This window comes from Acidimicrobiales bacterium (genome assembly GCA_035547835.1).
In the GTDB taxonomy this organism is placed as follows: Bacteria; Actinomycetota; Acidimicrobiia; order Acidimicrobiales; family Iamiaceae; genus DASZTW01.
Genome location: DASZTW010000017.1, coordinates 283,865 through 364,991 on the forward strand (window position 1 = coordinate 283,865; position 81,127 = coordinate 364,991).

At 69.9% G+C, this 81,127-nt stretch carries 92 protein-coding genes and 2 tRNA genes; 62 read left to right on the forward strand and 32 right to left on the reverse strand.

Annotation, left to right across the window (positions count from 1 at the left end):
• Positions 1 to 12: 12 nt before the first annotated feature.
• Entirely contained in the window at positions 13 to 480 is a 468-nt protein-coding gene (locus tag VHA73_13975; protein ID HVX19134.1) for a DUF6508 domain-containing protein, read from the reverse strand.
• Between the two features lie 128 nt (positions 481 to 608).
• Complete coding sequence (locus VHA73_13980) at positions 609 to 1,436, reverse strand: hypothetical protein (GenBank protein ID HVX19135.1); 828 nt, start codon at positions 1,434 to 1,436, stop codon at positions 609 to 611.
• A gap of 220 nt (positions 1,437 to 1,656) precedes the next feature.
• Here VHA73_13980 and VHA73_13985 point away from each other — a divergent pair, with 220 nt between their 5' ends.
• From VHA73_13985 to VHA73_14000, 4 genes are all read left to right on the forward strand, one after another.
• Positions 1,657 to 2,139: a hypothetical protein gene (locus VHA73_13985; GenBank protein ID HVX19136.1), complete on the forward strand. Its 483-nt coding sequence runs from the start codon at positions 1,657 to 1,659 to the stop codon at positions 2,137 to 2,139.
• A 170-nt stretch (positions 2,140 to 2,309) separates the two neighbouring features.
• On the forward strand, positions 2,310 to 2,714 hold the full coding sequence (locus VHA73_13990) for a hypothetical protein (GenBank protein HVX19137.1): 405 nt from the start codon (positions 2,310 to 2,312) through the stop codon (positions 2,712 to 2,714).
• 120 nt (positions 2,715 to 2,834) lie between these two features.
• Entirely contained in the window at positions 2,835 to 3,080 is a 246-nt protein-coding gene (locus tag VHA73_13995; protein ID HVX19138.1) for a hypothetical protein, read from the forward strand.
• Positions 3,077 to 3,511 carry a type II toxin-antitoxin system VapC family toxin gene (locus VHA73_14000; GenBank protein HVX19139.1) on the forward strand — a complete coding sequence of 145 codons (435 nt, stop codon included), beginning with the start codon at positions 3,077 to 3,079 and terminating at the stop codon, positions 3,509 to 3,511. Before VHA73_13995 ends, VHA73_14000 begins: the two co-directional genes overlap by 4 nt.
• 183 nt (positions 3,512 to 3,694) lie before the next feature.
• Here the strand turns inward: VHA73_14000 and VHA73_14005 are convergent, their stop codons facing one another.
• A complete protein-coding gene (locus VHA73_14005; GenBank protein ID HVX19140.1) occupies positions 3,695 to 4,525 on the reverse strand; it encodes a hypothetical protein in 831 nt (276 codons plus the stop codon).
• Positions 4,526 to 4,814: 289 nt separating this feature from the next.
• Between VHA73_14005 and VHA73_14010 the strand changes: the two genes are divergently transcribed.
• The 3 genes from VHA73_14010 (at position 4,815) to VHA73_14020 (ending at position 6,089) form a co-directional block, all read left to right on the forward strand.
• The gene (locus tag VHA73_14010; GenBank protein ID HVX19141.1) at positions 4,815 to 5,195 is read left to right on the forward strand and encodes a hypothetical protein; all 381 of its coding nucleotides are present in this window, start codon (positions 4,815 to 4,817) and stop codon (positions 5,193 to 5,195) included.
• A 160-nt stretch (positions 5,196 to 5,355) separates the two neighbouring features.
• On the forward strand, positions 5,356 to 5,652 hold the full coding sequence (locus VHA73_14015; GenBank protein HVX19142.1) for an Arc family DNA-binding protein: 297 nt from the start codon (positions 5,356 to 5,358) through the stop codon (positions 5,650 to 5,652).
• Complete coding sequence (locus VHA73_14020) at positions 5,649 to 6,089, forward strand: type II toxin-antitoxin system VapC family toxin (GenBank protein HVX19143.1); 441 nt, start codon at positions 5,649 to 5,651, stop codon at positions 6,087 to 6,089. The genes VHA73_14015 and VHA73_14020 overlap by 4 nt, the downstream gene beginning before the upstream one ends.
• Here VHA73_14020 and VHA73_14025 read toward each other — a convergent pair.
• Together VHA73_14025 and VHA73_14030 are read right to left on the reverse strand one after the other, a co-directional pair.
• Positions 6,082 to 6,273: a hypothetical protein gene (locus tag VHA73_14025; GenBank protein ID HVX19144.1), complete on the reverse strand. Its 192-nt coding sequence runs from the start codon at positions 6,271 to 6,273 to the stop codon at positions 6,082 to 6,084. The genes VHA73_14020 and VHA73_14025 overlap by 8 nt on opposite strands.
• Positions 6,270 to 7,268 (reverse strand): 2-dehydropantoate 2-reductase N-terminal domain-containing protein, encoded by a 999-nt coding sequence (locus tag VHA73_14030; GenBank protein ID HVX19145.1) that lies wholly within the window; start codon positions 7,266 to 7,268, stop codon positions 6,270 to 6,272. The genes VHA73_14025 and VHA73_14030 overlap by 4 nt, the downstream gene beginning before the upstream one ends.
• A 273-nt stretch (positions 7,269 to 7,541) precedes the next feature.
• Between VHA73_14030 and VHA73_14035 the strand changes: the two genes are divergently transcribed.
• The gene (locus tag VHA73_14035) at positions 7,542 to 7,850 is read left to right on the forward strand and encodes a hypothetical protein (protein HVX19146.1); all 309 of its coding nucleotides are present in this window, start codon (positions 7,542 to 7,544) and stop codon (positions 7,848 to 7,850) included.
• Between the two features lie 87 nt (positions 7,851 to 7,937).
• Here the strand turns inward: VHA73_14035 and VHA73_14040 are convergent, their stop codons facing one another.
• Complete coding sequence (locus VHA73_14040) at positions 7,938 to 8,465, reverse strand: ATP-binding protein (protein HVX19147.1); 528 nt, start codon at positions 8,463 to 8,465, stop codon at positions 7,938 to 7,940.
• 383 nt (positions 8,466 to 8,848) lie between these two features.
• Between VHA73_14040 and VHA73_14045 the strand changes: the two genes are divergently transcribed.
• Positions 8,849 to 9,178, forward strand: coding sequence for a hypothetical protein (locus VHA73_14045; GenBank protein HVX19148.1), 330 nt, complete (start codon positions 8,849 to 8,851; stop codon positions 9,176 to 9,178).
• A gap of 256 nt (positions 9,179 to 9,434) precedes the next feature.
• Here the strand turns inward: VHA73_14045 and VHA73_14050 are convergent, their stop codons facing one another.
• On the reverse strand, positions 9,435 to 9,992 hold the full coding sequence (locus VHA73_14050; GenBank protein ID HVX19149.1) for a hypothetical protein: 558 nt from the start codon (positions 9,990 to 9,992) through the stop codon (positions 9,435 to 9,437).
• 246 nt (positions 9,993 to 10,238) lie between these two features.
• Here VHA73_14050 and VHA73_14055 point away from each other — a divergent pair, with 246 nt between their 5' ends.
• The 4 genes from VHA73_14055 (at position 10,239) to VHA73_14070 (ending at position 12,407) form a co-directional block, all read left to right on the forward strand.
• Positions 10,239 to 10,907, forward strand: a complete 669-nt coding sequence (locus tag VHA73_14055) for an HD domain-containing protein (GenBank protein ID HVX19150.1) — start codon at positions 10,239 to 10,241, stop codon at positions 10,905 to 10,907.
• Between the two features lie 176 nt (positions 10,908 to 11,083).
• Positions 11,084 to 11,536, forward strand: coding sequence for an SRPBCC domain-containing protein (locus VHA73_14060; GenBank protein HVX19151.1), 453 nt, complete (start codon positions 11,084 to 11,086; stop codon positions 11,534 to 11,536).
• On the forward strand, positions 11,533 to 12,054 hold the full coding sequence (locus tag VHA73_14065) for an SRPBCC domain-containing protein (GenBank protein ID HVX19152.1): 522 nt from the start codon (positions 11,533 to 11,535) through the stop codon (positions 12,052 to 12,054). Before VHA73_14060 ends, VHA73_14065 begins: the two co-directional genes overlap by 4 nt.
• Entirely contained in the window at positions 12,051 to 12,407 is a 357-nt protein-coding gene (locus tag VHA73_14070; GenBank protein HVX19153.1) for a metalloregulator ArsR/SmtB family transcription factor, read from the forward strand. Before VHA73_14065 ends, VHA73_14070 begins: the two co-directional genes overlap by 4 nt.
• An 84-nt stretch (positions 12,408 to 12,491) precedes the next feature.
• Here the strand turns inward: VHA73_14070 and VHA73_14075 are convergent, their stop codons facing one another.
• Positions 12,492 to 12,860, reverse strand: coding sequence for a type II toxin-antitoxin system VapC family toxin (locus tag VHA73_14075; GenBank protein HVX19154.1), 369 nt, complete (start codon positions 12,858 to 12,860; stop codon positions 12,492 to 12,494).
• Positions 12,861 to 12,912: 52 nt separating this feature from the next.
• Here VHA73_14075 and VHA73_14080 point away from each other — a divergent pair, with 52 nt between their 5' ends.
• The 4 genes from VHA73_14080 (at position 12,913) to VHA73_14095 (ending at position 15,723) form a co-directional block, all read left to right on the forward strand.
• Complete coding sequence (locus VHA73_14080) at positions 12,913 to 13,746, forward strand: enoyl-CoA hydratase/isomerase family protein (protein ID HVX19155.1); 834 nt, start codon at positions 12,913 to 12,915, stop codon at positions 13,744 to 13,746.
• 133 nt (positions 13,747 to 13,879) lie between these two features.
• Positions 13,880 to 14,221, forward strand: coding sequence for a hypothetical protein (locus tag VHA73_14085; GenBank protein HVX19156.1), 342 nt, complete (start codon positions 13,880 to 13,882; stop codon positions 14,219 to 14,221).
• Between the two features lie 58 nt (positions 14,222 to 14,279).
• Positions 14,280 to 14,786: a hypothetical protein gene (locus tag VHA73_14090; protein ID HVX19157.1), complete on the forward strand. Its 507-nt coding sequence runs from the start codon at positions 14,280 to 14,282 to the stop codon at positions 14,784 to 14,786.
• A 157-nt stretch (positions 14,787 to 14,943) separates the two neighbouring features.
• Positions 14,944 to 15,723 (forward strand): alpha/beta fold hydrolase, encoded by a 780-nt coding sequence (locus tag VHA73_14095; GenBank protein HVX19158.1) that lies wholly within the window; start codon positions 14,944 to 14,946, stop codon positions 15,721 to 15,723.
• A gap of 198 nt (positions 15,724 to 15,921) precedes the next feature.
• Here the strand turns inward: VHA73_14095 and VHA73_14100 are convergent, their stop codons facing one another.
• The 3 genes from VHA73_14100 to VHA73_14110 form a co-directional block, all read right to left on the reverse strand.
• Complete coding sequence (locus VHA73_14100; GenBank protein ID HVX19159.1) at positions 15,922 to 16,398, reverse strand: GNAT family N-acetyltransferase; 477 nt, start codon at positions 16,396 to 16,398, stop codon at positions 15,922 to 15,924.
• Positions 16,399 to 16,640: 242 nt separating this feature from the next.
• Positions 16,641 to 18,017 (reverse strand): CCA tRNA nucleotidyltransferase, encoded by a 1,377-nt coding sequence (locus tag VHA73_14105; protein ID HVX19160.1) that lies wholly within the window; start codon positions 18,015 to 18,017, stop codon positions 16,641 to 16,643.
• A 36-nt stretch (positions 18,018 to 18,053) separates the two neighbouring features.
• Positions 18,054 to 19,091: a histone deacetylase gene (locus tag VHA73_14110; protein ID HVX19161.1), complete on the reverse strand. Its 1,038-nt coding sequence runs from the start codon at positions 19,089 to 19,091 to the stop codon at positions 18,054 to 18,056.
• Positions 19,092 to 19,258: 167 nt separating this feature from the next.
• Between VHA73_14110 and VHA73_14115 the strand changes: the two genes are divergently transcribed.
• The 6 genes from VHA73_14115 to VHA73_14140 all read left to right on the forward strand — a co-directional run bounded on the left by VHA73_14115 (position 19,259) and on the right by VHA73_14140 (position 26,669).
• Positions 19,259 to 19,969 (forward strand): GNAT family N-acetyltransferase, encoded by a 711-nt coding sequence (locus VHA73_14115; GenBank protein HVX19162.1) that lies wholly within the window; start codon positions 19,259 to 19,261, stop codon positions 19,967 to 19,969.
• 5 nt (positions 19,970 to 19,974) lie between these two features.
• Positions 19,975 to 22,191, forward strand: coding sequence for a DUF6049 family protein (locus VHA73_14120; GenBank protein ID HVX19163.1), 2,217 nt, complete (start codon positions 19,975 to 19,977; stop codon positions 22,189 to 22,191).
• A gap of 94 nt (positions 22,192 to 22,285) precedes the next feature.
• Positions 22,286 to 23,128 carry a DegV family protein gene (locus VHA73_14125; protein HVX19164.1) on the forward strand — a complete coding sequence of 281 codons (843 nt, stop codon included), beginning with the start codon at positions 22,286 to 22,288 and terminating at the stop codon, positions 23,126 to 23,128.
• Between the two features lie 129 nt (positions 23,129 to 23,257).
• Positions 23,258 to 24,931 (forward strand): protein kinase, encoded by a 1,674-nt coding sequence (locus tag VHA73_14130; GenBank protein ID HVX19165.1) that lies wholly within the window; start codon positions 23,258 to 23,260, stop codon positions 24,929 to 24,931.
• On the forward strand, positions 24,928 to 25,656 hold the full coding sequence (locus VHA73_14135; protein ID HVX19166.1) for an RNA polymerase sigma factor: 729 nt from the start codon (positions 24,928 to 24,930) through the stop codon (positions 25,654 to 25,656). Before VHA73_14130 ends, VHA73_14135 begins: the two co-directional genes overlap by 4 nt.
• Positions 25,653 to 26,669 (forward strand): hypothetical protein, encoded by a 1,017-nt coding sequence (locus VHA73_14140; protein ID HVX19167.1) that lies wholly within the window; start codon positions 25,653 to 25,655, stop codon positions 26,667 to 26,669. Before VHA73_14135 ends, VHA73_14140 begins: the two co-directional genes overlap by 4 nt.
• Positions 26,670 to 26,899: 230 nt before the next feature.
• Here the strand turns inward: VHA73_14140 and VHA73_14145 are convergent, their stop codons facing one another.
• The gene (locus VHA73_14145) at positions 26,900 to 27,343 is read right to left on the reverse strand and encodes a hypothetical protein (protein HVX19168.1); all 444 of its coding nucleotides are present in this window, start codon (positions 27,341 to 27,343) and stop codon (positions 26,900 to 26,902) included.
• Positions 27,344 to 27,405: 62 nt separating this feature from the next.
• On the opposite strand from VHA73_14145, the gene VHA73_14150 reads away from it, so the two are divergent.
• The 5 genes from VHA73_14150 (at position 27,406) to VHA73_14170 (ending at position 30,990) form a co-directional block, all read left to right on the forward strand.
• Entirely contained in the window at positions 27,406 to 27,735 is a 330-nt protein-coding gene (locus VHA73_14150; GenBank protein HVX19169.1) for a hypothetical protein, read from the forward strand.
• A 123-nt stretch (positions 27,736 to 27,858) separates the two neighbouring features.
• A complete protein-coding gene (gene trxB, locus VHA73_14155; GenBank protein HVX19170.1) occupies positions 27,859 to 28,851 on the forward strand; it encodes a thioredoxin-disulfide reductase in 993 nt (330 codons plus the stop codon).
• Positions 28,852 to 28,867: 16 nt separating this feature from the next.
• Complete coding sequence (gene trxA, locus VHA73_14160; protein ID HVX19171.1) at positions 28,868 to 29,194, forward strand: thioredoxin; 327 nt, start codon at positions 28,868 to 28,870, stop codon at positions 29,192 to 29,194.
• On the forward strand, positions 29,191 to 30,201 hold the full coding sequence (locus tag VHA73_14165; protein ID HVX19172.1) for a peptidoglycan-binding protein: 1,011 nt from the start codon (positions 29,191 to 29,193) through the stop codon (positions 30,199 to 30,201). The genes trxA and VHA73_14165 overlap by 4 nt, the downstream gene beginning before the upstream one ends.
• Before the next feature lie 84 nt (positions 30,202 to 30,285).
• Positions 30,286 to 30,990 carry a class I SAM-dependent methyltransferase gene (locus VHA73_14170; protein ID HVX19173.1) on the forward strand — a complete coding sequence of 235 codons (705 nt, stop codon included), beginning with the start codon at positions 30,286 to 30,288 and terminating at the stop codon, positions 30,988 to 30,990.
• Positions 30,991 to 31,191: 201 nt separating this feature from the next.
• Here VHA73_14170 and VHA73_14175 read toward each other — a convergent pair whose 3' ends face one another.
• From VHA73_14175 to rpmH, 8 genes are all read right to left on the reverse strand, one after another.
• Entirely contained in the window at positions 31,192 to 32,079 is an 888-nt protein-coding gene (locus VHA73_14175) for a ParB/RepB/Spo0J family partition protein (GenBank protein ID HVX19174.1), read from the reverse strand.
• A complete protein-coding gene (locus tag VHA73_14180; GenBank protein HVX19175.1) occupies positions 32,072 to 32,869 on the reverse strand; it encodes an AAA family ATPase in 798 nt (265 codons plus the stop codon). Before VHA73_14180 ends, VHA73_14175 begins: the two co-directional genes overlap by 8 nt.
• Before the next feature lie 597 nt (positions 32,870 to 33,466).
• On the reverse strand, positions 33,467 to 34,135 hold the full coding sequence (locus VHA73_14185) for an RsmG family class I SAM-dependent methyltransferase (protein ID HVX19176.1): 669 nt from the start codon (positions 34,133 to 34,135) through the stop codon (positions 33,467 to 33,469).
• 117 nt (positions 34,136 to 34,252) lie between these two features.
• Positions 34,253 to 35,167, reverse strand: a complete 915-nt coding sequence (gene jag / locus VHA73_14190) for an RNA-binding cell elongation regulator Jag/EloR (GenBank protein HVX19177.1) — start codon at positions 35,165 to 35,167, stop codon at positions 34,253 to 34,255.
• Complete coding sequence (gene yidC / locus VHA73_14195) at positions 35,164 to 36,447, reverse strand: membrane protein insertase YidC (GenBank protein HVX19178.1); 1,284 nt, start codon at positions 36,445 to 36,447, stop codon at positions 35,164 to 35,166. Before yidC ends, jag begins: the two co-directional genes overlap by 4 nt.
• The gene (gene yidD / locus VHA73_14200; GenBank protein HVX19179.1) at positions 36,448 to 36,675 is read right to left on the reverse strand and encodes a membrane protein insertion efficiency factor YidD; all 228 of its coding nucleotides are present in this window, start codon (positions 36,673 to 36,675) and stop codon (positions 36,448 to 36,450) included.
• The gene (locus VHA73_14205) at positions 36,672 to 37,037 is read right to left on the reverse strand and encodes a ribonuclease P protein component (GenBank protein HVX19180.1); all 366 of its coding nucleotides are present in this window, start codon (positions 37,035 to 37,037) and stop codon (positions 36,672 to 36,674) included. Before VHA73_14205 ends, yidD begins: the two co-directional genes overlap by 4 nt.
• Positions 37,034 to 37,168 carry a 50S ribosomal protein L34 gene (gene rpmH / locus VHA73_14210; protein HVX19181.1) on the reverse strand — a complete coding sequence of 45 codons (135 nt, stop codon included), beginning with the start codon at positions 37,166 to 37,168 and terminating at the stop codon, positions 37,034 to 37,036. Before rpmH ends, VHA73_14205 begins: the two co-directional genes overlap by 4 nt.
• Before the next feature lie 360 nt (positions 37,169 to 37,528).
• On the opposite strand from rpmH, the gene dnaA reads away from it, so the two are divergent.
• The 12 genes from dnaA to VHA73_14270 all read left to right on the forward strand — a co-directional run bounded on the left by dnaA (position 37,529) and on the right by VHA73_14270 (position 50,768).
• On the forward strand, positions 37,529 to 39,067 hold the full coding sequence (gene dnaA / locus VHA73_14215) for a chromosomal replication initiator protein DnaA (GenBank protein HVX19182.1): 1,539 nt from the start codon (positions 37,529 to 37,531) through the stop codon (positions 39,065 to 39,067).
• 300 nt (positions 39,068 to 39,367) lie between these two features.
• Positions 39,368 to 40,474 carry a DNA polymerase III subunit beta gene (gene dnaN, locus VHA73_14220; protein ID HVX19183.1) on the forward strand — a complete coding sequence of 369 codons (1,107 nt, stop codon included), beginning with the start codon at positions 39,368 to 39,370 and terminating at the stop codon, positions 40,472 to 40,474.
• Between the two features lie 58 nt (positions 40,475 to 40,532).
• Positions 40,533 to 41,621, forward strand: a complete 1,089-nt coding sequence (locus VHA73_14225; GenBank protein ID HVX19184.1) for a DNA replication/repair protein RecF — start codon at positions 40,533 to 40,535, stop codon at positions 41,619 to 41,621.
• 38 nt (positions 41,622 to 41,659) lie between these two features.
• Entirely contained in the window at positions 41,660 to 41,992 is a 333-nt protein-coding gene (locus tag VHA73_14230; protein ID HVX19185.1) for a DUF721 domain-containing protein, read from the forward strand.
• A gap of 213 nt (positions 41,993 to 42,205) precedes the next feature.
• Positions 42,206 to 44,158: a DNA topoisomerase subunit B gene (locus VHA73_14235; GenBank protein HVX19186.1), complete on the forward strand. Its 1,953-nt coding sequence runs from the start codon at positions 42,206 to 42,208 to the stop codon at positions 44,156 to 44,158.
• A gap of 23 nt (positions 44,159 to 44,181) precedes the next feature.
• On the forward strand, positions 44,182 to 46,635 hold the full coding sequence (gene gyrA / locus VHA73_14240; GenBank protein HVX19187.1) for a DNA gyrase subunit A: 2,454 nt from the start codon (positions 44,182 to 44,184) through the stop codon (positions 46,633 to 46,635).
• Positions 46,636 to 46,704: 69 nt separating this feature from the next.
• On the forward strand, positions 46,705 to 47,496 hold the full coding sequence (locus tag VHA73_14245) for a M23 family metallopeptidase (protein HVX19188.1): 792 nt from the start codon (positions 46,705 to 46,707) through the stop codon (positions 47,494 to 47,496).
• Between the two features lie 71 nt (positions 47,497 to 47,567).
• Complete coding sequence (locus tag VHA73_14250; protein ID HVX19189.1) at positions 47,568 to 48,323, forward strand: DUF3566 domain-containing protein; 756 nt, start codon at positions 47,568 to 47,570, stop codon at positions 48,321 to 48,323.
• A gap of 21 nt (positions 48,324 to 48,344) precedes the next feature.
• Positions 48,345 to 48,418: transfer RNA gene (locus VHA73_14255), tRNA-Ile, on the forward strand.
• Positions 48,419 to 48,480: 62 nt separating this feature from the next.
• Positions 48,481 to 48,618, forward strand: a complete 138-nt coding sequence (locus VHA73_14260) for a hypothetical protein (GenBank protein HVX19190.1) — start codon at positions 48,481 to 48,483, stop codon at positions 48,616 to 48,618.
• Positions 48,618 to 49,610 (forward strand): Gfo/Idh/MocA family oxidoreductase, encoded by a 993-nt coding sequence (locus tag VHA73_14265; GenBank protein ID HVX19191.1) that lies wholly within the window; start codon positions 48,618 to 48,620, stop codon positions 49,608 to 49,610. Before VHA73_14260 ends, VHA73_14265 begins: the two co-directional genes overlap by 1 nt.
• Before the next feature lie 321 nt (positions 49,611 to 49,931).
• A complete protein-coding gene (locus VHA73_14270; GenBank protein ID HVX19192.1) occupies positions 49,932 to 50,768 on the forward strand; it encodes a FliA/WhiG family RNA polymerase sigma factor in 837 nt (278 codons plus the stop codon).
• On the opposite strand, the gene VHA73_14275 is transcribed toward VHA73_14270, so the two are convergent.
• From VHA73_14275 to VHA73_14295, 5 genes are all read right to left on the reverse strand, one after another.
• A complete protein-coding gene (locus VHA73_14275; protein ID HVX19193.1) occupies positions 50,750 to 53,224 on the reverse strand; it encodes an HAD-IC family P-type ATPase in 2,475 nt (824 codons plus the stop codon). The genes VHA73_14270 and VHA73_14275 overlap by 19 nt on opposite strands.
• Before the next feature lie 45 nt (positions 53,225 to 53,269).
• A complete protein-coding gene (locus tag VHA73_14280; protein ID HVX19194.1) occupies positions 53,270 to 54,451 on the reverse strand; it encodes a hypothetical protein in 1,182 nt (393 codons plus the stop codon).
• A 40-nt stretch (positions 54,452 to 54,491) separates the two neighbouring features.
• Positions 54,492 to 55,274: a DUF1775 domain-containing protein gene (locus tag VHA73_14285; protein ID HVX19195.1), complete on the reverse strand. Its 783-nt coding sequence runs from the start codon at positions 55,272 to 55,274 to the stop codon at positions 54,492 to 54,494.
• Positions 55,271 to 56,998: a copper resistance protein CopC gene (locus tag VHA73_14290; GenBank protein HVX19196.1), complete on the reverse strand. Its 1,728-nt coding sequence runs from the start codon at positions 56,996 to 56,998 to the stop codon at positions 55,271 to 55,273. The genes VHA73_14285 and VHA73_14290 overlap by 4 nt, the downstream gene beginning before the upstream one ends.
• A 77-nt stretch (positions 56,999 to 57,075) precedes the next feature.
• Positions 57,076 to 57,597, reverse strand: a complete 522-nt coding sequence (locus VHA73_14295; protein ID HVX19197.1) for a hypothetical protein — start codon at positions 57,595 to 57,597, stop codon at positions 57,076 to 57,078.
• 317 nt (positions 57,598 to 57,914) lie between these two features.
• On the opposite strand from VHA73_14295, the gene VHA73_14300 reads away from it, so the two are divergent.
• Positions 57,915 to 58,490, forward strand: coding sequence for a sigma-70 family RNA polymerase sigma factor (locus VHA73_14300; protein ID HVX19198.1), 576 nt, complete (start codon positions 57,915 to 57,917; stop codon positions 58,488 to 58,490).
• Between the two features lie 107 nt (positions 58,491 to 58,597).
• Here VHA73_14300 and VHA73_14305 read toward each other — a convergent pair whose 3' ends face one another.
• Both VHA73_14305 and VHA73_14310 read right to left on the reverse strand, forming a co-directional pair.
• Entirely contained in the window at positions 58,598 to 59,392 is a 795-nt protein-coding gene (locus tag VHA73_14305) for an inositol monophosphatase family protein (protein HVX19199.1), read from the reverse strand.
• 122 nt (positions 59,393 to 59,514) lie between these two features.
• Positions 59,515 to 60,096, reverse strand: a complete 582-nt coding sequence (locus tag VHA73_14310; GenBank protein HVX19200.1) for a superoxide dismutase — start codon at positions 60,094 to 60,096, stop codon at positions 59,515 to 59,517.
• 243 nt (positions 60,097 to 60,339) lie between these two features.
• On the opposite strand from VHA73_14310, the gene VHA73_14315 reads away from it, so the two are divergent.
• The 4 genes from VHA73_14315 (at position 60,340) to VHA73_14330 (ending at position 65,185) form a co-directional block, all read left to right on the forward strand.
• Positions 60,340 to 60,960, forward strand: coding sequence for a disulfide bond formation protein B (locus VHA73_14315; protein HVX19201.1), 621 nt, complete (start codon positions 60,340 to 60,342; stop codon positions 60,958 to 60,960).
• Entirely contained in the window at positions 60,944 to 61,705 is a 762-nt protein-coding gene (locus tag VHA73_14320) for a TlpA disulfide reductase family protein (GenBank protein ID HVX19202.1), read from the forward strand. Before VHA73_14315 ends, VHA73_14320 begins: the two co-directional genes overlap by 17 nt.
• Positions 61,702 to 63,324, forward strand: coding sequence for a peptide chain release factor 3 (locus tag VHA73_14325; GenBank protein HVX19203.1), 1,623 nt, complete (start codon positions 61,702 to 61,704; stop codon positions 63,322 to 63,324). Before VHA73_14320 ends, VHA73_14325 begins: the two co-directional genes overlap by 4 nt.
• A 151-nt stretch (positions 63,325 to 63,475) precedes the next feature.
• A complete protein-coding gene (locus tag VHA73_14330; GenBank protein HVX19204.1) occupies positions 63,476 to 65,185 on the forward strand; it encodes a DUF2510 domain-containing protein in 1,710 nt (569 codons plus the stop codon).
• A gap of 80 nt (positions 65,186 to 65,265) precedes the next feature.
• On the opposite strand, the gene VHA73_14335 is transcribed toward VHA73_14330, so the two are convergent.
• A complete protein-coding gene (locus tag VHA73_14335) occupies positions 65,266 to 66,780 on the reverse strand; it encodes an alpha/beta hydrolase (GenBank protein ID HVX19205.1) in 1,515 nt (504 codons plus the stop codon).
• A 162-nt stretch (positions 66,781 to 66,942) separates the two neighbouring features.
• On the reverse strand, positions 66,943 to 68,568 hold the full coding sequence (locus tag VHA73_14340; protein ID HVX19206.1) for an acyl-CoA dehydrogenase family protein: 1,626 nt from the start codon (positions 68,566 to 68,568) through the stop codon (positions 66,943 to 66,945).
• Between the two features lie 362 nt (positions 68,569 to 68,930).
• Between VHA73_14340 and VHA73_14345 the strand changes: the two genes are divergently transcribed.
• The 9 genes from VHA73_14345 to VHA73_14385 all read left to right on the forward strand — a co-directional run bounded on the left by VHA73_14345 (position 68,931) and on the right by VHA73_14385 (position 75,923).
• On the forward strand, positions 68,931 to 69,437 hold the full coding sequence (locus VHA73_14345) for a hypothetical protein (GenBank protein HVX19207.1): 507 nt from the start codon (positions 68,931 to 68,933) through the stop codon (positions 69,435 to 69,437).
• 742 nt (positions 69,438 to 70,179) lie between these two features.
• Entirely contained in the window at positions 70,180 to 70,392 is a 213-nt protein-coding gene (locus tag VHA73_14350) for a hypothetical protein (GenBank protein HVX19208.1), read from the forward strand.
• 251 nt (positions 70,393 to 70,643) lie between these two features.
• On the forward strand, positions 70,644 to 72,584 hold the full coding sequence (locus tag VHA73_14355; protein ID HVX19209.1) for a hypothetical protein: 1,941 nt from the start codon (positions 70,644 to 70,646) through the stop codon (positions 72,582 to 72,584).
• A gap of 253 nt (positions 72,585 to 72,837) precedes the next feature.
• Entirely contained in the window at positions 72,838 to 73,293 is a 456-nt protein-coding gene (locus VHA73_14360; GenBank protein ID HVX19210.1) for a hypothetical protein, read from the forward strand.
• Positions 73,294 to 73,343: 50 nt separating this feature from the next.
• Positions 73,344 to 74,021, forward strand: coding sequence for a recombinase family protein (locus VHA73_14365; GenBank protein ID HVX19211.1), 678 nt, complete (start codon positions 73,344 to 73,346; stop codon positions 74,019 to 74,021).
• On the forward strand, positions 74,018 to 74,167 hold the full coding sequence (locus VHA73_14370) for a hypothetical protein (GenBank protein HVX19212.1): 150 nt from the start codon (positions 74,018 to 74,020) through the stop codon (positions 74,165 to 74,167). Before VHA73_14365 ends, VHA73_14370 begins: the two co-directional genes overlap by 4 nt.
• A 23-nt stretch (positions 74,168 to 74,190) precedes the next feature.
• Entirely contained in the window at positions 74,191 to 75,351 is a 1,161-nt protein-coding gene (locus tag VHA73_14375) for a tyrosine-type recombinase/integrase (GenBank protein ID HVX19213.1), read from the forward strand.
• A gap of 47 nt (positions 75,352 to 75,398) precedes the next feature.
• Positions 75,399 to 75,471 (forward strand) — tRNA-Ala (locus VHA73_14380).
• A gap of 173 nt (positions 75,472 to 75,644) precedes the next feature.
• A complete protein-coding gene (locus tag VHA73_14385; GenBank protein HVX19214.1) occupies positions 75,645 to 75,923 on the forward strand; it encodes a hypothetical protein in 279 nt (92 codons plus the stop codon).
• 61 nt (positions 75,924 to 75,984) lie between these two features.
• On the opposite strand, the gene VHA73_14390 is transcribed toward VHA73_14385, so the two are convergent.
• On the reverse strand, positions 75,985 to 76,392 hold the full coding sequence (locus VHA73_14390; protein HVX19215.1) for a hypothetical protein: 408 nt from the start codon (positions 76,390 to 76,392) through the stop codon (positions 75,985 to 75,987).
• A gap of 159 nt (positions 76,393 to 76,551) precedes the next feature.
• Here VHA73_14390 and VHA73_14395 point away from each other — a divergent pair, with 159 nt between their 5' ends.
• The 8 genes from VHA73_14395 to VHA73_14430 all read left to right on the forward strand — a co-directional run bounded on the left by VHA73_14395 (position 76,552) and on the right by VHA73_14430 (position 79,429).
• Positions 76,552 to 76,818, forward strand: coding sequence for a ribbon-helix-helix protein, CopG family (locus tag VHA73_14395; protein ID HVX19216.1), 267 nt, complete (start codon positions 76,552 to 76,554; stop codon positions 76,816 to 76,818).
• Positions 76,818 to 77,003, forward strand: coding sequence for a hypothetical protein (locus VHA73_14400; GenBank protein HVX19217.1), 186 nt, complete (start codon positions 76,818 to 76,820; stop codon positions 77,001 to 77,003). Before VHA73_14395 ends, VHA73_14400 begins: the two co-directional genes overlap by 1 nt.
• Entirely contained in the window at positions 77,003 to 77,410 is a 408-nt protein-coding gene (locus VHA73_14405; protein ID HVX19218.1) for a hypothetical protein, read from the forward strand. The genes VHA73_14400 and VHA73_14405 overlap by 1 nt, the downstream gene beginning before the upstream one ends.
• Before the next feature lie 8 nt (positions 77,411 to 77,418).
• On the forward strand, positions 77,419 to 77,574 hold the full coding sequence (locus tag VHA73_14410; GenBank protein ID HVX19219.1) for a hypothetical protein: 156 nt from the start codon (positions 77,419 to 77,421) through the stop codon (positions 77,572 to 77,574).
• Complete coding sequence (locus VHA73_14415) at positions 77,571 to 77,924, forward strand: hypothetical protein (protein HVX19220.1); 354 nt, start codon at positions 77,571 to 77,573, stop codon at positions 77,922 to 77,924. Before VHA73_14410 ends, VHA73_14415 begins: the two co-directional genes overlap by 4 nt.
• A complete protein-coding gene (locus tag VHA73_14420) occupies positions 77,921 to 78,610 on the forward strand; it encodes a hypothetical protein (GenBank protein HVX19221.1) in 690 nt (229 codons plus the stop codon). Before VHA73_14415 ends, VHA73_14420 begins: the two co-directional genes overlap by 4 nt.
• Entirely contained in the window at positions 78,610 to 78,843 is a 234-nt protein-coding gene (locus VHA73_14425) for a WhiB family transcriptional regulator (protein HVX19222.1), read from the forward strand. Before VHA73_14420 ends, VHA73_14425 begins: the two co-directional genes overlap by 1 nt.
• A 121-nt stretch (positions 78,844 to 78,964) precedes the next feature.
• On the forward strand, positions 78,965 to 79,429 hold the full coding sequence (locus tag VHA73_14430) for a hypothetical protein (GenBank protein ID HVX19223.1): 465 nt from the start codon (positions 78,965 to 78,967) through the stop codon (positions 79,427 to 79,429).
• On the opposite strand, the gene VHA73_14435 is transcribed toward VHA73_14430, so the two are convergent.
• Both VHA73_14435 and VHA73_14440 read right to left on the reverse strand, forming a co-directional pair.
• Positions 79,413 to 80,330, reverse strand: coding sequence for a XamI family restriction endonuclease (locus VHA73_14435; GenBank protein ID HVX19224.1), 918 nt, complete (start codon positions 80,328 to 80,330; stop codon positions 79,413 to 79,415). The two genes, VHA73_14430 and VHA73_14435, sit on opposite strands and share 17 nt — an antisense overlap.
• A 5-nt stretch (positions 80,331 to 80,335) precedes the next feature.
• The coding region (locus VHA73_14440) for a hypothetical protein (GenBank protein ID HVX19225.1) at positions 80,336 to 81,127 on the reverse strand (792 nt) is incomplete at its 5' end.

The window sequence follows — 81,127 nt, forward strand, 5'->3', positions numbered from 1 at the left end:
GAGCCAGTCGTACTACGCCTCCGTCGCCCGCCACTGGCGGAGACGCTCGATCACGGCGGCCAGCGTGCCATCGGCCAGCGCATTGGCGATCGTCCCGTCACAGAAGCGCTCGCCGCGAACGAGCGTGGTCAGCGTGCGCGCCGCGTCAGCCACCGACCCGGGTGCCACGGCACCGGTGTCGCGGCGGCCGTGTCGATCCGCCCACGCCATCCAGTCGAACGGGTAGTCGCAGACCAGGTCGCCGAGGAGGCGGATCACCGCGTCGACGCGCGGGCTGTACGCCGGCCACGGAAACGAGAGCACCTGCGTCTCGTTCCCGTCCGCGTCCGCACGGTTCGACGGCCCGCCGCCTTCCCAAGCCACGTCCGGGTCGGCTGGCTCGAGCTCGTCGAATGCCGCGAACAACTCTTCCCACCACGTGGCGGGCCGCGCCGAGAGCGCAGCCTCGATCTCCCGGTCGGTCAGCTCGCTGTCAGCCACGACGTGCCCTCATCTCTCCTCGACCAACGGCCTGCCCACCGCCTCACGCACGTCCTCGGCTCGGCAAGCCTCGACGCACGTCAACGCATCGACGGCCGCTTCGAGCTGGTCGCGGAATGGCGCCGGCACTAGCCAGCCATGCGTTGCGCTGCCTTGGTGGCGAAGTCCTGAGCCTGGTCGGCATCGGGCGTGTAGTCCACGCTGAACACCGTGGCCGTGAGCCCGTCTCGCTGCGTAACCACGACGTAGCCGCCGGCGGTGAGCTGTTCTCCATCCTGCTCGATGTCGATGGTCGCGGAGAAGGCCGCGGACTCGTCGCCGATGGTGGGAAACGATGCCGGCTTGATCGTCCACTTGGCCGAGGCGCCATCGGCCTTCGTCGTGAATGACGTGCACTTGGCCATGAGGGCCTTGATGTCGGCCATGGCTCCCGAGGGATTGGTGTAACGAGAGACATCCTCGCTCATCGTCGGGAAACCGCTGGGGTCACCGAACGATACGTATGCCTTGGCTTCGCGCCCCGCGATGCCCTTCAGCCCATCGTTCACACAGGAGCTCGCTGTCGGGGCGGTGTCCTCCACCCAGCCGGTCGGCATGTCGCTGAGGCGAAGAAGGCGATCGGAGAGGCTCGAGCCCGAGCTATCGCTCGAGGCCGCCGTGCTCGAAGACGCCGTCGTGTTTCCGGCCTTGCCGCCACTCGAACTGCATCCGGCCACAGCCACCGCAAGACAGAGGATCACGAGTGCCCGCTTCATCGCCGTGGAACCTACCGCGGGCACCACGGCGCGGCCCCTGAGGTGATCCACCACTTCAGCGGGTGGGATCTGCCGAACAACCTCAGCCGCCTTGTCGCCGTCTGACCAGTCGCTGGTGGCGTCGGCGTCGCCGAGCAGCGCCTGGATCCGTCGCTTCAGCGCAAACGCCCCACTCAACCGCTTCCCGGCGTTCCACTTCACGAACCCCGCTCCACGAAACGACCGTCCTGCCATCACCCACCTCCGTCACGTCTCCCGGGAGAAGTACGCGTCGGCCGTGACCACGACGGTCACATCCAGCCGACGCAGCTCGTACGTCTGCGCGTAAGTTCCCGGCATGGACGGCACGGAGGCAACCTCGCCGGCGTCGCGGCTGCCAGCGACACCAACGACAGCCCACCAAGGCCGGCGAGCGAGTCGGATGACCACAGCGCTGGTCACGGTCGCGGTCGCGGGAACGCTCGTCGCTGCCTGCAGCTCATCGGGCTCAACGGCCGCGTCGTCGCCCGATCCGGCGTTCGCCCAGAAGGGCAACGCCATCTGCAGCCGCTACAACGACACGCTCGGCCCCCTCGGTGCGAAGGCAGCACTGTCGTTCCAAAGCGGCGACACCGCCGCCGCAATCAGCGCTGTCGACCAAGAAGCCGAGCTCCTCGGGCGTGAAGTCGACGAGCTCGACGCACTGCACGGCACCGACTCGCAAGAGACGAACTTGGGCAAGGCGCTCGATCTGACGCGGCACCAGGTCGAGCTCGCGAAACAGATCGCCGACGCGCTCCGCAAGAACGACCTCGACGCGGCCGGCAAGGCCGTCGATCAGTCAAACGGGCTCAACGCGCCGGCCGACGCGGCCTTCCGCGCCGCCGGCCTCGACGGCTGCACCCTCGAGTCGCACACCGGCTGACACACAACCGGCCCGGGCCGAACCGCCTCAGCTCTCGACCTGGTTCCCGTAGGGCCAGACCTGACCACCCGAACCGAATCGGCCCCAACGACGGTCAGCGCGGCTCGCTACCCTGGGATCGCTCGAAGGCCCGCGGCCGCCCTCTGGTACGAACCACGCAAGGAAGCCGCATGACCGACGAACGTTCCCGTCACCAGCTGTACGTCACCTTGGAGGAACACCTCGGTGAACACCAAGCCGACACCCTGATGGAGCTCCTCCCACCCGTCGGCTGGGCCGACGTCGCCACCAAACACGACCTCCACGCCCTCGAAGAACGCATCGACCACCGCTTCGACGCCGTCGACCACCGCTTCGACGCGATGGAGAAGCGCTTCGACCTCCGCTTCGCCGCGATGGACGAACGATTCGACCTCCGCTTCGCCGCGATGGACGAACGATTCGACCTCCGCCTCGAAACTGTGGCCACCAAAGACGACCTGGCAGCACTGCAACGCTCGATGATCACCACGATGATCGCCCTGTTCGGCACGTTCGCGGCCGTCATCCTCACCGTCGTCACCCTGATCCACTGACCGCCCAGCACCGGCGCCACCGCGGCGAGCTCGTGGGACGGATCGCCGGTGTAGCCGCCGAGGGGCAACGCGCCACCGAGGTCGGCGTCGGCGAAGAACATCACCTACTACTATATGAGCATGCTCGATCGTCGACTCCAGGTCCTCGTCGACGACGACCGCTGGGCACGACTCGAACAAGAAGCAGCGCGGCGTGGCGTGGCCATCGCGGTGCTCGTCCGCGAAGCGATCGACGAGCGATTTCCGGGAAACGCCGACGAACGTCGAGCGGCCATCGACACGGTGCTCGACGCCGAGCCCATGGACGTCCCCGACCCGAGCGATCTCCGCCGCGAACTAGACAGCATCCGCAGTCGCTCCGCGTGATCCTCCTCGACACCACGATGTTGGTGTACGCGGTGGGTGTCGACCACCCGCTCCGTGATCCCGCACGCGCACTCTTTGCGCGGATCCGCGATGGCGACGTGCGCGCGACCACCACCCTCGAAGCCCTCCAGGAGTTCGCACACGTCCGGGCTCGCCGCCGCTCACGAAGCGACGCGGCCGCCCTCGCAAAGGCGTTCGGCGTCAGCCTGTCCCCACTCCTCCGTCTCGAGGAGGTCGACCTCCTCGAGGGTCTCGAGCTCTTCAGCTCGACGTCGGCGCTCGGCCCATTCGACGCGGTCCTGGCATCGGCCGCCCGCCGAAGAGACTGGGCCGTGGCGTCGGCCGACCGCGCGTTCGGCGACGTCGCCGGCCTGCGCGCGCTCGACCCGTCAGACCCATCGTTCATCGATCAGGTCCGCGCCACCCGATAGCGCCGGGTCGTAATCCGGTTCGATCGTCCGCCGGTGTCGGCGCCGCGAGGCTCTTGTGGCGCAGGAGCTCGATGCGGGGATGGTCCCACGGGTCGCACGGCGGAGCTGCGCGGCCATCGAGGCGGCGGCCACCTCGGCGGGGCCTCGACGGCTCGCCGCGATCGGGCCGCCCGACGCAGCGGGTCAGCCCACCGGGACGATGGCCGTGAGCTTGGTCTTCGCGTCGCCGGCGTACGCGTGGAAGTGAAGCTTGCCGCCGAGATGGGCGTTCCGGAAGGTGATGGTCTGCGTGGCTGTGGCACCCGGCGCGATGTCGCCCGTGAACGCGGTGTCGGGCACCGACAGGTCGAACAGGTGCCCATCGGCGCCGACGTACGTGGAGGCGAGCGTGCCGTTCCCCAACGCTTGTGAGCCATGGTTGGTCACGTCGACCACGAGCACGAGCCCGCTGTGGGCCGACTGGTACGCGGCCTGCAAGGTGACCGTCATCGACCCGGTGGTCACGGGTTGGCCGGCGCCGCGGATGCGCTGGTCGAGCGCCACGCCGGCCACGTCGAAGCCGGTCACCCGGTCGTGGTCGTCGACCTCGATGTGGTCGTAGTCGGTGCAGTCGCCCTTCGACGCGTGCGGGCAGAACCGAACGCGGTCGCCGTCATAGCTGACCGACCCGTCACCGGTGGCGGCGCTCGCCTCCAAATACTGCAGATAGAGCCGGGCCGGCGACCCGGGGGCTGCCGTCGCCTCCGACCGGTGCAACACAGCCGGCTTGCCGGCCGCCACGGCGTCGAAGTACGTCTTCCACGGCTTCGCCCCGGATCGGCCACCGCCGCCGCTCGAGCACCCCACCGCCAGCGCCGCGAGCACCGCCAGCACCGCGACCAGCACCAGCCCGGCCCTCGCCCCCGTCGCCCGCACGCGTCGGCGCGCGTGGGGGCCCGCCGGTGGGCCATCGAGGCGTGCGTGCAGGCCACGGCGCAGCAGCGAACGGTCTGGCCTAAAGCGGGGAGGGGTCATCACCACGGTCTTTCCCTGTGGGGCATCGACTGGCCCCTTACCCACTCCCGCCCGACCTGAACGCCGGCGCCCGCTCACACTCGACCCGTCCGGCCCATCGTGCATCGACCGCGACACTGCAACGCGCTCGATGGGGCCGCAGGTCGGCGCAGGAGGAGCTGTTTTCCGGGAGCGCGCAGCGCGGACCGACCAAACCCGCGGTTGGCGGACCCGGCCGGTGCGTGCCCGGATCGGCGGCCCAGCGAGCTCGGACAGAGCACTGTCACAGGCCGTGCCTACGGTCGATGCCATGACCAACACACCTGACAACTCATGGTTCGGCGGTTGGGAGTCCGCTCCGACGGTGGGGCCGATGTCGGTCAACGCTGACGGCGTCTTGACCGAGGTTCGATTGATCGGCGGCCAAGAGGTGATCGTCCACTACGACGATGTTGTGCCCGAGTCCGACTTCACCACCGTTGACGGCATCCCGGTCACGACCCCGGTGCGAACGCTGATCGACCTGGCCCCCGACGTCGACCAATCGCACCTCGACGCCATGGTCGACGACGTGCTTGCCCGTGGGCTGGCGACCGAAGCCGAGGCTCGTGCCCGCATCGCCCAGCCCGACATACGCAACCGAGTCGGCGCCAAGCTGCTCCGCAGCGCACTCGACCGTCGCCACACCTGAGCCGTGTCCGGTGCCACGGGTCCGGTGTCTCGCGGCTACCGGACGCCGGACACACGTGGCAGCCGCCGACGCGGCGTGGCTGGGTACCGAGCTCGCCCGCTGACCTCGACCGTCCGATCCATCATGCTATCAGTCGTCTCGCCTGATAGCATGATGGATCATGAAGCAGTTGCTACTCCGAGTTCCTGAGGAACTTCACCAACGGCTCACCGAACGAGCTCGGCGCAGCGGCCGCAGCGTGAACGCCGTCGCGAACGAGATCCTCGACGCGGCTGCCGACGTCGACCAAGGCGGACGCCGCGAGCGTCTCCGTGCCCGCGCCACGGCCGTTGGCGTAGCCCGACCCGAACCCGGGCCGTCGGTGCGCACAGCCCGACGACGACGCGCCATCTCCTCGACACGCGGGATCGGACCGGTGGTCGACCGGCTCCTGGCCGAAGACCGCGAGCGAGGGTGATCGCTTACGTCGACTCCTCGGTGCTCGCGCGCGCCTACTTCGCCGACGAAGCGGGACACGACGCAGCGAGCGCCCTCCTCGACGACACGGAGGTCGCGCTCGTCACCGGCACGTGGAGCCGCATCGAGGTCTCCGGTGCCATCGTGCGCGCGTGCCGAACCGGCCGGGGCGACGCGGCCGCGCTGCTCGACCTGCTCGACGCCGACCTGTCAGTCGACGGCCCGGTCACCGTCGTCGCCGCCGACCAGCACGACATCGAGAGCCGGGCGCTCGACCTGGTGCGCAACCACGGCATCCGGGCGATGGATGCCTGGCACCTCGCCGTGGCCGCGATCACCCTGCCCACGCTCGCCGAGCCCGCCGAGCAACAGGCATTCGCCACCCGGGATCAAGCCCGGGGCGAGGTTGCCGCCACCTTGGGTCTCACCGTCATCTGACCGCGATCGACGCACCCCAGCCAGCGCCGGGATCGCGTCCCGCCAACGTGCCCGCGTCGACACCCACCTTGTCGGGCGAGTGCACCCAACAGCCCACCAGCTCGAGGTCGGGGTGGGCGGCCACGCCGCCGATCGCGGCACGACCAACCCCGCCCGTCGCCCACTGGATCACCCGATACGTCACGACCGCTCCCCGCCTTGCGTCGCGTCGGTGCCGTGGTTCAGCTGGTCGAGGATCTCGTCCTCGCTCAGCTCGCCCGGGCGCTCGTGACCCCTCGCCAAGTCGCGGGCCAGGCGCTGCACCAACTCGTTGGCCGGCGTGGGCACCCCGTGCAGGCGGCCGAGCAGCACGATCTCGCCGTTGAGGTAGTCGGTCTCGATGTCGCCGGTGCCGCGGGCCAAGCTCTGCCACGACGACCCGCCCGCGTGCCGACGACCGTCGATCTCGCCCATCTGCAACTGCTTGCCGCGCCGCTCACGATCCTCCTCCACGGTCGCCACGTCGATCCCCGCCGCCGTCAGCACCGCGTCGCCTTCCGCCACCAGCATCTTCGCCAACGGCCCGAACCGGGCCTTCGGGCCACACGCCGCCTCGGCCGCGTTGGCCAAGTTCGTCAACAGCTTGCGGTACTTCCACCGCGCGATGTCGGGCGTGGGCGACGACGTGAACGTGGCCGATCGGAACGCCGCCGCCACCGCCTCCGTCGTCTCGTTCGTGCCCGACGGGTAACGGCCCACGTGCAACAACCCGGTGATCGGCGTGGACCACGCTTGCACCACGCCCGGGTCCACGAACGTGGCCGGCATGTTCACGTTCACCGCCTGCACATCGGCGAACAGCCGCAACATCGCCCGCTCGTTCGCCACTCCGTTTTGCAGGCACACCACCGGCACCTGCGGCGCCACTGCCACCAGGTCGGCCAGCGCCGCCTCGGTGTGCTGGCTCTTCACCGCCACGTGCACCACGTCGTCGGTCCGCCAGTCGACTTCGCCCACGTGCCCCACCGCCGGGATGGCAAGCGTGGCAACCCCGGCCGGCGACTCCACGCGCAGCCCGTCGCGCCGGATCGCCTCGAGGTGCGCACCCCGCGCGATCAGCACCACCTCGTGGCCGTCCTCGAACAACCGGCCGCCCACCACCCCACCGATCGCCCCCGCCCCGAGCACCACATGTCGCATCGACGATCAGCCTGCCACCCGGCCTGCCGTCGGGCCGGGCGGCGGCGCGGTGCGGGCGCGCCCGCGGGCGCGGCCATCCGGGTGGGCAAGCGAGCATCTCGGGAGGGCACGGGAGACTTGCGATCTGGCGCGAGAACCAGGGCTTCCGGCCTATCACCTTGATCTCGCTTTCCGCTGAGCCGCCCCAGGCCAACCGTCGGACCCGATGACTACCCTGGTAGGTGCTCGAAGGCCGCGGCCTTCCTCTGAATCGGAACCACAGAAGGAAGCCGCGTGACCGACGAACGATCTCGGCACCAGCTCTACGTCACCTTGGAGGAACACCTCGGTGCACACGAAGCCGACACCCTGATGGAGCTCCTCCCACCCGTCGGCTGGGCCGACGTCGCCACCAAACACGACCTCCACGCCCTCGAGCAACGCATCGACCTCCGCTTCGACGCCATGGAAGCGACGTTCGCAACCAAAGAGGACCTGGCTGCGCTGCAACGCTCCATGGTCACCACGATGATCACCACGATGGTCGCCCTGCTCGGCACCTTCTCAGCCGTCATCCTCACCGCCATCGCCCTCATCCGCTGACCGCACCGCCCCGCTGCGGTCACGGCTGGGGCGTACACGATCGAGCCCGGAGAGTCGGGAACCTGCGGGTCTGGCACCGCTGCACTGCTAGGGCGGTGGAGGGTCGAACAAGGCCAACTCCCCCGAGTCCGGGGCCTCGAAGACAGTGATCCACTCGTCGAGGTGAGCACGGCGGATCGGCTGCTCGACCCAAGGCGGTGAGGCATTCCGCGTTGCGATACGTCGCCAGAGCTCATCGGCGGGCACATCGAGGTAGTGCAGTTCGACACCAACGTCCAAGCGGCGAGCGACCGCCCGCATCTCGTCGCGTTCCGCCCGGGCCCAAAGCCCGAAGTCGAGCACGACGCTCAACCCCAAGCCGAGAATCTGCTGTGCCAAGCGCCAGAGCTCCTGCTCCATCTTGACGCTCGTGGGCGTGTCCCAGGGGCTCGAGCCAACGGCCCAGAGCCACTCATCCTTCGTCAGGCGCACGGCGCTCCGTCGGACGGCAAGCTCCTGTGCCAGCGTCGTCTTGCCCGCCCCAGGCAGGCCGCAGGTCAGCAGCAATCGGGCACCGGTCATGTCGCGCGAGTCCAGCAGCTGGGGCGTGGTTGCGAGGCGCAGCTTCCCGGTCACGGCTGTGGCGTACGGGTGACCGTGCCGCCAGCCGGCGGCGCTCGCCGGTCACCGGCGCACCGATCCCCCTCGACACGTGACTGAAAGCGGGCCCGAGCATGAGCGACACACCTTCCCCACCCGCGGGCTGGTACCGCGACCCGACCGACCCTGGCCGCTCGCGCTGGTGGGACGGCCACCAATGGAGCAACCAACAGGCGCCGCCTCCCCCGCAGAACGGCCCGCAACCACCGGCACCCGGAGTGAGCTTCGATCCGAGTGCGACCGCCGACCGACTGCCTGCGGAGAAGCGCCGACGCGGCTGGGTCGTCGCCGGGGTCGCCGTCGCGATTGCCGTCGCGCTGGGGCTCGGCGTTTGGCTCATCGCCGGACGATCGGGGTCGATGACAGCGACGATCCACGGCACGTTCGTGCTCCACGGCGACTACGACTCGCTCAGCACCGACGCACTCGGCTGCATCGGCGACGGCGGGTACGGCGACATCAACTCGTCGACTTCGGTGGTGCTGACCAACAAAGAAGGCAAGGAGGTCGACCGCGCTCCACTCGGCCCCGGATCGCTCGACGGCGACGACTGCACGTTCCACTTCACGCTGAAGGCCACCAAGGGCTCTGACTACTACCTCATCACCATCAGCCACCGCGGCCAGCAGCAATACACCTGGAAGGAGCTCACCGAGCCCGATGCCGTGTCCATCGAGCTCGGCGACTGACACCGCCGTCCCGCCCGACCTCCTCACGGCACTCGCGGCCTGAGCGCCACTTCCGCTCCGACGCGGCCGACGGGCCGCGCGCCGCGTCGAGCGGTTTGGCGGTCTCGGCAGAACAGCCGGCTGCGCCGACACCGACACCTTCGACAAGCGTGCTGCACGAGCCCGCACCATGCGACTGCTCCGTACCCCGATGCGGCGCACCACGCCCTCGTGGTGGCCCGCCAACAAGGAACACGCCGCCACACCTGCTGATCGGTCACCGCTCACCGCCGCGCCGCATCCGCGCGAACACGGCACGCAACAGCACGGCGAACGCCAGGACACCGGCTGCGGTCGGTGCCTGCGAATCGAATCCGGTGGCCGCGAGCGAGGCCGACGGCGCACGCTTGGCGCCCGCGTCGTGCTTCGCCGCCGACACCTGCCCGGCCGCGCCCTCCATCTCGATCTCCCGCTCCACCTTGTCGATGTAGCCCTCGTCGATGTGACCCCGGGTCGGCATCAGGCCATCGAACGTCACGCCGAGCCGCACCGTGTCGAACCCGAGGTCGGCGATTCCCTTGGCCACCTCGGCGTCGAGGCCGCCAGGCACGTCCGGCATGATGTACGGCGGCACCTTGCGCACGAGGTTCACGCCACGCAACAACAACGCCCGGCCGTACTGGTCGCGCACCCACGGGCCGTCGACCACGAACGGCGGCCCAGTGCCCGTACCCACTGAGCCGACGGGCTGCGCGGCCGGAGCCGCACCCGCCGCGCCCAGCGACCCGACGACCAGGCCCACCAGTCCGACGACCAACGCGAGCCCGATCAGCACCGACTTGTTTGGCCCGTTCCTTTCGGATTCCGAAAGAAGCGAGCCAAACATCGCGGGTGACCCGTCCCGGCGATGGTCGCACACCTGCCGTCACCACGATCCAGACCATCCAAGGGTTCGCCACGTGCGCGCCCGCCGCGAACGTCGACCGCCGGCAACGAGCACGACTCGCCCACAAGCAGCACACTGCGGGGTGGCACGGACCATCCGTGACCGAGCTACAGCCAGCGGGCGAGAGGTGGAGCGATGGCGGAAACCGTGATGGGCAGGAACCCACGCGACATGGCGCTGCTGCAGCAGGCCATCGACTACGTGGGGCGAGAGCACGCGGACGACCTCCGCAAAGGCACGAACATCCCCTATGTCGCGCACTTGTGGTCGGTGGGCGCCCTCGTGCTCGAGCACGGCGGCGACGACCATCAGGCCGCGGCCGGCCTCCTGCACGACGTGGTCGAGGACCACGGCGGGCAACGCCAACTCGACCGGGTCCGCGCAACGTTCGGCGACGACATCGCCGACATCGTGGCCGCGCTGTCCGACAGCCTCGCCGACACCGAAAAGGGTGACCAGAAGCCGCCGTGGGACGTGCGCAAACAGACGTACCTCGCCCACCTCGGCCGCGTCGACGAGCGCATCGCGCTGGTGTCGGCATGCGACAAGCTCCACAACTTGCGGGCGATCGTGTCGGACTACCGCGAGATCGGCCCGCAGCTGTGGGACCGCTTCAAAGTGCACGACCCCGCCAAGCACCTCTGGTACTACACGAGCCTCGTCGACACCCTGGCGCCGAAGGTCGCCGGGCAGGCACCCGGTCTGGCCGTCGAGCTCATCCGCTCGCTCGACGACCTGCGCACGCTCCTCGCCACGAAGGAGCCGGGGTCGCTGGCGGCGCCCTGGTCGCCCGACCTCGCCTGAGCGCCGCGCCACCGCTGCCGGCGCGGGCGGGGCCGAGGTGTGCGTTGCCGGCTGCATCCACCTGAGCGACACCAACACACCGAGCAGCGCACCTCAGCCGCCATGTGCAACTTGTGGTTGCATATCTCCGCCAGATGTGCAACTATCAGTTGCACATCCCACAGGAGGTACCAGCCATGGAAAGCATCCGGCACCAGATGGAGATCACGGCGCCGATCGACACCGTGTTCAAGGCCGTCGCCACCCCCGAGGGTGTGGCGAGCTGGTGGAGTCGCGACGTCCGCGGTACCGGCGGGCAAGGCGGCAAGCTCGAGATCTGGTTCGGCGGCGACGCGCCGTCGGCCACGATGGAGCTCGTCGACATCACTCGCCCCGAGCGGGTGCAGTGGAACGTGATCCAAGGCCCCGACGAGTGGGTCGGCCACCCGATCAGGTTCGAGCTCCGCGAGGTCGACGGCAAGGTGATCGTGAACTTCGCCCACGAGTGGGACGAGCCGTGCGACTTCATGCACCATTGCTCGACGTCGTGGGGCTTCTACCTGTTCAGCCTCAAGGCCCAGCTCGAGTCCGGCAAGGGCGTGCCCTGGCCCGACAGCAACACCAAGCCCCTGGAGGTCACCCGACTGTGAGCACCACCGACCTCACCATCGACCACGAGATCATGGTCGACGCGCCCATCGACATCGTCTGGGCCACCATCACCACGCCCGACCAGATCGCGCAGTGGTTCGCCGAGATCCCCGACCTCGACCTGCGGCCCGGCGGCGAAGGCACGTTCATCATCAAGGACGGCCCACCGGAACCCGTGCACGCGCCGATGAAGGTCGAGACCGTCGACCCGCCCACCACCTTCTCGTTCCGCTGGGCGCACCCCGACGGCGAAGACCCGGTGCCCGGCCGCAGCGTGCTCGTCACGTTCACCCTCGAGTCCCGCGGCGACGCCCGCACCCACCTGCGCGTCACCGAGGCCGGCGTCGAGTCGATCCATTGGAACGACGATGACAAGGCTGAGTTCGCCAAGGGCCACAACGAGGGCTGGCCCAACTTCTTGAACCGGTTGGCCGCGTTGGCCGGCGGGGGGTCGACGGACGGCATGCCCGCTGGCACCCCCGGCACTGGCGATGCCGAGGACGGCGCGCCCACGTGACCGACGAGGTCGACGAGGTCGACGACGGGCTGTGGTCGGCCATCGCCGACCCGTCTCGCCGCCGCGTGATCGACCTGCTCGTGCGCGGCGGCGAGGCGACCGCCAGCTCGCTCGCCGACCAGGTCCCCTTCACCCGCCAAGCCGTCGCCAAACACCTCGGGGTCTTGGAGGCGGCCGGCCTCGTCACCCGCCACCGCGAGGGAAGGGAGGTCCGGTTCCGCGTCGACCCCACCCGTCTCGGCGACGCCTCCGACACCCTCGCCGAAGTGGCCAACGACTGGGACCGCCGCCTCGCCGCCATCAAACGGCTCGCCGAAGCCGCCCACCAAGGCGCCCGACGCGCCGGCGACTGAAGGGCCGGGCGTCGACCAAGCAGCCAGCGTTGCGCGGCTCAGTCGCTACGGAGCGGCGAGTTGCACCGTCGGGAAGTGGGCGCGCTAGCGCCCCGCATCGCGTGTGAGCAACACCAACCCGGCGACCGCCGCGTGCGCCCAGATGAAGAAGTCCCGCAACGGCGACATCTTGGGCCCCCTTCGACGCCGACGCCCGACGGATGCCTTCGCGGCGAGACTCGCCGCCTCCCACGGGACCGCCGCCCGTCGAAGGTCGGTTGCCGGCAAAGCCGCCTCGACGTCCTCGATCCGACTGAATCGCACCGACATCTCCGCGTAGACGACCGGGTTGATGCACAACGGCCCAGTGTCCGCCACACGAGCCAAGGCATCTGACGACCACCGCCCCCACTCGGCGTCGTCGGTCAGCACGTCGAGCAACACGTTGCTGTCGACGGGCCTTGCCGTAGCCACGGACGGTCGTACACTCCGAACCCGCCCGTTGGAACTGCGAGGAGGCGGCGCCATGCCCGACACTGGCTTCGACACGATCCAGACCGAGCGACGCGGTGAGGTGCTGGTCATCACGCTCGACCGGCCCGACCGGCTCAACGCGTGGACCCCCCACATGTCCGAGGAGCTGTGCACGGCGATCGGCGACGCCAACGCCGCGGCCGACATCGGCGCCATCGTCATGACCGGTGGCGGCCGTGCGTTCTGCGCCGGTGCCGACATGCGCGACACGTTCTCGGCTCGCCTCGAAGGCAACGACCCGGGCGCCGACACCGCCAACGGCCAAGGCGGCATGCCCGCCGGACTCGACTGGGTGGCGTTCTGCCGCGGCTCCAAGCCGCTGCTCGCCGCGGTGAACGGCGCGGCGGTCGGCGTCGGCATGACCATGGTGTTGCCGTTCGACGTGATCCTCGCGTCGCCGAACGCCAAGTTCTCCATGGCGTTCATCAAGGTGGGTCTGGTGCCCGAGCTGGCGTCGACCCACTTCCTCGTGCAGCGCATGGGGTTCGGTCGGGCGAGCGCCATGACCCTGTCGGGCCAGATGCTCTCGGGCGAGACCGCCTTCGCGTCGGGCCTGGTCGACGTGCTGGTCGAGCCCGACGCGCTGGTGGACCAGGCCGTCGAGCTCGCCACGTCGATCGCTGCCAACCCCGCGCCGCAGCTCCAGATGATCAAGGAGCTGTTCACCGCCAACGCCTGCGAGACCGACCTCGACCGCGTGCAATCGCTCGAGTCGAAGTACCTCCGTCAGTGCTGGGAATCGCCCGAGCACGCCGAGGCCGTCTCGGCCTTCCTGGCCAAACGTCCCCCGCAGTTCCCGCCCCGCCAAGCCGTCGGCACCCGCTGACGCGCCCGGCGCCGGCGGCCACCCGCCACCGGCCACCCGATCGCCGGCCACCCGATCGCCCAAGCAGAGCCCCCGCCCCCGCCATCGCCTCGAACCAGTTGTCGGTCACGGCCGCGGGCGGCATCGTGGGGCGATGCCCAAGACCCTCGAAGGAACCGTCGCGCTCGTCACCGGGGCGAGCAGCGGCATCGGCGAAGCGACCGCGGAGGCCCTCGTCGGCGCGTTCGGCGAGTCGCTGCGCCAGGAAGTCACCGAGCGCCATGTGCGGGTCAGCATCGTCGAGCCGGGCGCCGTCGACACCGAGTTGCCCACCCACCTGAGCGAGGCGGCCCTCGCCAACATGGCTCAACGGTTCGGCAACGTCGAGCGGCTCGCGGCCACCGACATCGCCGACGCCATCACGTTCGTCGTCACCCGCCCACGTCACATGGCCGTCAACGAGGTCCTCATCCGCCCGACCGAGCAACAAGGCTGACCGACCGCGAGCGCCGCGCCTCGGGAACCGTACGGCCACGGTCAGCGTCGAAGCCGGTATGCAACGTGGCATCTCTACTCTCGTGGTGCTCACCTTCGGGGCGGCGCTGGCGCTGCTCGCCGGGTGCACGCCGGGCGGCGACGGGCTCACAGTCCGCACGTCGACGACGCGATCCTCGCCCACCCTGCTCGGCGGTGCGACGGTCGAGTACCACGAGGTCGCGGTCGTGTCCGAGACCGGTGGCGGGTCCTCACCCACGGCGGGGCCCACTGGGCGCGCCGCGAAGCTCGACACACCTGGCCGGATCGACGCGTTCACCGGGCAGTTCAGCCGCCCGCTGGCCGACAAGGTGCGCACCGCGCTGGCCGAGGCCGAGGTGGCCCCCGGTGAGGTGGTCGTCGGGCAAGTGATCGGCTACGGATGCCACGGCGCCGAGATCGTCGGCGTGCACCTCGTCGCTGACGGCCTGCTGATCAGCGGCTCGTCCACCCACGGCGCCAACGAGGAGTGCTACGCGCCGATCACCACCGTCGCCCTGATCAGCGTCGACGCCGACACTGCGTGACCAGACCGCACGCCACCCGCGCCGGGCCCCGGTCCCCGCGAGCGGCCACGCGGTGGTGGTCGACGGCGATGTGCGCGGGTTCGCGCGGCGACCTGGCAGGGTGTCGAGGGCTCCCCTTGCCGTACGCCGACCGACCCGCCCGTGGAGGTAGCGCAACATGACGACCGATCTCGACGTGTCGGTGACCGGCGAAGGGCGCACCGTCATCTGGACGCACGGCCTCACCAGCAGCCGGGCCGGCGAGGACGAGGCCCGCATGTTCCCCTGGCCCGACCTCGGCGTGGCGCGTTGGGTGCGCTACGACGCCCGCGGCCACGGGCGCTCATCCGCGCCGACCAGCGACGACGACTGTCGGTGGGACCGGCTCGCCACCGACCTGTTCGCCGTGGCCGACGCCGTCGGCGCCGACCGGTTCATCGCCGGCGGCGCGTCGATGGGCTGCGCCACCAGCCTCCACGCCGTGTACCAGCATCCCGAGCGCATCGACGGTCTGCTCCTGGTGATCCCGCCCACCGCGTGGGGCACCCGCCGCGCGCAAGTCGACCAGTACCTCCACGGCGCCGCGCTGCTCGACGCAGGCGACATCGACGGCTACCTCGCCAGCCTCGACGAAGCACTGCTGCCGCCGATGTTCGCCGAATGGGCCGACCAGGTCCGCCAGGCTCGACGTGAGCAGCTCGCCGACGCCGACCTGCCGTCGCTGGCCCGGGTGCTGCGCGCCGCCGGCGCGTCGGACCTGCCGCCCCTCGAGGCATTCCAACGCGTTGCCGTGCCCACCTTGATCCTGGCCTGGGCCGGCGACCCCGGGCACCCTGTTTCGACCGCGGAAGCCCTGGCCGGCACGATCCCCCATGCCGAGCTGTTCGTAGCCGACACGGTGACCGACGTGTTCGCCTGGCGCGACCGCGTCGCCGCCTGGCTCGCCACCGTCGACTGATGGGGGTCGACCGGTCCGGGAGGACCTGGTTCCGAGCCGCTGGCCGGTGAGCACTTGCGTCGACAGGGACCTTTGGACCTCCGAGCGCCCGGCCGCCACGGCCGACTTGGCGCCCGCGCCCGCCTCCCACCCAGCCAGGCACCAACCCGCGCCCCGGCCCGGGCGGCGGCCCGGCGGCCCGGCGGCCCGGCGGCCGGCTCAGCGCTCGGTCACGACCCGCACCGCATCGCGGTGCCAGATGCGGGCGCTCACGTACCGGCGGTCGCCGATCTCGTAGCCGAGCGCGCCGTAGAAGTCGAGCGCGGCCTCCTGCACCGATAGCTCCAAGCGCACCGACCGAGGCTCGCCGCCGCCGTGGTCGACCAAGGCCCGCTCCTCGGCCGCGTCCATCAGCAGTCGCCCGACCCCGCGGCGGCGCGCGTCGCGGCGGACCGCCACCCGGGTCACGTGCACCACACCGGGTTGGGCGGGGTCGCTGAGCAGCCGGACGGTACCGAGGTCGTCGCCGGTATCGGTGTCGACCGCGAGCAGGTGCACCGTGCCGGGCGTGTGGTCGAGGTCGTCGAGCTCCTCGTCGGGACGCACGTCCTGCTCGTCGACGAACACCTCGAAGCGGATCACACGAGCCCGCGCCACCCCGGCGTCGTCGCCGACCTCGATCACCTCGACCGCCACGCTCCGCAGTCTGCCGCGCTCCGCAGTCTGCCGCGCCCGCCGCGCCCCCGGCCCCTGGCCGCGGCCCCTGACTCCCGCCCCCTCTGACCGCCGTCGCCCACCCCAACCCCACCCTGCTGTGAGCACCTGACCACCGTAGAGGTGGTTATCTGCTCACAGCACGAGACGCCATTCCCTGCTGTGAGCACCTGACCACCGTGGAGGTGGCTATCTGCTCACAGCAGCGAGGGGGGGTTGACGGGTCAGGGGCGGGCGGACCACCAGGCGTCGAGGCGGCGGGTGGCTTCTTCGGTACCCAAGGGACCCTCGTCGAGGCGGAGCTCGAGCAAGTACCGCAAGGCTTCGCCGACCTCCGGGCCCGGCGCGATCCCGAGGTGAGCCATCACCGCATCGCCGTCGAGATCGGGGCGGATGCTCGCCAGCTCCTCACGCTCGCGCAACTCCTCGATCCGAGCCTCGAGCTCGTCCATCCGGCGCTCCAACGCCCTCACTTTGCGTTGGTTGCGCGTCGTGCAGTCGCATCGGGTCAGCTCGAGCAGATCGGTGAGAAGCGGACCGGCATCGGTGACGAACCGGCGGACCGCCGAATCGGTCCAACCCATCGAGTACGTGTGGAACCGCAGGTGGAGGTAGACGAGGCGGCTGATCGCATCGACATCGTCGTTGGCGTACCGCAACGCCCGCAGCCGGTCGCGGGCCATGCGGGCGCCGACCACCTCGTGGTGGTGGAAGCTGACGCCCTTGGGGCCGAACTCGCGGGTGTTCGGCTTTCCCACGTCGTGCAACAGCGCGGCCAGACGCAACCGTTTGCGGGCGCTGGTCTTGGCGACAACGGCGATGGTGTGCGCGAGCACGTCCTTGTGGTGGTGGATCGGGTCCTGCTCGAGGCGCATCGCCGGCAGCTCCGGCAAGATGTGGTCGGCTAGGCCGGTGCCAACCAGGAACCACAGCCCGGCCGACGGGTCGGGCACCACCAACAACTTGTCGAGCTCGTCGCGCACCCGCTCGGCCGACACGATCTCGATGCGGCCGGCCAACCGCTTCACGGCGTCGAGCAGCCCTTCGTCGGGTTCCAAGCCGTATCCCGCGATGAACCGCGCGGCTCGCAACATGCGCAACGGGTCGTCGGTGAAGGACTCGTCGGGGCTCAACGGGGTGCGAAGGCGACCGGCTGCGAGATCGGCCGCGCCGTCGAACGGATCCACCAACTGCGGCTCGGGCACCGACAGCGCCATGGCGTTCACCGTGAAGTCGCGACGCGACAAGTCGGTCTCGACGCGGGTTGAGAACTGCACGTCGGGCTTGCGCGAATCGGGGCGATAGGCCTCCGCCCGGTGCGTGGTGATCTCGACGACCCGACCGCCGACATTGGCGCCGATCGTGCCGAACCGCTCGCCTTGGGTCCACACCGCCGACGCCAACGGGCCCACGATCTCGCGGGTGCGGGCGGGCAACGCGTCAGTGGTCAGGTCGATGTCGGCGGCTTCGGACAGTTCGAGCCCGAGGAGCTGGTCGCGGACGATGCCGCCCACCAGGTACAGACGTGCTCCGGCCGCCTCGAACGCCTCGGCGAGGGGACGAACCTCGTCGAGTACCGGCTGCAAGCGGGCGGGGATCACGTCGAACCACGCTACTTGGCGGCTCCCGCAACCCCGTCAGCCGTGGGCGCCGCCGCTGCCTCCCTCGTCGGCCAGGCGCCGCCGGGCGTCGACCACCCGGTCGACCACGTCGGTCTCGGGACCGTGGGCCGACGGCGGCTCGGGCCGGTAGCGCTCACCGAGCAACGCGGCCAGGCTCGCCCCGACCGACTGGGCCAAGGCGTCGAGGTCGTAGCCGCCTTCGAGGAACAACAACCGTTGGCCCGACGGAGCAAGGGCGAGCAGGTCGGCGGTGATGTCGCCGAAGTCGCCAGCCGTCAGACCGAGTTGCGTGAGCGGATCGGCCCGGTGGCCGTCGTAGCCCGCCGACAGCAACAGCCAGGTGGGTTCGAACGACGCCGCGAACGGCACCACCACCCGCTCGATGCCGTCGCGCACGACGTCGCCGGTGGCGCCGGGCGGCAGCGGGAAGTTGATGGTGGTGCCGAGACCCTCGTCGGCGCCCATCTCGTCGATCGCGCCGGTGCCGGGGTACAGCGGCCACTCGTGGAATGACACGTACGCCACCTGCGGGCTGCGCCAGAACATCGCCTGGGTGCCGTTGCCGTGATGGGCGTCGTAGTCGACGACCAGCACCCGTTCGCCCCGCCCGGCCAGGTGCGCGGCCGCCACCGCGACGTTGTTGAACAAGCAAAAGCCCATGGCCCGCGTGGGCAAGGCATGGTGGCCGGGCGGCCGAACTGCGCAGAACGCCGCGTCGCCTTCGCCGGCGTCGAGCGCCTCGATCGCCGTGAGGCCCGCGCCGGCCGCCAGCAACGCTGCTTCGCCTGACCCGACGCTGGCGGTGGTGTCGGCATCGAGGTGGCCGCCGCCGGCCGCGCAGAAGCGTTCGATCGACTCGACGTACGCGCGTGGGTGGACGACGGACAGGTCCTCCTCGGTCGCGGCCCGCGGCACCAAGGGCTGGATCGCCTCATCGAGCCCCGCCCGGTGGATGCCCGCGCGAACCGCGTCGAGTCGGGCCGGACGCTCGGGATGCCCGGCGCCGGTCTCGTGCTCCCAGAACCGAGGGTGCGAAGCGAGCAGCAGCGTCATCCGCTCGGGACCCTACCCGCCGGTCGTGGCGGCGGCCGACGAGGGGCGCCCTGGGTCGTTCGCATCACGCGGCACCCGGGGCGCCTCTATCCTCGACGGGTCGTGAGATCGTCGTTCTCCACCCATCCGGGCGTTCGCCTCGGTCGCGCTGCCGAGGAGCGCGAACCGTGACCAACACCGCCTCGCGGGGTCGGGTCCGCCTCCGCATCGGCCCGTGGCACGGTGACGACCACGTGGTGCTCGTCGCGCCGATGCCCGACTCGCTGCCGCCGACGGTCGACGTGGTCAGCGACTGTTGCCGCCAGCTCGCCCGTCGCGGGGTGGAACGGGTGGTGACCGGCGCGCTCGGACCCGACGAGCAGCGGCCGTTCCTCGAGGCCGGCTTCACCGAACACGAACGTCTCCATCTCCTCGCCCACGACCTCGTCCACCTGCCGCACATCGAGACGGTGGCCCACCTCCGCCGCGCGCGACGCCACGATCGGCCCACAGTCCTCGACATCGACTCCCTGGCCTTCGACGAGTTCTGGCGGCTCGACGATGCCGGGCTCACCGACGCCATCTCGGCCACACCGGTCGCGCGGTTCCGGGTGGCGGTCGTCGGCAACGAGATCGTCGGCTATGCGGTCTGCGGCCGGGCGGCCACCCGCGGCTACGTCCAACGACTCGCGGTCCATCCGGCTTGGCGCGCCAAAGGGGTCGGCGCGGCGCTCGTCGTCGACGGCCTGGCCTGGATGCGCCGACACCGCTGCACCCAGGCGATGGTCAACACGCAGCTCGCCAACGACCGGGCGCTGGCGCTGTACCAGTCACTGGGCTTCGAGCCACAAGTCGGGGGCCTGGTCGTCTTGACCCGCACCCTCGACAGGTCGACCTGAACCCGATGAGGAACCGGCGGGCGACCCCGGCGATCACCTCACGCACCACGCACCACGCGCTGCTGGTGGCACTCGCGGTCGGGTTGCTGGCCGTGATGCTGGTCCCCTCGCTGCCCGCGCCGCCCTCGGCCGCCGCGCCCTCCGGTGCCCGCCAGTCAGCCACGACGCCAACCCTCGAATTGAAGTCCCAGCCGGTGTGGGTGAACCCGGCGGCGCCCACCACCGTCACCGTCTCGATCGCCGGCGCACCGGCCGGAAGCAAGGTCCGGGCGCAGCTCCACGACCGCATCACGAGCCGCTTTGCCTTGCACAGCAACCGACCTGCGGAACAGACGCCGGTCACCTGCGCGCACTCCACGACCGTCGCCGGCCTCGACGGCGCGACGACGGGCGACGCGACCATCACGATCCGCATCACCGACAAGGACAAGCCGCAGCTCACCGATGGCTGCCCGCGCGGCGACGGCGTGTACCCCCTGCGGGTGTGGGTCGACGACGGCAGCGGCCACATGCTCGGCAGCCCGTTGGTCACGTACTTGTTGCTGGCGGCCACCGCGCCGGCAAGCTCGACGGCGACGGGCACCAGCGGCACCACCACCTCGCCGGCAGGAACCGGAACCGCATCCACGTCCAACCCGTCGTCCAACGCGCTGGGCGTCGCTCTGCTCCTGCCGCTCGGCGACAGCCCGACAATCGACAGCCAGGGGCGCCGCCGCCTCGACACCCGAACCCGCGCCACGATCACCAACGTCGTCGACGTCCTGCAAGGTCCGGCTGGCACGTACGGAACCGGTGCGTATCCCGTCACGCTCGCGCCTTCGCCCGACACGTTCGACTCGCTCGCCGCCGTTCCCCAGCTCCGACGCGACCTCCAAGACGTTGCCACCGCACGCGGTCGCCAAGTCGTGCCCGGCCCGTACATCCGCGTCGACCAACCGGCCCTGGTGCGCGACGCCCGGCTTTCGAGCCTGCTCGACGAAGAGCTCACCACCGGGCAAGCCGCACTGGCGTCGCTCGGCACGACGGATTCGCTCACCGACTCGACGTGGATCGCCGGATCCGACCTCGACCCGGTAGCCCTCACGTGGCTGCGCGCCCGCGGGATCCGTCGCGTCCTGATCCCCGAGACGGCGACCGGCGTCGCCAACGACGCGCCCACCGCCACCCACGCGTTCAAGCTGCGCGACGACCGGAGCGGCGCCATGCGAGGGGTCGTGATGGACTCGGCGTTGAGCGACGAGCTGGGCGACCGCGACCCACGGCTGGGAATCCAACAGGTGCTCGCCGACCTCACGCTCATCGCCAACCAGTCGAGGAGCACCCGCGACCCGAGCGAGGGCGTGGTGCTTGCCGCGCCCCGCCACTGGTCGCCGTCGGCCACGACGTTGCGCACGTTGCTCGACGCGCTGGCCGCCGCGCCGGCGGTGCTCCGGCCGGTCACCGTCAACACGTTGTTCAGCCAGTCGGACGACACGTCCGCGCTCGGCTCCGCACGCACCTTGTCGGGACGGCCTCCCTCGACCACCGCTCTGCGGCGGGCGGTCGACAGCGCCGATCGTTCCATCGAGAGCTACCAGAGCGTGGTTGCCCCCAGCCGCTCGCCCGGCACCGCCACCGCCACTGCCATCCGCCAACTCGATGCGCTCGAGCTCCGACGGCGGATCGGCGTGTACGAGGGCTTCGACACCGCGACGCAACGGCGCTACCTCGGCGCGATCGCCAAGCAGGTCGCACAGAACCTCGACCAGATCACCATCCCGGGCGGCCAGAAGGTCACCCTCACCGCCCGCACCGCGAAAGTGCCGTTCACGATCCGCAACGGCACCGGGGTCCCGGTCGACGTGGTCGTCATCGCCGAGGGCAGCGAGCGCGTGAAGTTCGAGTCCGGCCAGGAGCAGAACGTCCACATCGAGGGTGAGAGCGCGCGGGTCGACCTCAAGGTCCACGTGCGCACGTCGGGCGACATCCCGGTCCGGATCCGCCTCCTCACACCCGGCGGCGCCGAGGAGATCACCAGCGCCCGCATCACTGTTCGCTCCACGGTCGTGTCGGGTGTGGGGTTGATCCTCACGATCGGCGCGCTGGCGTTCCTCCTCATCTGGTGGGTGAGCCACTGGCGCTCGAATCGCAAGCCACCCAAGGGTCGCCACGCCCGGCCGCGCAAAGGCGCCGCGCCTCGCGACCTGTCGAACGAGCCCGAGCCTTCGCAACCGGCGGGCTGATCGGGCCGAGGTAACGACCCGGCGGATCCGCGGGTCGGACGGGAACCATCACTGCGCACTCGACCGCTCCGTCCCAGCCCCGAGGAAGTTCCCCATGCCAGGCGTCCACCTCGTCACTGACAGCTCCTGCGACCTGCCCGACGATCTCGTCGAGGAGTTCGGCATCACGATCGTCCCGTTGACGATCCGGTTCGGCCAGGAGGAGTTCGTCGACCGTGAAGAGCTCAGCGCCTCGGACTTCTACAAGAAGATGGCCTCGACACCGGAGTTGCCAGAGACTGCCGCACCCGCCCCCGGCAAGTTCGAAGCGGCGTTCCGAGCCGCCAAAGAGGCCGGCGCCGACGGCGTCATCTGCATCAACCTGTCGTCGAAGTTCTCGGCCACCATGGCGTCGGCCCAGAACGCGGCTCGCGCGGTGGAGGGCGACCTCGACGTGCGGGTCGTCGACTCCCGGTCGGTGACCATGGGCCTCGGCAACCAGCTCGTGGCGGTCGGCGAAGCCGCACGCGATGGCGCGTCGCTCGACGACCTCGAGCAGCTGGCGGTGTCGCTCAGCGAACGGACCCGCGTCTTCGGCGGCCTCGACACGCTCGAGAACCTGAAGAAGGGCGGCCGCATCGGTAGCGCAAAGGCGCTGCTCGGCACCATGCTCGCCTTCAAGCCGGTCGTCGATGTCTCCACAGGCGAGGTGGTCGAAGCCGCCAAGCCGCGCACCCGCACCAAGCAGCTCCAGTGGTTGCGCGACAAGTTGTTCGAGCAGGAGCACATCGAGCGGGTCTCGGTCGTGCACGGCGACGCGCCCGACCTCGACGCCTTTCTCGAGCTCCTCGCCCCCCGCTACCCGCGCGATCAGGTGAGCATCGGCAGCATCGGGCCGGTCATCGGCACCCACGGCGGGCCGCGCGTGATCGGCGTCTGCTGGCAGATCCCCGCCTGAGCGCACACGCGACCGGCCGCCCCGGCGGCGAGCCGAGCCAGCACGGGACCTGGACGGGCACACCCGCGCCGGTCCGGCGGCACCGCCGTCGCGACCAGGCCTCGGCGGAGCACTAGCGTTTGCGCTGTCGTGAGCGAAGAAGTCTCCTCCGTCACCGGCGCCGCCCCCGCTGAGCTGACCGGCCATCTCCTCGCCGGCCGCTATCGCTTGACCAGTCGGATCGCCACCGGCGGCATGGCCCAGGTCTGGGAAGCCGACGACGAAGTCCTGGCACGACCGGTCGCGGTCAAGCTCCTCCACTCGCATCTCGCCGCCGACCAGGCGTTCGTCGATCGCTTCCGTCACGAAGCCATCTCGGCGGCCCGTCTCAGCCACCCGTCGATCGTGTCGATCTACGACACCGTCAGCGACGACGGGGTCGAAGCCATCGTGATGGAGCTCGTGCGCGGCACCACGTTGCGCAGCCGCCTCGACCGGGTCGGCACGCTCGAGGTCCCCGAAGCGGTGGCCGCCGGCGCGCAGGTGTCCGACGCACTCGAGGTCGCCCACCGAGCGCTCGTGGTGCACCGCGACATCAAGCCGGCCAACATCTTGTTGAACCGCGACGGCCGCGTCATGGTGGCCGATTTCGGCATCGCCAAGGCACTCCAGGCCGGCGACCACACCGCCGAGGGCACGATGCTCGGCACGGCCAAGTACCTGGCGCCCGAACAAGTCGAAGGCACCCCGGTCGACGGCAGGACCGACATCTACTCGCTGGGTGTCGTCCTGTACGAGGCCCTGTGCGGCCGGCCGCCGTTCCGCGAGGAGAACGACGCGGCCACGGCGCTCGCGCGCCTGTATCGAGCCCCGCTCCGGCCGCGGCAGCTGCGCGCCGGCATCCCCAAGGCCGTCGACGAGGTCATCATGCGGTCGCTCGCCGTGAAACCCGAGGAGCGCTTCGCGTCGGCGGCCGACTTCCGTGCGTCGCTGCTCGCGTCGCTCGACGGGCGCGCGCCGGAAGTGCTGCCACCACCGGCCCCGTCTCTCGCGCCGCCGCCGGGCGCGCCACGCCGGCCGATCGCGCCGCCGCGGGTCAATGGCCAGCATGCCGACGCCCGCCCCACGCTCGCCAACATCCCCGCACCGATGGTGGTGCCGGGATCGGCCACTCCACCGCCCCACCCACCGAGCGCCGAACCGGCCGCCCCGACCGCCACGCCGTCGTTCGGGCGCACCGAGCGGTCGTGGATCCTGCCTGCGGTGCTCATCGTCTTGATCGCGGTGGCGCTCGGCGTTGCGGGTGTGCTGCTGAGCCGGTCGGGGTCCACCAAGAGCCCTCTCACCAACGGCGCGGCTTCCGGTCCGGTGAAGCTCGCGGCCGCCGCCACGTACGACCCGCCGCCGGGCGACGGCACCGAGGGTGTGGACCACGGCGCCGATGCCGCCAAGCTGATCGACGGCAACGCCGGTACGACCTGGTCCACCGACCGCTACCACCCGCCCCGGAACACGTTCGGCAACATCAAGTCCGGGGTCGGGGTCTACGTCAGCGCCGACCAGGTCACCTCGCTGCAACAGCTCGCCGTGCAGTCCTCGGACTCCGGCTGGTCGGCGTCGGTGTACGTCGCCGACAACCCGCCGCCGGCGGAGAACACGCCGCTCACGTACTGGGGCAACCCGGTCGCCGAGAAGTCCGGACTGTCGTCCGGTCGCACGTCCTTCGACCTGCACGGCACCAGGGGCAAGGTCGTGCTGCTCTGGATCACCCGGCTGCCGGACAGCGGACAGCTCACGTTGGGCGAGTTGCAGGCCACTTCATGACCGCGCCAAGCGGCGCGGCGGATGACCCCACCGACCGATCCCTTCCGTCACTGGAACCCGCCGGCGACGCGCACTCGGGCAACCGAGCTCGGCGGACGGTCCGCGCCGCGGGCGCCGCTGCCGTCACCAGCGCCGACGAGCCTGCCCTCGTCGTGGCCGCCCGCCACGGTGACCGCGACGCACTCGAGCAGCTGCTGCGCCTCCACCAGCCGCGCCTCCACACCCTGTGCCGGCGGCTGTGCCAGAACCCCACCGACGCACTCGACGCCTTGCAGGACGCGCTGATCGCGATCGTGCGCGGCCTGCCCAACTTCGACGGCCGCGCGTCGTTCCGGACCTGGACCTACCGGGTCACCACGAACGCCTGCCTCGACGAGCTGCGGCGACGCCACCGTCGCCCCCTCACGCTCGGCGAGCTCGCAGAGGTCCCGGTGGCCCACGAGCACGACCGGCCCGAAGCGATGGTCGATCGGGTCGACATCGACCGAGCGCTCGGCGAGCTCGCGCCCGACTTCCGGATCGCCGTCGTGCTGCGCGACTTGTGCCGCCTCGATTACGCCGAGATCGCCGATGTGCTCGACCTGCCACCCGGGACGGTCCGCTCCCGGATCTCGCGCGGCCGCGCGGCGCTGGCCGAGTTGCTGACTCCCACCGAAGACGCACCGGCGCCCGGCGCGCCCGGGAACCAGACCGGCCCCGACGAACGTCCTATGAGCACGCCATGACCGACGAACACGAGTTTCCACCAGCTTCGGGCCGGCCTCCGAGCGACGACGACCTGCTGTCCGACGTCCTCGACGACGCGGCCACCCCCGCCGAGGTCGACCAGGTCATGGGCGACCCGGCGCTTGCCGCGCGACTCGAGCACTACCGCGCCATCCGCGATGCCATCGCCGAGCCCGTCGAGCCGCTCACCGAGGCCACGGCCAACCACGTCATCGACCAAGCGCTCGAGGAGTTCGACCTGCAGACCGCCGCGGTCGACGACGATGCCGACGACAGCGAGGGCATGGCCACCTGGACCGGCGAGCTGCCGGTCTGGTCCGACCACCAGGGCCCGGGTCGACCCGTGTCGCGCAAGCAGCGCCGGGCGACCCGTCCACCCGCGGCGGCCCGACGCCACCGCCGTCGCATCCCACCGATGGCCATCGCTGCCGCGCTGGTCCTGCTGGCGGGCGCCGGCTTGTTCCTCGCGCTCACCGGACGCAACTCCGGCAAGCCGAGCGCGCAACGCAACACCAGCGCCAACTCGTCGACGACGAGCAGCGCACCGTCCGGTGCCACCTCCAACGCCATGGGCAAGGGCGCCGCGTCGAGCAGTGCGCAGCTCACGTCGAAGTACGACAACGCCGGCGCCGCGCCGAGCGCCGGCAGCGCGAGCGCCTCGCCGGCCGCCGGCTTCCTCGGCACCTTCGCCGGCGACGACGACCTCAACCAGGCGCTCACCCACCTCGACCCGAAGACGCTGCTCCCCGCTGGCACCGACCGGTCCCTGCAGCAGCGCGCGGCGGGGTTCGTGCCGTCCCAAGCCGAGATCAACCGCTGCGACCCGGTCGTGCGCGGCCACATCGCGCGGGCGCTGACCAGCCGCCTCGCCGTGGGCGGTGCGACCTCGGCCGGGCGCAACCTGCTGGTGATGTCCTACGACGCGCCCGCCACCACCTCGAAGCCCGCAGCCGTGCTCGTGATCGTGGCGTCCAACACCAGCTGCTACCCCGTCCTGACCCAAGTCCACTGACCAGGTCCACTGACCAGGTCCACTGACCAAGTCCACTCCGCCCCGCGCCCTCGAGGTCCCGTGCTGTGAGCACTCGGGACCTGCGCGGATGGGTCGCCCGAGTCGCGGGTCACCGTTCGATTCGCCAGGCCGCACCTGGCGAACAGGCCCGTGTTGATGGGTCGGCTCGCCTATCGGCCCGCCTCCTCAGCCACGCACACGGTGCTCAAGTGCTCACAGCGGGTCGGGGGTCACGCGCTGCGACGACGGCGACCGGGCCAGGGTCCGGCTCGCAGCCAGCCGACCACCACCGCGATGGCCGCGGCCAACCAGGCCATGGCGGGGAAAGGATCGAGGCCGCGACTCGAGGAGAACCACCCGGCCAGCAGCAGCCCACCCGCGCTGGCCACGACCGTGACTGCTCCGCTGATCACGCTGCGACCCTTGGCCGCTGCCACGCAGACCTCACCCAGCAACAGCGGCGTCAACACACCCGCCAGCGGCGGGAACCACCCGTGGAACTCGTACTCGCCGAGCACGGGACCGGCCAACGCACCCAGCGCCAGCGTGGCAAGCCAACCGAGCAACGCTCGGGGTGCCACCGGCAAGTCGGCCGACGCGTCACTCGGACCCTTCGGGCGCCGGACGGGGCCGGACGGGTCGCGCGGGGTCGGCGAACCAGTACCGGGCGACATGACCGTCGAGCGTACCGGCGGGTCCCCCCGCCCTGGGAGCGTCGGCCCGTTAGTCTGGCCGGATGCCCGATTCGGTCACGTCCTCACCCGCCAAATCGGCCGCCGGAAGCGAGCAGTGGCCGAGCGAGGCCGCCGACTTCGTGGTGCGCACCGTCGGCACGGTGCGCGACAAGACGACCGGACCCGCCATCAAGGGCGCTCGGGCGGCGGTGTTCGGCATGTTCGCGGCGCTGGTCGGCCTGGCGTTGCTGGTGCTGTTCGCGATCGCGTTGGTCCGCGTCATCACCGTCTACATGCCCCACGAGAAGGTCTGGCCGGCCGATCTGATCGTCGGCGGCGTCTTTTCGGTCGCGGGGATCGCGCTGTGGACCCGCACCCGGGCGCGGCCCTGAGCCCGACCCGCCCGGCCACCGCGGCGTGGCGGGACCAGTGCCACAGCGCCACCCCCTCGCTGGCGGAATATGGGCACCGGTGCGCACGGTTGCAGGGGTCCGGACCGCGCCTCTGGGAGCGACATGGAAGCCACTGACGTCCACAACGTGATCATCATCGGGTCGGGTCCGTCCGGGCTGACCGCCGCGATCTACACCGGCCGCGCCAACCTCGATCCCCTGCTGCTCGAGGGTGAGCTCGTCTCCAACACCGACCAGCCAGGTGGCCAGCTCATGCTCACCACCGAGGTCGAGAACTTCCCAGGATTCCGCGACGGGATCATGGGGCCCGCATTGATGACCGAGATGCGCGCCCAGGCCTGCCGGTTCGGCACCGATGTGCGCACCGAGCGCGTGAGCCGCGTCGATCTGTCCACCGCGCCGTACGGCGTGTGGGTCGGCGATCCCGACGCTCCCGAGCCCACGTACCGCGCCCGGTCGATCATCGTGTCGACCGGCGCCCGAGCGCTGATGCTCGGCCTCCCGAACGAGGAGCGACTCGTCGGCCACGGCGTGTCGACGTGCGCCACCTGCGACGGCTTCTTCTTTCGCGACAAGGCCATCGCCGTCGTCGGCGGCGGCGACTCCGCGCTCGAGGAGGCGATCTTCCTCACCAAGTTCGCCTCGTCGGTCACCATCGTCCACCGGCGCGACGAGCTGCGGGCCTCCAAGATCATGCAGCAGCGGGCGTTCGACAACCCGAAGCTCACCGTGCGGTGGAACGCAGTGGTCGACGATGCCGTCGGCGACAGCAAACTCGAAGCCCTGGTGCTGCGCGATGTGACCACCGGAGAGACCGAAACCGTCCCCTTCGACGGGCTTTTCGTCGCCATTGGCCACGTCCCGAGCACCGATCTGTTCAAAGGTCAGCTCGAGATGGACGACCTCGGCTACCTGCTCACGCACGACGGCACGCGCACCAATGTGACCGGCGTGTTCGCGGCAGGCGACGTCGCCGATCACGTCTACCGTCAGGCGATCACCGCAGCCGGCACCGGCTGCATGGCCGCCATCGACGCGGAGCGGTGGCTCGCCGCCACCGACCACGGCACCAACCCCGACGCAACCCCCTGGTAGCCCCAAAGGAGAACCCATGGCTGCTGGCATCGCCAACCTCACCGACGCCACGTTCGACGAAGTGGTCGGCGGCTCCGACGAGCCGTTGATCGTCGACTTCTGGGCCGAGTGGTGCGGCCCGTGCAAGATGCTGTCCCCGATCATCGAGGATCTCGCCTCCGAGCAGGCGGGAAAGCTCTCGTTCGCCAAGCTCAACGTCGACGACAACCCGGACGTCGCCCGGCGTTTCGACGTGATGAGCATCCCGACGCTGATCGTCTTCAAGGACGGCCAGCCCGCCAAGCGGATGGTCGGGGCCAAGGGCAAGGGTCAGCTCCTCGAGGAGCTCGCCGAGTATCTGTGACCCCGCCTGAACAAGGCGGCGCCCGACGCACCACTCCCCTCCCGCTCTCGAGCGGAGCGGAAGGGGAGGCGGTTCGCGACATCCAGGACCGACTCGTTCGGAGTGGGTTCGGCCCCATCACCGATCCCGCCGGCGAGTTCGGACCGGCCACCGAGGCGGCGGTTCGCCGCTTCCAGGCCGAGCGCCAGATGCGGGTCGACGGGATCTGCGGGTCCCAGACCTGGGATGCGCTGACCGAGGCGACCTGGCAGCTCGGTGATCGGCTGTTGTACCTGTGTCGACCGATGCTGCGCGGCGACGACGTCACCCACCTCCAAGTTCGGCTCTCCGCGCTCGGGTTCGATGCTGGTCGGGTCGACGGCATCTTCGGGCCCGACACCGAACGAGCGCTGCTGGACTTCCAACGCAACGCCGGTCTCACGAGCGACCGCATCTGTGGCCCGGAAGTCGTCGCGACCCTCGACCGCATGGCGTCACGCGGCGGATCCACCACCAAAGCAGGCGTGCGTGAGCGCGAAGCGCTGCTGAGCGCGCCCCGGGAGCTGGCCGGTCGGCGGATCCTCATCGCTGAGGAAGGTGGGCTCGGCGCGCTCGCCGACAGCCTCGGGCGCACGTTGCGCGACCTCGGCGCCGAGATCCTGGTGTCCCACCAGCCCGACGGTTCAGCGCAGGCCCGCGAGGCCAACGGTTTCGACGCCCAGGTATGCCTCGCCCTCCACCTGCGCGACACACCCGGGGTCCATGCCTCGTACTGGTCGACGACGGGCTACGAATCCGTTGGCGGCCGCCGTCTCGCCCAGCTCCTCGTCGAACGGTGTCAGGCTGACCTGGACCTCCACCCCGCCGAAGCTGCGGGCATGCGCCTCACGTTGCTGCGAGAGACCCGGATGCCGGCGGTCGTGTGCGAGATCGGACCGCCCGACCTGGCCGTGGTGGGCGCGGCCCGTCTCGCCGAGGCCCTCAGCGACGCATTGAGCCGCTGGGTCGCCGATCCCGTCGAGCACTGAGCCGGTGGCGGCACGCGGCGCCCGAGTCGCCACATTGACCCGCGGGTCAAGCCGCTTGCACGCCCACCGGTAGGCTCCACCGCCATGGTTCCGCCCGCTCCAGGCCAGCTCCCACCCGATGCGTCCACGTGGGCGGCGACGGCGACGGCCATGGCACCCGACGTGCGCGCCGCGGCGATCGCGGCACGGGGCTTCATGCCCACCGATGAGGGCGACGCCCTGTGGGCAGCGGCCGTTGTCGCCACTGAGCTGGCACCGGACCTACCGCTGCTGGAGATCGGCACGTACTGCGGCAAGTCGTCGCTGTGGTTGGGCGATGCGGCGCGTGCGGCCGGCACCGTGTTGTTCACGGTGGATCACCACCGGGGCTCGGAGGAGAACCAGGCCGGTTCGGAGTGGCACGAGCCGGATCTGGTCGACCCGGCGATCGGTCAGATGGACACCCTGCCCGTGTTCCGCCACACCACATGGTCGGCGGGGCTGGAGGCGTCGATCGTCGCCGTCGTGGGCGACTCCCCCACCGTCGCCCGCTTCTGGCGGACGCCGCTGGCGCTGCTGTTCATCGACGGCGGCCACGGCCGCGAGCCGGCCCACCGCGATTTCGAGCAGTGGACGCCACACGTCACGCCGGGCGGCCTGCTGTGCATCCACGACGTGTTTCCCGACCCCGCCGACGGCGGCCGACCACCGTATGAGATCTACCTGCGCGCGCTCAATGAGGGCGGGTTCGACGAAGTGCGGTCGGTAGGATCTCTACGCGTGCTCCGAAAAGGGAAAAACAGGCCCTGACCAGGGATGAAGCCGGGTCGGTCGTACCTCTCGACCCGAGTTAGTCACAACCTTGAGCACAGGTTGTGGACATCTTTGCTCGAGCATTCGGCCACTCCACCTCAGGTGGAACTCTCGGCACTCGACCCATACTGCCAGCTTTCCGTCCTTTTCGAACCACTCGACACGCCACGATCTGAGGTTCGACCACCGCGGAGTGCGTCAGCTACGGTCGGTCGAGGGTTCGGTCATCAAGCGGTAGATCCGCTCGAGGTCTTCGAGGCTCGCGAAGTCGATCACTACACGACCCTTCTTGGCCCCCATGGTGACCTTGACGCGGGTGTCGAGCCGCCCCGACAAGAGCTCCTCGAGCTCGAGCAAGCCTGGTGGCCGCAGCCGCGGCCCGCTCGGCGAGGGCCCTCCCGACGATCCCCCACCTTGGCGGTCCCGGACCGCCTGCTCCACTTGGCGCACCGACCACTCCTCGGCCACCGCCTTGCGCGCCAGGGCCTCCTGGAACGCCCGGTCGGGGGTACCGAGCAGGGCGCGGGCGTGGCCGCCCGACAACGCGCCCTCCTGCACCAGCCGTTGAATGGAGGGTGGCAGCTGGAAGAGTCGCAGCGAGTTCGATACGGCGGATCGGCTCTTGCCGACCCGCCGAGCAACATCGTCGTGCGTGAGCTCGAAGTCCTCGATGAGCTGCTGGTAGGCCGCGGCCTCTTCGAGCACGTTGAGGTCCTCGCGGTGGAGGTTCTCGACGAGCGCGTGCTCGAGCGACACGGCGTCGTCGGTCTCACGCACCACCGCGGGCACCGTCGGGAGCCCCGCTCGCTTCGCCGCCCGCCAACGCCGCTCCCCCGCGATCAGCTCGTACCGCTCCTCATCGCTGTCGGGCACGGGCCGCACGAGCACCGGCTGCAGCACGCCGACCTCCTGGATCGACGCGGTCAGCGCCAGCAGCGCTTCCTCGTCGAAGTGCCCGCGGGGTTGGTAGCTGTTCGGCGTGATGCGAGCGATCGGGATCTCCCGCATCGCCGCACCGTCGATGCCGATGGTGCCTTCGGTCTGACGCTGCTCGGCGGGGATCAGCGCCCCAAGCCCCTTACCCAACCCGCTCCGACGCACGGCTCACCTCCTTGGCGAGTTCTCGATACGCGATGGCACCCCTGGAGCTGGCATCGAAGGCCACGATCGGCTGCCCGAACGAAGGGGCCTCCGACAACCGCACCGTCCTCGGGATCACCGTCCGGCAAACCTTCTCTCCGAAGTGCGAACGGACCTCTCGCACGACCTGATCGGCCAGCTTCGTCCTGGCGTCGTACATCACCAGCACGATCGTGCTGACATCCAATGACGCGTTGAGGTTCTTTTGGACCAGCTGGACGTTGCGCAGGAGCTGCCCGAGGCCTTCCAACGCGTAGTACTCACACTGGATCGGCACCAACACCTCGTCGGCCGCCGCGAACCCGTTCACGGTCAACAGGCCGAGCGAGGGTGGGCAGTCGATCAGGACGAAGTCGTAGTCGTCTCGCACCGCATCGATCGCGTGCTTCAGGCGAAGCTCACGGCTGAACGCCGGCACCAGCTCGATCTCGGCCCCTGCCAGGTCCAACGAGGCGGGCGCCACGAACAAGTTCCGGACCGATGCCGCCTCGATGCAGTCCTCGAGGGGCACGTCGTGCAAGATGACGTCGTACATCGACGACTCGAGCGCCCGGATGTTGATCCCGAGGCCGGTGCTCGCGTTGCCCTGCGGGTCGAGATCGATCACCAGCGTGCGGTGCCCGAGCTCCGCCAGGCAGGCGCCAAGGTTGATCGACGTGGTGGTCTTGCCCACGCCGCCCTTCTGGTTCGCCACCGCCACCACCCGAGGCAAGGGGCGCTTCGGTGGTTCGGGCACGTCATCGAGCGTCCCGTCGTCCGGAGGCGCTCCGGCGGCCCCTGCGGCCGCGTCGTCTGCCGTCGCGTCCGAACCGCTCGGTCGCGCATCCACGTCGGTCGACGTGGTCCCCGTCGTGGTCCCCGGCGTGGTCCCCGCCGTCGGCGACGGAGGAGGGCCTGGGGGTGGCACCCCGTCATCATCGAGCGTTTCGACAGCAGTCGCCGCGGGGGCAGCGGGTTCGTCGGTCACAGCGTCCTCCGTCGGCGGCGACTCCATCGGTACGTCCTCGCCGCCCGGTCGATCAACCGTCCCCCCGTCGCCGTCGTCAGAGGGATCCTCGTCCGCCGCGGCCCGGAGCCGTTCGAAGATCGCGCGCCCGCGCGCGGCGAGGTCATCGGAGGGCACGTTCGCCATCCTGCCGGGACCGCGGGGTCCGGTCAAGCACCATCAACCTTCAAGTACCGAAAGGTGCCACACAGTCGGTCCGTTTCACGTGAAACACGCCCGCCGCGTGCGGCCGCGACGTTCCACGTGGAACATGGCCACAAGGTGGTGCGCGGGCACACTCGGTCGGCAACGAACGAAGGCTTCCGGCCCGTCACCGGTCTGCAGCGATCAGAACCGTGGCGTGCGGGCCGGCTCGCCCACCCGCCGGGGGAGCGCCGGTGGGCTGAGCTCGACCAGCTCCAGCACCGCCAGGGCAGGCGGGCCTGTGTGCCGCATGGCGGGACCCAGACCCATGGCACGCAACGGACGCGCCGGCCATCGTTCGGCTCGCCCCGCGTCCTCCGTTGCGGCGGCGGGCGGCTCGCTGACGACGAGATGTCCGCCCACGCGCAGCAGGGGAGCGGCGCACTCGGCGACGACGGCGGGCTTGGCGAAACTACGAGCCGTCACCAGATCAGCCTGCGCCCGCCAAGTCGGATCGTGCCCGACTTCTTCGGCACGGCGTTCGAGCACTTCGACCCGTGCACCGAGATCCAGCTCGCCGACCGCCTCCCGCAAGAACGCGGCCCGGGTCCGCCGAGACTCGATGAACGACCAGGTGGCCGATGGCCAGCAGAGCGCGGCGAGCACGAGCCCCGGCACGCCCCCTCCGGTGCCCAGGTCCACCGCTCGCGAGGGCGGCACCGCCACCACCGCCGCGAACGCCAGGGAGTGCGCCAGGTGCTGCTCGATCGCGGCGGGGCCGAGATCGCCCCGTGCCTGACGGCCCCGCAACAGCTCGACCAGCCGATCGCGGCGAACGTGCAGATCGGCGGGAAGGGAACCGGTCTCGGACATGGGGAGCTCAGCGTACCCGTCTCGCAGGCCCGATCTTGGTGAGCGGCGGTGCGCGACACGGCCCAGGGCGAAGCCCTGGGCCGCAACCAGGAGCGGCGGACCGGTGTCCGCCGGTGCTCAGGTATCGGGGCTGATCACGACGTAGCGACGGGGCTCCTCGCCCTGCGACGACGTCGTCACACCCTCGATTTCGTTGACGGTGTCATGCACGACCTTGCGATCCGGCGGGTTCATCGGCTCCAGCGCGGTCGCCTTGCCGCTGTCCACCACATCCGCGGCAACTTTGGTCGCGAAGCGGGCGAGCGCCTCGTGCCGCTTGGCCCGGTAGCCGGCGACGTCGACCCGCACCCGGCCCCGGAAGCCGCCACCCGCGCTCCGTTGCAGGATCGTGCGCGACAGCTCCTGCACCGCACCGAGCGTGCGGCCGCGGGGACCGACCAGGATTCCCAGCTCGTCGCCCTGCACGTCGACCTGCACGGTTTCGTCGTCGATCGGCGACGTGACCACCTCGGCGTCGAGGTCGAATGCGTCAACCAGACCTTCGAGGAAATCGGACACCAACTTGCCTTCCTCGGCGACCGTCAGCACCGGCCGGTCGTCGTCGGGACGACCTTGCCGGCCACCGCGCGGTCCCGAGCCGTTGGTGGGCGCGCGGCGCTCGCCGTGGTCACCCGACGCCGTCTCCACGGCGGGGCTGGCATCTCCTGCGTCGTCGTCTGACTGCATCTCGTCATCCTCGCGGGTCGCGGTCGCTGCGCTGGCGCGGGCGGCATCTCGCCCGCCACCGTTGCCCCCGCCACCGGCCCGGCTACGGCGCCGGGGTCGACGGTCCTGCTTGGGGGGTGGTGCCTTGGGAGCCACACGGGCCCGCACCCGGGCCTCGCTGCGCATCCGGCCGAACAAGCCCGCGCGGGGTTCCTCGACGATCTCGAACTCGGCATCGTCACGATGGATGCCGAGTTGGTCAAGGGCCGCTTCCTCGGCTTCCTCGATGGTCTTGCCAGTGGTCTCGACCCACTCCACGTTCGTCACTTCCTCTTCTTCTTGGATCCGGTTCTGCGGGGCGGCGGCGGGCTCTTGCGGGTGGGGGAGGCGGCTCGACCACCGCTGGCACCATTGCCGGACGCGCCGTTCGTCCCGCCCGCGCCGTCGCCGCCACCTGCACCCTTGGCCCCCACCGCAGGCTTCGCCGCCGGGCGGACCTTGCTACCTGGTCGGTTCCCCTGCGGCTTCGGCGTCTGCGCCCCCACACCCTTGCCCCCGTTGGCGTTCTGGCTGCTGGCCTTTGCGCCCTTGCCACCCTTGTTGGCGGCCGCACCCTTGCCGCGCTGGCTCCCACCTTGGCCACCTCGGTTCGGCGGTCGCTTCGACCCTCCACCCTTGGCGGAACCGGAGCGACCGCCCTTCGCCGACGTGGGGGACTTGGCGGGCTTGGTGTTGCGGACCTGGGGCAGCGACTCGGTGGACGGAAGCAACGACCGCCATCCCCGTGCCGTGGCCGGGGCATTGCCCGCGGCCACCTCCGCACCGGCGGTGGCCGGGTACATCGTGCGGGTGATGAAGTACTGCTGGCCGATCCGGAACACGTTCGACGCCAAGAAGTACACGACCACACCGGCCGGGATCGCGAAGTAGATCACCGCGAACACCAGCGGCATGATCTTCATCATCGTCTGCTGTTGGGGGTTGACCGCGTCCTTCGGCGTGCGGCTCTGCATCTGCCACTGCTGGATGTACGTGGTGGCGATGACCAGCACCATCAACACGAGGAAGGGCGCCGCGTGGCCCATGCCCTTCTTCATGGCGGTGAGCACGCTCTCGGACAGATCGACCCCGAGCGACATCATCTTCCCGGTGCTGTGCAGCGCCTCGTAGAGCTTGCTGGTGCTCGAGATGTACGACGGCTGGAAGTGGCCCGCGGTGGTGATCGCGTGGGTGCTGCCCGTGAGCGCGGCACCGACGTCGGCGCCCATCGGCGCCCGGTGGGTGAGGCCCTCGAGCACTCGGTAGAGCACCCAGAACACCGGGATCTGCAAGAGCATCGGCAGGCAGCCGCCGATCGGGTTGACCCCGTGCTCCTTGTAGAGGGCCATCACCTCCTCGTTGAGGCGCTGGCGATCGTCCTTGTAACGGTTCTGCAGCTTCTTCAGCTCGGGCTGAATGCGCTGCATCTCGAGCATCGACCGTGTGCCTTTGAGCGTGAGCGGCAGCAGCACGATCATGATCGCGACGGTGAGCAGGACGATGGCGCCTCCGTAGGAGGGCCAGATCTGGTAGCAGAACGCCAGAGCCTTCGCGAGCCAGCCGAACATCTACGGAGCCTTCCGGTTCGGGACGGGGTCGAAGCCGTGGCCGCCGAGGGGATGGCAGCGGAGGATCCGACCGACAGAGAGTCGAGTACCACGTAGCGCGCCATGTGTTTCGAGCGCTTCCATGGCATATGAGGAGCAGGTTGGGAGGTACTGGCAGGCGCTCGGGCGACCTTCTCGCGCCCGTTGGTACGAGCGAACACCTCGTTGCAGGACCCCAGCGACGCTCACGGGGTCGCTCCTCCGAGGTGAGCCGACGCGGCCGGGCCGCCGGCTGCGTGTGCCGCGTGGACCGCCGCGTAGAGCTCGGCGCGCAGCCCGGCGAAGTCGAGGTCGGCGGCGGCAGGTCCGAGGCGCACCAGGTAGGCACCGGATCGGAGACCCGCCTCGGGCGTGTCGAGCAGCGCACGGAGGCGCCGGCGGGCACGATTGCGCGCCACCGCCGTGCCCACGCCCTTGGGCACGGCGAAGCCCACCCGGGGCACGCCGGCGGTGGCGGGCAAGTGCGTCACGGTCACCGACCCGCGCCGCCCGCGAGCGCCTCGCGCGCGGAGCGCGGCGAAGGTCGCACGGTCACGGATGCGCCAGATCAGGCCGACAGCCGGGCTCGGCCCCGGCGGCGACGGCGGGCCAGGACACTCTGACCTGCCCGGGTCTGCATGCGCTTGCGGAACCCGTGCTTCTTGGCCCGCTTGCGGACGTTGGGCTGAAAGGTGCGCTTCACTGTCTCATTGCTCCTCGGCGGTGGCGGCTCGGGGATTCGAGGCGCCCCGGCCGCTCGTGTGTCACGACCCCCACGGGCGTCGCGCGCGATGCACGTCGCGCCCTCCACCGCCGTCGGCCGCACGGGCACGAGAAGGCCAGCGCGAGGACGCGCAGTCGCACCAGCGTAGGTGTCCGGCGTTCCCGTGAGCAATCCGGCACCCCGTCGATCGACGACCTGTCGGGCGCAGGCGCGTGTCGTGGCAGGTCAGAGAGTGTTTCTGGCGCCCGGCGACGTTCAGCGCGCAGGCCTCCTGCCGGGGTGCTACGGTCGCCGTCCACCCGTCGAGACCGGTCCTCTGGGGTGGACACCCCGGCGGGGATGTCCACGCAGAGTCCGGCGCTTCGGCTGTTTTCCACAGAGTGTGGAACGTCCTGTGGATGTAGTGGCACGTGGAGGCGCACCGGTTTGGCAGGAGACGCCCAGAGCTTGTGGACGACTTGCTGCGACGTGCTCCGTCCCCAGGTCTCCGACGCCGTATGGCGCTCCACGTTCCACGATGCGCAGGCGATGAGCCTCGAGAACGGAACCCTCGACCTCGCCGTCCCCAACGCGCTCATCCGTGACCGCATCGAGGGCGCCTACCTCTCCCTCGTACAAGACTCCCTGCAAGCCGTGGTGGGCGAGGCCGTGAGCCTCCACGTCGAGGTCCGGCCGTCCGCATCGGCTCCCGACCCGCTGTCCGACTTCCTGGGCGACCAACCGCTCCCCGGCCTGTTCGACAACTCGGTCGGCACCTCACCCGAGTCGCGCCTGTTGGCCTCGAGCGAGGCGGCCCCGAACCAACCGGCCTCCACCGACTCGCAACCTGCCACGCCGCGGGCCCGGGGTGACGAACCCGCCAATCCGAAGTACACGTTCGACGCGTTCGTCACGGGGCCTTCGAACCGGTTCGCGCAGGCCGCGGCACTCTCGGTGGCCGAGACGCCGGGGCGAACGTACAACCCGCTGTTCATCTACGGGGAGGCCGGGCTCGGCAAGACCCACCTCCTCCAGGCGATCGGCCACTACGTGCGTGAGAACTACCCGCACTACGTGGTGCGGTACGTGTCGTCGGAGACGTTCTTGAACGAGTTCGTCGAGTCGATCCGCACCGGCACGAACGACTTGTTCAAGAAGCGCTATCGCGACGTCAACGTCCTCCTCGTCGACGACATCCAGTTCATCGAGAAGTGGAAGGAAACCCAAGAGGAGTTCTTCCACACGTTCAACGCGCTGCACGAAGCCAATCGCCAGATCGTGCTCTCGAGCGACCGCCCGCCCGACGCCATCGCCACACTCGAGAACCGGCTGCGCAGCCGGTTCAAGATGGGACTCATCACCGACATCCAGCCGCCCGACCTCGAGACGCGGCTCGCGATCTTGCGCAAGAAGGCCGAGCGGGAACCGACGTGGATCCCCGATGAGGTGATGGAGTTCATCGCCGAGAACATCACCGACAACATCCGTGAGCTCGAAGGGGCCCTCACCCGTGTCGCGGCGTTCGCCAGTTTGACGCACGAGGAGCTCACCGCCGACCTCGCCAAGCGGGTGCTGGGCGACATCATCGGCGATCGCAAGCCCCGACCCGTCACCCCGCAGCTGATCCTCGAACACACCTCGGCGATGTTCAACTTCCCCATCGCGGAGATCAAAGGCAAGAGCCGGCGCCGGCCGTTGGTCACCGCCCGCCAGGTGGCCATGTACGTCATGCGGGAGCTCACCGACCTGAGCTACCCGGCGATCGCACACGAGTTCGGTGGCCGCGACCACACGACGGTCATCCACGCGGTCGACAAGATCAAGGCCCTGATGCGCGAGCGCCAGAGCATCTACGAGCAGGTCAGTGAGCTCATCCAGCTGATCAAGAAGGGCGAGTGAGGTGCGCTCCACCCCCGACAACGGGTCGAGGTGCCCCCCGACGCTGGGGACAACACCGTCCGCGCCGGGGGACCGCCCGTGGACAAAGCTGTGGACGCCTCCATGGAACGCGGTGGACGGTCACGGATCCGTCCACCGAACTACATGTGTGCAACTTGTGACCTGTGCGCGGCTGGGGACAACGCGCGCGGCCCGATACCATCGCTGACCTGGGACGACACGAGGTCGTCCACAATCCACAGCCCCTACCACCACCACTGGATGATCTAACGAGTACGACATGAGGAAGCAGAGGCAGCAGTGAAGTTCGCATGCGAACGCGATGTTCTCGTGGAGGCCCTGGGCACCGCCGGGCGTGCAGTCGCCACGCGGGGAGGGTCGCTGCCGGTGCTGGCAGGGGTGCGGTTCGAGCTCGCGGGCGACCGGCTCCGCCTGACCGGTACCGACTTGGAGCTCACGATCACCGTCGAGGCCACCGTGGCCGGCGAGACCGACGGGGTGGCCGTGCTGCAAGGCCGCATCGCGGCCGATCTGGTCAAATCGCTCGAGGCGGGCCGGGTGGTCGTGACCGCCGAGCAGGACGAAGCGCACATCAGCGCGGGCCGGTTCTCTTCGTCGATGCGGCTGTTGCCTGCCGAGGAGTACCCGAGGCTGCCGGACACGGCGGCCGATGAGGTCACGCTGGCAGCGGGTGACCTCGCCGACGCGTTGCACCAGGTGGTGCGTGCGGCCAGCACCGACGATTCCCGTCCGATCCTCACCGGTGTGCTGCTGGCGTCGGAAGACGGCGGACTGCGGCTGGTGGCCACCGACTCGTACCGGCTCGCGGTCCGCGACCTGCCGGGCACGAGCGTGCTGCGAGCCGAGCAATCGGTGCTCGTGCCCTCGCGGGCGCTGCGCGAGGTGGAGCGGCTGTTGGCCGGTGCCGACGAGCTCACGTTGCGGCTCGGCGAGCGCGACGCCACCTTCGAGGTCCGCGGAGGAGTGGGGGTCACGCGCCTGACCACCCGCTTGATCGAGGGCGACTTTCCGAACTACCGCAGCCTGATCCCCACCAGCCAGCCGAACTCGTTGACCGTCGGTCGCGAGGCACTGCTCGATGCGGCCCGGCGCGTGCGGCTGATGGCCCGCGAAGCCACGCCGGTCCGCCTGGCGATGAGCAGCGAGGGCCTCGAGCTCGTGGCGATCACACAGGACGTCGGTGAGGCGCACGAGCAGCTCGACGCGAAATACGAGGGCAGCGAGCTGACCGTTGCCTTCAACCCCGAGTACCTGATGGACGGTGTCGAGGTGGCCGGCGGCGATGAAGTGGTCCTCGAGACCATCGACGCGCAGAAGCCAGCCGTGTTGCGAGGTACCGACGGCGGCACCTTCCTGTACCTGCTCATGCCCGTCCGAGTCTCCTGACCCACGTGCCGGCGCTGCCCCGCGGAGGTGATCGCCCGGGCAGGCGCGCCGATCCCTGATGCGCCTCGACCGTCTCTGGCTGACCGATTTCCGGTCCTACGCCACGGCCGACATCGAGTTGGCGCCGGGCTTCACCGCCATCGTGGGTGCCAACGGCCAGGGCAAGACGAACGTGCTCGAAGCGATCGGCTGGCTGGCAACGCTCAGCTCGTTTCGCGGTGCGCCACCCGATGCGCTGATCCGCGATGGCGCGGACCAGGCGATCATCCGAGCGGAGGGACGCCGCGACGATCGGTCGTTGCTGCTCGAAGCCGAGATCGTGCGCCAGGGTCGCAACCGTGCCCAGGTCAACCACCAGCCGTTGCGCCGCGCCCGTGACCTGCTCGGCGCGCTGCGGGTCAGCGTGTTCGCCCCCGACGACCTGGTGCTGGTCAAAGGTGGTCCCGCCGAACGTCGACGGTTCCTCGACGAGACCGTGGTGGCCGCGGCGCCCAAGCTCGACGTGCTGCGGGTCGAGGTCGACCGGATCTTGCGGCAGCGCAACGCGCTGTTGAAGCAAGCCGGCGGGCGTCTCGGCGACGATGTGGCGGTCACGCTCGAGGTGTGGGACGACAAGCTCGCCGCCGCGGGCACCGAGCTCGGCGACGCCCGCCAGCGGCTCGTCGATCGCCTTGGCCCGGTGGTGGCGTCGTCGTATCAGCACGTGGCCCGCCACGCGGCGGCGGTCGTCCTCACGTACCACGCACCGTGGCGCGAACATCCCGACGGCCTCGCCGGTGCGCTGCGCGCCGCCCGCGCCGACGACATGCGGCGCGGGGTCAGCACGGTGGGCCCACACCGTGACGATGTCGAGGTCGGGCTCGAGGGGCTCGCGGCCCGCACGCACGCCTCGCAGGGCGAGCAGCGATCTCTTGCCTTGGCGCTGCGCCTTGGCGCGCACGCGGTGGTCACCGACGCGGCGGGTACGCCGCCGGTGCTGCTGCTCGACGACGTGTTCTCCGAGCTCGACCCGGGCCGCTGCCAGGCGTTGCTCGAAGCGTTGCCGCCCGGACAGACCTTGTTGACGACCGCCGCCGCCATCCCGCCCGACGCGCATCCCGACCTGCGGTTACGGGTGCAGGACGGCCAGATCCGCCCCGAACCGTGAACACCCGCCGGTCGGTCGTGGTCTGCCACGATCTGGGGGTGGGATGGCGACCGCTCCCGACACCCGATGGCGACAGCCCGGCTCCTCGCGCCCTGCGCGACTCGCTCGACACGGTGCTGAAGGGACTCGGGTCTCCACCGGCCGAGGTACGCGTCCGGCTGCACGACCGGTGGGACGAGCTCGTCGGACCCGAGGCCGCGGTGCACTGCCGGCCCGGCAGCCTCGAAGACGGTCGTCTCGTGATCGAGGTCGGCGAACCCGCCTGGGCAAGCCAGCTGCGCTGGCAGTCGGCCGAGGTGATCCGCCGATCGGCCGACCTGCTGGGCGATGACGTGATCCAGCAGGTCGAGATCCGCGTCTCGAAGCGCTGAAACCCCGCTGGTTCGCCGGAGGCCGCTTGGCTGGCCGTGCTGCGGAGGGGGGATGCGGAGCGCCAGCTGCGGCGCCGCAAACACCAGAACTGCCACACCCGGCTGGTAGGATGACACCATCGTGATTCGGCTGCGCCACCTTCGCTGCGACGGGATCACCCCACCAACTCCCGGTGTGTTCGTGGTGCCCTCCCGGCCCACGACGCACCCCTCGTGAAAGGCCCCGCCTTGGCCAAGAAGGCTGCTTACGACGCCGAATCGATCCAGGTCCTCGAAGGGCTCGAGGCCGTGCGGCGACGCCCCGGCATGTACATCGGCTCCACGAGCGCATCGGGTCTCCACCATCTCGTCTGGGAGGTGGTCGACAACTCGGTCGACGAGGCCATGGCGGGCCGCTGCAGCCGGATCGACGTGACGCTGCTGCCCGACGGCGGGTGCGAGGTCGCCGACGACGGCAGCGGGATCCCGGTCGGCAAGTCGACCAACGCCAAGTACAAGCACCTGTCCGCCGCTGAAGTGGTGCTGACCGTGCTGCACGCAGGCGGCAAGTTCGGCGGCGGCGGCTACCAGGTGTCGGGCGGCCTGCACGGCGTTGGCGTCTCGGTGGTCAACGCCTTGTCGACCCGTCTCGAGGTCGAGATCGACCGCGACGGCAAACGCCACTACATGGACTTCGTCGACGGCGGCACCCCGGCCACCCGGCTGAAGGTGGTGGGGGACACCCCGGCGCGCGGGCGCACCACCGGCACGACCGTGCGATTCTGGCCGGACCCCACGGTCTTCGACGACACCAACTTCCGCCCGCAGACGATCCTCGAACGCCTGCAGATGATGGCGTTCCTCAACAAGGGTCTCGAGCTCCGGTTCGTCGACAAACGGCCAGGTCAAGACCAAGAACCGGTCGTCTACAAGTACTCGGGCGGCATCGTCGACTTCGTGAAGCACGTCAACCGCACGAAGGACGCGCTGTTCACGAAGGTCGGCTACATCGAGGGCAAAGACGAGACCCAGGAGGTCGAGGCCGCGTTCCAGTGGAACACCGGCTTCCAGGCTGACGGCATCCACAGCTTCGCCAACGGCATCGCCACCATCGAGGGCGGCATGCACGAGGAAGGCCTGAAGAAGGCCCTCACCAACGTCATCAACAAGTACGCACGGGCCAAGAACCTGCTCAAGGAGAAAGAGGACAACCTCCAAGGCGAGGACATCCGCGAAGGCATGTGCTGCATCATCTCGGTGCGGCTGCAGGAGCCGCAGTTCGAAGGCCAGACCAAGGGCAAGCTCGGCAACGTGTCGATGCGGTCGCTGGTCGAGCGCACCACCAACGAGCAGCTCGCCTACTGGCTCGAGGAGCACCCCACCGAGGGCAACAAGATCGTCAAGAAGGCGATCGCCGCGTCGCAAGCGCGCATGGCGGCCCGCAAGGCGCGCGACGTCGTGCGCTCCAAGACCCTGCTCGACGGCGCCGGCATGCCCGACAAGCTCAAGGACTGCTCCGGCAAGGACCGCTCCGAGCGCGAGCTGTTCATCGTCGAGGGCGATTCTGCCGGCGGCTCCGCGGTGTCGGCCCGCAACCCGTTCACGCAGGCGATCCTCCCGATCCGCGGCAAGATCCTCAACGTCGAGCGGGCCCGCATGGACCGCATGCTGAAGAACCTCGAGATCCAGGCGCTCATCTCCGCCATCGGTGCGGGCGTGGCCGAGGAGTTCGACATCGAAAAGCGCCGCTACGACAAGGTCATCGCCTTGTGCGACGCCGACGTCGACGGTTCGCACATCCGCACACTGCTGCTGACGTTCTTCTTCCGTCAGATGAAGCCGCTCGTGGAGATGGGCCACGTCTACATCGCCCAACCACCGCTGTACTCGACCGAGATCGGTCGGGAGAAGATTTACCTGAAAGACGACTACGCCAAAGACCAGTTCATGGCAGAGAACCCCAACCACAAGAAGGAGTTCGCCCGCCTGAAAGGTCTCGGCGAGATGGACTACGACGAGCTGCGCGCCACCACGATGGATCCCGAGAAGCGCACCTTGCTCCAGGTGACCGTCGAGCAGGCGGCGTTGGCCGACGAGGTGATGTCGATCCTCATGGGTGACGACGTCGAGAGCCGCAAGCAGTTCATCCAGACCAACGCGAAGGACGTGCGCTTCCTCGACATCTGAGGCGCCAGGAGGACAACCCCACCGTGACCGATGTAGAGAACCCGACGCCACCTGCGGGATCCGAACCGATCGAGATCCAAGAGGAGATGGAGCGGTCCTTCCTGGACTACGCCATGTCGGTCATCGTCGCCCGGGCCCTGCCCGACGCGCGCGACGGGCTGAAGCCGGTGCACCGCCGGATCCTCTACGCGATGGACGTCATCGGCGCCCGGCCCGACCGCCCGTACATGAAGTGCGCCCGCGTGACCGGCGAGGTCATGGGCAAGTACCACCCGCACGGCGACTCGGCGATCTACGACGCACTCGCCCGCATGGCCCAGAGCTTCAGCTTGCGTCACCCCCTGATCGACGGACACGGCAACTTCGGCTCGCCCGACTTCGGTCCTGCGGCAGCCCGCTACACCGAATGCCGGCTCGATCAACTCGCGATGCAGATGCTCGCCGACATCGGCGAGGACACGGTCAGCTTCAAGGACAACTACTCCGGTGAGTTCGAGGAGCCCGAGGTCCTCCCCGCCCGCTTCCCGAACCTGCTGGTCAACGGCAGCCAGGGCATCGCGGTTGGCATGGCCACCAACATCCCGCCGCACAACCTCGGCGAGGTGATCGACGCCACGGTCCACCTCATCGACCACCCGGAGGCCACCCCCGACGATCTCATGGAGTTCGTGAAGGGCCCCGACTTCCCGACGGGCGCCCTGATCCTCGGACGGGCCGGCATCCTCGACGCCTACCGAACCGGCCGCGGCTCCATCAAGCTGCGGGCCGTCACCGAGATCGAAGAAGGTCGCAACGGCCGCGACCAGATCGTCGTATCCGAGATGCCCTACCAGACCGGCATCGGGGCGACGGCGGCAAAGATCAAGGACCTGGTCGACGCCCGCCAGATCGACGGCATCGCCGACGTGAACGACGAATCACACGGCGACCTGACTCGCTTGGTCATCAAGCTCAAGCGCGACGCGCCGGCGCTGGTGATCTTGAACAACCTGTACAAGCACACCCCGCTGCAGACGAACTTCGCCGTCAACATGGTGGCCCTGGTCGACGGCGTGCCCCGCACGCTGAACCTCGCCCAGGCGCTGCAGGCCTACATCGATCACCAGATCGAGGTCATCACCCGCCGGTCGCAGTACCGCCTCGCGGAAGCCCAGCGGCGCGAGCACATCCAAGAAGGCCTGCTCAAGGCCATCAACGTCATCGACGAGGTCATCGCCACGATCCGCGCGTCGGAGGATCGGGCTGCCGCCCGGGCGGCGCTGATGGCCGAACCGTTCGAGTTCTCCGAGGTGCAGGCCGAACACATCCTCGACATGCCGCTCGGTCGCCTCACCCGCCTTGCCCGCATCGACCTCGAGAAGCAGATCGAGGAGCTCCGGACCACCATCGCCGAGCTCGAGGCGATCCTGGCCGACGAGGCGAAGCTGAAGGGCGTCATCAAAGACGAGCTGGCCGCCGTGCGTGAGAAGTTCGCCGACGAGCGGCGCTCGCAGATCACGTACGACCCGGGCGACCTCGACATCGAGGACCTCATCGACGATGAGGATCTCGTGGTCACGTTGTCGCAACGCGGTTACACGAAGACCGTCACCGCCGACAGCTTCAAGTCGCAGAACCGGGGTGGTCGTGGCGTGGCGGGAACGAACCTTCGCGATGGTGATTACGCCACTCACATCCTCACCACCACCGCGCATGCGTACCTGTTGTTCTTCTCGAACAAGGGTCGTGTGTACCGCCTGAAGGCGCACGAGATCCCGAAGAAGGAACGCACCGCGCGGGGTACCGCGATCGTCAACCTGCTGCCGTTGCAGAGCGACGAGAAGATCCAGACGATCATCGACACTCGTGACTATGAGACGAATCGCTTCTTGTTCTTCGCCACCAAGCAGGGCCAGGTGAAGAAGACCAAGTTCACCGAATACGACTCGTCGTTGCGCGCGGGGATCATCGCCATCAACCTCCGCGACGGTGACGAGCTCGTGAAGGTGATGCCGACCAACGGCGGCGACGACATCTTCATGGTGTCCCGTTCGGGTACCACCATCCGCTTCCGGGAGGACGAGGTCCGACCCATGGGCCGGTCGGCCGCCGGTGTGCGCGGCATGAAGCTCAAGTCGGAGGACGAGGTCGTGTCGTGCGACGTCGCCCGCGACGACGCGAGCATCCTGATCGTCACCGATGCCGGCTACGGCAAGCGCACGCAGCTCGACAAGTTCAACGTGCAGGGCCGCGGCGGCCAAGGCGTGCGGGGCATCAAGCTCACGGCGCGCAAGGGCCACGTGGTCTCTGCGTTCATGGTCGGCATCGACGACGAGATCTTCGTGATCAACTCGGCCGGCACCGTGATCCGCATGGGGGTGCGCGACATCTCCTCGCAGGGCCGCGACGCCACCGGGGTACGGGTCATGAACCTCGACGACGGCCAGTTCGTGGCCGCCGTCGCGCCAGTCCTCGTGGCCGACGACACCGACGACTGAGCCACGCCCCTCGGGCGTGCGCCCGATCCTCCACGCAGTTCCCCTGCCGCCTTCCCCCTGACGGATCCGATGGGGAGGTGTGTCGTGGGGGAGTGGCGTGCAAAGGGTGCGGGTCGGACCGAACGGGGCCAGGCGGTGCCGTTGATGGCGCTCGTTGTGGTGGTCGTGGCGGTCGTGGCCCTCGGCGTGGCACGACTGGGCCGGGCCGCGGGCGCGCGGGCGTCGGCCCAGACGGCCGCCGACGCCTCGGCGCTCGCGGGCGCGCTCGACGGCGAGCCGGGAGCCCGCGAAGTCGCGACGGCCAACGGTGGCCGACTCGTCGCCTTCCGGCAGGTCGGTGCCGATGTCGTCGTCACCGTCGAGGCTGGCGGTGCACGCGCACAGGCACGCGCGCGCCCGGTGGGTTCGTCGGTCGCCGGCGTGACGGTCGCCGGCGGCTTCGCGCTGCCGGTGCCGCCCTCCCGTGTGGCGCCGGGCGCGTGGGGCCGCCCGCACCACGACTACCCCGCGCTCGACTTGCCCGTTCCGACGGGTACGCCGGTGGCCGCGCTCGCAGGCGGGCGAGTGCGGTGGGTCGACGACAACCGCTGTGGCCAGGGCGTGTCGATCGACGTCGCGAGCGGCGTCCGGTATGTGTACTGCCACGCGTCGGGTCGTTCGGTGCCGGACGGCGCATACGTGACAGCCGGCCGTGAGGTGATCCGCTCGGGCGCCACTGGCCACGTCACCGGTCCGCACCTGCACATCGGGGTGTTCGTCGACGGCGTGTCCGTCTGCCCGCAACCGTTGCTCCAGGCGTTGCTGGCAGGCCGCGCCCCGCCGCCGTGGCGCTCGCTGCCCGCCGCGGGTTGCAGCTACTGAACCTGGTCGTGAGGGGCGCCGAACCGGACCTGCACCGAATCGGGCCAGGTCGTGGCCCTAGACTCCCGCTCGTGCCCCGCCGTTCTCGCGACGTCGCTACCAGACGAGGCGACGCGACCGCGGATCGTGGGCGCCGTGTGGTGCGGACCTTGCGGCGTGTCGAGCTGTGGACGGTCTTCCGGTTGAGCGGCTGTGTCTACCTCGCGCTGTGGGCGATGGGCCTGCTCGCGCTCGCCGTCATCTGGTGGATCTCGAGCAACACCGGCACCACCAGCAACATCGAGAGCTTCCTGCGTGACGTCGGATTCAAGAACTTCGAGTTCAACGGCCCCGAGTTGCTGCTGGCAGCAGGCCTCGGTGGTCTGGTTCTCGTGCTCGCCGGCACGCTGCTCACCACCGTGCTGGCCGCGTTGGTCAACTTGATCAGCGAGCTCACCGGTGGGCTCAAGGTGGTCGTGATCGAGCCTCCGGGTGTCGATCTTCCGGTGGGCGGAACCGTGCCCGCCGCAGCGGCGGCCACGTTCTCGCCGGACGTGGGTGTCGCCGTTGCGCCGCCGGTCGTGGCCACCTTCGGGACGGGTGGCCCCGCGACGAACGGCGAGCCCGACCTTGCGCCTGCCGCCCACTACCGCGTGCGGGCAGCGACCGGCTCGGCAAATCCCGGCCGGGGCGCGGCACCCGGCGCCGGATCGCCGGCCGAACCTGCACACGGGGATCCACGACTCGCCGCATCCGATGCCGCCGACGACAGCTGGTCGGCTCGCGCCGGGCGGCTGCTGCGCGGGGTTGCCAACCCCCGTGGACCGGTTCGCACCGAGCCAGACTGATTCGCTAGCGTCGCAGCTTCCGGGGCTATAGCTCAGTCGGTTAGAGCGCACCCCTGATAAGGGTGAGGTCGCTGGTTCGATTCCAGCTAGCCCCACGGCGCGGGACCCTCGTAGCCCCGTAGGATCCCGAGTTGAACGCCTACCGGAAGAGCTCGCCATGACCCTGCTTCGACGTGCGTTGGCCGCTTTGGCCGCGGCGGCGGTGCTGGCCGCCGCGCTGCGCGTCCGGGGCACCGGGGGTACCCCTCCCCGCCACGGTGGTTGGCGGGAGCTGTCCGGTCCCGATCTGCGCTGATGCGCGTCGGTGTCGTCGGGCTCGGCGCGGTCGGCGCGCGGGCCGCTCGTCAGCTCGCCTCCACCGAGGGCGTCGAGTCGGTGCTCATCCGCGATCTCGACGACGACCGCGCGGCGGCGGTCGCGGCGTCGCTCGGTCCGGTCGCCGAGGTCGCCGCCGGCGACCACGAGACGCCGTTGCCGGTCGAGGTGGTGGTGCTCGCCGGTGAGAGCGGCGTGCACGGTTCCCTGGCACGCACGTACCTGGAGGCCGGTGTCAGCGCGGTGTCGACCTCCGACGACGTCGACGATGTGCGTGCGCTGCTGCGCCTTCACCCGGAGGCCATCGAGCGCGGGCGATCGGTGGTCGCTGGCGCCGCGTTCGCGCCCGGGCTCACCTGCCTGCTCGCGGCTCACGCCGGCGCGCTGCTCGATCAGGTCGACGAGATCCACGTCGCCCATCTCGGTACCGGTGGTCCCGCCTGCGCGCGCCAGCACCATCGGGCATTCCGGGGTCTCGCCGTCGAATGGCATGACCGTGGCTGGCGCACCCGGCCCGCAGCCTCGGGGCGCGAGCTGTGCTGGTTCCCCGACCCGATCGGCGCGGCCGACTGTTACCGGGCCGCGCTGGCCGATCCTCTGCTGCTGGCGCCGGCGTTCCCGACGGTCGGTCGCGTCACCTCACGGCTGGCAGCGACCCGGCGTGATCGGTTGACCGGTTGGTTGCCGATGCTGCGTCCCCCGCACCCCGAGGGGGGTCCTGGGGCGGTGCGGGTCGAGCTGCGTGGGCGGCGAGAGGGCGCCGTCGAGACGGTGGTGCTCGGTGCCATGGATCGGCCTGCGGTGGCGGCCGGCGCCGTCGCGGCGTTGGCGGCGGTCACCGCGGCGCGAGGCGAGCTGCGGCGCCTGGGCGCCGGCGGCCTGGCGGAGCTCGTCGAGCCGCTACCGATTCTCAACGAGCTGGCTCGTCGCGGGGTGAAAGCCGCCGTGTTCGACGGCGCCGTCGCGGCTTGAGCTGACCCACCACCGGCCCCGCTCGGGTGCGCTGCCCGCCGCCGGGCGCCGCCGCGAACCGCGCCACCATCCACGCGCTCATCGTCGGGCGACTCGGCCATCGCCTCACGATGTGTGGTCAATACGCCCCGGTGCGTGCCTATTTCATCCCACTGTGCGGTCTTCTGGTCCTTTTCGGCCGATGGAATGGTCCGGATTGCCTATAGGCCGACGACGGCGCGTTCGGCATCCTGCGTAAGTGCAAAGCGGGCGTCCGCCAGGGGAATCGACCCTGGCAACCGGCGCCCAGGTGGGTCGAGTAGCGGGAAAGGGCACTTCCATATGGCGCCATTGACCAACGACGGTCGACGTCTCGTCGAAGAACATCTTTCTCTGGTGCGCCACATCGTGTTCCAGGTCGCCGTGCGGTTCCCACGCCACGTGGACCGTGAGGAACTCGTGACGGCCGGTGCGATGGGCCTCGTGGAAGCGGCCCGACGCTACGACGCCGATCGGGGCGTGCCATTCGACAAGTTCGCTGCACGTCGTATCCGCGGGGCGATCCTCGACGCCGTGCGGGCTGCCGACTGGGCGCCGCGCTCGGTGCGGAGCCTGGCACGCCGCCTCGAAGAGGCGGAGCAGGAGCTCGCCAGCAGCTTGGGCCGCGTTCCTTCCCGGAGCGAGACGGCCGATCGGCTGGGCGTGCCGGAGTCGGAGATCAGCCGGTTGCAGGACCGCATGGCACGCTCGGTCGTGCTGGCGCTCGACCACGAGGTCGCCGACGCGGACGAAGACCTGACCTTGCTCGACGTGCTCACCGACGAGCGGACCGTCGAGCCGGCAGAGGAGCTCGAGACCCGCGAGCTGCACGCCTACCTTCGCAGCGCGATCGAGCTGCTGCCGCCCCGCCACCGCACCGTTGTTGGTGGCTACTTCCTCGAGGGTCGGACGTCGATGGACCTCGCCGACGAGCTCGACGTGACCGAGTCCCGGATCTCCCAGATCCGATCTGAGGCGCTCGAGATGCTGCGCGATGGCATCGAGGCCCAGTACCGCCGGGCCGGCGACGAGCCGGTGTGCGGCCGGGCCGCGCGCCGCAAGGCGTCCTACGCTGCAGCGATCGGGACCGCGTCGACGTTCCACGACCGCATCACGGTGGGTCACGCCGTCTCCGCCTGACCCTCCCGTCGCGGCCGGGCTCGAGGCCGGGGATCGTCGACGTCGATGTAGCGGGCGAACACGACCGAGATCGCCGCTGACGCAGACACCAGCCCGGCGCTCACCGCCAGCATCGCCCCCGATGGCAGGTGCAGCTCGAAGAAGTGACGGCCGAACGGCACGGCCAGCACCAGCGCGAAGCCGGCCACCATCGCCACCACGAGCACCGCGCGCGCCAGGGTCATCGGTCGTACGAGCTGCACCAGGATCACGAGGGCAACCCCCGTCAGCACGAGCGTCGCGGTGGTGCGTGACTGGATCAGCGGTGGATGCGTGCGCTGGGCCAGCAAGTAGGCCGTGAACGTGATGGCCGCAGCCATGATCCCGTGGGGCACGGTGAAGCGCAGGACCCGACGGAGGAAGTGGGGCTTGGCCCGCTCGGGATTCGGGGCCAGCGCCAAGAAGAAGCCGGGGATGCCGATCGTGAGCGCGTCGATCACCGTGAAGTGCCGGGGCAGGAACGGGAACGGCTTGACCGTCGCGGCGATGGCGAAGGCGAGGATCACGGCGTAGATGGTCTTGGTGAGGAAGAGGTTGGCCACGCGCTCGATGTTGTTGATCACGCGGCGCCCTTCCGCGACCACCGGGGGCAGCGCCGAGAACTCGCCGGACAGCAGCACGAGTTGCGCAGCGGCGCGCGACGCGGAGCTGCCGGAGCCCATGGCGATGCCGATGTCGGCGTCCTTCAGCGCCAGCACGTCGTTCACGCCGTCGCCTGTCATGGCGACGGTGTGGCCCTTGCCCTGGAGCGCGTGGACCATCGCCCGCTTCTGATGCGGCGTGATGCGGCCGAAGATCGTGCCGGCCTCGACTGCGGCGGCGAGCTGGTCGGGGTCATCGGGGAGTGACCGGCCGTCGACCGCGTCGCCCTCGACGTCGAGCCCTGCACGGCGAGCGACGGCCGCGACGGTGGCGGGGTGGTCGCCGGAGATGACCTTGGCGGCCACCCCTTGGGCGGCGAAGAACGCCAACGTGTCGGGCGCGTCGACCCGCACGCGGTCCTCGAGCACCGCCAGCGCGCTCGGCTCCAGCCCGTCGGGGAGTGTGATGTCCGTGGCGGGCACGTCGGCCAACGCGGCATCGGTGTGGGCGAGCAGGATCACGCGGGAGCCCAGCTCGGCGAGCTGCTCGACTCGGGCGGCGAGATCGGCGTGGCGCGACGAGTCGAGCACGACGTCGGGTGCGCCGAGCACCCACGTGCCCTTGCCGGGGAAGGTCGCCGCGCTCCACTTGCGCGCCGAGGAGAAGGGCACCGCGGTTGCCGGCTCCCATCCGGCCGGGAGCGAAGGCAGGGCTTGCTCGGGCTGGCCGGCGTGGCGTCCGTCGGCCCCCGTCAGTCCGTGGCCGAGGGCACGCAACGTGGCGTTGGGGTTGGGGTCGGCAGCCACCAGCGCGGCGAGGGCGTCGCGGGCGTCGCGGTCGCCGGCGCCTGGCAACGTGTCGATCCGGTCGAGCTCGAGGTCGCCGTGCGTGAGGGTCCCGGTCTTGTCGAGACAGATCACGTCGACTCGGGCGAGGATCTCGACAGCGGGCAACTCCTGCACCACCACCTGGTGCTTCGCGAGGCGCAACACGGCCGCCGCGAACGCCACGCTCGTCAACAGCACGAGCCCCTGGGGGATCATCGCGACGATCCCGCCCACCGTGGCGCTCAGCGCGTCGCGGAAGTGGTCGAACAAGCGCCGCTGGCTGATCGCCAACGCGATTCCCGCGGGGACCATGACGTAGCTCGCCCAGCGGATGATCCGGTCGATGCTCCGCTGGAGCTCCGAGTTGGCCAGCGTGAACTTGCGAGCTTCGGCGGCGATCTGGCTGGCGTACGCGTCACGCCCGACGTGCGTCGCCTGGAACGACCCCGACCCCGCGGCGACGAACGCGCCCGACAGCACGCGGTCGCCCGGAGCTTTCGCGATCGGGTCGGACTCGCCGGTGAGGAGGCTCTCGTCGATCTCCAGCGCGTGGCTCTCGAGGATCTGGCCGTCGACGACCACTTGGTCACCGGGGCGGAGCACGAGCAAGTCGCCGAGCACGACGTCGTTGACGGCCACTTCGTGGTCGGATCCGTCGCGCCGGACTCGCGCCCGAGGTGTGGTCAGCAGCGCAAGGCGGTCGAGCGTGCGCTTCGCCCGGAGCTGCTGCACGATGCCGATGGCGGTGTTGGCGACGAGCACCCCGCCGAACAGCGCGTCGTTGCCCTGTCCGTAGATGAGGATCAGCACGGCCAGCGTGCCGAGCACGAAGTTGAAGTACGTGATGACGTTGGCGCGGACGATCTGTGTGAGCGAACGGCTCGACCGGTCGGGCAAGTCGTTGCCGAGGCCGCGGGCCTGGCGGTCGGCGACCTCCGTTGCGGTCAGTCCTTCCGGACCCGTGGGTTCGATGGCGGGCTCAGGTGGGTCGGCGACCGGGGTCGTCATCGCAGGCAGGCTAGGGCACGGCCTCGCCGCGACAGCGGCGAGCGTTCAGCGTGGTCCGAGGTCAGGATCTCGCCACTGGCCAGGGCGTGTGCCCGACGCGGCCTCGTCGGCGCAGTTCGCCTCGCCGGGAGCCGTCGGTGGTTGGACGTTCTCTGCCTCGTCCACTGCGAGCTCGCGAGGGACCGAGGCCAGGGCACCCGATCGGATCGCTGAAAGCGCGGCGCCGGCCGCGAGACCCATCGCCGCGGCTTGGAGGGCGTGCGCGGCGGGGGCCGACAACGCCGACAGCGGCATTGCCTTCCAGAGCGCGTCGAAGTCCATCAAGCCCCACCCGATCACCGTCGCGGATCCGGCCAGCAGCGCGATCACCCGGGCCGGCCGGTTGCGGAACAACACCGCGGAGGCCGCGCAGACGATGCCGAATGCCGGGAGCAGCCAGCTGAGCGGCGAGCCGCCGGCCGCATCAGGGACGACAGCGCGTTGCTGGAAACCGGCATAGATCGCCACGATGCCGGCGGCCGCCACGCCGACCGTTGCTGCCCGAATGGGGTCGAGGACGAGGCCCAGCGCGACGACGAGCGCCGCGGCGCCGACGAGGAGCGCCAGCCACGGCAGCGGCGACGGCGCCGGGTGCAACAGCAGTTCGCCGCGCACCGTGGTGGCCTGCCCGTCGACCACCATCGGCACGATCCAGTTGCCGTCGGAGCGGTCGGTGAGTCGAACCCGGTGAGTGCCAGGGACGAGCGGGGCCTGTTGGTGGGCGCCCATCCAGTGGATGCGATGGTCGTGCCAGACATACGTGCCGTGACGGCCGACCGTCGCCCAGATCGGCGGCAAGCTGCTCGCCTTGTTGATGTCGAACCCCGGGGGGAACTTCGGGTTGGTGGCATAGCGGTTGGCGTTCAAGTAGGTGGCCGGGGAGTTCTGGTTCTCCTGCACGGTGCCGTCGCGCAGCACTTGGAGCCACGGCTCCGCCGTGGTGACCGTGCCGTAGCCCGACGTCCCATAGCCGCGCACGATCGCGGTGTGGCCGGGGTGGACGTGGAGCTCGAGGAAGCCGTCGCCGCCGACGACCTTCACCGAGATGGCCGAGGCCGCGCGGGCCGGCGTGACCGACAGGACCCTTGACTCGAAGTTGGTCGGAGTCGCGGGGTCGGCAGCCGCCGGTGCAGCCGTCCCGACGACCGCGACGACGAGGGCGGCAGCCGCGATCAAGATGCGGCGCACGGCAACCTCCCTGCTCCGTTCGCACCGCGACGAGCGAGCATCACGCCGTGTGCCGCCTTCGGATGACGAACAAGCCTGCGGCACCACCCACGATGATCACCGCCACCACGATGCCCGCGATGACGCCCGCGTTGTTGTTGCCCCCGCCGGAGGTGCTGGCGGGCTTCGACGCCCGGGGCGCGGCAGACGTGCTGTGGCTCGAGGCCGCGACGGTGGTGGTGGAGGCGGCGGCACCCGAGGCGACGATGTCGACGGCCGGCGCGGGGTGATCGGGCTCGGGTTGGCCGGGCTGTTGCAGCTCGATCCACGAGACGGTGCCCTGCTGGCAGGTCTGGAGGATGGGGAACGTGATCCGGCCGGGCTTGGTCGGCATGGTGGCTTGCACCGCGATGTCGAACGGCGTGTGGGGTGCCTGCGCAGGGCCCTGCCACACGACGGTGTTGCCGGTCACCACTGCCGTCCACCCGGGGTTGGTCGTGCTGGCGTGCGTGCCGGTCAACCCACTCGGGAGCTGCATCTCGAGCTTGGTGGTCGGCGAATCACCACAGCCGTGCTCCACGTTGAAGGTGATCGTTGCCGGCTGTCCGGCCGCCGCCGACGTCGGGTCGGGGTCGATGTGCGCGGCCGCCGGCGCCGCGAGCGCGACGAGCAGCCCGAGCGTGGCGACGGCGACCGCCATGGTCCGGGCCGCCCGGAGGCGTGACGACCATCGCGACGTGGAGCAGAGACGGGAGGGCATGGGAGCAGCGCCTTTCGGGGTCGTGGGATGGTGGTGGCCGGCCGTGGGCTCGGCCGCTCGGGCGAACTTGGCGGGTGGTGTCATGGCTGGATCGGGACGGTGACGGTCGCGGACCACTCGTGGAACGCGTCGGGCTGGGCCAGCACGGTGACCTCCCACGTGCCGTTGACCGCCATCGCGTCGTCGACGAGTTGCCAGTGGCCCGGCCCAGCGTGGAACGGCTCGCGCTCGATGGGGCCGAGCTGGGCGGCGGGCAGGCGGAAGTCGACCCGGACATTGGTCAGCTTGTCAAACGGCGCGCCATATCGATCGAGCACGTAGAAGTGGACGGCATTGGTGCCGCGTCGTGCCGGGTCGACGATGATCTGCACCGAGCCGTCGCCGAACGGGGCGGTGCGCGCTGCCACGGTCCCGATCCCCGCGGCCGTACGGGCGGGGATGGTGTCGGTGAGCACTGCGGTCACGCCGAGGACGGCGATGATCCCGACCAGCTCGGCCGCCAACGTGCGACGCAGGAACGACCAACCGGCCGGCGCGTCGGGTCTGGCGGCGACCGCGGGGGTGAGGGCGTAGCGGTTGTAGACGGCCACGCACAGGATCGCCACCAACGCAGCGGCTTTGGCGACCACCAACCACCCGTACGTGGTGGAGGTGAGCGCGCGGATCGCGCGGACCTCGGTCCAGGCCAGCGTGACCCCGGCCGCCGCCAGCGCCAGTACCGACCACGCCGCCAACTTGGAGAAGCGGCCGACCAGGCGAGCCGCCGTCACGGCGTGACGACCGTCCAGTGGGTCCTCTGCCGTGGCGGTCGCGGGTGCCCGGTGGATGGTCCGGACCGCGAGCCACAACGCCACCAACCCGCCGAACCACACGGTCGCCGCGCCGACGTGCACGCCATCGGCGACGAAGACGAGCGCGGCGGGTGAGGTGGTGCGGGTGTGGCCGCTGGCCATGAAACCACCCGCGAGGATCAGCACCGCCCCGGCGGCCGACGCGCGTCGCGAACGGCGGGTGCGTGCCAGCGGGCCGCGCTGGCCGAGGAGGGCCAGGACGGCGGCGGCGGCGACGCCGACGATCGTCCAGCCAGTGCCGTTGCCCAGCACTTGTCCGAGGACACCTCTGTGGAACACGGCACCCAGCCCCAGACCCGTCGCTTGTGCGGCGTCCGCGGCGACTCCGAGCACCAGCGCGACCACCGCGCCGACTCCACCGACGATCGTCCATCGCCACCACGCCGTTCGGCTGGCGGTAGCGCGCTGCGGTTCGCCGTCGTCCGCAGGCGCTCGCCCGTCTCGGCGGTCCGCGTCGGCCAGCCACGCGGCGAACACCGCGATGCCCACGGCGAGCAGCCCACCCGCGTAACCGATCCCGATCAGGACACGTTTCGCCCACTGCCAGCCGCTGGAGCCGGTCGAGGAGAGCGAAGCGACCACGCCGTTGGCGACGTGGGTCTTCGACTTGATCGAGAACAAGAACCCGCCGTGCACCGGGTGGGAGTCGGCCGAGATCACGTGCCAGCCCACGACGTACGTGCCGTTGGGCAAGTTCGAGCGCAAGTCCACCGCGACGTCACTGGTCGCCGAACCGTGGCGCACGTTGCCGAGGTCGACCCGATGGCCGTTCGCGTCGACCACCCGAAGGCTGCCGAGGGTGATCGTCACGTGCTCGCTGAAGTGGAGCTCGACCTTGCTCGGCGCGTTGCGCAGCACGGCGCCGTCGGCGGGCGTGGATGACAACAGCACGGCGTGGGCGCTGGCAGGCGCTGCGGCCGCCAGCAGAGCGCCCGCGGCCAACAAGGTGGCGACCACGGCGGCGACCGCGTGGCGCCTCGCTGTGTGAACCGGTCGGCGGCGCGTCGGCCGCTCCGGGTGGGTCAGCTGCACCGTCAGGTCGTCGGCTGGTGGGTGAAGCGGATCAGGGGGCGTGGATCGGGCCGGGACCTCGCGACGATCCAGAGGAGCACGACCCCCGCCAACGTGAGCAAGTGTCCCGTCTCGCCCACGACCGGGGTGTGGCCGCCGGCTACGTCGATGGCCGCCGTCAACAGCAACACGACCGTCAGCGACCCGACGAACGGCAGCAACCCGGCGGCGCGCCGGGGCTGGAACGCCACCGTCAACATGGCGATCGCCAGCGCGGCGTCCCACGCCCCGATCTCGTGAGCGACGTGCAAGCTCGCGCCGTGGTCGGCGCCGAGGAACAGCGCCGGCACGGCCAGCACGAGCTGGACCAGCGCCACCCACAGCAGGCCGTAGCGTGCCCACGATTGCGACCGTTGCGCCGTGCGGGCGCCGTTGCGGTCGGCTCGAGGCGCCAGCGGCGCAGTGACCGCCAGCAGCTCGGCCGTGCGGTCCGGGACCGGCTCCGCGCCGCGCACGCGGATGCGCCGGTGGAGGGCCTCGGCCATGGCTGCGAAGTCGCGACAGGACCCGCACGCCGCGAGGTGCTCGTCGACTTGCCTCTCACTGATCGGCCGGTCAAGGAGGAGCCGTAGATCGGGCCTCGGCTCGCCGGCCGGTGCTTCGTCGGGGAGGAGGAGAGGGGCCGCCCCGCTCTCGCCGTCGATCCGGGCCGAGATCGTCTCGCGGCACGCGTCGCATTGCATGGTTGGTGAGTCGTCGCGAGGACGCGATTGGTTCCCGACCTTGTCGATCGTCTTCGGACCCGTCCCTCGCGCCAGATCGCGATTTCGCAGGCGCGCCACGCAGGGCCGAAGATGGGCGGGTGGACGACCTCACCCGGGCAGCGGTGGCGGCCGCAGCGGGTGATCGGCTGGCGCTCGCGACCTTCGTGCGCCAGGGCCAGGTGCCGGTGTGGCGCCTTGCGGCGCACCTCGTCGATCGTGACAGCGCCGATGACCTCACCCAGGAGACCATGCTGCGGGCCGTGCCGGCGTTGGTGGGCTTTCGGGCTGAGAGCTCGGCCACGACCTGGCTGCTCGGCATCGCCCGCCGGGTGTGTGCCGACGAGATCCGCCGCCGCGCGCGGCGTCGGCGACTGTGGGACCGGCTGGTCGAACAGCGTCCGACCATGCACACCGACGCCGAGGACGGCGCCGTCGATCTCGACACGTTGCTCGCGGGCCTCGCCCCCGACCGCCGTGCGGCGTTCGTCCTGACCCAGCTCCTCGGCCTCGGCTACGCCGATGCGGCCGAAGTGTGCGGCTGCCCGGTGGGGACGATCCGCTCGCGGGTCGCCCGTGCCCGCGCCGACCTGATCGACGTGTTGCGGCCGGCTGTGGCCCAGCCGGTGGAGCCGCCGCAGGAGGATCCGCCCGACGAACGCCGGTCCGCGAGGTAGCGCGGCAGTTCGGTCGGCGCGCCGACGGCGAAGCACGCCGGTTCGCGCACCAGCCCGCCGCCGGCCCCTGGCAGTGGGGCGTTGGTCGGCACGCCGCCGGCTGGCCCTCAGGTCGAGCGGTCGAGCAGGGCGAGCACCGCGTCGTGGAGCCGACCGTTGGTGGCCACCCCGTCGTGCTCGGTGACCGACTCGGCCCCCGACCAGGCGGTGAAGCGTCCACCTGCCTCGGCGAGGATCACCGGCATCGGCGCGATGTCATATGGCTCGGCCACCGGGTCGGCCATCACATCGATGCGCCCGGTCGCGACCAGCGCGAACCCGTAGCCGTCGCCCCACGTGCGGACTTGGAACCCGGCCTTGCGGACGCGGTCGAGCGCGCCGTCGGGCCAATACGACCCGAGACCGCTGCTCGAGAAGAACGCCCGCTCGTCGATCGTGTCGCGGTCGTTCACGTGGCACGGCGCGCCGTTGAGGAAGCACCCGAGACCACGCCCGGCGTACACCGTCTCGCCGAGGGCCGGCATGTTGATGACGCCGATGGCCGGGCCGTGCTCGTCGTCGAACGCCAGCAAGTTGCAGTACAGCGGTACGCCGTGCGTGAACGGTTTGGTGCCGTCGATGGGGTCGAGGGTCCACTTGCGACCGGTGGCGCCGGGTCTCTCGGCCTCTTCCTCACCGAGGATGCCGTCATCGGGAAAGCGGGCCTCCAGCTCGGAGCGGATCAATCGTTCCGCGCCACGGTCGGCTTCGGTCACCGGCGTGCCGTCGCCTTTGCGGTCGACGACGAGATCAGAGGACCGGAAGTAGCCGAGGGTGAGCTCACCCGCCTTGCGGGTCAGCGCGACTGCGAAGTCGAGCAACTCGGGGTCGGCCGGCGGTGCGGAATCGGGGGAGTACGCCATCACCGTCAGCTTGGCACGACCCGGCCTGCGTCACGATCGGGAGCACGCGACGCCCGGAGCCGTGCCGGCCGCCTGCCTCGGCACCCCGGCTTCGACGCGGGGTGCCGAGCATGGCGAACGGTTCAGCTGGCGAGGTTCTGGGCGACGAAGTCCCAGTTCACGAGCTTGTCGAGGAAGTTCTGGATGAAGTCGGGACGGGCGTTGCGCCAGTCGATGTAATACGCGTGCTCCCAGACGTCGATGGTGAGCAGCGCTTTCACGTCGTGCGCGACCGGGGTGTCGGCGTTGGCGGTCTTTTGGATCTTCAGGCCACCGTCGTCGACGAGCCATGCCCACCCGGAGCCGAACTGGGTCTTCGCCGCGTCGGAGAACTCCTTGGCGAAGTTGTCGTACGAGCCGAACGCCGAGTTGATCGCCTCGCCGACGTCCCCGCCCGGTGCGCCGCCGCCGGTGGGCGACATGCTGTTCCAGAAGAACGTGTGGTTCCAGACCTGCGCGGCGTTGTTGAACACGCCACCGTCCGACGACTTGATGATGTCTTCGAGTGACGCGTCGGCCTTGTCGGTGCCGTCGATCAACCCGTTGAGGTTCTTGACGTACGCGGCGTGGTGCTTGCCGTAGTGGTACTCGAGGGTCTCCTTCGACATGCCGGCTCCCGCGAGGGCGTCGAGCGCGTAGGGAAGCGGCGGTTGCTCGATGGCCATGAGCGTTCCTTTCTGGTCTCCTGCAAACGTCGGTCACCCTATCGCCGCGAACTCGTGGCGGAGCCGCCGTGGGTGGGCCTCTGACCACAGTCAACGCGCGATCGACGGCGTGCGGCGCGGCAGTAGGGTGCCCGTCATGCCCGACGAGTTGGCCGTGCGCTGGCGCGCCGCGCGGGCCTCCGCCCGGCTCTGCCCAGTCGCTGGCCCTTCGGGCAGCGGTCGCGCGACGGTGGCCACCGACCGGTGACGCTCGTGGCGATCACCACGGGTTTGAACCGGGCCTCGTGGGTGTTCGGCGTGCTGACGTTGGTGGCGCTGGTGTTCGTGCTGGTGTGCCTCGTGGGCGCGATCGCCTCGTTCGCGTCGACGCCGGCCCGTCGATCGCTGCGGCCGGTTGCCGAGCGGCTCGGCCAGTGGGGGCTGTGGCTGGCGTTCGCGGTCGCGTCGGTCTGCACCGGCGGAAGCCTGTGGCTGTCGGAGGTCTGCGGCCTGCCGCCATGCCGCATGTGCTGGTTCCAGCGCATCTGCATGTACCCGCTCACCGTGGTGTTGGGCATCGGTGCGATGCGCCGCGACCGGGGGGTGTGGTGGTATGCGCTGCCGTTGTCCATCGTCGGGACGGGCCTCGCGGTCTACCACTACCTGCTCGAACGGATCCCGTCGCTCGAAGGCGGAAGTGGCTGCGAGGCGCTCAACCCGTGCAACATCATCTGGTTCGAACGCTTTGGGTTCGCCACGATCCCGTTCATGGCGCTCACCGGTTTCGTGACCGTCGCGGTACTGGTTGGCGTCGCCGTACGGCACCCTGGTGACGCCGCCATCACTCCACATCTCTTGGGAAGCCCTGATGACCCCCTCTCTTGATCCGACCCGAGCCCACACGGGCACTCGCCATCGCCGCTCGTGGCGCCTCGGTCTGTTGTCCGTGGCGATGGTCGCGCTGGTGGCCGCGGCAGCCACCGGTTGCGGATCGTCGACCAAGACGAAGACGCAGTCGTCGACCACTTCCTGCACGCCGGCCAAGGCGAACTTGTCGCTGATCAGCGGCGGGCCCAGCCCGACGCTCCCGTCGCTGGGGCAGGTCACCACCGAGTTCGGCAGCGTCACGGCCAAAGGCAAGGCGCTGCCCAGCTACCCCGAGACGCCCTCGGACTGCTACGTCGACCCAGCCGTCGGCGAGCAGGCCCCCGTGCTCACGGGTCAGCGTTTCGACGGTTCGCCGATCACCATCGCCGCGAGCGGCAAGCCGACTGTGGTCTTCTTCGTGGCCCACTGGTGCCCGCACTGCAACCGCGAAGTCCCGGCGCTGGTCAGTGAATGGACCAAGCAGGGCCTGCCCAAGGGCGTGCAGCTCTTTTCGGTCACGACCGGGTCGGCGCAGAACGCACCGAACTGGCCGCCGTCGCAGTGGCTCACCGACTTGAAGTGGCCGGTGGCGAACCTGGCCGACGACGCCAAGCAGACGGCGGCTGCGTCGTTCGGGCTGCCGGGCTATCCGTTCATCGTGATGCTGAAGCCCGACGGAACCGTGTACTACCGCCACTCGGGCGAGTGGCCGGTGAGCGACTTCGACGACGAAGTCGCGAGGCTCGTCGCGGCATCCGGATGACAGACCTCGCCAGAGCGGCGGACGGATCCGCGGTCGGGAACCGGGCGAGCGTCGAGGCCGCCCGGCGGCGCACGTTCGCCATCATCAGCCACCCCGACGCGGGCAAGACCACCCTCACCGAGAAGCTGCTGTTGTACGGCGGCGCGCTCACCGGCGCGGGGGCCGTGAAGGCCCGCGAGGGGCGACGCTCGGCCGCGTCCGACTGGATGGAGCTCGAGCAAAAGCGCGGCATCTCGATCACGTCGACCGCGCTGCAGTTCCCGTACCGCGACCATGTCGTGAACTTGCTCGACACCCCGGGCCACCGCGACTTCTCCGAGGACACGTACCGGGTGCTCGCCGCCTGCGACGCGGCCGTCATGGTGCTCGACGCGGCCAAGGGCATCGAGCCGCAGACGCTCAAGCTGTTCGAGGTGTGCCGGGAGCAGGGGCTGCCGTTGCTCAGCTTCTTGAACAAGTGGGACCGACCTGGGCTCGACCCGCTCGAGCTGATCGACCAGATCGAGTCCACGATCGGCCTGCGGCCCACGCCGGTCACGTGGCCGGTTGGGCGCGCCGGCGACTTCCGCGGCGTGGTCGACCGCCGGACCGATGAGTACTGGCGCTTCACCCGGGTCGCCCGCGGCGCGTCGATCGCTCCCGAGGAAGTGGTCGGGATCGAGCAGGCCGAAGCCGAGGAAGGCTCCGCCTGGTCGACGGCCACCGAGGAGCTCGATCTGCTGGCCGAGATCGGGGCCGACGTCGACCCCGAGCTGTTCCTCGCAGGCGAGTCGACGCCGGTGCTGTTCGGGTCGGCGATCACCAACTTCGGGGTGCGCCTGCTGCTCGACACGCTCGTCGAGCTGGCGCCATCGCCATCGGCCCGCCCCGACGTCGACGGCCACGCCCGGCCGCTCGACGCCCCGTTCTCGGGCTACGTGTTCAAAGTGCAGGCCAACATGGACCGCGCACACCGCGACCGAATCGCGTTCATGCGGGTGTGTTCGGGACGGTTCGAGCGCGGGATGGTCGTCACCCACGATCGCACCGGCAAGGACTTCAACACCAAGTACGCCCACAGCTTGTTCGGACGCGACCGCGAGACGGTCGAGGAAGCGTGGCCGGGCGACGTGGTCGGCCTGGTCAACGCCAACGAGGTGCGCGTCGGCGATTCGCTGTGGATCGACGAGCCGGTGACGTTCCCCGGCGTGCCGGCGTTCGCGCCCGAGCACTTCGTGGTGGCGCGGGTCACCGACACGGGCCGCTTCAAGCAGTTCCGCCGCGGCATCGCCCAACTCGACGAGGAAGGTGTGGTGCAAGTGCTTCGCGACGCCGACGACGGCGATCAGGCGCCGGTGCTGGCGGCGGTCGGTCCCATGCAGTTCGATGTGGCGAAGTACCGGCTCGAGGAGGAGTTCGGCGCGCCCGTCGAGCTCTCGCCCACTGCCTACACCGTGGCGCGACGCACCGATGCCGAGTCCGCGAGCGCGCTGCGTCAGATGCGGGGTGTGCGGGTGCTCGAGCGGGCCGACGGCTCGGTGCTGGCGCTGTTCGAGTCGAAGTACTGGCTCGAACGGGTGCTCGGCGAGCAACCCGATCTCACCCTCGAGCCCTTGCTGGGCAACGGTTTGGCGGGCTGACGTCGTTGCCGCGCTCGTCGCCGCATCGATGCCCGGGCTGCGGCGCGGTGCGGTCGGCATACGTGTCGCGATGTGGGCGTGGCAATAGTCTGCGGGTGCGTGGGTAAGGGGCGGCGCCCACGTTGTCGGACCTCGAGATGGCGGATCACGTATGACCAACCTCCCCGTGCCCGGCTGGTATCCGGACCCTGAGCACGCTGATCAGCTGCGTTGGTGGGACGGCGAGCACTGGACCGAAACCCGTCAACCCCTCGACCCGGGTGGCGGGGCGGGCGGGGTGGAGACCGCGGCGAACAGCGGCGAGGCGGCGGCGAGGCGGCGGGCAGCCAGAGGTCGTCGCGACGTCGACAGCACGGACGCGCTCGGAGGTTCCGCCCGCTCCCCGCGTGGGGCCCCCGCCCGAGCCGGCGTCGCGCCGCGACCGTCGCGGGGCAAACGGCGTCTGGTGGTGGTCGGCGGCGCGCTCGTGGCCGTCGCCGCCGTGCTGGTCGTGCTGTTCGTGTTCCTCTTGGGGTCCGCCAAGCCGAAGTTCACCTGGGACGGCAAGTCGATCGACCAGGCAGGCGACACTCTCGATGCCGCCCAACAGCACCTCCAGCACGAGGTGTCCAGCCGTCACGGCGCGACGAACGGCAAGAGCCGCTGCTACTTCGCGAAGCGTTCCGATCCGCCGGCGGGCGCCTCGAAGGACGACATCGAAGACGAGGTCTGGTGCGGGCCGGTGCTCTTCGTCGACGGCGCGACCAGCCGACCGTGGCTCCGCTATCGCCTCACGGCTACCACTTCCGACGGCAAGGCCCACCTCCGCGTGGCGAGCTCGCCGATCGACGATCGCCCCTCCGCGCTCACCGGCGGGTTGAAGCTGCAGCGGCCCGATGGCAAGAGCGCGCCCAGCGACGCCGGTGGGCTCGAGCCCCCCGCAGCACCGGTGGCGCAGCCCGGCGAGGGCACGGTGGCCGTGTACCGCGGTACCTCGGCGGCCGATGGCCTCGGGCTCGATCTCCATGCGCTGTCGAAGCCCGTGGTGATGCAGGGCTGGGAGAGCGGCGTCCAAGTCGATGCAATTGGCACGGTCGACCGTTTCGGTCAGGGCGACCGCACCCGCCAGGCAGGGGGTGACGTGAAGATCGTTGCCGCGCGGCTCACTGCGCTCGACGGCGAGGCCAGCGACGCCGTGGGCGACGCGGCCAACTCGACTTACGGATTGGCCGAGCTGTCGGTCGTGGTCGACGGTCAGCCGGTCAGCTCGGTCGCCGATGGGTTGGACGAGTTCAGCACGTCCACCGGCAGAGCCGACCTCGCCATCGCGGTCCCGAAATCGGCGAAGTCGGTCGACCTCGTCATGAAGGACGGGGGCGTGACCCAACGCGTGTCGTTGCTGACGGGCGACCCGGCCCCGGGCAACCCGAAAGTCCTCCGGCGCGCCGACGTGGTCCAGAGCCCTGGACCCACCGGGATGGCGCTCATCGAGTTCTCCAAGCCCGGCTATGTCAGCGCGAACTCGACGGTGACCCTGGCGGTGCAGTCCGCGCGCCTCACGTGGTGGGGTGGCCGGCGCGCCGACAAGCACCCCGGTGGCCTCGACAAGGCGTTCCTGCGCCTGAGGATGTCGTACAGCTGGACCGGCTCGGTGTCGGGCAGCATCCCGCCGGAGGAGCTCGAGCTGCAGTTGCCCAACGGCTCGGTGGTGGCGGGTCAGGATCTCGATCCGCAGAACGGCACGGTGTGGGTGGCGTTCCAGGTCCCGGCCGACTTCACGACGGGGAAAGTGATCGTGAACGGTTCGGCCGTCTCCTCGACGGGTCAGACCACGCGGGTCGTGTCCGGCACGGTGCTGCAGATCAAGTTGCCGTCGAGCTGAGACCGGTCGCCGGTCCGCAGCCCCTGGCCCGTCGCGTCGACATCAGCCGTCGAGGGTCGCGCCCCGAGGCTGCGAGACGGTCAGTCGCAGTGGGCGTTCGCCGGGAGCGGCGTCAGGTCGACCAGGTAGCTCTCGACGATGTCGTCGACGCAGGAGTCGCCCTGCCCATAGATCGTGTGGGCCGACCCGGTGTGGCTCAACAACATCGCGTGGGGGAGCGCGCGGGCCAGCCGCACCCCGTTTTCGTAGGGCGTGGCAGGATCGTCGGTGGTGCTGATGACCACGATCGGCGGAGCTTGCGAGGTGGTCGGCGTGTGCAGCGGCTGCGGTGGCGTGGGCCACAGGGCGCAGCGGATGTAGTCGGTGACGGTGGCTTCGCCGAGCAGTGGGGCTTGCGCTGAGATGGCTTTGCCGCCGGCCACGATTGCGTTGGGGTCACGGGGCCAGGACTGGTCGAGGCAGCTGACCGCGAAGTAGATCTCGGTGCCGCCCGCCGACAAGTACGAGTCGGCGAGGTCGACCATCCTCGAGCCGTCGCCGTGGTCGGCGGCGGCGAGCGCGGAAGCGAGCGACGCGTAGCCGGCCTGTCCTTGGTACAGCGGCGCGATCACGCCGAGCTGGAACTCGCCGGGACCGAACGGCCGGTCGGCCTCGGGCGCGGGGATGGTGCCGCGCTGGGTCTTGTCGTACACGCGCTGCACGAGCGCCTTGGGGTCGGGCCCTGCCGCGCAACCGGACCGGGCCGTGCACCACGCCTCGAAGCCGTCGAGCAGCTTCTCGAACGCGATCCCTTGGCCTTGCGCCGACTGGATCCCCGACTGGTTCAAGTCGACGATCCCGTCGAGCACCATCGCACGGACATGTGTGGGGAACATCCCGACGTACGCCTGGCCGATCGACGTGCCGTAGGAGAACCCGAGGTAGTCGATCTTGTCGACGCCGAGGCCGCGGCGGATCGAGTCCATGTCGCGCGCCACGTCGCGGGTACCGAGGTGGGGCAAGACGCTGGCGTACTTGGTGTCGCAGTCGTCGACGTAGCGGTTCGACACGTTGAGCAGCTGCTGCAGCTCGGCCTGGCTGTCGGGCACGTAATCGACGTGGTACAGCTGCTCGACCGGGATCCCGCATGTGATCTTGGTGGACTCGCCGACGCCGCGGGGGTCGAAGCCGATCACGTCGAAGTGGTCACGGATGGCCGATGACCAGGGCAGCGACTCGGCCAACTCGATGCCCGAGGCGCCCGGCCCGCCGGGGTTCACGAGCAGGGGACCCTTGTAGGACGACTTCTTGCGAGCCGGGATCTTCACCAGCCCGAGCTCGATGGAACGGCCGTTGGGCTTCGAGTAGTCGAGCGGGACGCGCAGCGTGCCGCACTCGCGTGAACCGCACGAATGCCAGGCGATCTTCGGGGTCGGCGTGGACCCCGCGGTGGTCGAGCTGCCAGCGGACGAGGTGCTGGACGTCGGCGCCTCGGTGGACGACGACGCGCCGAGACCTTGGCCCGAGGTGCTGCAAGCGCTGAGCACGAACAGCAACACGACCGAAGCGGCAACCCCGGCGACGGTGATCGGGCGGTGCCTGCCAGCGCGGTGCATCCGCCGAACGTAGTCCGCGAGGCGTGTGTGGCCCGGTCGTGTCCCCATCAGCCCTGCTGGGTGTCGCCGTGGGCGGCCAAGGTGTGTCGACCGGGGCTTCGCCGCTTCGGTGTCGGGCAGGGCGGCCGGGCACAGTCGAGGCCAACCTCAGGTCGGCGTCGATCAGGCCGGCCAGGCGCGGTCGAGGATGGCCGCCAGGTCGGCAGCGGGGGGCAGGGTACCGAACGCCCGGCCGCCGTCGCCGCCGAGGCGCGTCGCGCAAAAGGCGTCGGCCACGGCGGTTGGCGCATGGCGCACCAACAGCGAGCCCTGGAAGGCGAGGGCGGCCTGCTCGACGAGGCGCCGCGCGCGCACTTCCAAGTCGGTGGGGTTCGCCAGCTCGGCGTGCAGGTCGGCGACGGCCTGGTCGAGCCGCCGGTCGGCACCGCGGGCCGCGTCGAGCTCGGCGAGGAACGCAGCGAGCGAGTCGGGCTCGCGGGCGGCGGCGCGCAGCACGTCGAGGCAGATGACGTTGCCCGACCCTTCCCAGATGCCGTTCAGCGGGCTCTCGCGGTAGAGCCGCGGCATGGGGCTCTCCTCGATGTAGCCGGCGCCTCCGAAGCACTCGAGTGCCTCCGCTGCGAAGACCGGTGCTCGCTTGCAGATCCAATACTTGGCGACTGCAGTGGCCATGCGCGCGAAGTCGTGTTCCCCGCGGTCGTAAGCGCCGGCGAGGCGGGTCATGGTGATGGTGGCCGCTTCGGACTCGACGGCCAGGTCGGCGAGCACGTTGCGCATCAGCGGCTGGTCGATCAGCAGCTTGCCGAATGCCGCTCGGTGGCGGGCGTGGTGGATGGCCTGGCTGAAGGCGCTGCGCATCTGACCGACGACGCCGATCACGCAGTCGAGACGTGTGTGGTTGACCATGGTGAGGATCGTCGCGATGCCTCGGCCCTCTTCGCCGACGAGCCGGCCGAGGGCACCGTCGATCTCGATCTCGCTCGACGCGTTGGAGCGGTTGCCGAGCTTGTCCTTCAACCGTTCGATCTCGATGTGATTGCGGCTGCCGTCGGGCAGCCAGCGCGGCACGGCGAAGCACGACAGGCCGGTGTCGGTGTGGGCGAGCATCAAGAAGAGGTCGCTCATCGGCGCCGAGCAGAACCACTTGTGACCGGTCAGCGCGTATTCCTCACCGGGGCCCCGGGCCCTCGTGGTGGGTGCGGCGCGGGTGGTGTTGGCTCGCACATCGGAGCCGCCTTGCTTCTCCGTCATGGCCATGCCGGCGATCGCACCCCGCTTCGCGACGGCCGGCTGGCCGGACGGGTCATACGTGGGGGAGGTCAGCAACGGCTCCCAGGCCTTGGCGAGTGACGGCTCCGCGCGCAGCGCCGGCACGATCGAGTACGTCATCGAGATCGGGCAGCCATGGCCGGCCTCGACCTGGGTCCACATCGCGAACTTGGCGGCGCGGGCCACGTGGGCGCCCGGTGAAGGATCGGCCCACGGTCCGCCTGCGAGGCCTTCGCCCACCGCTGCCTCCATGAGCTCGTGGTAGGCGGGGTGGTACTCGACCTCGTCGATGCGCTGACCGAAGCGGTCGTGGCTGTGCAGCGCGGGCGGGTTGGCGTTGGCGAGCTCGCCTGCGTGGATCCAGTGCGCTTCGCCCGCCCGGCGCCCGATCGCACGGACGTCGGCCAGGTGGCCGCTCCCTCCCTCCCGTTCGACGCCCTCGAGGAGCGCCACGTCGAGACCGGCCACGTCGTGGCCGACCAGCGGTACCGACTGGTTGAACACCTCATGCGTCGCCATGCGTCCGTTCTACCGGAGGCGCCGCTCGACCGGGCGGGGCGATGCTGGTCGGCCACCTGCGGTGACAAGAGTCAGCTGGTTGGGCGTCGCCCCGTCGGCCGGTGGGTGGCCCCTTGCTCGCTGGGAGCGTGTCCGCCGTGTTCGGTGGCCCGGGGGTCGCTCGCCGGCAACCTCCGCCTCACCCGTGCGACGCGATCGCTCACAGCGGGTGGCTGGGTGCCGACGGGAGGAGTCGGTCGGGTGGAGCGAGGTGTGACGTGGCGCCCGAGGTGCTGGGTGACTAGTGCGATCGGGTGGCAGTGCAGGCCGGATTCATAGTCCGAAACCCTCATGGCGACCCACCACCTGCCGACGAATGGGGCATGGCTGAGTGGAGGGCCCTCGACGAGAAGGGTTCGGAACCCGTGGCGCACGGAATGGCGGGGGGACCGTTGTTCGATCCGGAATCGGGGCTGGCGAGCGACTCGCTGATCCGGTTCATCGTGAGCCAACGGATCGACGCGGCCCGGGAGCGCTGCGACGAGCTGTGGGTCGCGGTGCTGTCCGTCCGGGCGGGCGGCGAGTCGCCCGCCACCATCGGCCAACTGTTGGGCGACGCCCTCGACGATGCCGACGCGATCGGCCGATTGGTCGACGGCCGCTATCTCGCGTTGTTCGACCAGCGCCAGGAGCGCGCTGTCCTGGCCGCCACCACGCACCTGCGATCGCTGGCCGAAGAGCGGTTGCCGGGCACGGTCCTGCACGCCGGGGTCGCGTCCTATCCCCGCCACGGTTTCAACCTCGACGAGGTCCTGATCGCGGCCGCCACCGCCCTGGCCGAAGCCCAGAGCTGGCCGATCCACCGCGTCGAGGTCGCCCCCGCCCCCTGATGGGCGCCGCCACCCCCTCGCAGCGTCCGCCGCCCCGCCGCCAACCCCCCCGCCTCGCCTCGCCCCCCCTCGCAGCTGCGCCTCGCTGCTGCGCCTCGCTGCTGCGCCTCGCAGCTGCGCCTCGCTGCTGTGAGCACTTGGCCACCTGGTGGGTGGCTGAGCGCGCACAGCAGGTCGGTTGCAGCCCACTCCCTCGGTGTTGTGAGCGCTTGGCCACCTGGTGGGTGGCTGAGCGCGCACAGCAGGTCGGTTGCAGCCCACTCCCTCGGTGTTGTGAGCGCTTGGCCACCTGGTGGGTGGCTGAGCGCGCACAGCAGGTCGGGTTTCGGTGGTCCCGGGTCGGTCGGGTCGGCCTGGGGCCGGCCCTCAGTGGGCCAGTAAGCTCGACGGTTCCACGGGGACGTAGCTCAGTTGGCTAGAGCACCTGCTTTGCAAGCCGACACTTTCCCCAGGTCAGGGCCGATGCCGCAGGGGCCAGGCCACACGTAGCCCACGCCAGGATCGTCCGGATATCCAGAAACCCTTGTGTTTGCTGGGTTTCTTGAACTGCCGAGGCTTGCCAGGCACCGACACCGTCTGTACCTTGCCCCTCGGCGCTGGCCCCGGCTGGCGCACTTGGTCGGGAGGAGACTCACCGCCCTCGGAATCTGCCGCATCCCGAGACAAGGGCAGGATGCGGGTCATGGCGCAGCGATAACCCGGTGCTGCGGGAGCCCTCGGAATCAACTCTCCGAGGTGACCCATGCCCGCTGTCGCGGACCCAGTCGTCTACCGCCCTGACGACAAGCTGACCTACGCCGAAGCGCACGCCGAGTTCGGCATCACCCTGCGCCACCTGCGCACGCTCCGAGAGCGGGGCGTCGTGCGTACGTACAAGGTCGGAGGCCGGGTGCTGTTCCGGTGGCTCGACCTTCACGACTACATCGAGTCGTGCGCCACGAAGGCGGTCCGGTGACGCCTCAACAGTCGAGTACCCCGGCTGGTCGGAGCCGGGGCACTCAAGCCAACACCACGGGCAAGCGGTCAGGCAGCGCCAACGGTACGGACGGTCGCCGGCCAACCGCCACCGATACCTACGTCTACGCCGATGAGGAAGGCGAGGCCCTGTTCCGCGTCGTCCGATGGGAGCCGGGGCTGAACGGTAAGCCCAAGTCCTTCACTCAGGAGAAGGCGGTCGGGTCCGGGTGGGCCAAGGGTGTCGATGGAGTGACCCCGGTGCTCTACCGGCTGCCGCAGGTGATGGACGCCAAGCGCACCCGGAAGATGATCTTCGTCGTCGAGGGTGAGAAGGACGCCGATGCATTGGCAGCGGCGGGTGTTGTCGCCACCTGCAACCCCGGAGGCGCTCTGAAGTGGCGTCCGGCGCACACGGCGTACCTCGCCGGAGCCGAGCGGGTGACGATCGTCGCGGACCGCGATGCCATCGGACGTCGTCACGCCAAGCAGCTGTACGACGCCCTCCGGCCGGTGGTGGAGAACATCGTCGTCAAGATCGCCAAGGAGGGGAAGGACGCGAGCGACCACCTCGCCGCCGGGTTCGGCGTGCAGGACTTCGTTCGGGTCACCGCAACGCAGCTGGACGGACCGAAGGCCAAGAGCCCGGCGCAGGCAGCGACCGGGAGCGCGAAGGCGGCGGAGTGTGCGGCGTGGGCTCTGCGTCGCCTCTACACCGATGTGCCAGCGGGGAGCATCCACAACGGCCGAGCGGCAGTCGCGTTCGACTTCGCGCAGCAGTTGAGGGACGTGGCCGAGCCGGTGGCCCGCGAGGCGATGCGCATCTACGTCAGCCAGTGCGGCGACCTCGACAGCGAGGGTCAGCCCCGCCCGTTCACGGAGCAGGCGGCGTTCGACAGTCTCAAGTCGGCGTTGGAGAACGTGCCAGAGGGGTGGACGCCAGGCGTGTTCACCAAGAAGAAGGCCGGCGAACGAGCACCGCGACCCCAGCTGGACGCGCAGGCGTTCCATGGGCTCCCCGGCAAGCTGGTGAAGGCCATCGCTCCGCACACCGAGGCCGACCCCGCCGCCCTCCTGCTGACGGCGATGGCCTACTTCGGTAACGCCATCGGACCGGGACCGCACACCATCGCTGATGGCGCGAAGCACACGGCTCGCTTGTTCCCGTTGATCGTCGGCGACTCGTCCCGGGCTCGGAAGGGCACGAGCCTGACCCGCATCAGCAACGTGTTCCGGCACGCCGACGGCTACTGGATGCAGTACCGCACGTTCTCGTCGGTCGGCAGCGGTGAAGGTCTGATCGCTGAGGTCGCTGACCCGAAGAAGGACGACGAGGACAAGGAGCCACGCGACAAGCGGGCCATGTTCGCCATCCCCGAGTTCGCCGGACTCATGGCGGCGAAGGCTCGTCAGGGCGCGACGCTCAGCGCCGTCGTTCGCGACGCATGGGACACCGGCAACCTGGACAACCGCGTCAAGACCGGACCCATGAGAGCCACCGGGGCTCATGTGAGCCTGCTCGGCCACATCACCTGCGAGGAGATGGAGGCCACCCTCACCACCACCGACGTCGCCAACGGGTTCGCGAACCGCTTCCTGTTCTGCTTCGCGGCGCGGTCCCAGCTGCTCCCGCACGGCGGCGACTTCACGCCCGAGGACGAGATGAGGTGGGGCGTGAAGGTGATGCACGCCTTGGAGTTCGCCCGCGACATCGCCGTGGTGCACAAGGACAACGAGGCCCGAGCGCTCTGGGAAGACCTCTACGCCACCATGGCCGAGGACGTGCCAGGCGGCATCGTCGGGAGCCTCGTCAGTCGCAGCGAGGCGCAGGTGTTGCGGGTGGCGCTCACGTACGCCCTGTGGGATGGGTCGCCGGTCATCCGGCGCGACCACCTAGAGGCGGCGTGGGCTGTCTGGCGGTACTGCCGGGCGACCATCACCTACCTGTTCGGTGACGAGGAGCGGCGCACCGGGAACCCGATGGCCGACAAGGTGCTGGCGGCGTTGGAGCGTGCTCCCGACAACGAGCTCACTCAGACGGAGATCAGTCGCTCGGTGTTCGCCGGCAACGCGAAGGCCGAAGAGGTTGCCGGTGTACTCCGCTACTTGGAGAAGCACGGGCACGTCGGCAGCGAGTCGCGAAGCAGTGGCGGCAGGCCTCAAACCGTCTGGCGGCTTTCTACGGTTTCTTAGTTAGTACGTAGCTGCATGGCGGATGCCCACCTGCCGAAACAGTCAGCTTCGACTTACTAACTATACGTAGAAAGTGTGTTCTATAGCAGCAATACCGAGGCACCCAACCCGGTGTAGGTGGCTACGCAATAACTAAGAATACGCAGAAAGGTAGTGGTAATGGTTTCGACATTGGAGGCTGACCGACACGCCATCCCTGCGCTCTGCATGCTGAGCCGTGCCCGGCCATTTCCCGCCCCAGAAGGTGCTCCCCATGAAGTCGAACAAGGTCAGCGTCGGCAAGACGAACCTCGCCATCTTGAACGGCACCGAGGACCTCTCGGTGTGGTCCGAGGAGGAGCTACTTCGCGGTCAGCGACGCGACCGGAACGGCCGATGGGCCGGACGCCCGCCCAAGGTCGTCCCCCTGCGTGTCCACGAGGAACTGACCCGTCGCCGACTCGACAAGGCGTACGAGCTCCTGCGAGACAACCTCGTCGCGGCGGTGGAGGTGCTCGGCGAGGTGGTGCAGGACAAGAAGGCCGCACCCAAGGACCGCCTGCGTGCCGCCGAGCTCATCATGGAGCGGGTGATGGGCAAGGCTCCGATGAAGGTCGAGGTCGGGGTCAAGACCAAGTTCGACCTGGCGCTCGAAGCGATGATCGTCTGGGAGGACGGGTACAACCCCGACGCGATCGACGCGGAGTCGTGGGAGGCCGACGAGGCCTAACCAACCCATGGGCTGAACTTCTCTGGTCGAGGTCCGTTTACTGCGCGGCCATGACCACACAACACGTGCTCGGGTACCTCCGAGTCAGCACCGAGGAACAAGCACGCTCCGGCCTTGGGCTCGACGCCCAGCGGGAGCGCATCGCCAGCGAAGCCAACCGCCGAGGCTGGTCGGTCACCTGGATCACCGACGACGGCTACACGGCGGCAACGCTCGACCGGCCGGGCATCACGGCGGCGCTGGCGCAGCTGCGCTCGGGCGAGGCCACCACGCTCGTCGTGTCCAAGCTCGACCGGCTGAGCCGGAGCCTCCTCGACTTCGCCGGCCTGATGGAGCGGGCGCAGAAGGAGAAGTGGAACGTCGTCTGCCTGGACCTCGGCATCGACCTCAGCACCCCGCAAGGGCAGCTGATGGCAAACGTCATGGCGTCGTTCGCTGCCTACGAGCGGGAGTTGATCCGGCAGCGCACCCGTGACGCCCTGGCGGCACTGAAGATGCGGGGTGCCCGGTTGGGTCGGCCGGTGGTGGTCCCGACCGCCGTGCGCCAGCTGGTCGGGCGGTGGCGGGCAGCTGGTGCCACGTGGCAGGGGTGCGCCGATGCCCTGAACGCCAGCGGCATTCCAACCGCCCACGGCGGCGCACGTTGGTACGCCTCCACGGCGAGGGGCGTCTTGGAGTCGGCACGCCTGGATGCCGAGGCCGAGGCCCGGCGGGCGGTGGCGTCGTGAGCGACAACGAGCCGCAGTTTGAGGTCGTCGGCCACCGGGAGGGCGACCACATCGTCTGGCACGACGGCAGCGAGCCGACGCCAGTACCCGAAGACCTTCGCGGCATCGGTGGGGATGCCGCATGTACATCCGAGGAGGAGCAGTGAACACAGGTAGCCGTCGCGGCAGCGTGACGAAGCGCAAGGAGACCGGCAACTGGCGGGCTCGCTATTGGGACGCCGAGGGCAAGCAGCACTCGCGCACCTTCGCGTTGAAGGGCCACGCCGAGACGTGGTTGCGCACCGAGCTTGATGCCCTCCACTCGGGCAAGCCCAAGCAGTCGGAGTCGGTCGCCGGTGAGGGCATCACGTTCGGGGCGCACGCCGAGGCATGGCTCGCGGCGAAGGCCAAGGGTGACGTGCGGCCGAACACGCTGTCGCTCTACCGGCTCCACTACCGGAACCACATCGCGCCGACCTTCGCCGACCGCCCGCTCGACGCGGTCACCAAGGCCGAGGTCAAGGCGTGGTGGGCGGCGCTGCTCGTGAAGCCCAAGAACGGCAACCCGAAGAACGGCAGCCTCTCGAGGGCCACGTGCGCCAAGGTCTACCGACTGCTCCGCCAGCTGTTCGGCGCTGCGGTCGAGGACGACCTGCTCGGCGCGAACCCCTGCCAGATCAGAGGGGCGGCGCAGGAGCCCGACTACAGCCTCGCCTACGACGAGCCGCCCGATGCCGACGAGGTCCGTGCGTTCGCAGCTGCCGTCGGAGATAGGTACTCGGCCATGGTCCTGCTGGCGGGCTTCGGCGGGCTCCGGTGGGGCGAGGTGGTCGGCTTACAGCGCCGTCACATCGACCTGACCAAGGGCACCGTGCGGGTGGTCCAGCAGATCGTTCGCCAGGGCGGCAGCGCCATCGACGTCGGGGAGACGAAGACGAGCGCCGGGCGGCGCACGGTCTGGCTCCACCCCGAGGCGGTGGACGCCCTGCGGGTGCACCTCGCAACGCACGTGGCGAGCGGGCCGACCGCGTACCTGTTCACGGCTCCCGAGGGCGGGCTCGTCAGGAACCAGAACTGGCGCAAGCGTGTGTGGCTGCCGGCGACGGTCGCGGTCGGCCGGGAGGGTCGGCGCTTCCATGACCTGCGCCACGCAGCTGCCACGTTCGCCGCACTGACCGGCGCGAGCACGAAGGACCTCATGGCCCGCATGGGCCATAAGAGCCAGGCGGCGGCGATCCGGTACCAGCACGCCACGCAGTCGGAGCAGGCAGCCATCGCCGAACGCCTCGCCGCACTGCTCGCCACCCCGGCGACGAAGCCCGACCTCCGACTGGTGGAGGGCGACGGGTAACGGTGGGATGCCGTCGCGAGGGCTGGCCTACGCTGACGGTTCCCCTCGGGGGCGTAGCTCAACTGGCTGAGCGCAACCTTTGCAAGGTTGAGGATGCGGGTTCGAATCCCGTCGCCTCCACGGTCTTGACACCCGGACCGCTCGCCTCCACAGTGGCGGGCACCACGGCGCACGTCGTCGTGAAGCGAGCCGGATGCTGTTACCGCCGGTGGTGTAGGTCCGAGCCAGGTCGGACCGGCGAAGTCTCCCAGCGTCGATGGGGACTGTTCGACACCCACTAACCGGAGGCATCCATGGCACTGACTGAAGACCCCTTCGCCGACCTCGACCTGTCGGCGTACGACCCACCGACCCGGCCGAAGACGGCAACTCAGCTGACGCAGCTGGTGTACTCGCATCTGCTGACCGCCAAGGCCGACTACGAGGCCGCTGCCGACGGCAACGAGGTGAGCGCCACCATCGCGACCCTCAACGGCTCCCTGCGCAAGCGTGGGGCGCTGGCCGACCGCGACAGCTACGAGCAGGTGTGCCGCGACTTCCTGCAAGACGCGCTCGGCAAGGGCTTCATCTGAACGTCAGTCGGCCCGGCTACCGCAGTGGCAGCCGGGCCGACGGGCGGGCGGGTGATGGTGGCTACTTGATGGCGACGATGGCCTCGGCCTTGACGCTGCGGGCCTTGTTGCCGTCGTGCAGGTTGACGGTGCCGCCCTTGACGCTGGTGACCTTGGCAACCGCCACGTCCTCGGTGCCCTTGGCCCGCTGCACGACGATGGTGCGCCCGACGATCGCCTCGGCGATGGTGGCGAGGTCGGCGTCGGCGAGGTGCACCGGGGTCACCTTGGCGGTGCCGGGGAGGCGACCGGGCAGGACGCTCTCGGTGTGCGGCCGGACGAGGGCGCTGTAGGCCCGGCGGGCGGCGCCGGGGCTGCCGAGGCTGAACCGCTGGGCGACGGTGGCCCAGCTGACGAGCTCGGTGTCTCGCACGGCGGCGATCTCCTCGGCGGTGAAGGGGTACTTGGCGGTGGTCTTGGGCTTGGTCATGAGGTCAGTGTCAGAGACCTGCGGCGAGATGTTCAGGAGAACTCGAAACTCGGTTCGCTAGCAGGTGACTTGTCGATGTGACGACCGACATACAGCAGTCCCGCATATCGAAGAAGCGGTCCTTGCTCACCATGCCGAGGGCTCTGCAAGGTGGGTTGTATGGCAGCCCAGCAAGCCCAATACACGGAGGAGTTCTTCGTCAGATTGCGACCCGACCAGCGGGCTGCACTCGACGAGGTAGCCGCCGCCACGGGGCGCTCCCGCAGCGAGGCACTGCGTGGGTTCATCGATCACGGCTTCGACATCTACCGCCGCTCGGTGGCAGCCATCGACGCCGCCGACCCCGCCGAGGTGCTGGACGCCCTGGTGGCAGCTGGGGCCACGCACGACCAGATCGCACACGCCATCCACGAGAGGAACCACTGATGGGCAAGCACGCCGACTACCTCCGAGGCACCGCCAGCACCATGCGGCGGGTCGCCAACGAGGGAGCCAAGAACTTCATCAGCGCCGAGGAAGCCATCGGTGCGACCGAGCAGGCCGAGGCCCGCCAGGACGCCGCCGAGCGGTCCGACCTCGTCGCCAAGTTCCCGCAGCTGGACCGGCACTGATGGCGCAGGCGACCGTCACCCAGGCCGAAGCCGCCCTGGCCGACCTCTCGGGCCTGAGCGACAACCAGCGCCGGCAGTACCAAGCCGAGGTGGACGCCGCCCGGCAGGCAGCCATCGCCGCCGGCGAGGACGAAGCCGCTCGCATCGCCGCCGACGTGGGCAGCTACCGGGACGACGTGCTGGCCGAGCTCTGCGAGGTGCGTGACGCCCTCGCCGCAGCGCAGTCCGGCGGCGACCGCAGCGACCTGTCCGGGCTCCGCACCCGCCACCGGGCGCTGCTCGCCAAGGTCGAAGAGGTCGAGCGCCTCGTCGACCAAGTGGAGGCCATCGAAGCCGACCCGTTCGCCTACGGCGAAGCCGTGTTCGCCAAGTACCCGCTCACCCGCCCCAAGTTCAGCTTCATCTAGGAGGAGCCATGGCAGCCCAGACCATCAAGACCGTCACCGCCACGCAGTTCGTGGAGATGCGCACCACCGAGGCCGGCGACCGCAGCCTCGTCCTGCTCGTCACCTACACCGGCGGCAGCCAGGAGAAGGTCACCTTCCCCATCGAGACCGCGGTTCCCGCATGAGCGCCCTGGCCGAGGACCAGTTCATCCGGGTCGAGCCGCAGTACGTCGCGTTCACGGCGTACGAGTGGAAGCGAGCCACCGGCTCATGGCCCTCGCCTCGCCAGATGCATCAGTACCTCGCCTCGACGGAGGGCTACCCGTTGGAGCACGCCGAGCACGACGTCCTCGTCGCTCTCGACACCGGCCGCGTCTACGGGCTGCCCACGATCGTCGGGCGTCGCCTCGGAGAGGTCGAAGGCGACTGGCGTGCACCGCTGGAAGACCACGACAACGGCTTCCGCCTGGCGTTGCCGGAGTCGTCGGCGGCGAACGCCAAGGCTGCGTGTGACCTCTGGGACGAGGTCGCATGAACCGCTGCCATCCCGCACCGCTCGACCTGCGACCCGCCTTCGCCGTGGCCCTCGGGCTGCGCACGTTCATGCCGGAGGATGAGGGCAACGGTGGTCCCTCCCCAGCGGACGAGTCCGGTGACGTTGTCCCGCCGGATGATGCCGCTGGGGAGGGGGACGAGCAGGAGCCGGCCGAACTCACCGACGACGAAGCCAAGGTTCCTCGCATCAAGCAGCTGAGCGACGAAGCGGCCAAGCACCGCCGCTTGCGCAAGGAGGCCGAGAAGCGGGAGCAGGCGCTCGCCGAGCGTGTCGCCGAACTCGAGAAGGCCACCGCCGACGAAGCCACGCTGGCCGAGAACCGTTCGCTCAAGCTGGAGCTCGCATGGGAGCGGGCCACCCGCAACGTGGCGTGGACCGAGAACGGTGCCGAGGGTGCGTGGAAGCTGGCGCACGACGATCTCGGCAAGGCGCTCAAGGACGACGGCACCGTGGACGCCACCACCGTCGGCCAGGTGGTCACGTCCGTCGTGGACCGCTACCCCGCCTTCGTCCAGCAGGAGTCCGAGGAAGCGCCGCCCGCCGACGCCTTCCCCAACTCCCGCCCCAGCGGCCCCGCGACGAACGGCAAGAAGAAGTCCACCGGACCCGCCGGTGACCGAGCGGTGTTGGAGCGGAAGTTCCCGGCGCTCAGGGGTCGCCGCTGATGCTCGACCAGCTGCGCCCGGACTGGCACCGCGACGCAGCTTGTCGAGACACCGACCCCGCCACGTTCTTCCCGACGAAGGGCGTCAACGTCGGACCCGCCCGGAAGGTCTGTGCCCGGTGCCCGGTGCGCGACGACTGCCTCGCCTTCGCAATGAGCGACCCGAGCATCAAGGGCGTGTGGGCGGGCACCACCGAGCGGCAGCGCAAGCGCATGCGCCGCCGGGCTGCGTAGCGCCCCGCATCCCCGGCCAGATCGGCCACTGTTGGCCGCAGAGCTACAGGGCGGGTGGTGGTGGGGTTAGGGCTCGCGCAGCTGGCAGCGCCGTAGGCAGCCATGGCGGTACGGTCGACACATGTCGGCGTGGTTGTTCGTCATTGGGGACACGACGGCGCTGGATTGGGTGGTCGATCACAAGCGGATGGCCTTCCGCGATCACATCCGGCAGACGAGCCTTCTCCGCAAGGGCGACCGCTGCGTGTTCTACGTGACCCGCGGTGCCTTCCATAACCCCACCCGCGACCGGGCGCGAGTGTTTGCCGTCGGCGAGATCACGTCAGGGCTGGACACCAAGCCGGTCGAGATCGCCGGCGAGACGTTCAACAAGTCGGTGCGCTTCAAGTTCCACCGGGAGCCGGTGCCTGCGAGGGACGGCATGGAGTTCAAGCCGCTGATCGATCGCATGGGCTTCATCAACAAGCCCGAGACGTGGCACGCATACCTCCGTAAGGCGTTGGTGCAAATCTCGGACAAGGACTTCGCGACGCTCGACAAGGCGCTGGCGAAGTACGAGGGGCAGCTGGCTACTTCGTCGCGTTGATGAAGTCGATCATCTTCTGGAAGTCGTGCGCCCAGAACAGCCTCAACCCCGCGTCCTGAGCGGCACGCAGGTTGACGAGGTTGAACACGCCACCGATCACCGCGACGGGAACCGTCTGCGCCGCTCCCATCTGAGCAAGCCAGTGGCCCGCCTTCACGGCGGCGTCGTTGTTGAGGCGCTTCACCGAGTTGAGCGAACTGTTGGACACCTTGCACTCGATCGGCATGAGCCGACCGTCCCACAACCGCACGACGAGGTCGGCCTTCCTGCCAGCGACCAAGCTCTCATGGCAGAACTGGCCCGGCGCAGGTGCCTGCTGGATCGTGGGGATGTTGCGGGGAGCGACCCCCGTGAACCCCGCCGCGACGAGCGCCTGAGCGGTCGCCTGCTCCTGCAAGTCCTTGCTCTCGTTCGCCCTGGCGGTCATCACCTTGCGCTGCGCCATGAGCGCTGCTGTCGAGATGATCGCCGTCGTTCGCTCAGCCTCAGTGGGGTCGCGGTCCTCGCCTATCCAAGGGAACCGGCCGCGGTCGTGGCCGAGCATCACGGTCTCGACCATCGCTGCGCCGTAGTGCGGGTTGGCGCGATGCACGTTCACGCTGTCGGTGTTGACGTCGGCCAGGGTCTTGAGGTCGTCGTGCGAGATGGGCGGACCGGCCACGTAGCGCAGTGCGGTGTAGAGGTCCGCGTCGCAGACAATGTCCACGGCCAACTCGTCGAAGCGCGTTAGATCGACGGTCATTTCGATGAGCGTGGCAACGGCTTGCCGAGCACTCTCGAACGCGTCGGAGTACGGCTCCAACGCTTCCTCCATGCGCTCCTGTCGGAAGATTCCGATGGCAGCTTGGCGGTCGGCTTCGAGTTGTTCGTCTGTCCAGACGGGTGCTGGCACCAGAGGCATCGCCTCTAGTTGAGCAGGTTCTCCGGAAACGGGACGGGGATTCGCTCCATCTCGCGCGGCTCAAACTTCGTCAGCCCGCCTGCATACGTGCGCCCCTGCGACTGCGTGACAGCGCCCCGCAGGGACTCGGCGAGGCGGTCAAGCACGTCGCTGTCCATCGCCTGTCGCGGGTAGAGCCCGTGCGCGATGTTGATGTGCCGGGCCTCGGCGAGGTTGCGCACGAACGTCGGCGGGCGGCGAGCCATGTAGGTCGCGAGGATGGGAGCAGGGGCACGCAGGCCGACCGACCACCACGCCTTGCGGTGGCTGGCGATGTAGCCCTTGTCCGTGCCCTGCTTCTTGGCCCACTTGAGGAAGCGGTCAACGAGCGCACGGTCCTCGGCATCCAGCACATCCAGGTCTTCGGGGAGGTCGGCTACCCGGCGCAGCTGGTCAGCCGTGGCGATGGACGCACCAGCGGAGAACAACTCACGGGCCTTGGTCACCGACGGCTGCAACACCTGCTCGGGCAGCACGTGCTCGGCTGCTCCGTTGATCCAGACGCGGTTAGCGCCGGTGACCGCTCCGCGGTGCACGCGACAGAGTTCGCCGAGCTCGACGTAGCCCTCGGGAACCTTCTTGGCGGCGCTCATGAGCAAGGTCCAACGGGGCGCTTCCTGTAGGCGCTCGCGGCTCACGGTGCGCCCGCCTTCCAGGGCACCCAAGTCCTTGACCGCTTCGACCCGACGCAGCTTCACCGACTTGGGCTTGCTACCGAGCGAGAAGCACGTGATCGCGCCAGTGGTGGCGGCATCGCT

What these genes read in the sequence shown, in the direction of transcription:
- VHA73_13985 (HVX19136.1), top strand. Translation starts at nt 1,657, where the DNA reads ATGACCACAGCGCTGGTCACGGTCGCGGTCGCGGGAACGCTCGTCGCT.
- VHA73_13990 (HVX19137.1), top strand. Translation starts at nt 2,310, where the DNA reads ATGACCGACGAACGTTCCCGTCACCAGCTGTACGTCACCTTGGAGGAA.
- VHA73_13995 (HVX19138.1), top strand. Translation starts at nt 2,835, where the DNA reads ATGCTCGATCGTCGACTCCAGGTCCTCGTCGACGACGACCGCTGGGCA.
- VHA73_14005 (HVX19140.1), bottom strand. Translation starts at nt 4,525, where the DNA reads ATGACCCCTCCCCGCTTTAGGCCAGACCGTTCGCTGCTGCGCCGTGGC.
- VHA73_14010 (HVX19141.1), top strand. Translation starts at nt 4,815, where the DNA reads ATGACCAACACACCTGACAACTCATGGTTCGGCGGTTGGGAGTCCGCT.
- VHA73_14015 (HVX19142.1), top strand. Translation starts at nt 5,356, where the DNA reads ATGAAGCAGTTGCTACTCCGAGTTCCTGAGGAACTTCACCAACGGCTC.
- VHA73_14030 (HVX19145.1), bottom strand. Translation starts at nt 7,268, where the DNA reads ATGCGACATGTGGTGCTCGGGGCGGGGGCGATCGGTGGGGTGGTGGGC.
- VHA73_14045 (HVX19148.1), top strand. Translation starts at nt 8,849, where the DNA reads ATGACAGCGACGATCCACGGCACGTTCGTGCTCCACGGCGACTACGAC.
- VHA73_14055 (HVX19150.1), top strand. Translation starts at nt 10,239, where the DNA reads ATGGCGGAAACCGTGATGGGCAGGAACCCACGCGACATGGCGCTGCTG.
- VHA73_14060 (HVX19151.1), top strand. Translation starts at nt 11,084, where the DNA reads ATGGAAAGCATCCGGCACCAGATGGAGATCACGGCGCCGATCGACACC.
- VHA73_14080 (HVX19155.1), top strand. Translation starts at nt 12,913, where the DNA reads ATGCCCGACACTGGCTTCGACACGATCCAGACCGAGCGACGCGGTGAG.
- VHA73_14085 (HVX19156.1), top strand. Translation starts at nt 13,880, where the DNA reads ATGCCCAAGACCCTCGAAGGAACCGTCGCGCTCGTCACCGGGGCGAGC.
- VHA73_14090 (HVX19157.1), top strand. Translation starts at nt 14,280, where the DNA reads ATGCAACGTGGCATCTCTACTCTCGTGGTGCTCACCTTCGGGGCGGCG.
- VHA73_14095 (HVX19158.1), top strand. Translation starts at nt 14,944, where the DNA reads ATGACGACCGATCTCGACGTGTCGGTGACCGGCGAAGGGCGCACCGTC.
- VHA73_14110 (HVX19161.1), bottom strand. Translation starts at nt 19,091, where the DNA reads ATGACGCTGCTGCTCGCTTCGCACCCTCGGTTCTGGGAGCACGAGACC.
- VHA73_14120 (HVX19163.1), top strand. Translation starts at nt 19,975, where the DNA reads ATGAGGAACCGGCGGGCGACCCCGGCGATCACCTCACGCACCACGCAC.
- VHA73_14125 (HVX19164.1), top strand. Translation starts at nt 22,286, where the DNA reads ATGCCAGGCGTCCACCTCGTCACTGACAGCTCCTGCGACCTGCCCGAC.
- VHA73_14135 (HVX19166.1), top strand. Translation starts at nt 24,928, where the DNA reads ATGACCGCGCCAAGCGGCGCGGCGGATGACCCCACCGACCGATCCCTT.
- VHA73_14140 (HVX19167.1), top strand. Translation starts at nt 25,653, where the DNA reads ATGACCGACGAACACGAGTTTCCACCAGCTTCGGGCCGGCCTCCGAGC.
- VHA73_14145 (HVX19168.1), bottom strand. Translation starts at nt 27,343, where the DNA reads ATGTCGCCCGGTACTGGTTCGCCGACCCCGCGCGACCCGTCCGGCCCC.
- VHA73_14150 (HVX19169.1), top strand. Translation starts at nt 27,406, where the DNA reads ATGCCCGATTCGGTCACGTCCTCACCCGCCAAATCGGCCGCCGGAAGC.
- trxB (HVX19170.1), top strand. Translation starts at nt 27,859, where the DNA reads ATGGAAGCCACTGACGTCCACAACGTGATCATCATCGGGTCGGGTCCG.
- trxA (HVX19171.1), top strand. Translation starts at nt 28,868, where the DNA reads ATGGCTGCTGGCATCGCCAACCTCACCGACGCCACGTTCGACGAAGTG.
- VHA73_14170 (HVX19173.1), top strand. Translation starts at nt 30,286, where the DNA reads ATGGTTCCGCCCGCTCCAGGCCAGCTCCCACCCGATGCGTCCACGTGG.
- VHA73_14185 (HVX19176.1), bottom strand. Translation starts at nt 34,135, where the DNA reads ATGTCCGAGACCGGTTCCCTTCCCGCCGATCTGCACGTTCGCCGCGAT.
- yidC (HVX19178.1), bottom strand. Translation starts at nt 36,447, where the DNA reads ATGTTCGGCTGGCTCGCGAAGGCTCTGGCGTTCTGCTACCAGATCTGG.
- dnaA (HVX19182.1), top strand. Translation starts at nt 37,529, where the DNA reads ATGTCCACGCAGAGTCCGGCGCTTCGGCTGTTTTCCACAGAGTGTGGA.
- VHA73_14225 (HVX19184.1), top strand. Translation starts at nt 40,533, where the DNA reads ATGCGCCTCGACCGTCTCTGGCTGACCGATTTCCGGTCCTACGCCACG.
- VHA73_14245 (HVX19188.1), top strand. Translation starts at nt 46,705, where the DNA reads ATGGGGAGGTGTGTCGTGGGGGAGTGGCGTGCAAAGGGTGCGGGTCGG.
- VHA73_14260 (HVX19190.1), top strand. Translation starts at nt 48,481, where the DNA reads ATGACCCTGCTTCGACGTGCGTTGGCCGCTTTGGCCGCGGCGGCGGTG.
- VHA73_14265 (HVX19191.1), top strand. Translation starts at nt 48,618, where the DNA reads ATGCGCGTCGGTGTCGTCGGGCTCGGCGCGGTCGGCGCGCGGGCCGCT.
- VHA73_14270 (HVX19192.1), top strand. Translation starts at nt 49,932, where the DNA reads ATGGCGCCATTGACCAACGACGGTCGACGTCTCGTCGAAGAACATCTT.
- VHA73_14275 (HVX19193.1), bottom strand. Translation starts at nt 53,224, where the DNA reads ATGACGACCCCGGTCGCCGACCCACCTGAGCCCGCCATCGAACCCACG.
- VHA73_14285 (HVX19195.1), bottom strand. Translation starts at nt 55,274, where the DNA reads ATGACACCACCCGCCAAGTTCGCCCGAGCGGCCGAGCCCACGGCCGGC.
- VHA73_14295 (HVX19197.1), bottom strand. Translation starts at nt 57,597, where the DNA reads ATGGCCGAGGCCCTCCACCGGCGCATCCGCGTGCGCGGCGCGGAGCCG.
- VHA73_14305 (HVX19199.1), bottom strand. Translation starts at nt 59,392, where the DNA reads ATGGCGTACTCCCCCGATTCCGCACCGCCGGCCGACCCCGAGTTGCTC.
- VHA73_14310 (HVX19200.1), bottom strand. Translation starts at nt 60,096, where the DNA reads ATGGCCATCGAGCAACCGCCGCTTCCCTACGCGCTCGACGCCCTCGCG.
- VHA73_14320 (HVX19202.1), top strand. Translation starts at nt 60,944, where the DNA reads ATGACCCCCTCTCTTGATCCGACCCGAGCCCACACGGGCACTCGCCAT.
- VHA73_14325 (HVX19203.1), top strand. Translation starts at nt 61,702, where the DNA reads ATGACAGACCTCGCCAGAGCGGCGGACGGATCCGCGGTCGGGAACCGG.
- VHA73_14330 (HVX19204.1), top strand. Translation starts at nt 63,476, where the DNA reads ATGACCAACCTCCCCGTGCCCGGCTGGTATCCGGACCCTGAGCACGCT.
- VHA73_14335 (HVX19205.1), bottom strand. Translation starts at nt 66,780, where the DNA reads ATGCACCGCGCTGGCAGGCACCGCCCGATCACCGTCGCCGGGGTTGCC.
- VHA73_14340 (HVX19206.1), bottom strand. Translation starts at nt 68,568, where the DNA reads ATGGCGACGCATGAGGTGTTCAACCAGTCGGTACCGCTGGTCGGCCAC.
- VHA73_14345 (HVX19207.1), top strand. Translation starts at nt 68,931, where the DNA reads ATGGCTGAGTGGAGGGCCCTCGACGAGAAGGGTTCGGAACCCGTGGCG.
- VHA73_14350 (HVX19208.1), top strand. Translation starts at nt 70,180, where the DNA reads ATGCCCGCTGTCGCGGACCCAGTCGTCTACCGCCCTGACGACAAGCTG.
- VHA73_14360 (HVX19210.1), top strand. Translation starts at nt 72,838, where the DNA reads ATGAAGTCGAACAAGGTCAGCGTCGGCAAGACGAACCTCGCCATCTTG.
- VHA73_14365 (HVX19211.1), top strand. Translation starts at nt 73,344, where the DNA reads ATGACCACACAACACGTGCTCGGGTACCTCCGAGTCAGCACCGAGGAA.
- VHA73_14385 (HVX19214.1), top strand. Translation starts at nt 75,645, where the DNA reads ATGGCACTGACTGAAGACCCCTTCGCCGACCTCGACCTGTCGGCGTAC.
- VHA73_14390 (HVX19215.1), bottom strand. Translation starts at nt 76,392, where the DNA reads ATGACCAAGCCCAAGACCACCGCCAAGTACCCCTTCACCGCCGAGGAG.
- VHA73_14395 (HVX19216.1), top strand. Translation starts at nt 76,552, where the DNA reads ATGGCAGCCCAGCAAGCCCAATACACGGAGGAGTTCTTCGTCAGATTG.
- VHA73_14400 (HVX19217.1), top strand. Translation starts at nt 76,818, where the DNA reads ATGGGCAAGCACGCCGACTACCTCCGAGGCACCGCCAGCACCATGCGG.
- VHA73_14405 (HVX19218.1), top strand. Translation starts at nt 77,003, where the DNA reads ATGGCGCAGGCGACCGTCACCCAGGCCGAAGCCGCCCTGGCCGACCTC.
- VHA73_14410 (HVX19219.1), top strand. Translation starts at nt 77,419, where the DNA reads ATGGCAGCCCAGACCATCAAGACCGTCACCGCCACGCAGTTCGTGGAG.
- VHA73_14415 (HVX19220.1), top strand. Translation starts at nt 77,571, where the DNA reads ATGAGCGCCCTGGCCGAGGACCAGTTCATCCGGGTCGAGCCGCAGTAC.
- VHA73_14420 (HVX19221.1), top strand. Translation starts at nt 77,921, where the DNA reads ATGAACCGCTGCCATCCCGCACCGCTCGACCTGCGACCCGCCTTCGCC.
- VHA73_14425 (HVX19222.1), top strand. Translation starts at nt 78,610, where the DNA reads ATGCTCGACCAGCTGCGCCCGGACTGGCACCGCGACGCAGCTTGTCGA.
- VHA73_14430 (HVX19223.1), top strand. Translation starts at nt 78,965, where the DNA reads ATGTCGGCGTGGTTGTTCGTCATTGGGGACACGACGGCGCTGGATTGG.
- VHA73_14435 (HVX19224.1), bottom strand. Translation starts at nt 80,330, where the DNA reads ATGCCTCTGGTGCCAGCACCCGTCTGGACAGACGAACAACTCGAAGCC.